Raw genomic sequence first — 114,375 nt, 5'->3', positions numbered from 1 at the left:
CGTCGCCAGTAAGGGGGCCGTGATTGCTATGACCCGCTCAATGGCGCGGGAGCTAGGTGAAAAGCGTATTCGTATTAACGCCATCGCGCCGGGATTAACCCGCGTTGAGGCGACGGAATATGTGCCCGCCGAACGGCATCAGCTCTATGAAAATGGCCGGGCGTTAACGGGGGCGCAGCAGCCGGAAGATGTCACCGGCAGCGTGGTCTGGCTGTTAAGCGATCTGTCGCGGTTCATCACCGGGCAGCTTATTCCGGTCAACGGCGGTTTTGTCTTTAACTAAGGTAGGGCGATTATGGCAAACGATCAGGAAGTGAAGTATCTGGTGCCGGGGCTGGAGCGCGGTTTACAGCTGCTGTTGGCCTTCGGCGAGCAGCATCGCGATCTGACCTTTGCCGAGCTGCACCGGCTGGTGGATATGCCGAAGGCCACCGCCTACCGCGTGGTGCAGACCCTGGAGTATATGGGCTTTCTGGAGCGCAACACCCGTACCAATACCTTCTCGCTCGGCATGAACGTGCTGCGTCTGGGCTTTGAGTACATCGCCTCGCTGGATGTGGCGCAGGTGGGTCAGCCGGTGATTGAACAACTGCGTGACGTCAGCCAGTGCAGTAGCCATCTGGCGATCCGCGACGGGCGCGACATCATCTACATCGCCCGCGTCAGCGCCGCCGGGTCGCGCATCAATCAGGTCAGCATTGGCACCCGTCTGCCGGTGCACTGCACCTCGCTCGGCCGCATGCTGTTGACCGATATTTCCCGCGCCGATTTCGAACAGCTGTTCCCGCAGGAGCGCCTGCCGGGCAACACGCCGGGTCAGCTTCACGACCGTGAAGCCCTGTGGCAAATGGTGCAGCAGGATAAAGCCCGCGGATACGTGATCGGTGAATCCTTCTTCCGCCACGGTATCTCCTCCATCGTTTATCCGGTGTTTGACCGAAGCCATCGCGTGGCGGCGGTAGTGAGCATTCTGGTGCCGTCGGAAGAGATCCCACAAGCCGACCGCGAGCGACTGCAAAACGAGGTTCGTCTGGCGGCGGACAAAATTTCTGGCTTCTTAGGGTATTTATCACAGGCCAGTTAAATCAGTGAGTTAACGTCAGGCGCTTCACTGCGTCGGGCATGTTTTACGCCCAATTTGGGCCAGATGAGGCAACGAACGATGAGTGTAACCGGAATTGAAAAGCTGGAATTTGGCGTTGAGAACCTGACGCACTGCGCCAAATTTATGCGTGATTTTGGCCTGACGGGCGATGCCAGCGGCCAGCGTTTTACCACCCTGAGCGGCGCGCGCGTGGAGCTTAACCCGATCGACAGCCCCGATCTGCCCCCGGCGTTTGAAGCGGGTAACACCCTGCGCCGCATGACCTGGGGAGTGGCGACCCAGAACGATCTGGACGCACTGCGCTCGAAGCTTGCGCAGCAGCCCGGCTTTCGCGAAGTGGGCGACGCGCTGGAATGCCTTGACCCGAACGGCATGACCCTGCGCGTGCAGGTCAGCCAGCAGACCGACGTGGAGCTGAACGTCGAGCCGATCAACCAGTGGGGCGATGCCCGCCGGATTGACACCCCCAGCCCGGTTTACGATCGCGCCCAGCCCATCAACGTCGGCCACGTGGTGTTTTTCGTGGAGGAGCTGGCGGCGGTGGAGAAATTCTACCGCGAGGTGCTCGGTTTCCAGGTCTCTGACCGCTACATCAACCGCGCCGTATTCCTGCGCTGCGGCGTACGTGGGGGGCATCACAACCTGTTCCTGCTGCAATTGCCGAACCGTAAGCGCGGCCTGAACCACGTGGCCTTTACCGTGCGCGATATCCACGAGGTGATCGGCGGTGGTATCGCGATGAATAAAAATGAATGGAGCACCTTTATCGGGCCGGGCCGCCATCCGGTCTCGTCGGCCTACTTCTGGTACGTCAATAGCCCGACCGGCGGCGCGTTTGAGTACTACACCAACGACGACTACCTGACCGAAAACTGGCAGCCGCGCGAGCTGGAGCACTCGCTGGTCTCCTTTACCGAATGGGCGGTGGAAGGCGGGATCGATCACGACACGCGCCGTCAGCAGAAAAAAACGGAGGCGGTATGACGTCGCGCATTGTCATTATCGGTGGCGGCCAGGCGGGGGGCTGGGCGGCTAAAACCCTGCGTGACGAGGGTTTCGACGGCGAGATTTGCGTGGTGGCGGAAGAGGAATGGGATTTCTACGAACGGCCACCGCTGTCGAAAGCGGCTCTTTTGCAACCAGAGGCGGCGTTTCCGCGACTCTTTTCCGAAGAGGCGCAGCAGGCGCTGAACCTGACCTGGTATCGTCCGTTGCGGGCTGAATCCATTGATCGTGAAGCGAAAGCGGTTGTTTTAAGCAACGGCGAACGCCTTAGTTACAACATGCTTTTACTGGCCACCGGAGGGCGGGCGCGCCTGCCGGGTGAGGCCTGGGCGGCGCACCCGCAGGTCTACACCCTGCGCCACTGGCAGGACGCGCAGCGTCTGAAAAGCCGTCTGGCGGAGAGCCGCACCCTGGCTATCGTTGGCGGCGGCTGGATCGGTCTTGAGATTGCCGCTTCCGCGCGCAGCAGCGGCGTGGCGGTCACGCTGTTCGAGCAGCAGCCCGCACTCTGCATGCGCTCGGTGAGTGGCGAGGTTTCGCAGCGCTTAGAGGCCATTCACCGCGAGCAGGGTGTGGCGATCCGCACCGGCTGCGGCGCGCTGGAGCTGGAAGACGATAACGGTCTGCCGGTCATCCACTGCGACGGCCAGCGTAAAACCTTTGATGCGGTGGTGGTGGGGATCGGTGTCGATCTCAACCTGGAACTGGCGCGTAACGCCGGGCTTAAAACCGAACGCGGGATCGTGGTGGATGCCCAGGGACGCACCGCAGATCCGTTCATCTTTGCCGCCGGGGATGTGGCCCAGCATCATCACTACGGCCTGTGCATCCAGTCCTGGGCCTTTGCCCAGAATCAGGCGGTGGCGACGGCGAAAGCAATGCTCAACCCCGATGCGTCAGGTTACGACGACGCGCCGTGGCTCTGGTCAGATCAATATCAGCACAACATTCAGATCCTCGGTATTCCGCAGCCGGGCAGCAGCACGATAGTGCGGGACGATTCGCTGTTCTTCTCGCTCGACGCGAACGGGCGGCTGACGCAGCTGGTGGCGTTCAACGATGCGCGCACCGTCAAGCTGGCGAAGCGCTGGATGGCGGCGGGAAGGGATCTGTCAGACGTACCGCTCAGCGACCCGACCTTTTCACTGATGTCATTGCGATAGCTAACCCGCACCCGTAGGGGGAGATATGACCACATTAGAGACCAACACCGCGCCCGTTGAGGCGAGCGGTGAGGGAACCCGCACGCCTGAAAAAGCGGTGCGCTGGGCCATCCCGCTGGCGCTGCTGGCCTGCGTGCTGCTGGCGTTTTTCGACAAAATCAGCATTGCGGCGCTGTTTTCTGACGGCCATTTCCAGCAGGCGATGGGCATCGATTTCGACACCACGCGCCTCGGCATTCTGATGAGCGCCTTCCTGCTGAGCTACGGCTTTTCATCGGTCTTTTTAAGCGGGCTGGGGGACAAAATCGCCCCGCTGCGCCTGCTCACCGGGATGATGGTGATCTGGTGCGTGCTGATGGTGGCGATGGGCTTTACCCATAACTACACGCTGATGATTGTCCTGCGCATCCTGCTGGGGGTGGCAGAAGGGCCGCTCTTCCCGCTGGCCTTCGCCATTGTGCGCCACAACTTCCCGCAGCATCTGCAGGCGCGCGCCACCATGCTGTGGCTGCTGGGCACCCCGGTGGGGGCGGCGATTGGCTTCCCGCTCTCCCTCTGGTTGCTGAATACCTTCGGCTGGCAGAGCACCTTCTTCGTGATGGCGATGCTGACCGTGCCGGTGCTTATTTTTGTGCGCATCGGTCTGCGGGGGATCCGTCTGGATGCGAAACCGGCCACTACTCAGGCGTCGCAGGATGAGCGTCGCGCGGCCCGGCGCGAGCTGTTCGTCAGTCCGCACTTCTGGATCATCTGCATCTTTAACATCGCCTTCCTGACCTACCTGTGGGGTATCAACGGCTGGCTGCCGGGCTACCTGATCAAGGGGAAGGGCATTCATCTGGAGCATGCGGGCTGGCTGTCGTCGATGCCGTTTATCGCCATGCTGGCAGGCGAGGTGATTGGCGCATGGCTCTCGGACCGGGTCGATAAGCGCGCCGCGGCCTGCTTTATCTCCATGGCGGGGGCGGCGGTGGGGCTGGCAGCGGTCATGCACCTCGACACCCCGCTGACCATCATCGCGGCGATGAGCTTCAGTACCTTTATGTGGGGCACCGGGGCGCCCAACATTTTCGCCCTGCTGGCAAAGGCCACCCATCCACGGGTGAGTGCTACGGCGGGCGGCATCTTCAACGGGCTGGGAAACTTTGCGGGCGCGCTGTCGCCGGCGGTGATGGGCGCGCTTATCGCCTTCACCCACAGCATGGATTCCGGGCTGATTTTTCTGGCGGTGATGGCGGCGGTGGGCTGCGTCCTGTTACTGCCGCTGCTGAGACGTTACTGAGGAGAGTGTCATGACTGATTCAACCATAACCAACAAATCTGGCATCAAACCTGACCACCTGACGATGGAAGAGTGGGTCGAGTCGCGCATCGCGCGCTTCGAAGGGCGTAAATATGACTGGAACGCCCTGAAGTTCCAGGCCGATTTTGATCCGAAATACCGCCGGGCGCAGATGCGCTACATCGGCACCGGTGCCACCGGCGTGGCGAACGACACCAACACCGTGCAGGCGGATCACTTTACCTTCTCCACCATGGTACTGCCGTCGAAGTGCGAAGGGCCGCTGCACCTGCATGACGATGTGGAAGAGGTCTTCTTCATGCTGAAAGGCCAGATCACGCTGATGATCCAGGATGGCGACAACTACACCGAAACCGTGCTGCGCGAGCGTGACCTCATCTCCGTCCCGCCGGGTATCTATCGTGGGCTGTTCAACCACGGCGAAGAAGAGGCGCTGATGTGCGTCATGCTGGGCACTAACAAGCCGGAAATCCCGACCTACCCGGCCGATCATCCGCTCTCAAAAGTGAAGCGGAACTAAGGGGTGCACGATGACGGAATTTCGTGAACAGGGATGCGGCATTCCGCTGATGTTGCTGCACGGCATCAGCTCCTGCGCCGCCTCCTGGCATAAGCAGATGGCGCTGGACGGTTTTCGGGTGCTGGCGTGGGACATGCCCGGCTATGGCGAAAGCCCGATGCTGGCAGCTGAACGGGCAAACGCCGGAGATTACGCCGACGCGCTGGCGGCGATGCTCGATCGGGCGGGCGTCTGGCAGGCGGTGCTGGTAGGGCACTCTCTGGGGGCGCTGGTCGCCAGTGCTTTTGCGGCGAAGTTCCCGGAACGCGTTATCCATCTGGTGCTGGCGGATGCCGCGCAGGGCTACGGCCAGGCCGCGCCGGAGCAGCGCGAGCAGGTCTGGCGCAACCGCGAGCAACAGATGGCACTGGGCGGCGAAATCCTCGCCCAGACCCGCGCCGCGAAGCTGCTGCGCCCTGGCGCGCGCGCGGAGGATATTGCCACCGTGGCGTCAGGGATGCGCAAGCTGCGCCCGGAGGGCTACCTGGCCGCCGCGTGGATGCTGGCATATGACGACATCCATGCCTGGCTTAAGCGCTACCCGGGCGATTTTGAAGTCTGGTGCGGCGAGCAGGATGCGATTACGCAGCCGGAGTTGGTGCAGGGGCTGGCGCTGCGATACGGGTTGCCGTTTATCGCCATTCCCCAGGCCGGTCACGCCAGCTATCTCGATAACGACGCGTTTTTTAACCAACAGCTTTTACGCATTAACGAAGAGGTGCGCGATGAATGCACAAATTGATGGGCGCATAGCGGTCGTCACCGGCGGTTCTTCTGGCATTGGCTTTGAAACGCTGCGCCTGCTGCTGGGCGAGGGGGCTAAAGTGGCCTTCTGTGGCCGCGATCCGGATCGCCTCGCCAGCGCCCATGCCGCGCTGCATAACGAATACCCCGACGGGGAGGTTTTCTCTTATCGATGCGACGTGCTGAACGCTGACGAGATGCAGGCCTTTGCGGATGCCGTTCAGGCGCGCTTTGGTGCGGCGGATATGCTGATCAACAACGCCGGGCAGGGCTACGTGGCGCACTTCCAGGATACGCCGCGCGAGGCGTGGCTGCACGAGGCCGAGCTGAAGCTGTTCGGAGTGATCAATCCGGTGCAGGCGTTTCAGCCGCTGCTGGAGCAGTCCGACATCGCCTCCATCACCTGCGTCAACTCGCTACTGGCGCTGCAGCCGGAGGAGCACATGATTGCCACCTCTGCCGCCCGTGCCGCGCTGCTGAATATGACGCTGACACTCTCGAAAGAGTTGGTGGGGAAAGGCATTCGGGTGAATTCCATCTTGCTCGGCATGGTGGAGTCCGGCCAGTGGCAGCGCCGCTTTGAAAACCGTACAGACAAAAGCCAGAGCTGGCCGGAGTGGACGGCAGAGATCGCGCGCAAACGCGGCATCCCGATGGCGCGCCTCGGCAAGCCGCAGGAGCCCGCGCAGGCGCTGCTGTTCCTCGCCTCGCCGCTGGCCTCGTTTACCACCGGCGCCGCGCTGGACGTTTCCGGCGGCTTCTGCCGCCATCTGTAAGGACGCATCATGAAAAAGATCATGTTAATTGGGTTCGGCGCCATGGCGCAGGCGGTGATCGAGCGCCTGCCTGCCGGTGTCGCTATCGGCTGGATCGTGGCGCGCGCGTCTCATCACGCGGCGATTCGCCAGCAGTTTGGTGATGCGGTGGTGGCGCTGACCTCGCCGCTGGAGTGCGCTGAAGCGCCCGATCTGGTGCTGGAGTGCGCCAGCCAGCAGGCGGTGGCGCAGTACGGCGAGGATATTTTGCATCGCGGCTGGCATCTGGCGGTGATCTCCACCGGCGCACTGGCAGATAGCGCGCTGGAGCAGCGCCTGCTCAACGCGGGCGGCAAACTGACGCTGCTCTCCGGCGCGGTGGCCGGCATCGACGGGCTGGCGGCGGCGAAAGAGGGCGGGCTTGAGCGCGTGACCTATCAGTCGCGTAAAAGCCCGGCCAGTTGGCGCGGTAGCTACGCCGAACAGCTTATCGATCTTAATTCGGTGTCAGTGGCGCAGGTCTTTTTCGAAGGCAGCGCCCGGGAGGCGGCACGACTGTTCCCGGCCAACGCCAACGTGGCGGCGACCGTGGCGCTCGGCGGCGTGGGGATGGATGAGACCCGCGTACAGCTGATGGTCGACCCGGCCACGAAACGCAATACCCACACGCTGCACGTCGAAGGCGTGTTTGGCGAGTTCCATCTTGAGCTGAGCGGGCTGCCGCTTGCCTCTAACCCGAAAACCTCCACCCTGGCGGCACTGAGCGCGGTCCGCGCCTGCCGCGAGCTGGCCCTGAGCTGAGGAGTGACGATGAGCGAACTGAAGATTTTTATCGGGGGGCAGTGGCGACACGGCGGCGGCAACCCGATGCAGAGCCACTTCCCGGCTGATGGAACGATCAACGCGGTTTTAAACGCGGCAAGCCTCGACGATCTGCATGACGCAATCGAGGCTGGCGAGCTGGCGTGGCGCGATCCCTTGTGGCGCAACAGCCTGCCGCATATGCGCGCGAAGATCCTGCACAGAGTGGCGGATCAGATTGAATCCCGCGTCGACGAGCTGGCGCAGATGCAGAGCCGCGATAACGGCAAACCGCTGGCGGAAGCACGCGGGCTGGTGATGAGCGCGGCGGGAACGGCGCGCTACTTTGCCGCCGCCTGCGAACTGCTGGAAGGGGAGCTTCCGACGCCGCGCCAGCCGGATTTACTAACCCTGAGTCGCTATGAGCCGCTTGGCGTGGTGGCAGCCATTACGCCGTGGAACTCGCCGATTGCCAGTGAAATGCAGAAAGTCGCTCCGGCCATTGCCGCCGGTAACGCGGTGATCCTCAAGCCCGCCGAAGCGACGCCGCTGATGGCGCTGGAGCTGGCCCGCATCTTTGAACAGGCGGGGCTGCCCGCCGGGCTGCTGAGCGTGCTGCCGGGCAAAGGCTCGGTCATTGGCGATGCGCTGGCACGCCATCCTAAAGTGCGCAAAATCTCTTTTACCGGCGGCACCACCACTGGCCGTCATCTGGCGCACGTGGCGGCGGAAAAGCTGATCCCGGCCTCTCTTGAGCTGGGCGGTAAATCCCCGACCATCGTGCTCGACGATGCGGATATCGAGCAGGCCGCGCGCGGGATCTGCTTCGGCATCTTCAGCTCGGCGGGACAGGCCTGTATCGCCGGGTCGCGGCTGTTTATCCACGAAAGCCTTTACGCTCCGCTGATGGTGCGGTTGCTGGAGTTAACCCGTGGCCTGCGCGTCGGGCATCCGTTTACCGACGGCATCCACGTCGGGCCGTTGATCAACGATAAGCATCGCCAGAGCGTGCAGGCCTACGTCGAGCTGGCGAAGCGCGAAGGGGGCCGCGTGCTGTGCGGCGGGGAGATCCCAGCCGATCCCAATCTTGCAAACGGCAGCTTCTTCCAGCCAACGATTATCGAAGGGCTGAGCAACAGCGCCCGCGCCTGTCAGGAGGAGATCTTCGGCCCGGTGCTGGTGGCGATGCCATTTAACGATGAAGCGGCGTTGATCCAGCAGGCGAACGACTCGGTATATGGTCTGGCTGCCGGGATCTGGACGCGGGATACCGGACGTGCGCTGCGCTTAAGCGAGCAGCTTGAGGCGGGCACGGTGTGGATCAACACCTACAAGGTCTTTGCGATTTCGACCCCGTTCGGGGGCTTTAAAGAGAGCGGTCTGGGCCGCGAAAAGGGCATTCAGGGGCTGAAAGCCTGGATGCAACAAAAGAGCATTTATCTGGCGACGGGTAACAGCGTCAACCACTGGTGCGACTGAAAAAGGGTGAGCAATGAGCGAAATGATAACCGTCGGCGACGCCATCGCCAGAACGCTGGAGCAGTATCAGGTTGAGGCCATCTACGGCGTCATCTCCATTCACAACCTGCCCATCGCCGATGCAGTAGGGCAGCGCGGCAATATCCGCTTTGTGCCCGCGCGCGGCGAAGCGGGATCCGTCACCATGGCCGATGCCCACGGGCGTTTTTCCGGCCTCGGCGTGGCGCTGACCAGTACCGGGGCAGGGGCAGGTAACGCGGTAGGCGCGCTGGTGGAAGCGATGAATGCCTGCACGCCGCTGCTGCATTTAACCGGACAGGTGGAAAAAGCCTGGCTGGATGCCGACACCGGGTTTATTCACGAAACCCGCGACCAGTTGACCTTCCTGAAGGCCAGTTCAAAACGGGCATATCGCATCAGCAATGCCAACCAGGCGATAGCGATTCTCCATAAAGCGATTCAGGAGGCACAGACGCCGCCGTGCGGGCCGGTCTCTGTGGAGATCCCGATTGATATTCAGGGGGCGAAAATTCCGCTGTCGCTGGTGACGGCGCCGGTAAAACCGGTGTCAGTTTCAGCGCCAGACGCCGGAATGGTTGATGCGCTTTGGGCGCAGCTGAAGCAGGCGAAACAGCCGCTGCTGTGGCTGGGTGGCGGGGCGCTGGGCAGCGCTGACGCTGTGAAAAAGCTGGCGGATGCGGGCATCACCGTGATCTCCAGCACCCACGCGCGCGGCGTGCTGCCGGACAGCCATCGCGCCAGCCTGCGGGCTTTCCACAACTCGTCGTCAGTGGAGGCGCTGATCGCCCGGTGTGATTTTACGCTGGTGGCGGGCTCACGCCTGCGCAGCAATGAGACCCGTTCATGGACGCTCGAACTGCCCTCTCCGCGGGTGCAGATCGATATCGATCCGGCGGCGGCAAGCCGTAACTATTTGATGGATAAGACGCTGGTAGCCGATTGTTCAGCGCTGCTTAACGCGCTGGCTGCAAAAGCGCAGGGGCGTGAATGGGGTAACGCGCAGTGGGACACGCAGGTACAGCAGGCGGTGGAGCAAGCTGAGCAGGGTCTGCGCGAGCAGTGTGGTGCCTATGCGAAGCTCAACGACGCCATCGAGAAAGCGCTGCCGCAGGATGGCCTGCTCGTGCGTGATATCACCGTTTCCGGCAGCCTGTGGGGCAGCCGTCTGTTCCGCGCCAACGGTCCGCTGATGAACATTCACTCTCTGGCCGGGGCAATTGGCATGGGGCTGCCGATGGCAATTGGTACTGCGATTGCCAATCCGCAGCGCAAGGTGGTGGGGCTGGTGGGCGACGGCGGCCTGAGCCTGAATTTAGGCGAGCTGGCGACGCTGGCGCAGGAGAAAGCCAACGTGACGCTGCTGATCATGAATGACGGCGGTTACGGCGTGATGCGTGGCATTCAGGATAAATATTTTGGCGGGCGGCAGTATTATAACGAGCTGCATACGCCGGACTTTACCCTGCTGGCCCAGGCGATTGGCCTGCAGGCGTGGAGCGTTGAGCGGGCAGAGGATTTTGATGCGGTGATGACAGAGGCGCTGGCCATGCCGGGGCCGTCGGTGGTGGAGGTGCGGATGGGGCAGATTGGCGCCCTGAAGTTTGCCGGGCCGCCGCAGAAAACGCTGTACTAGCTGTGTGCCCGGTAGCGCTGCGCTTACCGGGCCTACGTTTACGCACAAAGCAGGCCGGGTAAGGCGAAGCCGCCACCCGGCTTTTCAAAGGAGACGCGGGCGCCTCCCCGGTACATTATTTAATCCCGTCTGCCGCCATGCGATCGCGGATGTGCTGCGCACGCGCTGCGGAGGCAGGGTGGTCGTCAAACATGGAGCTTTGGCGGCCCGCTTCCTGTTGAGCCAGTTTTTCGAAGCTGGTGGCTAAACCTGATGGGTTAATCCCACGTTTGCGCAACAGATCGTAAGAGTAGTCATCGGCCTCAGATTCCTGACGCTGAGAGAACTGGGAGTTAACCAGTTTTTCACCGAGATCGCCGAGCTGCGACTGGGAAAGGCTACCTACAATACCACCCGCAGAGGCCGCCGCCACGCGAACGGCGTTCGTGCCGAGGGCAACCTGCATCCCTTTCTTCACATGGCCGAGGGCAACGTGGCCCATTTCATGGCCGATAACCGCTTCGACTTCATTGTCGTTCATCATATCCATTAATCCGCTGTAGACGCGGATGCAGCCGTTAGCCATCGCAAAGGCGTTAACGTCTTTCGCCATGTAAACCTTGTAGTTCACCGGCTGGCCGTTAATGTTGTCGCCAAGTGCTGAAGCAATCTTATTCAGACGCTGAGCGTAAGTGCTGTCTGCCGGTGCGATGGTCGCTTTACCGTCCATCTCTTTACAGGCCTCATCGCTTAATGTTTTCACCTGGGCATCGGTGAGGGAGTAGGCCTGAAACGCCTCTGCTCCGGAGCTCAGCAGGCCACCAGAATTCATATTCTGACACCCGCTAAGAAGAAGGGTCGTTCCCAGAGCCAGCACTACTGCACGCATTTTCATTATGTTGCTTCCGTACTCGTTAAACTTGATAAATTCTGAAAGTTTTGCCGCCCCGGAGGAGGGTGCAGCTCCAATTATAAAGAATATAAACGAAGGCGGGCGAGAAGATTGCGCAACGTGCGAGCCTGTTCCAGAGATTTCTTAAGCGGCAAAAGAATGGTCCATGTACATGCTTTGTCGCTTGGGTTACATTGTTGGCACTTTTTTCTGGCGTAGCCCAAAACGCGCTGTCGTCAAGCCGAAACGGGCATGGCCTTCAACATCCGATCTGGAGTCAAAATGTCCTCACGTAAAGAGCTTGCCAATGCTATTCGTGCGCTGAGCATGGATGCTGTACAAAAAGCTAAGTCCGGTCACCCGGGTGCCCCTATGGGTATGGCTGACATTGCCGAAGTCCTGTGGCGTGATTTCCTGAACCACAACCCGCAGAACCCTGCCTGGGCTGACCGTGACCGTTTCGTTCTCTCTAACGGCCACGGCTCCATGCTGATCTACAGCCTGCTGCACCTCACCGGCTATGATCTGCCAATCGAAGAGCTGAAAAACTTCCGTCAGCTGCACTCCAAAACCCCGGGTCACCCGGAAGTGGGTTATACCGCAGGTGTTGAAACCACGACCGGTCCGCTGGGTCAGGGTATTGCTAACGCCGTGGGTATGGCGATTGCCGAGAAGACGCTGGCGGCGCAGTTCAACCGTCCGGGTCATGACATCGTCGACCACTTCACCTATGCATTCCTGGGTGATGGCTGCATGATGGAAGGCATTTCTCACGAAGTGTGCTCCCTGGCAGGCACCCTGAAACTGGGCAAACTGGTTGCGTTCTATGACGACAACGGCATCTCCATCGACGGCCACATTGAAGGCTGGTTCACTGACGACACCGCAGCACGTTTCGAAGCCTACGGCTGGCACGTGGTGCGTGGCGTTGACGGTCACGATGCTGAAGCGATTAAACGTGCAGTAGAAGAAGCGCGCGCAGTGACTGACAAACCGTCCCTGCTGATGTGCAAAACCATCATCGGTTTCGGTTCTCCGAACAAAGCTGGTACGCACGACTCCCACGGCGCACCGCTGGGTGACGCAGAGATCGCCCTGACCCGTGAAGCGCTGGGCTGGAAACACGCTGCGTTTGAAATCCCGTCTGAAATTTATGCGCAGTGGGATGCCAAAGAAGCTGGTCAGGCGAAAGAAGCGGCATGGAACGAGAAATTCGCCGCCTACGCTAAAGCCTTCCCACAGGAAGCGGCAGAGTTCACCCGTCGTATGAAAGGTGACATGCCAGCAGACTTCGACGCCAAAGCGAACGAGTTCATCGCTAAGCTGCAGGCTAACCCGGCTAAAATCGCCAGCCGTAAAGCCTCCCAGAATGCGATCGAAGCCTTCGGCCCGCTGCTGCCAGAGTTCCTCGGCGGCTCCGCTGACCTGGCACCATCAAACCTGACTATCTGGTCTGGCTCTAAAGCCATCAACGAAGATACTGCCGGTAACTACATCCATTACGGTGTTCGTGAGTTCGGTATGACCGCGATTGCCAACGGTATCTCCCTGCACGGTGGTTTCCTGCCATACACCTCCACCTTCCTGATGTTCGTGGAATATGCCCGTAACGCGGTGCGTATGGCTGCGCTGATGAAACAGCGTCAGGTGATGGTCTACACCCACGACTCTATCGGTCTGGGCGAAGATGGCCCGACTCACCAGCCGGTTGAGCAGGTCGCGTCCCTGCGTTTGACCCCGAACATGTCCACATGGCGTCCATGTGACCAGGTTGAATCGGCGGTAGCGTGGAAATATGGCGTTGAGCGTCAGGACGGCCCAACCGCGCTGATCCTCTCCCGTCAGAACCTGGCTCAGCAGGATCGTACCGAAGAGCAGCTGGCGAACATCGCCCGCGGTGGTTACGTGCTGAAAGACTGCGACGGTCAGCCGCAGGTGATCTTCATCGCAACCGGTTCTGAAGTTGAACTGGCTGTTGCCGCCTGGGATCAGCTGGCAGGCGAAGGCGTGAAAGCGCGCGTGGTCTCCATGCCGTCTACCGATGCCTTCGACAAGCAGGACGCGGCTTACCGTGAATCTGTACTGCCGAAAGCCGTTTCTGCCCGAGTGGCAATCGAAGCGGGTATCGCTGACTACTGGTTCAAATACGTGGGCCTGAACGGCGCTATCGTTGGCATGACCACCTTCGGTGAGTCTGCGCCAGCTGAGCAGCTGTTCGAAGAGTTCGGCTTCACCGTTGAGAACGTGGTCGCGAAAGCGAAAGAACTGCTGTAATCATGGTTGTGCCCGGCGGCGCGTAGCTTGCCGGGCCTACAAATATTCAGGCCGGGCAGGCGTAAGCGTCACCCGGCTTTTTTGTGCATGTTATTCCTCAAAGATGTAATACCTCTGTAAATTATTCCACTTAAAATGTGATGTGTGTCATATAGCTGGCTTATTGGTCTGGACAGTCATTCCCTTTATTCCGTGTTTCGCTTATTCTGGCTGAAGCGTTTCAGTCGATTAAATGTTCGACAAATGACCAATCAGTTGGAGTTTGTGACAGGCAAGGATTCCCCTCAGCGCGTTGCTGCATTACTCTGTCAGCCACCTCGTGTCAGGGAAAGCTTTGCAGGAGACTTATGACCGTACGCGTAGCGATTAATGGTTTCGGTCGCATCGGACGTAACGTGGTTCGTGCTTTATATGAATCCGGACGCCGGGCGGAAATTACCGTGGTGGCCATCAATGAACTGGCGGATGCCGCAGGCATGGCGCATTTATTGAAATATGACACCAGCCATGGACGCTTTGCCTGGGACGTTCGTCAGGAGAGAGAGCAGCTGCTTGTCGGTGATGACGTGATCCGTGTGCTTCATGAGCGGACGATCGAAGCATTACCCTGGCGTGAACTGGGTGTCGATGTGGTACTCGATTGTACCGGCGTCTACGGCAACCGCGAACACGGCGAAGCCCATCTGGCGGCTGGCGCAAAGAAAGTGCTCTTTTCACATCCTGGCAGTAACGATCTCGATGCCACGGTGGTTTACGGCGTCAACCATCACGAGTTGCACGCAGAACACCGAATTGTCTCCAATGCCTCCTGTACTACCAACTGTATTATTCCGGTCATCAAGCTGCTGGACGATGCCTACGGCATTGAGTCGGGTACGGTTACCACGATCCACTCAGCCATGCACGATCAGCAGGTCATTGACGCTTACCACCCGGACCTGCGACGCACTCGCGCGGCGAGTCAGTCGATTATCCCGGTGGACACCAAACTGGCGGCCGGTATAACCCGAATTTTTCCGCAGTTTGAAGATCGTTTTGAAGCTATCGCGGTCCGCGTACCTACCATCAACGTGACGGCGATCGACCTCAGCGTTACCGTTAAAAAACCGGTAAAAGCCTTTGAGGTCAACCTGTTGCTGCAAAAGGCGGCACAGCAAGCATTTCATGGTATAGTTGACTATACGGAATTACCGTTGGTCTCAGTAGATTTTAACCACGATCCGCACAGCGCCATTGTAGATGGCACCCAAACGCGCGTGAGTGGAGCGCACCTGATCAAGACGCTGGTCTGGTGTGATAACGAATGGGGCTTTGCTAACAGGATGCTCGACACCACGTTAGCCATGGCCGCACAAGGTTTCAGGTAAGACGCGTATTGCGTCTGCAAAACTTTAAGAATCAACGAGAGGATTCACCATGTCTGTAATTAAGATGACCGATCTGGATCTGGCAGGTAAACGCGTTTTCATCCGTGCGGATCTGAACGTACCGGTTAAAGAGGGTAAAGTGACCAGCGACGCGCGTATCCGTGCCTCTCTGCCAACCATCGAACTGGCACTGAAGCAGGGCGCAAAAGTGATGGTAACCTCCCACCTGGGTCGTCCGACCGAAGGCGAGTACAACGAAGAATTCTCTCTGCTGCCGGTTGTTAATTACCTGAAAGACAAACTGTCCAGCCCGGTACGTCTGGTTAAAGACTACCTGGACGGCGTGGAAGTTGCTGAAGGTGAACTGGTTGTTCTGGAAAACGTTCGCTTCAACAAAGGCGAGAAGAAAGACGACGAAACCCTGTCCAAAAAATATGCTGCACTGTGCGACGTATTCGTGATGGACGCCTTCGGTACCGCTCACCGTGCCCAGGCTTCTACACACGGTATCGGTAAATTCGCCGACGTCGCTTGTGCAGGTCCTCTGCTGGCCGCTGAGCTGGATGCGCTGGGTAAAGCGCTGAAAGAACCTGCTCGTCCGATGGTTGCTATCGTTGGTGGTTCTAAAGTTTCCACCAAACTGACCGTTCTGGACTCCCTGTCCAAAATCGCTGACCAGCTGATCGTTGGCGGTGGTATCGCTAACACCTTCGTTGCTGCCCAGGGCCACAACGTGGGTAAATCCCTGTACGAAGCAGACCTGGTTGACGAAGCGAAACGCCTGCTGAGCACCTGCGATATCCCGGTTCCAACTGACGTTCGCGTCGCGACCGAGTTCTCTGAAACCGCAACCGCAGAGCTGAAATCTGTTTCTGACATCAAAAATGAAGAGCAGATTCTGGACCTGGGCGACGCCTCTGCAGAGAAACTGGCTGAAATCCTGAAGAATGCAAAAACCATTCTGTGGAACGGTCCGGTTGGCGTGTTCGAATTCCCGAACTTCCGTAAAGGTACTGAAATCGTGGCTAACGCGATTGCAGACAGCGACGCATTCTCCATTGCTGGCGGCGGTGACACCCTGGCAGCCATCGATCTGTTCGGTATTTCCGACAAGATCTCCTACATCTCCACTGGCGGCGGCGCATTCCTCGAATTCGTGGAAGGCAAAGTTCTGCCAGCAGTAGCCATGCTCGAAGAGCGCGCTAAGAAGTAAGCCATTTTAGGGCAGGGAAACCTGCCCAATTTTCAGCGCGCTTTTAAGAGCTCGCCCCTTTCCAAGGCCGAAGATACAGGACTCGCAACATGTCTAAAATTTTTGATTTCGTAAAACCTGGCGTGATCACTGGTGATGACGTTCAGAAAGTGTTCCAGGTAGCTAAAGAAAACAACTTTGCGCTGCCAGCGGTTAACTGCGTCGGTACCGACTCTATTAATGCCGTACTGGAAGCTGCAGCAAAAGTTAAAGCGCCGGTAATCGTTCAGTTCTCTAACGGCGGTGCTGCGTTTATCGCAGGTAAAGGCGTGAAAACTGACGTTCCTCAGGGCGCGGCAATCCTGGGCGCAATCTCTGGCGCACATCACGTTCACCAGATGGCTGAACACTACGGCGTTCCAGTAATCCTGCATACTGACCACTGCGCGAAGAAACTGCTGCCGTGGATCGACGGTCTGCTGGACGCGGGCGAAAAACACTTCGCTGCAACCGGTAAGCCACTGTTCTCTTCTCACATGATCGACCTGTCTGAAGAGTCTCTGGAAGAGAACATCGAGATCTGCTCCAAATACCTGGCTCGCATGGCCAAAATGGACATGACCCTGGAAATCGAACTGGGTTGCACCGGTGGCGAAGAAGATGGCGTGGACAACAGCCACATGGACGCTTCTGCTCTGTACACTCAGCCAGAAGACGTTGATTACGCTTACACCGAGCTGAGCAAAATCAGCCCACGTTTCACCATCGCGGCTTCCTTCGGTAACGTACACGGTGTGTACAAGCCAGGTAACGTGGTTCTGACCCCAACCATCCTGCGTGATTCTCAGGAGTACGTTTCCAAGAAACACAACCTGCCGCACAACAGCCTGAACTTCGTCTTCCACGGCGGTTCCGGTTCTTCTGCTCAGGAAATCAAAGATTCCGTTAGCTACGGTGTTATCAAAATGAACATCGATACCGACACCCAATGGGCAACCTGGGACGGTATTCTGCAGTACTACAAAACTAACGAAGCTTACCTGCAGGGCCAGCTGGGCAACCCGAAAGGCGAAGACCAGCCGAACAAGAAATACTACGATCCACGCGTATGGCTGCGTGCAGCCCAGACCTCTATGGTGACGCGTCTGGAGCAGGCGTTCAAAGAGCTGAACGCGGTTGACGTTCTGTAATTTAAGCTGCTGACAGCAAGCATCAAAAGCCCGCGTTAATCGCGGGCTTTTTTTATGTCTTTTCAACTGGCTATAGTGGCTGTTTTATGTGATCTGCTTGGCATATTGCGGACTTTTTGTTTACCCTTTACACACTTGCTCCTCTCCGCATGGGGCGGATTTGTGTTTTATGTGCATAAGGAAAGATAAATGGAAGATCTCGGTGTTGTAGATAGCATCAATAACGCGGGCTCCTGGCTGGTGCGTAATCAGGCGTTGCTGTTGAGTTACGCGGTAAACATTGTGGCGGCCATCGCCATTATCATCATCGGTATGATTGTTGCGCGCATCATTTCTAATGCGGTCAACCGCGTGATGCGGGCGCGCCATATTGATGCCACGGTAGCAGACTTTCTCTCTGCGCTGGTGCGCTACGGCATCATCGCTTTTACCCTGATCGCGGCGCTTGGGCGTGTAGGGGTACAGACCGCGTCGGTAATCGCCGTACTCGGTGCCGCCGGTCTGGCTATTGGCCTGGCATTACAGGGCTCGCTGTCGAACCTGGCCGCCGGGGTGCTGCTGGTCACCTTCCGTCCGTTCCGCTCGGGCGAATATGTGGATCTGGGCGGCGTGGCCGGAACAGTGCTGCAGGTGCAGATCTTCTCGACAACCTTGCGCACCGTTGACGGGCGTATCGTGGTGATCCCGAACGGTAAGATTATCGCTAATAACATCATCAACTTCTCTCGTGAACCTGAGCGTCGTAATGAGTTCATTATTGGCGTAGCGTACGACTCGGATATCGACAAAGTGAAGCAGTTGCTCACCAACATTATCGAGTCTGATGAACGCATTCTGAAGGATCGCGACATGACCGTGCGTCTGAACGAACTGGGCGCTTCATCGATCAACTTTGTGGTGCGCGTCTGGAGCAAAAGTAGCGATCTGCAAAGCGTTTACTGGGACGTACTGGAGCGCATCAAGCGCGACTTTGATGCTAACGGCATCAGCTTCCCATATCCGCAGATGGACGTGAACTTCAAGCGGGTGAAAGAACCGGCGGAATAACGTTTCATCGTAACCTGGTGCGCGCAATGCGTACCGGGTTACATTAGCTTCACTAATTGCCAATTAATATTATCCATTTCCTCTTATTATTCTCCCGCAGTATAGTCAGCCCTTAAGTCACATTTTTGAGATTAGTGTTCATGTTCTCTTTTTATTTTCAGGGGCTTATGATTGGCGCGGCGATGATCCTGCCTCTCGGCCCGCAAAACGCCTTCGTCATGAATCAGGGTATTCGACGCCAATATCACATCATGATCGCGCTGCTCTGTGCACTAAGCGATATGCTACTGATTTGTGCCGGGATTTTTGGCGGTAGCGCGCTACTGATGCAGTCTCCCTGGCTGCTGGCGCTGGTCACCTGGGGCGGCGTCGCGTTTCTGCTCTGGTATGGTTTTGGCGCCCTGAAAACGGCGCTGGGCAGCAATATTGAGCTGGCCAGCGCTGAAGTCATGAAGCAGGGGCGCTGGAAAATTATCGTCACCATGCTGGCGGTAACCTGGCTTAATCCGCACGTTTATCTGGATACGTTTGTGGTGCTGGGCAGTCTGGGCGGGCAGTTGGATGTCGAGCCGAGACGCTGGTTCGCGCTGGGTACCGTCAGCGCTTCCTTCCTCTGGTTCTTTGGTCTGGCGCTGCTCGCTGCATGGCTGGCACCCCGTCTGCGCACCGCCAAAGCTCAGCGCATTATTAACGGCCTGGTCGGCGTGGTGATGTGGTTTATTGCTTTTCAGCTGGCGAAAGAGGGAATTCATCACATTCGTGAACTATTCAACTAAGCGTTGTCTTATGGACATTCGGCCAGCAGTCGCTAAGCTTGCTGGCATGCGCCCTGTTACCTGGGCACTCTTCGCAACATGGAGGAATTAAAGTGAAGTTGAATGCAATTGCCCTGGCGGCATTAATGGGTTTTGGCGCAGCATCCGTTCAGGCCAGTGAACTGCCTGACAGCCCGCACATTGTGACCTCCGGCACCGCAAGCGTGGATGCGGCACCGGATATTGCGACCTTAGCCATTGAAGTGAACGTGGCGGCCAAAGATGCTGCCACCGCCAAGAAACAGGCAGACGACCGCGTTGCGCAATATCTCTCTTTCCTGGAGCAGAACGGCGTGGGTAAAAAAGATATCAACTCTGCCAACCTGCGTACCCAGCCGGATTATGACTATAAGGATGGCAAAAGCATCCTGAAAGGTTACCGCGCGGTGCGCTCCGTGGAAGTGACGGTGCGTCAGCTCGATAAACTTAACGCCCTGCTGGATGGCGCGCTGAAAGCGGGTCTGAATGAGATCCGTTCAGTCTCACTGGGTGTTGCGCAACCTGAGAAATATAAAGACGAAGCGCGTAAAGCGGCGATTGATGATGCCGTGCGTCAGGCGCAGCAGCTGGCGTCTGGCTTCAACAGCAAACTGGGTCCGGTCTACAGCGTGCGTTACCACGTCTCTAACTACCAGCCGAGCCCGATGGTGCGCATGATGAAAGCGGAAGCGGCGCCGGTCTCCGCGCAGGATACCTACGAACAGCCAACGATTCAGTTCGACGATCAGGTTGATGTGGTGTTCCAGCTGGAGCCAGCACAGGGTCAGCAGCAGAGCCAGCAGACTCCGCAGGTGCAGCAGCAAGCGCAGCAGCCGGATACGGCGACAAAAGCCCCGTAATGGTTGTGCTTTAGCAGCAATAAAAAGCCGGGTGAGCGTTAACGCGACCCGGCTTTTTTATTAGTCCTGGCGCAGGACCTTATGGCCGTGGGCCAGCAGTGCATCGGTGACGTTGCGCATCATCCGGCTTTCCGGGGCGAAGCGGTGCCAGTAGAGCATGCGGCGCTGGTGCAGGCCTGGCGTCAGGTCGATCAGCTCACCGCTCTGCAGCTCTTTCTCGATCTGCAGATGCGGGATCATGCAGCAGGTTGTGCCCTGACGCGCCAGCTGCACGAAGGCCTCTGATGAGTTAACGATATGGCAGGGTACGCTGCCGGGCGGCAGATCGAAGTTCTGCTGTAAAAACGCCTGATGCATATCATCGAGATGGTCAAACGCCACGGCAGGCGCTTTAAGCAGCGCCGCGCGGGTGACGCCATTCGGGAAGTAACGTTCAGCAAACGCTTTGGAGCCGACGAAGAGATAATCCAGTGCCCCCAGTTGATCCACCAGGCAGCTTGGCAGCGCCTGAGGCTGGATACTGACCGCGCCCACCACTTCACCGCGACGCAGACGCTCCTGGGTACGGGTTTCGTCTTCCACCTGCAAATTCAGCCGGATAGGCGAATCGGCCAGCACCGGCGCCAGCGCGGGCAGCAGCCAGGTTGCCAGACTGTCGGCGTTGACCGCCAGGGAGAGGAGCAGCGGCGTGGAGCCGGTCTGTTCGTCACCCAGCCACTCATCTTCCAGCAGCTCAACCTGACGCAGCAGCGCCAGCAGCTTTTGCCCCTGTTCGGTGGGACGTGGCGGCACGGTACGGACCAGCAGCGGCTGCCCGAACATATTCTCAAGCTGTTTGATCCGTTGCGAAACGGCGGACTGGGTAATGCACAGCTTCTGTGCTGCGCGTTCGAATCCGCGTTCACGTATAACGGCATCAAGGGCCTGTAATGTTCTGTAGTCCGGACGTTTCATTGCTCTGGCTGACTCCCAAATAATTCAATACTTCGCACTATGACATAAATTTATGTTTGATACAGACGAAATTGGTGACCTTGCAGATCACATGGCGCAGGTGAATGCTCTATAATGCGCGTCACGCAAAATCACTACGGGCAAGAGATCATGACGCAGGATGAACTGAAAAAAGCAGTAGGATGGGCCGCTCTCCAGTATGTACAGCCGGGTACCATTGTCGGCGTGGGCACAGGGTCAACGGCAGCACACTTTATTGATGCGCTCGGCACGATGAAAGGGCAGATCGAGGGCGCGGTTTCCAGCTCCGATGCATCCACGGAAAAGCTGAAAAGCCTGGGCATTACCGTTTTCGATCTGAATGAAGTCGACCGCCTGGGAATCTACGTTGATGGCGCGGATGAAATCAACGGCCATATGCAGATGATCAAGGGCGGCGGCGCGGCGCTGACGCGTGAAAAAATCATCGCCTCTGTTGCGGACAAGTTCATCTGTATCGCCGATGCCTCGAAGCAGGTGGATATCCTTGGCAAATTCCCGCTGCCGGTTGAAGTGATCCCCATGGCGCGTAGCGCGGTCGCCCGTGAGCTGGTCAAGCTGGGCGGACGCCCGGAATACCGTCAGGGCGTGGTGACGGACAATGGTAACGTGATTCTGGATGTGCACGGTCTGGAGATCCTCGACGCCGTGGCGCTGGAAAACGCCATTAATGGCCTGCCAGGCGTAGTAACCGTAGGGTTATTCGCCAACCGTGGCGCGGATGTCGCGCTGATTGGCACCGCCGAGGGCGTTAAAACCATCGTGAAATGATCTGACGGGGGGAGCGTCCCCCCGCTAATTATTTTTGCAAAAGCGATATTTGGTGACTTGTGTCACATTTATAATCCTCTCCTGACGATCCTGCCGCTTTCCTCCTGCTCCACAGAATAATTCACTGCCAATTGCGGCTGTATGACATTTCTTCAGAGTGCCGACGCAAACGTTCATATTGCTGCAATAGTTTTTTTTGATATGTTGGCGGGAGTGGATTTCAATCCAGCACAACAACAGTTCAGACAATCAGACAGGGTCGGGGAAATGGCAAAGGTATCACTGGAGAAAGACAAGATTAAATTTCTGCTGGTCGAAGGGGTGCATCAGAAAGCACTGGATAGCCTTCGTGCGGCGGGTTACACCAACATCGAATTTCACAAAGGTGCACTGGATACCGAACAGCTGAAAGAGTCGATCCGTGATGCCCACTTCATTGGCCTGCGATCCCGTACCCACCTGACCGAAGAGGTTATTGCCGCGGCAGAAAAACTGGTGGCGATTGGCTGCTTCTGTATCGGTACCAACCAGGTCGATCTTGATGCTGCCGCGAAGCGCGGGATTCCGGTATTCAACGCGCCATTCTCCAACACCCGTTCCGTGGCGGAGCTGGTTATCGGCGAACTCCTGCTGCTGCTGCGCGGCATCCCTGAAGCCAACGCCAAAGCGCACCGCGGGATCTGGAATAAGCTGGCCTCAGGCTCTTTTGAAGCGCGTGGTAAGAAGCTGGGGATTATCGGTTACGGCCACATCGGTACACAGCTGGGCATTCTCGCTGAATCGCTCGGGATGCACGTCTTCTTCTACGACATTGAAAGCAAACTGCCGCTGGGTAACGCTACTCAGGTTCAGCATCTCTCCGATCTGCTCAACATGAGCGACGTGGTGAGCCTGCACGTGCCGGAAAACGCTTCTACCAAAAACATGATGGGTGCGGAAGAGCTGGCGCTGATGAAGCCGGGCTCGCTGCTGATCAACGCCGCGCGTGGTACGGTGGTGGATATTCCTGCCCTGTGCGACGCCCTGAAAAGCAAACATCTGGCGGGGGCGGCCATTGACGTCTTCCCGACCGAGCCGGCGACCAACAGCGATCCGTTTACCTCTCCGCTGTGCGAGTTCGACAACGTGATCCTGACCCCGCACATTGGCGGCTCCACGCAGGAAGCGCAGGAAAATATCGGTCTTGAAGTGGCCGGTAAGCTGAGCAAATACTCCGACAACGGTTCCACCCTCTCTGCGGTCAACTTCCCGGAAGTCTCTCTGCCGCTGCACGGCGGTCGCCGTCTGCTGCATATCCATGAAAACCGTCCGGGCGTGCTGACGGCCATTAACCAGATCTTCGCCGAGCAGGGGGTCAACATTGCCGCACAGTATCTGCAAACTAACGCGCAGATGGGTTATGTGGTTATCGATATCGAAGCAGATGAAGATGTTGCAGAGAAAGCGCTGCAGGGGATGAAAGCCATTCCGGGCACGATTCGCGCGCGTCTGCTTTACTAATCTGCGTTTTGTTTTGTCGGGTGGCGCTTCGCTTACCCGACCTACAAAATTTGAATGTTCCGTGTAGGCCGGGTAAGGCGACGTCGCCACCCGGCTTTTTTCACCACTGCCAAATCCTGGATGGCGTCACCACCGCAGGCAGCGGGATATCCCACTTCTCCACCGGTAACGCTTCAACGCCCTGACAATCATGCGCATAGCCCACGGGATGTAAACCGTACTGCTGCCAGTTTTGCAGGGTGCGATCGTAAAAACCCCCGCCCATGCCTAAGCGCTGGCCGCTCTCATCAAACGCCACCAGCGGCGTCACCAGCACATCCAGCTGATCCAGCGGCAATACGTCGCGCACGTCCAGTTTCGGCTCGGTGATTTTCAGACGATTCACCACCAGTTCGCTGTGAGGGTGATAGTGCAGAAACAGGAGATGACCCGGGCTAAAAGGGTGGAGTACCGGCAGATAGACTTTCTTCCCGCTGCGCCAGAGTTCATCGATAAGCGGCTGGGTATCCAGTTCACCGTCAAAGGAGAGGAACAGGGCCACCGTGTGCGCCATGACCATAGGCGGATACGCCATCATGCGGGCCGCGGCTTGCTGCGCGAAATGGGCTTGCTGTTCAGGCGTTAGGGCTCTGCGTTGCTGACGAATAAACTGACGAATTTGTTGACGTGTGGCAGGAACTTCAGGAAGTTGCGTCATGGTAGTCGCTGGGTAGAAAGGTGAGGGAATCTCCGAGATGCCGCCGCAGGCTGTAACCCTTGAACCCTTGGTTCAAGGTGAATGTGTCGTCATGATTTTAAGGCTTCTCGGACGAACCGAGCATGCTCACCAACCATGGAGCGCCACATTCTTGTGGTATGAAATATCGGCTCAGGGGACTGGCCCGCATGCGAACATCTCAGAGAAATTTTTCCTTCAGGGTCACTCTACCATAGTAGACCATGAAGTGTTATTCAAAGTTTTGCCCCGGTCTGTCAGTAATGCGACCCTGATCAAGCAATGCCTGTTCAATGGTCTGCTGGAGCATTTTAATGCGTTGTTCCATGCTCGCCGCGTATTCGCGGGTCTTCGCTTTTTCCTGAGTCAATTCATAACTGATGTTCAACGCGGCGATGAAAACCAGCTGCTCAGTATTTGTGACTCTAGTGCGTTCTTTTAAATCTTGCAACCGCTGATTCAAATCATCCGCAGCCTGATTCAAAGCATCCCTTTGTTCAGGCGGACAATTCACTCGCAGCGAACGGCCAAAAATTTGGATATCGACGGGTTGTGCAGACATGCCACCTTCCTGCTGTTTGACTGCGCTGCCTTCACACCCGATTCCGGGGGCTGCGAAGGGGCGACACTATAGCTACCCTGGTGCGCAGATACAAGCCCTATTCTGGTTCACCAGGGTCCAAAGTGGTAGCATACCATGAATATTCCTCCCAATGATGACGAATGCGCATGTCTATACAGAACGAAATGCCTGGCTACAACGACGTTAGCCAGTTACTGAACCAGCAGGGCGTGGGTTTAACACCTGCTGAAATGCACGGTCTGATCAGCGGGATGCTGTGTGGTGGAAACAACGACAGCTCATGGCTGCCGCTGGTTCACGACCTGACGAACGAAGGTCTGGCGTTTGGCCACGATCTGGCCCAGGCGTTGCGCAGTATGCATGGCGCAATCAGCGATGCGCTGGAAGATGACGGCTTCCTTTTTCAGCTTTATCTGCCTGATGGCGACGACGTCAGCGTGTTCGATCGCGCCGATGCGCTGGCCGGGTGGGTTAACCATTACCTGTTGGGGTTGGGCGTAACGCAGCCTAAACTTGAAAAGGTGACGGGCGAAGCCGGAGAAGCGATCGACGATCTGCGCAACATTGCACAGCTGGGCTACGACGAGGAAGAGGACCAGGAAGAGCTGGAAATGTCCCTCGAAGAGATCATTGAGTATGTGCGCGTCGCGTCGTTGCTCTGCCACGATACCTTTACGCGGACTCAGCCCACTGCGCCGGAAGTGCGCAAACCAACCTTACACTAATAACAACTACTGGAGGGTGTCATGACTCAGCAAGAGTACCTTCGTCGCCGTCAGGCGCTGCTGGCTACGATGCAGCCGGGAAGCGCCGCGCTGATATTTGCCGCACCGGAGGCCACGCGCAGTAACGATAGCGAGTATCCGTATCGCCAGAGCAGTGATTTCTGGTACTTCACCGGCTTCAACGAGCCGGAGTCGGTACTGGTGCTGATTAAAAGTGATGACACCCACAACCACAGCGTGCTGTTTAACCGCGTTCGGGATCTCACCGCCGAAATTTGGTTTGGCCGTCGGCTGGGACAGCAGGCCGCGCCGGAAAAGCTGGGCGTGGATCGCGCCCTGGCGTTCAGCGAAATCAACGATCAGCTCTACCAGCTGCTCAATGGCCTGGATGTGGTTTACCACGCCCAGGGCGAATACGCGTATGCCGACGAGATTCTCTTTGCCGCGCTGGATAAGCTGCGCAAAGGCGCCCGGCAAAATCTGAAAGCGCCCGCAACGATCACCGACTGGCGTCCCGTTGTGCATGAACTGCGCCTGTTTAAATCGGCTGAAGAGCTGGAGGTAATGCGTCGCGCGGGTGAAATCAGCGCGCTGGCTCATACCCGGGCGATGGAAAAGTGTCGTCCGGGAATGTTCGAATATCAGCTTGAAGGGGAAATTCATCATGAATTTTCCCGCCACGGCGCGCGCTATCCGGCCTACAACACCATTGTGGGCGGCGGTGAAAATGGCTGCATTCTTCACTACACCGAAAACGAGTCCGAACTGCGGGATGGCGATCTGGTGCTGATTGATGCCGGATGTGAATTTAAAGGCTATGCCGGGGATATCACCCGCACCTTCCCGGTGAACGGTAAATTTACCCCAGCCCAGCGCGCGATTTACGACATTGTTCTGCACTCGCTGGATACGGCGCTGATGCTGTTCCGCCCTGGCACCTCCATTCAGGAAGTGACCGGTGAAGTGGTGCGCATCATGGTCAGCGGGCTGGTGGATCTGGGTATCCTGCAGGGCGATGTCGATCAGCTGGTTGCTGAGAGTGCGCACCGTCCCTTCTTTATGCATGGCCTGAGCCACTGGCTGGGGCTGGATGTGCATGATGTGGGAGCGTATGGCCCGGAGCGTTCGCGCGTGCTGGAGCCTGGCATGGTGCTGACCGTTGAGCCGGGGCTCTATATCGCACCGGATGCCGATGTGCCTGCGGAGTATCGCGGTATCGGCATTCGCATCGAAGACGACATCGTTATCACCGAAACCGGCAACGAAAACCTCACCGCGTCGGTGGTGAAAAATGCCGATGAGATCGAGGCGCTGATGGCGGCGGCGCGCGCATGAGCATCATCATCGTTGGCGGAGGCATGACGGGGGCAACGCTGGCGCTGACCCTCTCTTCCCTGACCCAGGGTAAGCTGCCGATCCATCTGATCGAAGCCGTTGCCCCGCAGTCAACGGGCCATCCGGGTTTTGACGGACGCGCTATCGCCCTGGCGCAGGGCACCTGCCAGCAGCTCGCGCGTAGCGGCATCTGGCAGGCGATTGCCGATTGTGCCACGGCCATCGAAACCGTTCATGTCAGCGACCGGGGCCACGCCGGGTTTGTCACCCTTGAGGCGCAGGATTACCGCATTGATGCGCTGGGGCAGGTGGTTGAACTGCACGACGTGGGTCTGCGCCTGTTCCGTCTGCTAAAGGAGGCCCCTGGCGTGACGCTGCATTGCCCGGCGCGCGTGGAGCATTTTACCCGCAGCGAAGCGGCGGTGAGCGTCACCCTCGATGACGGCACCACCCTTGACGGACAACTGCTGGTGGCTGCCGACGGCTCCCGTTCGGCGCTCGGCCAGCAGTGCGGGATCCAGTGGCAACAGCAGCCCTATCATCAGCTGGCGGTGATTGCCAACGTCGCCACCGCCGAGCCACACCGTGGTCGCGCTTTTGAACGTTTTACCCAACATGGCCCGCTGGCCATGTTGCCGATGTCGCAGGGGCGCAGCTCGCTGGTCTGGTGCCATCCGCTGGAGAGTGCGGACGATGTGCAGAGCTGGTCTGATGAACGCTTCTGCACCGAACTGCAAAAAGCCTTTGGCTGGCGGCTGGGGCGGATCACCCATGCGGGCAAGCGTTCGTTCTATCCCCTGGCCTTAACTACGGCGTCGCAATCTGTCTCCCATCGCGTCGCGCTGGTGGGCAATGCAGCACAGACATTACATCCCATCGCCGGACAGGGCTTTAACCTCGGGCTGCGCGATGTCATGACCCTTGCCGAAACCCTGGCCGAGGCATTTGCGCAACAGCAGGATTGCGGGGCATATCCGGTGTTATGCCACTACCAGAAGCGTCGCCAGGCAGATAAAGCGGCGACGATCGGCGTAACCGACGGGCTGGTGCATCTGTTTGCCAATCGCTGGGCGCCGCTGGTCGTGGGGCGTAACGCCGGGTTAATGGCGATGGAACTATTCATTCCGGCACGCGATGTGCTGGCACAGAGGACGCTTGGTTGGGTCGCTCGCTAAGGAGTAAACAAAGTGCAGAATGTTGATGTCGCCATTGTCGGTGGCGGAATGGTAGGACTGGCGCTGGCCTGCGGTCTGCAGGGGAGCGGTCTGCGCGTGGCGGTGCTGGAACAGAAACAGCCGCAGCCTGTCGCTCCCGATGCGCCGCCTGAGCTACGCGTTTCGGCGATCAACGCCGCCAGTGAAAAGCTGCTGACCCGCGTTGGCGTCTGGTCAGAGATTATCGCCCAGCGCGCCAGCTGCTATCACGGCATGGAAGTGTGGGATAAAGACAGCTTCGGGCATATCGCCTTTGATGATGAGAGCATGGGCTACAGCCATCTCGGCCATATCATCGAAAACGCGGTGATCCATCATGCCTTGTGGCAGAAAGCGCAGCAGTGCAGCGACGTTACGCTGATTGCCCCGGCACAACTGCAGCAGGTGGCCTGGGGTGAAAACGATGCCTTTATTACCCTGCAAAGCGGCGACATGCTGACTGCGCGTCTGGTGGTCGGGGCCGATGGTGCCAACTCCTGGTTGCGCAACAAAGCCGACATTCCCCTGACGTACTGGGACTACCGCCATCATGCCCTGGTCGCCACTATTCGCACCGCGGAACCGCACCAGGCGGTGGCCCGGCAGATCTTCCATAACGACGGCATTCTGGCCTTTTTGCCGCTCAGCGATCCGCATCTCTGCTCCATCGTCTGGTCGCTTTCCCCTGAGAAGGCGCAGCAGATGCAGGAGGCATCAGCCGAAGCGTTTAATCAGGCCCTGTGCGTGGCCTTTGATAACCGGCTGGGGCTCTGCACTGTCGAAAGCGAGCGTCAGGTATTCCCGTTAACCGGTCGTTATGCGCGCCAGTTCGCGGCGCATCGCCTGGCGCTGGTGGGCGACGCGGCGCACACCATTCATCCGCTGGCCGGGCAGGGGGTAAACCTGGGCTTTATGGATGCCGCCGAGCTGGTGAATGAACTGCGCCGCCTCCATCGTGAGGGCAAAGATATTGGTCAGCATCTTTACCTGCGCCGGTACGAGCGTAGCCGTAAGCACAGCGCGGCAATGATGCTGGCGGGGATGCAGGGCTTCCGCGAACTCTTTGCCGGTGCCAATCCGGCGAAAAAACTGCTGCGCGATCTCGGTCTGAAACTGGCTGACACCCTCCCGGGCGTTAAACCACAACTTCTGCGTCAGGCGATGGGACTTAACGACCTGCCGGACTGGCTACGCTAATTTAGAACTCCATCACACTTTATTCTCCCGGCCTGCAGGCCGGGGGATCTCCCTCGTTTGAAATAATCTAATTTCACCGCCTTTTTCGCATTAGATTAACTAATCTGGCTATTTTTATGTTACGGAAATTTCGCGCATTTTTCCGCAGTAAATATCAGCCTGTGCTAAATCCCATCTTATCGACTTTGCTTTTGTGCGGAACGATTCGCATTTTTATAGTGAATAACTCTGTACGCTTTGCTGGCTTTTTTGACCATAAGCTAATGTGATGACCCATTTTGCCTTATGGTTAACCACCGTTTTCGGTGGTAAGTTCTGAGGAAAGAGAACGTTTGCGTCGGTGTCCGGGAGCGATGCCGATGCCGGGTTTCGTGGTGAATTTTTCGCCATGAAACGCAAGACAGCCCAGCTCATTCAACGAGGATAAGATGGCTCAACAGACGCCTTTGTATGAACAACACACCTTATGCGGTGCACGCATGGTCGATTTCCATGGCTGGATGATGCCGCTGCATTATGGTTCGCAGATTGATGAGCATCATGCGGTGCGCACCGATGCCGGTATGTTCGACGTCTCTCACATGACCATTGTCGATCTGCACGGCAGCCGCACCCGGGAGTTTTTACGCTATCTGCTGGCAAACGACGTCGCCAAACTGAAGACGCCGGGTAAAGCGCTCTATAGCGGCATGCTGAATGCCTCCGGCGGCGTTATTGACGACCTGATTGTCTATTACCTCTCTGAAGATTTCTTCCGCCTCGTTGTAAACTCCGCCACCCGCGAAAAAGACCTCTCCTGGATCACCCAACACGCTGAACCTTACGGCATCGACATCACCGTGCGTGACGACCTGTCGCTGATTGCGGTGCAGGGGCCAAATGCCCAGGCGAAAGCCGCCTCCCTGTTTAACGAAGAACAGCGTAAAGCCACCGAAGGCATGAAGCCGTTCTTTGGCGTGCAGGCGGGCGATCTCTTTGTGGCGACCACCGGCTACACCGGTGAAGCGGGCTATGAAATTGCCATGCCGAACGAAAAAGCGGCCGATTTCTGGCGTGCGCTGGTGGAAGCGGGCGTTAAGCCGGCGGGTCTGGGCGCGCGCGATACGCTGCGTCTGGAAGCTGGTATGAATTTATATGGCCAGGAGATGGACGAAGGGGTCTCTCCGCTGGCGGCCAACATGGGCTGGACCATAGCCTGGGAACCGGCCGATCGCGACTTTATCGGTCGTGAAGTGCTGGAACAGCAGCGTGAGAAGGGCACCGAACAGCTGGTTGGCCTGGTGATGACCGAGAAAGGCGTCCTGCGCGGTGAACTGCCGGTACGTTTCACCGATGCCAATGGCAACCACTGCGAAGGCATTATCACCAGCGGCACCTTCTCCCCGACGCTGGGTTACAGTATTGCGCTGGCGCGTGTGCCGGCGGGCATTGGCGAGACGGCCGTGGTGCAGATCCGCAACCGCGAAATGCCGGTCCGCGTGACCAAACCGATTTTTGTTCGCGCCGGTAAACCGGTCGCCTAATTATTTTTATCAGGAGAAATTCAATGAGCAATGTGCCAGCAGAACTGAAATACAGCAAAGAACACGAGTGGCTGCGCAAAGAAGCCGACGGCACCTATACCGTTGGGATCACCGAACATGCTCAGGAGCTGTTAGGTGACATGGTCTTTGTGGATCTGCCGGAAGTGGGCGCGACCGTGACCGCGGGCGACGACTGTGCGGTGGCGGAATCGGTAAAAGCAGCTTCAGACATCTATGCCCCGGTCGGCGGCGAAATCGTGGCGGTTAACGACGCCCTGAGCGACTCCCCGGAGCTGGTCAACAGCGAGCCTTACGGCGAAGGCTGGATCTTCAAAATTAAAGCCAGCGATGAAGCGGAAGTTGCCGCCCTGCTGGATGCCACCGCGTACGAAGCTCTACTCGAAGACGAATAAATACGCCTCATCCTTCACGTTGCAGGCGCGTTGGCTTCCTCGCTCACCCCGGTCACTTACCTGAGTAAGCTCCCGGGGATTCGCTGCGTCGCCGCCTTCCTGCAACGCGAATGATTTAGCGTATTCAGTTAAATTCCAAATACGATTCACTGCACGTTTCAGGAACCATCGCTCATGACACAGACTTTAAGCCAGCTTGAAAACCGTGGCGCCTTCATCGAACGTCACATTGGGCCGGATGCTCAGCAACAGCAGGAGATGCTGAAGACGGTTGGCGCGGATTCGCTCAACGCCTTGATCGGCCAGATTGTGCCAAAGGATATTCAGCTCGACACGCCGCCGCAGGTGGGGGAATCAACCACTGAATATGCCGCCCTGGCGGAACTGAAGGGCATTGCCAGCCTGAACAAGCGCTTTAAGTCTTACATTGGCATGGGTTACACCAACGTGCAGTTACCGCCGGTGATCCTGCGTAACATGCTGGAAAACCCGGGCTGGTACACCGCGTACACCCCTTATCAGCCGGAAGTCTCTCAGGGCCGTCTGGAAGCGCTGCTCAACTTCCAGCAGGTGACGCTGGATCTGACCGGTCTGGATATCGCCTCCGCCTCGCTGCTGGATGAAGCCACTGCCGCCGCAGAAGCGATGGCGATGGCAAAACGCGTCAGCAAACTGAAGGGCGCAAACCGCTTCTTCGTCGCAGCCGACGTGCATCCGCAAACCCTCGACGTGGTACGTACCCGTGCTGAGACCTTTGGCTTTGAAGTGATTGTTGATGATGCCGATAAAGTGCTGGATCACCAGGATGTGTTCGGCGTGCTGTTGCAGCAGGTTGGCACCACCGGTGAAGTGCACGATTACGCCAAACTGATTGCCGAGCTGAAAGGGCGTAAAATTGTCGTCAGCGTGGCGGCCGATTTTATGGCGCTGGTGCTGTTAACCGCCCCGGGTAAACAGGGCGCAGACATCGTTTTCGGCTCCGCGCAGCGCTTCGGCGTACCGATGGGCTACGGCGGTCCACACGCGGCCTTCTTCGCCGCCAAAGATGAATTCAAACGCTCCATGCCAGGCCGTATTATTGGCGTATCGAAAGATGCCGCCGGCAATACCGCCCTGCGCATGGCGATGCAGACTCGCGAGCAGCATATCCGCCGTGAGAAAGCGAACTCCAACATCTGTACCTCTCAGGTACTGCTGGCCAACATCGCCAGCCTTTATGCGGTCTATCATGGCCCGGTTGGCCTGAAGCGTATCGCCAGCCGCATTCATCGCCTGGCCGATATTCTCGCCTGTGGCCTGCAGCAGAAAGGTCAAAAACTGCGTCACGCCCACTTCTTCGACACCCTGTGCGTTGACGTGGCCGACAAAGCGACCGTGCTGGCACGCGCTGAGGCGGCAGAAATTAACCTGCGCAGCGATATCCTGAATGCGGTCAGCATCACCCTGGATGAGACCACCACCCGTGAGGATCTGCAGGTGCTCTTCAACGTCCTGCTGGGTGAAGACCACGGTCTGGATGTGGACACGCTCGATAAAGAGGTGGCGCACGACAGTTGCTCCATTCAGGCGAGCATGCTGCGCGATGACGCGATCCTGACGCATCCGGTCTTTAACCGCTATCACAGCGAAACCGAGATGATGCGCTATATGCACTCTCTGGAGCGCAAAGATCTGGCCCTGAATCAGGCGATGATCCCGCTGGGCTCCTGCACCATGAAGCTGAACGCCGCCGCCGAGATGATCCCAATCACCTGGCCGGAATTCGCTGAACTGCACCCATTCTGCCCGGCCGATCAGGCGGAAGGGTATCACCAGATGATCAACCAGCTCTCCGACTGGCTGGTGAAACTGACCGGCTACGACGCACTCTGCATGCAGCCAAACTCCGGCGCCCAGGGTGAATACGCAGGTCTGCTGGCGATCCGCCATTATCACGAGAGCCGTAACGAAGGGCATCGTGATATCTGCCTGATCCCAAGCTCCGCCCACGGCACCAACCCGGCATCGGCCCAGATGGCAGGGATGGAAGTGGTGGTAGTGGCCTGCGATAAAAACGGCAACATCGACCTGGCCGATCTGCGTGCGAAAGCGGAACAGACCGGCGATAAGCTCTCCTGCATCATGGTCACCTATCCGTCCACTCACGGCGTGTATGAAGAGACCATCCGCGAAGTGTGCGAAATTGTGCACCAGTATGGCGGCCAGGTTTACCTCGATGGCGCCAACATGAACGCCCAGGTGGGGATCACCACGCCAGGCTTTATCGGCGCGGACGTGTCGCACCTGAACCTGCACAAAACCTTCTGCATTCCGCACGGCGGCGGCGGCCCGGGCATGGGCCCGATCGGTGTGAAAGCGCACCTGGCGCCGTTTGTTCCGGGCCACAGCGTGGTGCAGATCGAAGGCATGCTCACCCGTCAGGGCGCGGTCTCTGCGGCACCGTTCGGCAGCGCCTCTATTCTGCCAATCAGCTGGATGTATATCCGCATGATGGGCGCAGAAGGGCTGAAGCAGGCCAGCCAGGTGGCGATCCTGAATGCCAACTACATCGCGACGCGTCTGAAAGATGCCTATCCGGTGCTCTACACCGGCCGTGATGGTCGCGTGGCGCACGAGTGCATCCTCGATATTCGTCCTCTGAAAGAAGAGACCGGTATCAGCGAGCTGGATATCGCCAAGCGTCTGATCGACTACGGCTTCCACGCCCCGACCATGTCGTTCCCGGTTGCGGGTACGCTGATGGTTGAACCAACCGAGTCCGAAAGCAAAGTTGAGCTGGACCGCTTTATCGATGCGATGCTGGCGATCCGCAGCGAAATCGACCGCGTGAAGGCCGGGGAGTGGACCCTGGAAGATAACCCGCTGGTTAACGCGCCGCACACCCAGAACGAACTGGTAGAGGAGTGGAACCACGGTTACACCCGCGAACTGGCGGTCTTCCCGGCAGGCGTAGCCAACAAGTACTGGCCGACCGTGAAGCGTCTTGATGACGTTTACGGCGACCGTAACCTGTTCTGCTCCTGCGTGCCGATGAGCGAATACCAGTAATCTTTCTGTCATACTGTAGGCCGGGTAAGCGTCAGCGCCACCCGGCTTTTTTTTATCCGGAGGTTGTAGATGGCAATCGCATTAGTCACCGGCGCCAGCCGTGGGATTGGCAAAGCGACGGCGCTTGAGCTGGCGCGTGTGGGTTATAACGTGGCGGTGAATTATCACCACAACATCAGCGCCGCCACCGACGTGATCAATCAGATTACAGAAGAGGGCGGCAGAGCCTTTGCCCTGCGCGCGGATATCAGCGACGAAGCGCAGGTTATGGCGATGTTCGACAGCCTCGATCGCGAAGGGGAGCCCCTCGCCGCGCTGGTCAACAACGCCGGGATTCTCTTCGAGCAGAGCACCATTGAGAACCTCTCCGCCGAGCGGATTAACCGCGTGCTGGCCACCAACGTGACCGGGTATTTCCTCTGCTGCCGCGAAGCGGTGAAACGCATGTCGCTGAAACATGGCGGTAAAGGCGGGGCGATCGTGAATGTCTCTTCAGCAGCCTCACGACTCGGCGCGCCGGGGGAGTATGTGGATTACGCGGCATCGAAAGGGGCGGTGGACTCCCTGACGACCGGGCTATCGCTGGAAGTGGCGGCCCAGGGCATCCGGGTGAACTGCGTGCGTCCGGGGCTGATTTACACCGACATTCATGCCTCCGGCGGTGAACCGGGGCGGGTGGATCGGGTGAAGTCGATGCTGCCGATGCAGCGCGGCGGCCAGCCGGAAGAGGTGGCGCAGGCGATTGTCTGGCTGCTGAGCGAGAAGGCCTCGTACGTGACGGGCAGTTTTATTGAGTTAGCGGGCGGGAAGTAAGGCCCCTCACCCTAACCCTCTCCCCATAGGGGAGAGGGGATCGATCGCAGGCCGGTGCAAGCGCAGCGCCGCCCGGCAATGCCGGATTAAAGCGTCTCGCCGTTGCTGGCGATCACTTTTTTGTACCACTCAAAGCTCTTCTTACGCGAACGGGACATGTCGCCGGTGCCGTCGTCGTGCTTGTTCACATAGATAAAGCCGTAACGTTTGCTGTACTGGCCGGTAGTGAACGACACGCAGTCGATGCAGCCCCACGGGGTGTACCCCATCAGATCCACACCATCGTAAGTGACCGCTTTCATCATCTCTTCCACGTGCGCGCGCAGATAGTCGATGCGGTAGTCATCATTGATGCTGCCGTCCTCTTCTACTTTGTCGTACGCGCCAAAGCCGTTTTCCACGATAAACAGCGGTTTCTGATAGCGCTCATAGAGTTCGCACAGGGAGTAACGCAGGCCCACCGGGTCAATCTGCCAGCCCCAGTCGGACGCTTTCACGTGCGGGTTCGGCACGCTGCCTTCAAAGCCGGAGATCGCATCGCCGGTGCCGCCTTCCGCTTTCACCGCGTTGGTCATGTAATAGCTGAAGCCCAGATAATCACAGGTGCCTTCGCGCAGGATCTGCTCGTCGCCCGCTTCCATCTTGATGGTGAAACCGCGGCGCTCCCACTCATTCAGCACGTAGGACGGGTAGTAACCCCGCAACTGCACGTCGGTAAAGACATAGCGTTCACGCATCGATTCCTGAGCAAACATCACATCTTCTGGTTTGCAGGAGTAAGGATAGAGCGCGACCATTGCCAGCATGCAGCCGACTTTCATCTCCGGGTTGATGCGACGGGCCGCTTTCACCGCCAGGGCGCTGGCCACGAACTGGTGATGCAGCACCTGGTACATGGTCTCTTCCGGATTCTGATGCTCGGTATAGACCACCCCGGAGCAGCAGTAGCCGAACAGCGGCGCGCGCCAGTTACGCTGATTGTTGATTTCGTTGAAGGTCATCCAGTATTTGACCTTGCTCTTGTAGCGCTCAAAGACCACTTCGGCGAAGTTGACGAAGAAATCGACCACCTTACGGTTGGTCCAGCCGCCGTACTCCTGCACCAGGTGCAGCGGCATTTCGAAGTGGGAGAGGGTGATGACCGGCTCGATGTTGTATTTCAGCAGCTCATCGAACATGTCGTCGTAGAACTTCAGCCCCTCTTCGTTGGGCTGAGTTTCGTCACCTTTCGGGAAAATACGGGTCCAGGCGATGGAGGTGCGGAAGCATTTGAAACCCATCTCGGCAAACAGCTTGATATCTTCTTTATAGTGACCGTGGAAGTCGATGGCCTCGTGGTTAGGGTAGTATTTGCCGTCAACTACCTCCTGGGTGATTTCACGCGGTACGCCGTGCGCGCCGCCGGTCAGCACGTCACAAATGCTCGGGCCTTTGCCGCCTTTGTTCCAGCCGCCTTCAACCTGATGCGCCGCAACCGCGCCGCCCCATAAAAAGTCTTTTGGTAAGGTGAGTTTTTTCATCTTTGCTAATCTCATTTATTGCTATTGTTTTTGAGTCTAACAAAGGGGAATAAAATGTCACGATATAACAATTCGTGAGAGTTGTAATATGTTACACCGAAAAAACAGGGTGTTTTATTCCGTTAATTTCTTCGCCAGTTTACGCCCCAGCGATTCAAGAATATAAATAACCGGAATCTGCGTGGTAATATCGTAGACGCCTGCGATACGCGTTTGCGGAACATGCCATGAGAGGTTAAAGTCCGCCAGTTTCGCCAGTCGCGAATGTTCGTGGCTGGTAATGGAGAGTACCTTGCAGTGATGCAGGCTGAACTGGCTGGCGAAGCGCAGGATCTCTTCGGTTTCGCCCGAGACCGAGAGCACAATCGCCAGCGCATTTTTTGCCATATCGTTAGTGACCGGGAAATAAGGGTCGTCGATATGGTTGCTGAATTTTCCAATATTGGAAAAGAACCGTGCGCCATATTTTGCCAGCGAACCTGAGGTGCCAGCGCCGACAAATATAATACGTTCCGAGGATAATATAATATCCACGGCGTTATTTAATAGCGCGTCAAATTCGTCGTTGTTTACGCTTTTGAAAAAACTGATAATCTCACTGGCGCCAAAATTAGCCTGCTGCGGTTCGTTTTGCTCAAGGTATAATTTAAACCGCACGCGGAATTCCGAATAGCCATCGCAGTTCAGCTTGCGGCAAAAGCGCAGCACGGTGGTGGTGGACACCCCCGCCGCATCCGCCAGTTCACGAATGGTCATGTACATCACCCGATCGCGGTTTTTAATGACGGTGTTGTAGACCATCATCTCCAGGTTGTTGAGGCTGGCAATGGCGGAATGGGAGAACATGCTCACTGGGGCTAAACTCACTCATCAGACTTCATCTTCAGGGAATAATAACATGCAGCCAAACGACATCACTTTTTTTCAGCGCTTTCAGGATGACATTCTGGCCGGACGTAAGACCATTACTCTCCGCGATGAAAGCGAATCACATTTCAAAGCGGGCGATGTGCTGCGGGTGGGGCGTTATGAGGATGACGGCTACTTTTGCACCATTAAGGTTACAGGCACGTCGACGGTCACGCTCGATACGCTGAGTGAAAAACATGCTCAACAGGAGAACATGTCCCTGGACGAACTGAAGCGGGTAATTACAGACATTTACCCGGACCAGCATCAGTTTTATGTTATTGAATTTAAATGCCTTTAAGTTTTTATGTGAACAGCCGTTAGCTGAAATAATCCCTCAACCTTATGATTGTAATAAATAAATTTTAAACTGATATTTATTTTAGCGAACAGGTGTTCACTGGAATCATTCTCAGTTAGCATAGACAGCGAGACATTATTCACTTTTGTTTTCCCGGAGTTATCTATGGTTAGCAAACCATTAACCACACAGGGATATTCGCTGGCTGAGGAGATAGCCAACAGCATTAGCCACGGTATTGGCCTGGTGTTTGGCATCGTTGGGCTGGTGTTGCTGCTGGTTCAGGCCGTCGACACTAACGCCAGCACGCTGGCGATCACCAGCTACAGCCTCTACGGCGGGAGTATGATCCTGCTGTTTTTGGCCTCCACCTTGTACCACGCCATTCCCCATCAGCGGGCCAAGATCTGGCTGAAGAAATTTGACCACTGCGCGATCTATCTGCTGATTGCCGGAACCTATACGCCGTTTTTGCTGGTCGGGCTGGATTCACCCCTGGCGCGTGGGTTGATGATTGTTATCTGGAGCCTGGCGCTACTGGGGATCCTGTTTAAGCTCACCATCGCGCACCGCTTTAAGGTGCTGTCGCTGGTGACCTATCTGACCATGGGCTGGCTGTCGCTGATTGTGATCTATCAGTTGGCGGTAAAACTGGCGGCGGGCGGTGTGACACTGCTGGCGGTGGGCGGAATTGTCTATTCGCTGGGGGTCATTTTTTACGTCTGCAAGCGCATCCCCTATAACCACGCTATCTGGCACGGGTTTGTACTGGGCGGCAGCGTGTGCCATTTCCTGGCGATTTATCTGTACGTCGGGCAGGTCTAATAAAAATTGCCGGGTGGCGGCTTCGCCTTACCCGGCCTACGGGTTTTGTAGGCCCGGTAAGCGCAGCGCCACCGGGCAACAGCTATCACTCTTCCAGCGAATAGGGCAGCGGCTCAATGCTTAACGTATTCACATCCTCACGGACGCGGAAGACGCTGTCTGGCTCCATATCATTATTCATCACGGCCTGAACCAGCAGGCGGCCATCGTCAAGCTGAACGGCAGCCAGTACGGTGCCGGTACGGCGCCAGTTATCACCCATTTTCAGCTCCAGATCTTCACCGGCTTCCGGTACGCGGCTGGCTTTACCCGCCAGATACCAGAGCGCGCGTTTGTTGGCGCCGCGGAACTTCGCGCGGGCAACCATCTCCTGACCGGTATAGCAGCCTTTTTTAAAGCTGATACCGCCCAGCGCCTGAAGGTTGGTCGCCTGCGGAATAAACTGCCCGCTGTTGGCGGCATCAATAACCGGAATGCCCGCTTCAATGTCCAGCGACAGCCACTGCTGGCTGTTATTTAACTGCGCTTCGCCACGCAGGGCCTGGGTCACGCGCTCGGCGGTAGCGACATCGGTTACCAGTAAGAAACGCTCTGCCGGATGTTCAAACCACAGCAGCGAGGTAGCCCCGTCGTTGGTGACCTGTTTTTCTGCATCAGGCAGTTCGCTGAACAGGTTTTTCAGCGCGGCGCGCGCCTGGAAGCCCGCCACACCCAGCAGCACCTGCTCGTCATCGGCCGCGATGGTCACTTTAGAGAATACCGCATACTTTTTCAGCTCGGTGAGCTGGGCGTCGCGCAGGCTACGACGTTCGATCAGGGCAAAACCATCCTGACGACGGAAGAGGCGCAGGTTGCTCCACATCTTGCCTTTCGGATCGCAGTGCGCCGCCAGCAGATGCTGGTGTTCGGTCAGCTGACTGACATCCGCGGTCACCTGGCCCTGCAGGTACTTTTCGCTGTCCACGCCGACGAGGGTTGCCAGCGCCCAGTCATCAAGGGTCATAAGCGTCAGCGGCAGACGCGCAGAGGCGACAGGCTGGCGCGGAGAAAAGGGTGTAAATGCCATATTGATGTCCTGAATTGCTTAACGCTTTGATAATGCCTAATGGTAAAAGAGACTGTAGCCATTGCAAGCGGTTTCAACAGGCTATTCGTGCCCTTAGCCTAATCTACGTAACGCTACGCAAAACAGCTGAACACGCTTATTTATTGTGGTTTTTTGTGGAAGCCTGCTCCTGGAACACAATATTCCAGTAATGAAACAGCAAAAAACACGTTACACTAAGAGCCGTTTCTTCCCGGTTGAGCACGTTTCTCTGCCGATACGAACGGAACACTGCCTGAACTCAACGTTATGCAGGAATCAGACATGGACATTAATAACAAAGCCCGCATTCACTGGGCATGCCGTCGCGGCATGCGCGAACTCGATATCTCCATCATGCCGTTCTTCGAATACGAATATGACAGCCTGAGCGATGAGGATAAGCATCTCTTCGTTCGCCTGCTGGAGAACGACGATCCCGATTTATTTAACTGGTTGATGAATCACGGCAAACCCGCCGACGCCGAGCTGCAACGGATGGTGCTTTTAATTCAGACACGGAATCAGGAACGTGGTCCTGTGGCAATCTGATCTACGCGTCTCATGGCGCGCCCAGTGGATGTCGCTTCTGCTCCACGGCCTGGTCGCGGCTGTTATTCTTCTGATGCCGTGGCCGCTGAGCTACACCCCGTTATGGCTGATGCTGCTGTCGCTGGTGGTGTTTGATAGCGTACGCAGTCAGCGGCGCATTAACGCCCGTCAGGGTGAAATCAAACTGTTTATGGATTCCCGTCTGCACTGGCAGGAGAGCGAGTGGGAAATTGTCGGCACGCCGTGGATGCTGAACTCCGGCATGATGCTCCGCTTACGCAAAGGCGCGGGTCAACGCTGCCATCATTTATGGCTTGCGGCAGACAGTATGGATGAAGCGGAGTGGCGGGATCTGCGTCGGATGATGTCGCACCAGCCGACGCAGGGGCGGTAGTGGTTTAGCTGAACTGCTCCGCCATTTCGCCAAGGATTTGCTCGCACCAGCTCTGCAGGCGCTCTTCACTGAGGTCGTACTGGTTGGTTTCATCCAGGGCCAGCCCGACAAACAGCTCTCCGTCGGCGATAATCGGTTTCTTGCTGGTAAACTCATAGCCTTCTGTCGGCCAGTAACCGATGAACGTGACCCCTTTCGGTGCCAGCTTGTCATGCAGCATCCCCAGCGCGTCGAGGAACCACTCGCCGTAGCCCAGCTGATCGCCCATGCCGTAAAGCGCGATAATTTTGCCTTCAAGCGCCAGGGAGTCGAGCTGATCCCAGATGGCTTCCCAGTCTTCCTGCAGTTCACCGAAATCCCAGGTCGGGATGCCGAGGATCAGCACGTCGTACTGCTCCATCATCGATGGGGCATCATCTTTGAGATTGTGCAGGGTGACCAGTTCCGGGCCGATAATGTCGCGAATTTTCTCTGCGGCCATCTCGGTGTAGCAGGTGCTGGAACCATAAAACAGACCAATATTCATCGCTAAAATGTCTCAATACTTGCTATGACTTTGCGAGTAGTGTACCAGAAACAAGACCCATTCAGGCATAATGCCCCATTGCAGAACGAAAGAGGCGGACGTGGAAAAGGATCTCTCACTCATCGAACAGTTTCTCGATGCGCTCTGGCTGGAGAAGAATCTTGCCGAGAACACCCTCAGCGCCTACCGACGCGATCTGGCGATGCTGGTGGCATGGTTACACCATCATGATCTCTCTCTGGCCACGGCCCAAAGCGACAATTTGCAGGCGCTGCTTGCCGAGCGGATGGAAGGGGGATATAAAGCCACCAGTTCCGCGCGGCTGCTGAGCGCCATGCGGCGTCTGTTTCAGCACCTTTATCGCGAGAAGATACGCCCTGATGATCCCAGTGCGGCACTGGCGTCGCCAAAACTGCCCCAGCGTTTGCCAAAAGATCTCAGCGAAGCGCAAGTTGAGAGATTATTACAGTCGCCAGTGGTTGACCAACCGCTGGAGTTACGCGATAAAGCGATGCTCGAAGTGCTTTACGCCACAGGATTACGCGTGTCTGAACTGGTCGGGCTGACGATGAGCGATATCAGTCTGCGCCAGGGCGTGGTACGGGTGATCGGTAAAGGCAATAAAGAGCGTCTGGTGCCGCTGGGTGAAGAGGCGGTTTACTGGCTGGAGAGCTATCTTCAGCATGGCCGCCCCTGGTTGCTGAACGGTGTCTCCATTGACGTGCTGTTTCCCAGCCAGCGCGCGCAGCAAATGACACGTCAAACCTTCTGGCATCGCATCAAACATTACGCCACACTGGCGGGTATCGACAGTGAAAAACTTTCGCCGCACGTTCTGCGTCACGCGTTTGCGACCCATCTTCTGAATCACGGTGCCGATCTGCGCGTGGTCCAGATGCTGCTTGGGCACAGTGACCTGTCAACGACGCAAATCTACACGCATGTCGCGACGGAACGCCTGCGGCAGCTACACCAACAGCATCACCCACGTGCGTGATGACTTGTAACAGGAACCAATATGAAAAAGTCTTTAGTGCTGTTCTCTCTGCTGGCAGCGTCATTATCCGGTCTGGCGCATGCTGACGATGCGGCCATCAAACAGTCTCTGGCGAAGCTTGGTGTCACCAGTAGCGAAATTCAGCCTGCGCCCGTTGCGGGCATGAAAACGGTACTGACCAACAGCGGCGTGCTGTATGTGACCGAAGACGGTAAGCACTTTATCCAGGGACCGCTGTACGACGTGAGCGGCGCGCAGCCGGTTAACGTTACCAACCAGATGCTGATGAAAAACCTGAACGCGCTGGAAAAAGAGATGATCGTCTACAAAGCGGCGCAGGAAAAACATGTCATTACCGTCTTTACCGACATCACCTGCGGCTACTGCCACAAGCTGCATGAAGAGATGAAAGATTACAACGCGCTGGGGATCACCGTGCGTTATCTCGCCTTCCCGCGTGCGGGCGTGCAGAGCCAGCCTGAGCAGGACATGAAGGCCATCTGGTGTGCGAAAGATCGCAACAAAGCCTTTGATGATGCCATGAGCGGTAAAGGCGTTAAGCCTGCCTCCTGTGATATCGACATTGCCAATCACTACGCGCTGGGCGTGCAGTTTGGTGTGACCGGTACGCCTGCGATCGTGCTGAGCAACGGCTATGTTGTGCCGGGCTACCAGGGGCCGAAAGAGATGAAAGCCTTCCTTGATGAGCACCAGAAACAGTTTGGCGGTAAATAATTCGCGTGAAATCTTCGACACAACTTCGTCGTCGTGAAGTGGACGAGAGCGCCGCGTTACCCGCGACGCTCCCTCCGCTGTTGCGTCGGCTCTATGCCAGCCGTGGCGTGCGAAATGCAGATGACCTTGAACGCAGCGTAAAGGGTATGCTCTCCTGGCAGCAGCTTAGCGGCGTCGAACGCGCCACCGAGCTGCTGTACAACGCCCTGCGGGAAGGAACGCGCATCATTGTGGTGGGGGATTTTGACGCCGATGGCGCCACCAGTACCGCGCTGAGCGTGCTCAGCCTGCGGGCGATGGGGTGCGACAACGTCTCATATCTGGTGCCGAACCGCTTTGAGGATGGCTATGGCCTGAGTCCGGAAGTGGTGGATCAGGCTCACGCCCGCGGCGCGCAGATGATCCTGACGGTGGACAACGGGATCTCCTCCCACTCCGGAGTTGAGCGCGCCCATGAATTTGGCATCCCGGTGCTGGTCACCGATCACCACCTGCCTGGGGATACCTTACCGGCGGCAGAAGCGATCGTTAACCCCAACCTGCGCGACTGCGACTTCCCGTCGAAATCGCTGGCGGGGGTGGGGGTGGCTTTCTATCTGATGCTGGCGCTGCGTACACGGCTGCGTGATGAAGGGTGGTTTGACGCTAAAGGTATTGCGCCGCCTAATCTGGCGGAATTCCTCGATCTGGTGGCGCTGGGCACCGTAGCGGACGTGGTGCCGCTGGATGCCAATAACCGTATTCTGACCTGGCAGGGTTTGAACCGCATTCGGGCGGGGAAATGCCGTCCGGGTATCAAGGCGCTGCTGGAGATCTCCAACCGGGACCCGCTGCGGCTGGCGGCCAGCGATCTCGGCTTTGCCCTTGGCCCGCGTCTGAACGCTGCCGGACGTCTGGACGATATGTCGGTGGGCGTAGCGCTGCTGCTGTGCGATAACATCGGCGAGGCGCGCGTACTGGCCAACGAGCTGGACGCGCTGAACCAGACCCGCAAAGAGATCGAGCAGGGGATGCAGGCCGAAGCCCTGATCCTCTGCGAAAAGCTGGAGCGCAGCGGCGACTCGCTGCCCGGCGGGCTGGCGATGTATCACCCCGAGTGGCATCAGGGGGTGGTGGGCATCCTCGCCTCGCGCATTAAAGAGCGTTTTCACCGCCCGGTGATCGCCTTTGCCCCTGCCGGAGACGGCACCCTGAAAGGATCCGGCCGCTCGATTCAGGGGCTGCATATGCGCGACGCGCTGGAGCGCCTGCATACGCTGCATCCGGGGCTGATGATTAAATTTGGCGGCCACGCCATGGCGGCGGGACTGTCGCTGGAAGAGGCGAAATTTGACCAGTTCCAGCGCCTGTTCAGCGAGCTGGTCACCGACTGGCTGGATCCGGCTCTGCTCCAGGGCGAAGTGGTCACCGATGGCCCGCTGGCGCCGGCGGATATGACCATGGAGGTGGCGCAGATGCTGCGCGACGCCGGTCCGTGGGGGCAGATGTTCCCGGAGCCGCTGTTTGACGGGCGTTTTCGCCTGCTGCAACAGCGTCTGGTGGGGGAACGGCATCTGAAGGTGATGGTGGAGCCGGTTGGCGGCGGTCCGCTGCTGGACGGTATCGCCTTTAACGTGGACACCACAATCTGGCCTGATAACGGCGTACGCGAAGTCGAACTGGCCTATAAACTGGATATTAACGAGTTTCGCGGCAACCGCAGCCTGCAAATCATCATCGACCATATCTGGCCACTTTAGCATCACTATTCCGCTATAAAAAAGGGCGTGAATCCGGTACAATTCCGCCCTTACACCGCATTTTTACTCGTCCATAAAAGAAAACAGACCATGTTTGAAATTAATCCGGTAAAAAACCGCATTCAGGACCTCACCGAGCGCTCCGACGTTCTTAGGGGGTATCTTTGACTACGATGCCAAGAAAGAGCGTCTTGAAGAAGTAAACGCTGAGCTGGAACAGCCAGACGTCTGGAACGAACCTGAACGCGCACAGGCGCTGGGTAAAGAGCGTTCCTCTCTCGAAGCTATCGTAGATACGCTGGATCAAATGGCGCAGGGTCTGGATGATGTTTCCGGACTGCTGGAGCTGGCCGTTGAGGCCGACGACGAAGAGACCTTCAACGAAGCTGTCGCAGAGCTCGACGGGCTGGAAGAGAAGCTGGCACAGCTGGAATTCCGTCGTATGTTCTCCGGCGAGTACGACAGCGCCGACTGCTACCTTGATATCCAGGCCGGTTCCGGCGGTACAGAAGCCCAGGACTGGGCCAGCATGCTGACCCGCATGTATCTGCGTTGGGCTGAAGCCCGCGGCTTCAAGACTGAGATTATCGAAGAGTCTGAAGGCGAAGTGGCAGGCCTGAAATCTGTCACCATCAAGATCATTGGCGATTATGCCTACGGCTGGCTGCGTACTGAAACCGGCGTACACCGTCTGGTGCGTAAGAGCCCGTTCGACTCCGGCGGTCGCCGCCATACCTCGTTCAGCTCCGCGTTTGTCTATCCGGAAGTGGACGAAGATATCGACATCGAAATCAACCCGGCAGATCTGCGTATCGACGTCTACCGCGCATCCGGTGCGGGTGGTCAGCACGTTAACCGTACGGAATCTGCGGTGCGTATTACCCACATCCCAACCGGGCTGGTGACACAGTGCCAGAACGACCGTTCCCAGCATAAAAACAAAGACCAGGCCATGAAGCAGATGAAAGCGAAGCTTTATGAGCTGGAGATGCAAAAGAAAAATGCTGAGAAACAGGCGATGGAAGATAACAAGTCTGATATCGGCTGGGGCAGCCAGATCCGTTCTTACGTCCTTGATGACTCCCGCATCAAAGACCTGCGTACCGGTGTCGAAACCCGTAACACGCAGGCGGTGCTGGATGGCAGCCTGGACCAATTTATCGAAGCAAGTTTGAAAGCAGGGTTATGAGGAACCAACATGTCTGAACAACAAGCACAGGGCGCTGACGCGGTAGCCGATCTTAATAATGAACTGAAAACCCGCCGCGAGAAGCTGGCTGCGCTGCGCGAGCAGGGCGTGCCGTTCCCGAACGATTTTCGCCGCGATCGTACCTCAGACCAACTGCATGCTGACTTCGACGCTAAAGAGAACGAAGAGCTGGAAGCGCTGAACATCGAAGTGGCCGTTGCTGGCCGCATGATGACCCGTCGTATCATGGGTAAAGCCTCCTTTATTACGCTGCAGGATGTTGGCGGTCGCATTCAGCTGTATGTTTCTCGCGACGATCTGCCAGAAGGCATCTACAACGAGCAGTTCAAAAAGTGGGACCTGGGCGATATCCTGGGCGCCAAAGGCAAGCTGTTCAAAACCAAGACCGGCGAGCTCTCCATCCACTGCACCGAGCTGCGTCTGCTGACCAAAGCCCTGCGCCCGCTGCCGGACAAGTTCCACGGCCTGCAGGATCAGGAAGCGCGCTATCGCCAGCGCTACCTGGATCTCATCTCTAACGATGAGTCCCGCAACACCTTCAAAATTCGCTCTAAGATCATGGCCGGTATTCGCCAGTTCATGGTTAACCGCGACTTTATGGAAGTGGAAACCCCAATGATGCAGGTGATCCCGGGCGGTGCCTCCGCGCGTCCATTCATTACCCATCACAATGCCCTGGACCTGGACATGTACCTGCGTATCGCGCCGGAACTGTACCTGAAGCGTCTGGTGGTGGGCGGTTTCGATCGCGTATTTGAGATCAACCGTAACTTCCGTAACGAAGGCATCTCCGTTCGTCATAATCCAGAGTTCACCATGATGGAACTCTATATGGCCTACGCGGATTACAAAGATCTGATCGAGCTGACCGAATCCCTGTTCCGCACCCTGGCGCAGGACATTCTGGGCACCACCGAAGTGCCGTACGGCGAAGAGGTGTTCGACTTCGGTAAGCCGTTCGCTAAGCTGACTATGCGTGAAGCAATCAAGAAATACCGTCCGGAAACCGAGATGGCCGATCTGGATAACTTCGACTCTGCGAAAGCGATCGCTGAGAGCATCGGTATCAAGGTTGAGAAGAGCTGGGGTCTGGGCCGTATCGTGACCGAGATCTTCGAAGAAGTGGCCGAAGCGCACCTCATTCAGCCAACCTTCATTACCGAATACCCGGCTGAAGTCTCTCCGCTGGCGCGTCGTAACGATGTGAATCCGGAAATCACTGACCGCTTCGAGTTCTTCATCGGTGGCCGCGAAATCGGCAACGGCTTTAGCGAGCTGAACGATGCAGAAGATCAGGCGCAGCGCTTCCAGGATCAGGTTGATGCGAAAGCGGCGGGTGACGACGAAGCGATGTTCTTCGACGAAGATTACGTGACCGCACTGGAACACGGCCTGCCGCCGACGGCGGGTCTGGGTATTGGTATCGACCGTATGGTGATGCTGTTTACCAACAGCCACACCATCCGCGACGTGATCCTCTTCCCGGCGATGCGTCCGGTAAAATAATCCCTGTTGCGAAAAAGCCCCGGCGTATATTGCGTCGGGGCTTTTTTATTGCCTGGCGTTTGTCGCGAAGCGCAGCGGTGAGCCTCTTGCAGCCCGGGCTTCTTCGCCCTTCACGGCCTGGAGCGTAATCGCTGCTACACTGGTTGTCGCGCAGGGTGCTCTTGGGCATCCGTAATGAGGCTGCTATGATAGCGCGGCCATTCACGTTGACCGAGGAACTGTTTTGTTTGCAGGAAGCCCGACGAAAAACCCCGTTTCTGCTCTGTTTTGCCTGATTCTGGCCCTGTTGCTGGCGGGATGCGCGGGCAGTAAATCATCGGATTCTGGCCCGGTGTATACCGTTAAACGCGGTGATACGCTGTACCGTATATCGCGTGCGACCGGCACCAGCGTGAAGGAGCTGGCGCGCCTGAACAATATTTCTCCGCCTTACACCATCGAAGTGGGGCAAAAGCTGAAGATTAACGGTACCAGCAGTACGGCCAGAAAGTCTTCGTCAAAGAGCCGCGGTAAAACCGCTGCGGTCACCCCATCTTACACCGTACCGAAATCTTCCTGGCCGCCTGTCGGGCAGCGCTGCTGGGTCTGGCCTGCCAGCGGCAAAGTGGTGATCCCGTACTCCACCGCAGAAGGGGGAAACAAAGGCATTGATATCGCCGGCACCCGAGGCGCACCGGTGTATGCTTCCGATGCGGGCAAAGTTGTCTATGTCGGCAATCAGCTGCGGGGTTATGGCAATTTGATCATGATTAAGCACGGTGAGGACTACATCACCGCCTATGCCCATAACGACACAATGCTGGTGAATAACGGGCAAAACGTGAAGGCGGGGCAGAAGATTGCGACTATGGGCAGCACCGGCTCCAATACCGTGGCGCTGCATTTCCAGATCCGCTATCGGGCGACGGCTATCGATCCGATCCGCTATTTACCGGCGCCGGGCGGTAAACCGAAGTGCTAAGTGACTATTTTATCGCCACTTAGCAAGCAGGTCTCTTGTCAGCAGAGGCGTAAGGTCTATAATGCCTTACGCACCTCAAAGCGGGCGTAGTTCAATGGTAGAACGAGAGCTTCCCAAGCTCTATACGAGGGTTCGATTCCCTTCGCCCGCTCCAGCTTTTATCTCTGCAACAGCGCGACACAGCATCCGTCCCCGTCGTGCAAAAATTTAAAAATAAACAACCTAAATTTTACCCGCCGTTTATTCATTGCTATATCTGAAGAGAGAAGTAGAGGCCAACCTGCGCAAATCGCAGAGCTATTCTGGCTGCTATCCAACGTTATCAGGTCATACTATGCATCTTATTTCACCCGTTCGTCCCGAAGAGGCCATGCAGCGTCTGCTTGCTGCGCTTGAGCCGATCGCGGATAAACTCCAGGTCATCCCCCGCAAGCGAATGACCTGGACATACAAAGGACGTCCCCAGCTCTACTTTTTTATCGAGGGAGAGTTATCCATCCTGCGTGCCTCTGATGGGCTGTTGATTGTCACAGTTTACGAAGCGCATCTTTTTGGTATTGCGGAGATGATCCAGCCGACAAAAGGCCATATTCTGCGCACCGAAGCTGAGTCGACACTGTTACGGATTGATGCAGGGCGGGCGGCGGAACTTATTTCCCAACAAGGGTTATGGGAGGAGGTGGCAGCGGTGCTTTCCTACCATACTGCTTATCTGTTTTATCGTGACGCGCTAGTGGTACAACAACGAACCTATTCCGTGATACGTAACCACCTGCTGGAGATGATCACGCTGCCGGAACAGACTCGCATGCGTATATCGATCCTCGATTATATTCAGGACAGAACGCTGCTTTCCCGCAGCAGTGTGTTAAATGTCATTTCTGCCCTGAAACGAGGGGGATATATCAACTTTAAACGTGGCGGTTATCTTCAGGAGCTAAAGAGTTTGCCAGAGAGTTTTTAACTGAAAATTTAATTTTAAACAGAATGATAATTAACCTGACAGCTTTTTTTCTATATCGTTTGCCTACTGAAATTAATAAAGAAATCTATCTACAGTAAGTGTGAACGGGATTGTTATGAAAAAGACTATTGTTGCGTTAATTATCGCAAATGCTTTTACCGCTACCGCAGCTTTTGCTGCAGGTGATGCCGGAACCTGGTACAGCGGTGGAAAATTAGGTTGGTCGCACTATTTCGATACCAACACGGGTAGCAAAGCGCTGGATAATAACAGTGGCTCAAACCATTTTGATTTAGACCAGGATAATGTGAGTGGCGGTATTTATACCGGTTACCAGATTAACTCCTGGCTTGCTGTGGAAGGTGGTTACGACTATTTAGGGAATATGCAGTTAAACGGCCATCACGCCGGCGCTGGCGCCAGGATGAAAAGTCAGGGGATCCAGATGTCCCTGAAAGCCAGCTATGCCGTCACGCCGAAATGGGACCTGTATGGCCGGGCCGGGGCAATGGGATACCGGGCTGAATCCGATGTAAGCGGTCATAATCGCTTTGAAACCGGAGTCCGCCCGCTGGCTGCTGTAGGAACCGAGTATGCCTTTAACAAAAACTGGGCGGGCCGCCTTGAGTATCAATGGGTAAGCAACGTTGGCAACGCCAACCAGATTGGAGTAAGCAGTGATGTCAGTTCGGTTACGGCCGGGCTGAGCTACCGTTTTGGTCAGCATGAGGACGCACCTGTTGTCGCCACTCCCGCGGCTACCGTTGAACCGGCCCCGGCGCCACAGCGTTTTAACCTGAAATCCGATGTGATGTTTGACTATGACTCTGCAACCCTTACCAGCGAAGGCCACGCAGCGATTCGCCAGCTCTACAATAGCCCGGGTTTACAGCCTGCCAACGACAAGTCGACAGTGGTTATTGGCTACAGCGATCGTATCGGTACGCCTGACTACAATCTGCAACTCTCTGAACGCCGCGCGCAGGCTGTAGCTGATGAACTGGTTGCGCTGGGCATTCCGGCGCAAAACATCACCACAGCAGGCCGCGGTGCGAGTGAGTCCGTGACGGGAGCGCAATGTAATGGTCAGAGCGGCAACGCGCTGATTAGTTGTCTGTCCCCGGATCGTCGGGTGGTGGTAGAGATCAGTAATAAATAAAATTCTGGAACGCTTTTAACCCGGCATTAACCTGCCGGGTTTTTTTATCGAAGATTAGCCGGTAATAACCGGTTTGAGCGCAATATGTATCTGCTGTAACCCCATTTCATTCTTATCTTTCAGGTATTGCTGATTCATCATGGCTAATGCTTCTAATCGGGAAAGAGAAGCGTACACGGGCTGTACATCGCTATCCATTGCAAATATCTCTTTGGGTCTTACATCCTGTAAATATTGCTTTTTTAGCGTGTCGGTAAGCCTCTCTATATCCTGTTTATTGGAATTGTACAGCGAGGCGATATGGGATGTCTGTGCCGGTGGGGCTTTGCTGCCGGGCAGAACTAATGGAATATGCAACCTGTTGATCTGTTCAACTTTGTCCAGTTCCGGGCTGCTACAGCCGGTGATAAAAACCATACTAAATACCAGTATGAGCGGGGATATCTTTCTCATTATCTGACCTGTATTACTGAAAAACAGCGTTAATTATCCAGCGTGGGTAGCCAGATTGCAGATTAATGTTGTTTATTTTTAAACGAGCAGGTTGAATAGAGATGTCGCGCTATGCTTAATCCCAACCATAATAATTCAGAGGCAATGTCATGGATAATGAACTGCTGGAGGCGGGATACCGGGCCTATACCGGTGAGAAAATTGACGTCTACTTCAATACCGGCATCTGCCAACACGCGGGAAACTGCGTGCGCGGCAGCGCTAAGCTCTTCAATCTGAAACGTAAACCGTGGATCATCCCTGATGAAGTGGATGTCGATACGGTTGTGCGTGTGATCGATACCTGCCCAAGCGGCGCACTTAAATACCGCCACAAATAAGCGAGATAACATGGATATTCAGGAAGGCCATAACAAGTTTTACGTGAACGATGCCGAAGGCAATCAGGTTGCGGAGATCGTCTTTGTCCCCACCGGCGAGCACCTCAGTATCATTGAGCATACCGATGTCGATCCCAGCCTGAAAGGGCAGGGCGTGGGCAAACAGCTGGTGGCAAGGGTGGTGGAAAAGATGCGTGCCGAAAACCGTAAAATTATTCCCCTCTGCCCGTTCGCCAAACATGAGTTTGATAACACCCGCGAGTATGACGATATCCGCGCCTGATTCTGAACCTGCAGCAGCGCGCTGCAGGTTCTCTTTTTTAAGCGATAAACATCACCGACACGCATAACACCCCGATAATTAGCGTCAGCACATTGCCGACGGAGCGGTAGGGCTTCAGCGCCGGAATGAGGAAGGTCGACAGAGTCGGCATGATGAACAAAATCATGGCGATAAGCGGCCCGCTGATGGCATAGATCATCGAGATGGCATTGGGATTAATGCAGCACACCGTAAAGGTGATTAATGATACGCCCATCACCGACACGGTCCGATTAAAGGCCCGGCTTTTCTTCACTCCAACCTGGTTTAATGATGATTTCACCATCTCCGTCGCGCCCTCAATCACCCCGAAATAGGTGCCGAGAAACGACTTCGACATCGCGATGATGGCGACAACAATCCCGGAAATCCCAAGCCACGAAGGGGAGGAGGGCATCATCGAGAGCGCCGAGAGGATGGTGACCCCTTCCTCTTTCGCGGCGACGATGTAAGAGGGTGGGATCGACATCAGACAGCTGAAGACGAAGAAGAGCACGCTCAGGCAGATAACCAGGTAGGCCACCTTCATGATGCGGGTACATTTGCCCATGGCGGCCTCGCCATATTTCTCCCGCCGGTCGACGGCAAAGGTTGAAATAATCGGCGTATGGCTAAAGGCGAACACCATCACCGGAATGGAGATCCACACCTGGTGCAGAGTGTGCTTATCAACGCTCATCTGGCTGGTGAGCAGCGCGGGTTGCCAGCTGTGGGTGAGATAGAGCGACACCAGCAGGAAATAAGCGATCAGCGGGAAGACCAGAAAACCCATCACCCGGATGGTGGCATGCCGCCCCATCAGGAAGATCAGATTTAACGCCAGCACGACGCCCAGGCTGACCAGCACACGCACGGGGGTGTCCACCGTCATATGCTTCGCCAGCTGTTCGGTCAGCGAGTTGGTGATCGCCACGGCATAGATCTGCACCACCACAAAAAAGGCGATAAAGTAGAGCGTGGTGATCAGGTTGCCGATCTTTTTCCCGTAGTAGTAGGTCACCGCGCCGGTGATCCCTTCGCTACCTTTGGTTTTTGCAGAGAGGATGAACTGGCATAACGCTTTGTGGGGCCAGTAGGTGAATGGATATGCCACAAGGGCGGTGATGAAAAGGACGACAGCGCCCGCAGATCCCAGTTGGATGGGCAGGAACAGGGTTCCTGCGCCCACGGCAGTGCCGTAGAGGGCAAAGCTCCATAGGGTCTCTTCTTTAGACCAGATTTTCGACATGAGATAAACGTATCAACTATAAAACCAACAAAAAGGAGACTATTTTACCATAATCAACAGTTGGCCTGGCGGTTGGGACGGTTTTAAGCGGGCCGGAAAGCATTTCCGGCCAGGGGAGTTAAGAGGTGGCAGCCTGCCGCTGTTGGCGTCGCTTAATCATGCGATCGCGCAGGGTATCGTACGCCCAGTTATAAACCATGGTGTACGGCAAGAAGAAAATAAAGAAGCCAATCTCTAAGGTGAAGGCCTGAAGCAGGCTCACGCCCAGCACCAGCGATACAATCCCGACGCCGATAAAGATGAACCCGACTTCAAAGCCCAGCGCGTGCAGGGCGCGGACTTTCGCGGTGCGAGGCACCTTATGCCGCGGCCACAGCCTGTCGAACAGGTAGTTGAAGATGATGTTCCAGATCATCGCCGTGGTGGCGAGGAGAACAGTTAACCCGCCCATCTCCAGTATGGGGCGCTGCATCAGCCACGCGGTGGTCGGGGCCAGGATCGCCGTGGCAATACCCTCAAAACAGACGGCGTGAAAAATGCGTTCCGGCAGTTTTCTGCGCTGAACATCGTTGTGCTGCATAATCTCTTACCTCAAAAACAAGCCCGGACGGCCAATCATGCGGCTATTTTTATCGCTAAAAGTGATATATAAAAGTGAGATTCCATCGATAAAGTAGATACATCATGCGCTACTCACCCGAAGCATTAACAGCATTTGTCGAGACGGTTGCTGCGGGCTCTTTTTCCGCTGCGGCCCGCCGCCTGCGGAAAAGCCAGTCCACCATCAGCACCGCCATCGCCCATCTGGAGGATGATCTGGGTTTTGCCCTGTTCGACCGCAGTGCCCGCCAGCCGGTACTCACCGCCCAGGGCAAGCAGGTGCTGGGCTATGTGCAGTCGATTCTGGCGGCCAGCGCGCGGCTGGATGAACTGGCGGTATCCCTTAGCGAAGAGACCGAAGCACGGCTCACCTTTGTCCTCTCCGATACCCTGCATCCGGATGTGCTGGAGGAGATGCTGTTTCGTTTTGATGAGCGTTTTCCCCATACCGAATTTGAGTGTCTGATTGGCGAAGAGGAAGATGTCATCGATCTGCTGCAAAAAGGGCGGGCGCAGATTGGCCTCACCGAGGCGCGGGAAAACTATCCCACCGACATTGCCGCCGTTCGCCTTCCCATGCAGACCCATATGGCGATTTATACGTCAGCCAGCCATCCACTGGCCGCGCAGGCGCGAACGGAGCACGATGAACTGCACAGCTGGCGGGAGCTGCGCCTGAATACCTATCTGGAGCGTGAACCGGTGCTGGCGCAGGGGCCGGTCTGGTCGGCACCTAACTACCTGATGTTGCTCAGCATGGCGGTTCAGGGATTTGGCTGGTGCGCGCTGCCTTGCGCGCTGGTAGAGGAGTTTGCGCCGGCGAAAGCGCTGGTGCAGCTCAATGTGCCGGGCTGGCCGCGCTCGGTGGCGATCGATCTGGTCTGGAATAAACGCTCCCCGCCGGGGACGGCAGGCAACTGGCTGCGCCATTATTTACAGCAAAAAGCGGATCCGCGGTGATCTCTGCCCCCGTCAGTGGCGACATTGAAACGAACTACACTTAGCGGAGTGTAATAACTGACTGAGAAGAGACCATGACCGCTAAAACGAGAATCATACCCTGGACGCTGATGCTCTCCGCCAGAGAGTGGGTGCCGAATAATCCCCATTTGCCGGTGCTGCTCTATAAAGGGGTGATAACGGATGGCGATCGCGCAAGCCAGTTCGAACAACGATTTGCCGACAACGGTTGGCCGCCTCAGTGGCGCGATGGGGTTTTTGATTATCACCACTACCACTCTAATGGGCATGAAGTCTTAGGTATTGCCCGGGGGGCGGCACGCCTCATCGTTGGCGGACCTGGGGGCGAAGAGATCGAAGCAGAAGCGGGAGACGCACTGTTATTGCCTGCCGGAACCGGGCACTGCCGGATATCTGCAACCGACGATTTTCTGGTGGTGGGTGCCTATCCGCCGGGGACGGATGTTGATCTCTGCAAGCAGGCGGCGACGCCGGCCATGCTGGCGCGGATCGTTGCGTTGCCCTTTCCTGAGCGGGATCCGGTCAATGGAAACTCGCCCGCCTTAACCCAGTACTGGAGATCTTGACCCGCCTTGCCCTGCGCCCGCGCAGGTTAAGTTTCCCGGTATCGGCTGAGCAACCATTTCTCTCGGCCCTCCAGAATCCTTTGTGATAAAACTCACTTTTTTTAAACAATTACATCATTAGTTGATAACAATCCTCTACTATGAGCGGTGTCATTTTGCGCAGAGGTAGAGATGAAAGACGTCGTGATAGTGGGTGCATTGCGTACCGCAATCGGCTGTTTCCAGGGAGCGCTCTCACGCCACTCGGCGGTTGAGTTAGGCAGCGTGGTGGTTCGCGCGCTGGTGGAGCGAAGCGGCATTGAGGGACACGAGATCGACGAAGTGATCCTCGGTCAGGTGCTGACCGCAGGCGCCGGGCAAAACCCTGCCCGCCAGGCGGCGCTGAAGGGAGGATTACCCAATACCGTCTCTGCCATCACCATCAACGACGTGTGCGGCTCCGGTTTGAAGGCGCTGCATCTGGCGACCCAGGCGATCCAGTGTGGCGAAGCCGATGTGGTGATCGCGGGCGGCCAGGAGAACATGAGCCGTGCCCCGCACGTGCTCACCGACAGCCGTACCGGGGCGCAACTGGGCAACAGCCAGCTTATCGACAGCCTGGTGCATGACGGGCTGTGGGATGCCTTCAACGATTACCATATGGGGGTCACGGCAGAGAACCTGGCGCGTGAATATGGCATCTCCCGTGAGCTGCAGGACGCCTATGCCCTCAGTTCCCAGCATAAGGCCCGGGCGGCCATCGACGCGGGCCGTTTTCGCGACGAGATCGTACCGGTTGTCGCCCAGAAGCAGGGCGGGGAGAACCTGCTGGTGGATACAGATGAACAGCCGCGCACCGATGCCAGCGCAGAGGGGCTGGCGCTGCTGAACCCTGCCTTTGAGCTCACCGGGTCGGTCACCGCCGGGAATGCCTCCTCGATTAATGACGGGGCCGCCGCAGTGATGATGATGAGCGAGAGCAAAGCCGAAGCGCTGAATCTGCCGGTACTGGCGCGCATCAAAGCCTTTGCCAGCGTGGGTGTTGATCCCGCCTTAATGGGGATCGCCCCGGTTCACGCCACGCGCCGCTGTCTTGAACGGGCAGGCTGGCAGCTGGCGGATGTGGATTTGATCGAAGTGAACGAAGCCTTTGCTGCCCAGGCGCTGTCGGTGGGCAAAATGCTGGAGTGGGACGAACGCCGGGTGAATGTTAACGGTGGAGCAATCGCCCTGGGTCACCCCATTGGCGCATCGGGCTGCCGTATCCTGGTCTCACTGGTGCATGAGATGGTAAAACGCGATGCGCGTAAAGGGCTGGCTACGCTGTGCATCGGCGGCGGGCAGGGCGTGGCATTGGCTATAGAAAGATAATTCGCGTTGATATATATCAATCCAAATAAGCCTCCGATCCCGGAGGCTTATTTGTTTGTGAGCTTCATCATATTTTTACCTCCTGTCAGTAAAATCTCAATCATCCGCAAAATAGTTAACTTATTCCTTGAATCGATAATAACGATTTAGTGTGATCGCGATCCTTTAAATTCCCCTTAAAAGTCAACATTTGTTGATATTGCTCACGGCTGGGTTTGCCAAAAAAAATGAAACAGATAATTACGATCGAGATCACTAAAATTACGTTTATTAAAAAATAAAATGCAATTCCATAAAAACGAAACATCATTTTAAACGAGGGTTTTTCCATGTTTAAGAAATCTCTGGTCCTTGCTTCACTTATTGGCGCTTCTTTCGCAGCTCAGGCTGTCACCGTGGATCTGCGTCACGAATATATCGATAGCGGCTCGAACGCCGACCGTGTTTCGGTTTCGCACCGTTTCGAAAATGGCTTTGGTTTCTCAGTAGAAGCAAAATGGAAATCTGGCGGCGATAAAGCTGACCAGCCATTTGCGGACGTGGTGGGTAACGGCCATGAAGATCAGATTAGCTGGCGCTGGAAAGCGAACCAGAACATTGCGTTAACACCAGGCTTTACCCTCGAAAGTAAAGACAGCTTCACCATTTATAAACCCTATCTGCACGCGCAATATAGCTTCGATAATGGCTTCTATGTGGCTGCCCGTTATCGCTATGACTACACCCGTTATCCGTCAAGCGCGAATAAAGACGACGATAAAGTTAACCGTGGCGACGCCTGGGTTGGTTGGGTAATGGGCGACTGGCGTACCGAGCTGAACTACGTATACGCGAAAAGTACAGAAGGGAATATTCGTAACAACAATAAAGATTACTCCCAGGAATATAACGTTAAGCTGGCGTACAAAATTGATAAGAACTGGGCTCCGTATGGCGAAGTGGGTAATGTTGGTGTGAAAGACACCGATGAGCGTCAGACCCGTCTTCGTGTCGGCGTAGCTTATTCATTCTAATAATAAGCAATACCTCCGGGATAAACCGGCTCTCAGGAGCCGGTTTTTTTGCGTCTGTAATGTATTATTTTTGCGCTTTATGCCTTATCAGCGGATAAAAAAAGCCCTCCATAAAGGAGGGCAAGGCCAGTTACAGGAACACAAACACAAACATTATTCTCGCAACAGTTCTGGTTGCTCAGGAAGCTTCGCAATATAGAGAGCAGGTTTGCCATCTTTATCGGAACTAAACAGCACCGCTTTATCATCCGGGGTAAAGGAGGGGTGCGGGTGAGTGACCTGACGGCTGTTTGCCACGGTTGCCCAGGAGGTATCGTGACGCGCGATACGGAAATACGCCTCTTTCGCCACGTCGAATGCATAAAGATACGGATCGTTATCGATGGTGTAACCGCTGGTATCTTTCACATCGACCGGCGTACCGGAACCATCACCGACCAGCAGCGTGCCGTCAAAGTTACTCATCAGGTGTGAACAGGCAGGCATCTTCATGACCGCGCGGTTCTCACCGGTATCCGGATTGAAGCTATACACGGTACGTCCTTGCTCACCTTTCAGGTAAGAGACATAGACCAGCGCTGAGCCATTCGGTACCCAGAATTCATGGGTGCAGCTTTCGCCTGCGGCGTGCTCTTTCACCTTGCGAACGTTGCTGCCGTCTTCGTTGACCATCCACATACGGGCATCCACCAGATCGTGCGGGCCTTCATGACAGAACGCGACGGTACTGTCGTCAAACGGACGGTAAATCGGGTGGCCCAGCCAGTTCTTCTCTTCATGGATTACGCTGCTTTCACCGGTCTGCAGATCGACCCTCAGCAGGCGGCAGTGTGGGCCTTTATGGAAGAAGTCGTGGAAGATTTTCCAGTCGTTGAGCGGCGTCCAGTCGCTCTTCGCAATTTCGATGCCCACCAGTTTGGTGCAGTCGCTGTTGGCCACCCAGGTGCCATAGCCGACCCAGTCGTCGCTGACGCGATAGACTTCACGCTCCTCTAGGGTGGTCAGATTGACTTCCCGCAGGGTGCGATCATTCTTAACGTAATAGAGGGATTTATCATCCGGTGAGAGGAAGCCGCCAAAGGTGTTATCGCCTGCGCCTTCGGTTAACTGCACCGCTTCGGCGTTTTTCAGATCCAGCAGATAGTAGTTCCAGTGGCCATCGAATTCACCCGCAAACAGCAGGTGGTTGCCATCGTTGAAAAAGCACTTTTGATAGAAGTAGTTACGGTGACAGGTAACTTCAGGGGGGGTCAGGCGGGTCACTTCCACGCCTGTATCCGGATCGCGGCTGACCTCATAGTTCAGTTTGACCCGCATACCTTTTGCCATGATGCGCTCCTTGAATTCGACGGCAGGATCGCGCCTGCGGTCCGATCGGTAAATATGAGTTTAAAAACTGGGTGTTAAAATATCAAAACAATGTTTCAATGTGTGTGACTGGTGGCGCACTTCTGAAGGAAAAGCGTGCTGATTCATCAATATGATTAATTTTGTTCAGTTTTTTCTCATGACCTCATCCATTTTTTATTTTTTTATAACCTTTTGTTTAATATGAAAAATAACTGACTTGATTTAAAAAAATAATCTAAGAAAAGCTTGTCAACTCCCTGACAATCGTGATCGGAACTACAGTTTTGAGATTATCATACAGAAAAAGTGAAACATCGTTTTGAATGTAATTGAAAACCTATTTCACAGCAGATAATATGTGCTCATCATGAAAACGGAACACCGTTTTGTTAATTATCCAGGCCGTCGCGGCCGATAAATTCTGGAGGTTAATGTGGAAGTCAGACAAAGCATCCACAGCGCGCATGCAAAAACGCTGGATACCCAGGGTCTGCGTGATGAGTTTTTAGTCGAGAAAGTGTTTGTCGCAGATGAATACACCATGGTGTACAGCCACATTGACCGCATCATCGTTGGCGGCATTATGCCAGTTGCCAAAACGGTTTCTGTGGGTGGGGAAGTGGGCAAGCAGCTCGGCGTCAGCTTCTTCCTGGAGCGTCGCGAGTTGGGCGTGATCAACATTGGCGGCCCGGGCACCATTACCGTTGACGGTCAGTGCTATGAGATCGGCCATCGCGATGCGCTGTACGTCGGGAAAGGCGCACAGGAAGTGGTATTTGCCAGCGTCGATAGCAGTAAACCGGCGAAGTTCTACTACAACTGCGCCCCGGCACACACCACCTACCCAACCAAAAAAGTGACCCCGGCAGACGTTGCTCCGGTCACCCTGGGTGACAACCTCACCAGCAACCGCCGCACCATCAACAAATACTTCGTTCCAGATGTGCTGGAAACCTGCCAGCTCAGCATGGGTCTGACCGAGCTTGAGCCAGGCAACCTGTGGAACACCATGCCGTGCCATACCCACGAGCGCCGCATGGAAGTGTACTTCTACTTCAATATGGAAGAAGACGCCTGTGTATTCCATATGATGGGTCAGCCGCAGGAGACACGCCATATCGTGATGCATAACGAGCAGGCGGTCATCTCTCCAAGCTGGTCTATTCACTCCGGCGTAGGCACGCGTGCCTATACCTTCATCTGGGGCATGGTAGGTGAAAACCAGGTCTTCGATGATATGGACCACGTTGCCGTTAAGGATCTGCGCTAGTCGCGGACAGTTAAGCATAAACTTGCCTGTTCGTTCAGGCGCTGAAAGACTAAGGATAAAAAATGATTCTGGATGCATTTTCTTTGCAAGGTAAAGTTGCGGTTGTGACCGGTTGTGACACTGGCCTCGGTCAGGGCATGGCGTTGGGGCTGGCAGAAGCGGGCTGCGACATCGTGGGGATCAACATCGTTGAGCCGCAGGAGACCATCGAGCGTGTAACCGCGCTGGGCCGTCGTTTCCTGAGCCTGACCGCTGACCTGCGTAAGATCGACGCTATCCCTGAGCTGCTTGACCGTGCGGTTGCGGAATTCGGTAAAATCGACATTCTGGTGAACAACGCCGGTCTGATCCGTCGTGAAGATGCGATCAACTTCAGCGAGCAGGACTGGGATGACGTCATGAACCTGAACATCAAGAGCGTATTCTTCATGTCTCAGGCAGCGGCGAAGCACTTCATCGCGCAGGGCAACGGCGGCAAAATCATTAACATCGCCTCCATGCTCTCCTTCCAGGGCGGCATCCGTGTGCCTTCTTATACCGCTTCCAAGAGCGGCGTTATGGGCGTAACCCGTCTGCTGGCGAACGAATGGGCGCAGCACAACATAAACGTAAACGCCATTGCGCCGGGCTACATGGCCACCAACAACACCCAGCAGCTACGTGCTGACGAAGAGCGTAGCGCAGCTATCCTCGAGCGTATCCCAGCGGGTCGTTGGGGTCTGCCAAGCGATCTGATGGGGCCGGTGGTGTTCCTGGCCTCCAGCGCATCTGACTATATCAATGGCTACACCGTAGCGGTTGATGGCGGCTGGCTGGCGCGTTAATTCCTGCTCAGGTCAAAAAACCTCTGCCTCAGGGCGGAGGTTTTTTTTGACCTGGATAAGTCATTGTCCATATAGCAAAAATAGAAAAATCCATAAGCATTTTACGAAAATTGCATGGATCACACATTTAATTTCTATAAATCATTCAGTTAACAAAAATTGAGTAATTTTCAAGCTTGTTTTAAAGTGTAATGTCCATCACAGATCGCACATTGCCAGCTGAAAAATCCATATTTTCACGTTATACGACCTGACACTTCTTCAGGGTTTCTCGTAATTTCGATTAACGTCTTACGCTGTTCAGGCAGGAAAATATGACATCTATAAACGACTCTACCTTTATGCCCCGCGCCCTTCGCGATACCCGAAGGATGAACCTGTTTGTTTCTGTGTCCGCGGCGGTAGCCGGTTTACTGTTTGGGCTGGATATCGGCGTCATTGCCGGTGCGTTACCCTTTATCACCGATCACTTTACGCTCAGCAATCGCCTGCAGGAGTGGGTAGTGAGCAGTATGATGCTGGGCGCAGCCGTAGGGGCGCTATTCAACGGCTGGCTCTCATTCCGCCTGGGCCGAAAATATAGCCTGATGGTGGGAGCCATTCTGTTTGTGGTCGGCTCATTGGGTTCCGCATTTGCCACAGGCGTTGAAGCGTTACTGCTTTCTCGCGTGCTGCTGGGCGTGGCCGTGGGTATTGCCTCCTATACCGCCCCCCTTTATCTGTCAGAGATGGCGAGCGAGGACGTGCGCGGCAAGATGATCAGCATGTACCAGCTGATGGTGACCCTCGGAATTGTGCTGGCCTTTCTTTCTGATACGTATTTCAGCTACAGCGGCAACTGGCGCGCCATGCTGGGTGTACTGGCATTACCGGCAATATTGCTGATTGTGCTGGTGATTTTTTTGCCCAACAGTCCACGGTGGCTGGCGCAAAAAGGGCGACACGTCGAGGCGGAAGAAGTGCTGCGGATGCTGCGCGATACCTCTGAGAAAGCGCGTGAAGAGCTGAACGAGATCCGCGAAAGCCTCAAGCTTAAACAGGGGGGCTGGTCGTTGTTCAGAGTCAACCGCAACGTGCGCCGTGCGGTATTTCTCGGCATGCTGCTGCAGGCGATGCAGCAGTTTACCGGCATGAACATCATCATGTATTACGCGCCACGTATTTTTAAAATGGCCGGATTCACCACCACCGAGCAGCAGATGATCGCCACGCTGGTGGTGGGGCTGACCTTTATGTTTGCCACCTTTATTGCAGTATTTACCGTCGATAAAGCGGGCCGTAAGCCTGCCCTTAAAATTGGTTTCAGCGTGATGGCGCTGGGGACGCTGATTCTGGGCTATTGTCTGATGCAGTTTGATAACGGTACGGCGTCCAGCGGCTTATCCTGGTTGTCCGTGGGTATGACGATGATGTGCATCGCCGGTTACGCGATGAGTGCCGCGCCGGTGGTGTGGATCCTCTGCTCAGAAATTCAGCCCCTGAAATGCCGCGACTTTGGGATCACCTGTTCCACCACCACTAACTGGGTGTCGAACATGATCATTGGCGCCACCTTCCTGACCCTGCTGGATGCGATCGGCGCGGCGGGAACCTTCTGGCTTTATACGGTGCTGAATGTGGCATTTATTGGCATCACCTTCTGGCTGATCCCGGAAACGAAAGGCGTTACCCTGGAGCACATTGAGCGCAAGCTGATGACAGGGGAGAAGTTACGGAATATCGGGGTATAGCAGATTGCCCGGCGGCGCTTCGCTTGCCGGGCATGGGGTTTTGTAGGCCGGGTAAGGCGTAGCCGCCACCCGGCTTTTTTACACCCGGGCGAGGTACAGCGCTGGCATCCCTTCTTCGTCGGAGGTATAGAGCACCCACTGATTATCCGGTGAAAACGACGGATGCGGATGGGTCACCTGGCGGTCGCCGTCGAGCACTTTCCAGCTGGTGTTGTGCTGGCAGATGGCGGTTTGCGTGCCTTTGGCAATATCGAACACCCAGATAAAGGGATCGTTCAGGCTGATATTGCCGGTGTTGTGTGGCGCGCCGTCGCCGACGATCAGCGACCCGTCGTGGTTACTCATCAGATGGGAGCAGGGCGGGATCGCCATCAGCTGGCGATTTTCCAGGGTGGCGGGATCGGCGCTGAACAGATAGCGCTGAGGATCGTTCTCCTTGTGCGCCACGTAATAGAGCGCGGAGCCGTCAGGCACCCAGAACTCGTGGGTAAAACTCTCCCCCTCAGCATGCTGGCGCACCTTGCGCAGATTGCTGCCATCCTCGTTAATCAGCCACATGCGGGCGTCGATCGCATCCCGTGGCCCTTCGTGACAAAACGCCACGGTATTATCGTCAAAAGGACGGTAGATCGGGTGTCCGAGCCAGCGCTTTTCCTGCAAAATCACGCGGCGTTCGCCGGTTTGCAGGTCGATATTGATCAGGCGGCATTCCGGGTGGGTAAAGTAAAACGCGCGGAATTTGCTCCAGTCGGTGAGCGGCTGCCAGTCGCTTTTTTTAATCTCGATACCTACCAGCTTCGTGCAGTCCGAGTTTGCCACCCAGGTACCGTAGGCCACCCAGTCGTCATCGACCTCATAGACCACATACTCCTCCAGACTCCCGAGGTCGACGCGCCGCAGTTCGCGGCTGTTTTTCACATACCACAGCGAGCGATCGTCCGTGGAGAGGAAGCCGCCAAAGGTGTTATCTCCGGCGCCCTCGGTAAGCTGGATCGCCTGCTGCTGCGCAATGTCCAGCAGATAGTAGTTCCAGTGGCCCTCAAAGGCGCCGCCAAAGATGAGCTTGCTGCCATCACGGGTAAAACATTTTTGATAGAAGTAGTTACGGTGACAGATGATGTGCGGGGGCGTCAGGCGGATCACCTCGTGTCCGGTTTCACTGTCCTGACGAGGTCGAAAACGCAGGGGAATGATTTTTCCTTTCATAGTATGTTCCTTCAGATAAAAAAATACCCCACCGCATAACGGTAGGGTATTGATAACGTATGGGAATTAGCGCATTGCGCGTTTCAGGATACGTTCAGCCTGACGCTGGAAGTCAGCGGCTGTCTCTTCAACGGTTTTCTGGCCATAGTCGATGTACTGCAGCGAGGTACCGAACTGTGCCACGATCTGCGGGTCATCAAAGTATGGCGACACAGAGAGTTTCGCTGGCAGAGACTGCGCCAGACGCAGACCCGCAACCGCCGGATCGTCCTCTTTGATAGCGCCGTTTTCGGTCAGGTATTTCACCGCCACTTTGCTCAGCGGTACGCCACGCTCCAGGCCCAGCGTCTCAACACCTTCTTTGCTGTTCAGCAGGAAGTTGATCACTTTCGCGGCCGCTTCCGGGTTCTTGGTCGATTTACCGATAGAGAGCATCTGTGCTGGCTTGAAGAACAGACCCGCATCGGTTGCACCCGGCAGCATTGGGTAGCTGCCCAGCTCCAGCTTCGCTGGTGGCTTCAGGTTGTCGGAATATTTTTTGATGGTAGAGTTCCACATATAGGTGCCGCCCCATTCACCCTCGATCCACGGCTTCATCTCATACATGTTGTTCTTACCGAACGACGCATAGTACTTGGTGTCCGGCATGACATGGCTGTCGATCAGCTTTTTATAGGTCTGGAAGAACTCAACCCACTGCTCTTTGGTGTAGGAGAATTTTTTCGCCTTCTCGTCCACCGCCGGGATGTTGTACTTCTGGATCATGTAGGAGTTCAGCAGCGCCAGGGTATCCTGGTGCTCGAGAATAACCGGGTAGTACTGTTTACCCAGTTTGCTCTCGAAGGCTTTACCCGCCGCCATCAGCTCATCCCAGGTTTTCGGGTATTCGACGCCCGCTTTTTTCCAGGTTTCATCGTTGAAGTAGAAGACGCGCGCGGTCACGGAGATCGGAATACCGTTCAGCTTGCCGTTGACCGTGGTCGACTGCAGCTCTTTTGGATCGAACTGGGACAGATCGATCACATCTTTCATTTTGTTCAGGTCGTAGAAGCCGTCGCCGGTTTTAGAGAAGATCGGCAGCCAGTTCCAGTTAGTCTGCATCACGTCCGGCTCGGTGCCGCCCGCAATCTGCGTGGTCAGACGCGAGAGGTGACCATCCCAGCCGGTGTATTCCGACTTCACGTTAATATCCGGGTGCTGTTTGTGGAACTCTTCCAGGGCTTTCAGCGTGACCTGGTGACGGCCATTGCCGCCCCACCAGGACATACGCAGATCGGTGCTGTCCGCAGCAAAAGTGGGTAGGGCACTCATTCCAAAGGTAGCGGAGATAACGGCGCTTAAAAGCACTTTTTTCATTTTTATAACTCCATTAAAGAGAGATGTTCTGTTCAGTTTTTGCGTCAAAAATATGACACTTATTCATATCAAACTTAAAGTAAACCTTACGGTGAAGGCCCTTGTTGATCATGGGTTTAGCTTCATCGGAAGGAATTCGGGCTGTCAGTTCGTACTCGCCAACTTTCAGGTAAACAAAGAATTCATGGCCCATATTTTCGGCGCGGACCATCTCACCGGTGCAGCAACCTTCAGCGAACGGCTCATCGGAGATAGAGACAAAATCAGGGCGAATGCCGTAGAAAATCTCCTTATCCGCGTGACCGGCCACTTTCTCTTTCAGCTCTGGGCTTAACGGCATGGTCTGGTTGCCGATGGTCAGGGCCAGTTGGCCCTCCTGTTGCACCAGCTTGCTGGCGCGGATGTTCATCTCCGGTGAGCCGATAAAGCCCGCGACGAACATGTTTTTCGGTTTGTGATACAGGTTGTCCGGGGTATCTACCTGCATGATGTGGCCGAGCTTCATCACGCAGATGCGGTCGCCCATGGTCATCGCTTCGGTCTGGTCGTGCGTCACGTAGACGGTGGTCGCCGGTTTGCCGGAAGCCTTCAGCTGCTTGTGCAGATCCGAAATACGGATACGCATCGAGGCACGCAGTTTGGCGTCGAGGTTGGAGAGCGGTTCGTCGAACAGGAACACGTCTGGTTTTTTCACAATCGCGCGGCCGACGGCCACACGCTGCGCCTGACCGCCCGAAAGCTGACGCGGCAGGCGGTCGAGCAGCTCTTCCAGCTCAAGGATTTTTGCCGCTTCGTTCACCTGGGCCTCAATCTGCGCTTTAGGCAGCTTGCTCAGCTTCAGGCCGAAGGCGAGGTTTTCCCGCACGGTCATGTGTGGGTAGAGCGCATAGTTCTGGAACACCATCGCAATCCCGCGCTCTTTTGGCGCGAGGTTGTTAACGATTTTATCGCCGATACGCACTTCACCGCCGCTGATGGTCTCCAGACCGGCCAGCATACGCAGGGTAGTGGACTTCGCGCAGCCGGAAGGGCCGACGATGACCATGAACTCACCTTCAGCGATTGAAAGGTCGATAGCATGTACCGCTTTGAAGCCGTTGGAGTAGACCTTTTCCAGTTTGTTGAAAATCACTTCAGCCATGATATTTCCCTCTTAACCTTTAATTCCGCTGCTGGTTACGCCCTGTACGAAGTAGCGCTGTGCCAGGAAGAAGACAATGATGGATGGCAGAATGGAGATGCTCGCCATTGCCAGAATTTCGTTCCACGGCGCCCCTTCGGTGACGTCGATGGACATTTTCAGAGCCAGTGCAATCGGGTATTTATCCACGCTGTAGACATAAATCAGCGGCCCGATAAAGTCGTTCATTGACCACATGAACTGGAACAGTGCCACGGAGATAATGGCCGGCTTCAGGATTGGCACCACCACGTACCAGAGCACCTGAATGGAGTTACAGCCGTCAATCTGCGCGGCCTCTTCCATGTCACGCGGTACGCCGCGCAGGAACTGGATCAGCATGAAGACGAAGAACCCTTGCGTGGCGAAGGCCAGCGGCAGGTAGAGCGGCATATAGCTGTTCAGCATGCCCATTTCACGGAACATCAGGTACTGCGGGATCAGCAGTACGGTGCTTGGCAGCAACATGGTGGTAATCAGCGTCGCGAACCAGAACTTCTTCCACGGGATCTCGAAGCGGGCAAAGCCGTACGCCACGATGGTGGAGGAGATAATGGTCAGGATCACTTTCGGGATCACATACTTAAAGGTGTTCAGCATGTAATGGCCGAAGTTGTACTCGGTACCGGTTTTCCAGCCGTTTACAAAGCCATCCCAGGTGGCGTGTGCGGGCCACAGGCTGAGGGTGGTAAAGATCTCGTGGTTCGGTTTGAACGACGCCGAGAACATCCACACCAGCGGATAGAGCATCAGCAGGCCAACAAACAGCAGGATCACATAGCGAATGGTGGCGCTAATTTTTTCACGACGCTGGGTACGCGCCACTTCACGCTCTGCGATACTTCTCGCCGTGGAGAGTTGTTGAATACCAGCCATTTTTGCCTCCCTTATCGGCGGAGTAGAAGACCCAGTATTTCGAAGACTTAAAGGCGATAGCGGCAAAGACAGCGACCACCAGGAACAGGATCCAGGCCAGTGCAGCGCCGTAACCCATGTCAAAGTACTTGAATGCGGTATCGTAGATGTAGAGTGAGAACAGGTAGGTGGAGTAGGTTGGTCCACCGCCGGTAATAACATACGGACCGGTAAATTCCTGGAACGCCTGGGTGGTCTGCATAATGAAGTTGAAGAAGATAACCGGCGTGATCAGCGGCACGGTCACTTTCATGAACATCTGCCATTTGGAAGCACCGTCAATCATCGCCGCTTCGTACTGCGACTGCGGCACGTTCTGCAGGGCAGCCAGGAAGATCACCATGGCAGAGCCGAACTGCCAGACGCGCAGCAGGGTCACGGACATCAGCGCCAGTGAGGGTTCGCCCAGCCAGTTCACCGGGTCAAAACCAAATACGCCAATGAAGCTGTTCAGCAGGCCATCAATCGCGAACAGCGCACGCCACAGAACGGCAATCGCAACGGAGCTGCCGAGAATAGACGGAATATAATAAGCGGTACGGAAGAAGCCGATGCCGCGCAGTTTAAAGTTCAGAACAAACGCAATACCCAGCGCAAAGGCCAGCTTTAACGGGATAGTCAAAAATACGTAGGCAAAGGTCACGCCCATGGATTTCCAGAAGAGGGTATCTTCCGTAAACATGTAGCGATAGTTTTCTACGCCGTTAAATACGGGCGGGCTCATCAAATCGTACTCAGTAAAACTGAGGAGGAAAGATGAGACAAAGGGGAAGGCAGTGAAGAGTATCAACCCAATTATGTAGGGTGATATCCAGGCTAGCCCCAGCATCTTGTTTTCATTCATACATACCTACCTGGTAATTAATGGTTTAAAACGGAATCTGCCCGGCTCTGCCCGCTTAACAGCAAGCGAACAGCGGAATGCGTCTGGTGCGAAATTTCACGGCGGTATCTCCTTTTACCTGTTTGTGAGTGCCGGTAATGCCGGGCCTGTCCTGCCCGCTAAGCAATTTTTTAAAACTTATGAACCACCGTTTTCAATTTGTAAAACGTCGTTTTAATTTATTTTATTGTGATTTAAATCCACGTCATTCGATAAATAGTGGAAATGTGATCAAGGTCGAAACAGCGTTTCAATAAGGTGAGATGGGTGGCATTTTTATCGGTAGGCGCGAAAAAATGAGGGTAAAGGATCGGCTAAACGGAAGACTTTACTCAGCTATTCTGGGAATTATTGATGGCAGATACAAACTACTAATATTTGTAGCAAAAATGTAACGCAGGCCTTAAGGTAGCGAGGATATAATTAACTTGTTGAATGATTTTTCGCGAAAATAAAGCGAATTGCACTTAAGCAAAAAAAGGGCGATGCCCGCGCATCGCCTTATTACTTTATTTGAGGAAGTCTTCACGAACCGGCGTGAAGGTATCCAGCAGCGTACCCGGTTTCAGGCAAACGCAGCCGTGCATAATATGCGGCTGTTTATAAAGGGTATCCCCGGCGGTCACCACATGCTTTTCTTCGCCGATGGTAAATTCGAACTCACCGGATAAAACATAGGTCAGCTGCTCGTGGGGATGGTTATGCATTGGGCCAACGGCGCCTTGCTCAAAATTGACCTCTACCGCCATCATTTTGCCATCGTGCGCCAGAATACGGCGCGTCACGCCATTACCCAGATCTTCAAGCTGTGTCTCTTTGTGGAAAATAAACATGCTCATGTCCTGTTATATAGTGAAACATCGTTTCATTTAATTTATCCCAGAGCCAGCTAAAAGGAAATGTCGAACCAGAGAACTGGAAACTCGATCACAAGTTTGCTTCACTGGTTGAAACCGGAAAGGAGAGTAAGATGAAAACGATTGGCCTGTTAGGAGGAATGAGCTGGGAGTCTACCATTCCCTATTATCGTCTGATCAACGAAGGGGTAAAACAGCGCCTGGGGGGATTACACTCGGCCAGCCTGCTGCTGCACAGCGTTGATTTTCATGAAATCGAAGCCTGCCAGTCCAGCGGCGACTGGGAAAAGGCGGGGGAGATCCTGGCAGAGGCAGCACTGGGCTTGCAGGGGGCCGGGGCGCAGGCCATTTTGCTCTGCACCAACACTATGCACAAAGTCGCTGAGCAGATTGAAACCCGCTGTTCCCTGCCGTTCCTGCATATCGCCGATGCCACGGGCCGGGAGATTACCGCGGCGGGCATGAACCGCGTGGCGCTGCTGGGTACGCGCTATACCATGGAGCAGGATTTTTACCGCGGGCGGCTGACGGCGCAGTACGGTATCGAGAGCCTGATCCCGGACGAGGCGGACCGGGCCCGGATCAATCAGATCATCTTTGAAGAGCTGTGTCTCGGCACCTTTAGCGAGGCGTCGCGCCAGTACTACCTGAGTGTGATCCGCAAGCTCGCCGATCGCGGGGCGCAGGGGGTGATCTTTGGCTGCACCGAGATTGGCCTGCTGATCCCGGCGGATAATAGCCCGATCCCGGTGTTTGATACCGCCGCGATCCACGCCGCCGATGCGGTGGAATTTATCCTTTCGTAACGGGCGAGGCTAAAAGCTCTTCCAGCGGGTCGGTGATCGCCGCCAGCCCCTGTTGCAGATGCGCGCTGAAAGCGTCCACCAGCGCTGAGGCCGGGCGGTGCAGCGGGCGGATCAGGCTCACCGTAAACGGCACCGAGAGACTGAAGCGGCGAATAACAATCCCGCTGTCGGCATAATCCAGCGCCGTCAGCGGATTGACCACCGAAATCCCCACCCCCGCGCGCACCATCGCACAGATGGAGGCCGCGCTGTGCGTCTCCACCACCATGCGTCGCTTCACCTGATGCTCGGCAAAAAGCTGGTCCAACAGCTGTCGGTAACTGTCGGTGCGCGACAGGCTGATGTAGTTCTGCCCCTGGAAATCACCCGGCGTCAGCACCGCTTTTGCACCAAGGGGATGGCTGGCGGGCAGGACGCACACCTCATCTAATGACAGCAGCTCGTGACGCGCGGTGCCCGCTGGGGTGGCGAGGGTTTCGGTCAGACCAAGATCGTGGCGCTGAGCCGAGAGCCACTCCTCCAGCAGGGGCGACTCCTGGGGCACGATGGTCAGGTTCACGTCCGGGTAGCGGGCAAGAAACGGCTGTAGCAGGGCGGGTAAAAATGATTGGGAGAAGACCGGCAGGCAGACGACGGAGAGCTCGCCCTGGCGAAACTCGCGCAGGCTGTCGGCGGCGCTGACGATGCGGTCCAGCCCGTACCAGGATCGCTGCACCTCTTCGAAAAGCCGCAGCCCCTGCACCGTAGGGTGTAGCCGCCCGCGGGTGCGCTCGAACAGCGTCAGGCCGATCACCTTCTCGAAGCGCGCCAGCTCGCGGCTCACCGTCGGCTGCGAGGTGTGCAGCAGACGCGCGGCTTCGGTCAGGTTCCCGGCGGTCATCACCGCGTGGAAAATCTCAATATGGCGTAAATTCACAGCGGGCATGGCAGCAACCTGGTTGAAAATAATCCATATCATTTTTGCATAGAGTGGCGATAAAACGATATTTTTTATTCTCTTCGCGCTGTGGCGTAATCAATGAAAATCGATTTTCCGGAGAGCACCATGCCACGCCCGCTGAACAACACCGATACCGATCTCAATGCCGACAATTTGCTGCGCCTGCCCGCCGAGTTTGGCTGCCCTGTCTGGGTCTACGACGCGCAGATCATCCGCGACAAAATTGCCGCCCTGCATCAGTTCGACGTGGTGCGCTTTGCCCAGAAAGCCTGCTCCAACATCCATATTCTGCGCCTGATGCGCGAGCAGGGCGTCAAGGTCGACTCCGTGTCGCTGGGTGAAATCGAGCGTGCGCTGGCGGCGGGATACGATCCGAAGATCGACAGCGATGCGATTGTCTTTACCGCTGATCTGATCGACAGCGCCACGCTTGCCCGGGTGCATGAGCTGCAGATCCCGGTCAATGCCGGTTCCGTGGACATGCTGGAGCAGCTCGGTCAGGTGTCGCCGGGCCACCGCGTCTGGCTGCGGGTTAACCCGGGCTTTGGTCACGGCCACAGCCAGAAGACCAACACCGGCGGCGAAAACAGCAAACATGGCATCTGGTACAGCGATCTCCCTGCGGCACTGACCGTACTGCAACGCTATAACCTGAAGCTGGTGGGCATTCATATGCATATCGGCTCCGGCGTGGACTACGGCCATCTCGAGCAGGTGTGCGGCGCCATGGTGCGCCAGGTGATTGAGTTTGGTCAGGATCTGGAGGCGATCTCTGCGGGCGGCGGGCTGTCGATCCCCTATCGCGAAGGGGAAGAGGCGATCGATACCGATCACTACTACGGCCTCTGGAATGGCGCGCGGGATAAAATCGCCGCGCATCTGGGCCACGCGGTAAAACTTGAGATCGAGCCGGGGCGTTTCCTTGTCGCCGAGTCGGGCGTTCTGGTATCGCAGGTGCGCAGCGTGAAGGCGATGGGTAGCCGTCATTTCGTACTGATTGACGCAGGCTTCAACGATCTGATGCGCCCGGCCATGTACGGCAGCTATCACCACATTTCGGCGCTGGCTGCCGATGGCCGCGACTTATCTCAGGCCAATCTCGTGGAGACGGTGGTGGCCGGGCCGCTGTGCGAATCCGGAGATGTGTTTACCCAGCTGGAGGGCGGAAAAGTGGAAACCCGCGCGCTGCCGCCGGTCGTGCCGGGGGATTATCTGGTGCTGCACGATACCGGTGCATACGGCGCGTCTATGTCATCTAACTACAACAGCCGCCCGCTACTGCCGGAAGTGCTGTTCGATAAGGGCGCGGCGCGCCTGATCCGCCGCCGCCAGACCATTCAGGAACTGCTCGCCCTCGAACTGTTCTGATCGCACCAGGGTCCCGTCGCCACCGAATCGCGTAACACCAGCGTGCCGGTGAAGGGCGGGATCGCTTCGATCGGCTCGTTTTTGACCAGCCGGATGGCCTGATCGATAGCGGTAGTGATCATGTTGTCGATGGGCAGGTAGACGGTAGAAAGCCCCGGCTCCAGCCACTTCGCACACGGAGCGTCATCGAAGCCGAACAACGACACATCCTCTGGAATGCGCAGCCCGGCCTGGTGCAGCGCCTTCGACGAGCCCAGCGCCATATCGTCGTTACAGGCAAACAGGGCGCTGAACACCACCTTCTCATTCAGCAGCTCCTGACACAGCTCGTATCCGCGCGTCATCCCCGAATCGCCATACTTCACCCGGCTCTCATCCCAGGGAATGCCGTGCTTCTCCAGCGCCTTGCGATAGCCCGTCAGCCGCGCCTTGCCGGTAGGGGTGTGGATCGGCACGGTTATGCAGGCGATCTCCCGGTGCCCCTGGCTTATCAGGTACTCCACCGCGTTGAAGGCCGCCTCCTGCTGCTCGAAGAAAACGCAGCGCTCCCGCGCCTGGCTGACGTCACGGTTGATTACAATAAGCGGCATCTGCACGCTGTTGATGAGCTTCATGATCGCTTTTTCGCTCATGTAGCGGGTGTAGAGCACGATGGCATCGCACTGGCGATCGGCCAGCATCTGCACCGCTTCTTCTTCCCGCTCAGGGGTGTCGTGACCGTCGGTGACAATCAGCTGCTTCCCGTGCGTTTCGGTCTGTCTTGAGGCCTGTTGCAGCAGACGACCAAAGTAAAAACCGTCAAAGGTTGAGACCACCAGACCAATGCTGTTGCTGGTCCGGTTCGCCAGCGATCGCGCCAGGAAATTGGGGCGATAGCCCAGCTCTTCCATCGCGTTAAAAACCTGCTGACGGGTGCTCTCTTTTACCTGACCTGTGCCGTTCAGTACGCGCGACACGGTGGCTTTCGACACGCCCGCACGCAGTGAGACATCCAGCATTGTTGCCATTCGTTATTCCTGCTTCCACGTTATGCACGGAAGTTTATCACAGACGTTCAGGGGCATAAGCCGGGCGGGAGGGTGAAACCCCCACCACGATCACGCTTTCTGGCAACAGATGAGGGAGTAACGACAAGTGGCATACCAAAGTGGTGATAATTCATACTCCGGGATACCTCTGGCGGCGTTGGGAGCTTAATCACAGAACAAATCTTCACCAGAAGCTATTTTTGGTATGCCAATAGAAGCCGGCTGAACACCTAAATCCCAATAAAGGCCCTTTTACTGAGGTATTACCCCATGGCATTACAGGAAAAACTGATCAACTCTCTGGGCAGTTTCGCCACGAAGTTCAACAGTTATCGCTATATCATGGCGATAAAGTCCGCCTTCATCACCCTGATGCCGGTCATCATTGTTGGCGCATTTTCGGTGCTGATATCCAACATGGTGCTGGATCCGAAAAACGGCTTAGCCAGCTTTCAGCCGCTTTCGTTTCTCGCCACGCTGAAACCGATCACCAGCGCCCTGAACTACGCCACGCTCAACTTCCTCAATATCGGGGCCGTGTTCCTGATCGGCATTGAGCTGGGGCGCATCAACGGTATTAAGTCGTTGTTCCCGGGGCTGCTGGCGGTGATCTGCTTTATCTGCGTCACTCCGACTACCGTTGAGATGATGGTCGATGGCGAAATGCACATGGTAAAAGATGTGCTCCTGCGCCAGTTCTCGGATACCCGTAGCCTCTTCCTCGGCATGTTTATCGCCATCCTGTCGGTGGAGATCTACTGCTGGCTGGAGGGGCGTCCGGGATTGAAAATCAGGATGCCGGACACCGTGCCGCCAAACGTCTCGGCCTCGTTCTCGGCCCTGATCCCGGCGATCATCACCACCACCACCATCGCCACCTTCGGCTTTGTCTTCCATCAGCTCACCGGCATGTACCTCTACGATGCGGTATACCAGGTGGTGCAGCAGCCGCTTGAGCGGGTGGTGCAAAGCCTGCCGGGGATCCTGCTGTTGATGTTCGTGGCCCAGCTCTTCTGGGTGATAGGGATCCACGGCAATCAGATGATCAAGCCGATCCGCGAGCCGCTGCTGCTGGGGGCGATCACCGTCAACATGAGCGCCTTTGAGCAGGGCAAAGAGATCCCGAACATCATCACCATGCCGTTCTGGGATGTCTATATGAGCATCGGCGGCTCGGGTCTGACCATCGGTCTGCTCATCGCCGTGATGATCGGCACCAAACGCAAAGAGATGAAGGAGATCGCCAAGCTCTCCATCGGCCCGGGGATCTTTAACATCAACGAGCCGGTGATCTTCGGTATGCCAATCATGCTCAACCCGATTCTGGCGATCCCGTTCATCATCACCCCGCTGGTGACCGGCACCATCGGCTACTTCGCCACCGTCACTGGTTTTGCCGGCAAAGCGGTCGTGATGGTGCCCTGGACTACGCCGCCGCTGATCAACGCCTGGCTCTCTACCGCCGGGTCGATGGGCGCGGTCGTAACCCAACTGGTCTGTATTATCACCGCCGTGCTGATCTATCTGCCGTTTGTGAAGATCGCCTCACGCCGGGCAGAGCAGGCCGCGCAACAGGCCGCGAACCAGGAGGCGACGAATAACGCATGAGCATTAAACAGATGATTATCCCCGAGGGGTTTATCCTTGGGGCCGCGGCCTCCGCCTGGCAAACCGAGGGCTGGAGCGGCAAAAAAGCCGGGCAGGATTCCTGGATCGATCTCTGGTACAAAAACGATCGTCAGGTGTGGCACAACGGCTACGGCCCGGCGGTGGCGACCGACTTTATTAACCGCTTCCGGGAAGATGTGGCGCTCATGAAGCAGGCGGGGCTGACCCACTACCGCACCTCCATCAACTGGTCGCGTTTTCTCACCGACTACGAAAATGCCACAGTGGACGAGGAGTACGCCGCCTGGTACGACGCCCTGTTCACCGAGATGCATCGTCAGGGCATTGAGCCGATGATCTGCCTCGAACACTACGAGCTGCCGGGTACGTTGCTGGAAACCTACGGCGGCTGGGCGTCGAAGCATGTGGTCGAGCTGTTCACCCGCTATGCTGAAAAGGTCTTTGCCCGCTATCACCACGTGGTGAAGCGCTGGTTTACCTTCAACGAGCCGATAGTGGTGCAGACCCGGGTATACCTCGACGCCCTGCGCTGGCCCTATGAGCAGAACACCCATACCTGGATGCAGTGGAACCACCACAAAGTGCTGGCGACGGCGAAGGTGGTGAAGCTGTTCCGCGAAAAAGGCTACAGCGGCAGCGTAGGCTGTATCCTCAACCCGGAAGTGACTTATCCCCGCTCCCGGGCCGCCCACGACATCAAGGCCGCGGAGATCTACGATCTGTTTTACAACCGGGTATTCCTCGATCCGCTGGTGCATGGGCGTTATCCCCAGGAACTCTTCACCCTGCTGGAAAAACATCAGGTGCGGTGGGAGTACAACGATGACGAACTGGCCCTGATTGCGGAGAACACCGTCGATGAGCTGGGGATCAACCTCTATTACCCGCATCGGGTGAAGGCGCCGTCCCGGGCCTGGCACCCCGAGACGCCGTTCCATCCGGCATACTACTACGAGCCGTTTGACCTGCCGGGGCGAAGGATGAACCCCTCCCGCGGCTGGGAGATCGCCCCGCGCATCATCTACGACATGGCGATGCGCATCAAAAACGACTACCGCAATATCGACTGGTTCGTGGCCGAAAGCGGGATGGGGGTGGAAAACGAAGGCCAGTACCGTAACCGCGATGGCATCATCGAGGACAGCTACCGCATCAACTTCATCAGCGAGCACCTTTATTACACGCTGCTGGCGCGGGAGGAGGGAGCCAACTGCCACGGCTACATGCTGTGGGCCTTCACCGATAACGTCTCGCCGATGAACGCCTTTAAAAACCGCTACGGCCTGATTGAGATCGATCTGGCGGACAACCGCGCCCGACGCCCCAAAAAATCGGCCAGCTGGTTCCGGCAACTGCGCGATAAGCGCGTGCTGACCCTGACCATTGATGATGAATGGAAGTAGGCGAAGAGTGCGACGCTTCTGGTAACATAGGGCACAAACTGGCCGGGAAGCTGCCCGGCCCGCGCATTAACTCTCAGTACAGGTGATAACGTGGATAAGGCTGTCGTCCCGGCGGAAAAGAAGCAGTACCAGGAGATTGGCGAGGATTTACGCGCCCAGATCGTCCAGGGGCACTATCCCGTGGGCTCACGTCTGCCGCCGGAGCGCAACATTGCGGAAACCTACGGCGTCAGCCGTACCATCGTGCGGGAGGCGCTGCTGATGCTGGAGCTACAGGGCACCGTGGATATTCGTCAGGGTTCCGGCGTCTACGTGATGCGCATTCCTGAAGAGCATGAGAACGAGGAAGAGCGCTTCTTTCACAGCGACGTCGGCCCGTTCGAGATTTTGCAGGCGCGCCAGCTGCTTGAGAGTAACATTGCCGCCTTTGCTGCGAAGATGGCGACCCGGGCGGACATCGATAACCTGCGCCGCATCATCGAGCAAGAGCAGCGGGCGATTGCCGCCAACGATAACAGCCAGGACAACAACAAGATGTTCCATCTGGTGCTGGCGGGGGCAACGCAGAATCAGATGCTGCTGGCCACCGTCGAAAGCATCTGGCATCACATGGACAGTAGCCCGCTCTGGCAACAGTTCAACGCCCATATCGCCAGTCGGGCGTATCGCCTGAAGTGGCTGGGCGACAGACAAACCATCCTCGCCGCCCTGCGCCGTCGCGACGTCATGGGCGCCTGGCAGGCCATGTTTCAGCATCTGGAAAATGTCAAAAAGAGCCTGCTGGAACTCTCCGACGAGGATGCCCCGGACTTTGACGGCTATCTGTTTGATTCGGTTTCCCTTTTCCAGGGGAAGCTGATGTGATTATTCAACCGCTGTACGCGGCTCCGCAACATGCGGAGCAGGTGATTGACTGGCTGTGGCAGGCCTTTGGTGACGGTGTGCCTCGGACGTTTTTTACAAGCGTCGTGACCCACAGCCAGACCCCCGGTGCGCTGCCGCTCACCTTTATTGCTACCGAAGGGAAACGCCTGCTCGGCACGGTGGGGTTATGGCGCTGCGACCTGATTACCCGTCAGGATCTCCATCCCTGGCTGGCGGCGCTGTATGTGGACGACGCGGCGCGCGGACAGGGACTGGCGGGGAAATTACAGCAGCATGTTCAGCGCTACGCCGCAGAGAGCGGCTTTAGCGAACTGCATCTCTGGTCTGCCTGCCGCGATTTTTATGAGCGCTACGGCTGGCACTATATCGGCGACGGACTGGAATACCCGGACAAAACCGTCCACCTCTACCGCTACTCGCTGGCGGACTCTGCCGGCGGCACAACGGAGTGACGGCGCACCAGCGTCGGGCTAAACAGGTGGGTGATCTCCGGCGGCTGGCGTTTATCCGCCAGTGACAGCGCCAACTCCGCCGCCTGCGTCGCCATGGTGACGATAGGGTAGCGCACCGTGGTCAGGCGCGGTCGCACATAGCGGGAGATCAGAATGTCATCGAAGCCAATCAGCGAAATATCTCCCGGCACGTCAATGCCGTTATCGTTCAGCACCCCCATCGCCCCGGCGGCCATCGAGTCGTTGTAACAGGCGATCGCCGTAAAGTTACGCCCGCGTCCCAGCAGCTCGGTCATCGCCTGCTCGCCGCCGCGCTCGTCAGGTTCACCATAAGTGACCAGGCGATCGTTGCAGGGCAGGTCGTTCTCGCGCAGCGCATCGTAATAACCCTGCAGCCGATCTTCGGCGTCGGAGATGGGGTGGTTGGAGCAAAGATAGCCAATACGGGTATGTCCCTGCTGGATCAGATGGCGGGTGGCAAGCCAGGCGCCGTAGCGATCGTCCAGCGCCACGCAGCGCTGCTCATAGCCGGGAATAATGCGGTTCACAATCACCATGCCGGGGATCTGCTTCATCAGATGCACCAGCTCCTCATCCGGCAGCTTTTTGGCATGCACCACCAGCGCCGCGCAGCGATGGCGGATCAGCTGCTCAATCGCCTGACGCTCTTTCTGCTCGTTGTGGTAGCCATTGCCGATCAGCAGAAAGTTGCCGGTCTGGTAGGCGACCTGCTCGACAGCTTTGACCATCGCGCCGAAAAAGGGATCGGAGACATCGCCCACCACCAGCCCGACGGTATCGGTGGACTGCTGAGCCAGCGCGCGGGCGTTGGCGTTGGGGTGATAGTTCAGGGATTCCATGGCAGTCAGCACGGCCTGGCGGGAGGTTTCACTGGCTTTTGGGGAGTTGTTTATCACACGTGAAACCGTGGCGACGGAAACACCCGCCAGTCGGGCCACATCCTTTATTGTCGCCATTCTCTACCTTCTTGTTAGGGTAAGCGTTTACACACTCAATAGTGTTGCGGAAAAGTGAGGTGTATTCAAGCGTAGGGCGGTGAGGCAATTCACAAAGGTGAGAAACGCTGGCGGAAACGGTGTAATCGTTACACAGCGAAGCGTGACAGAAGAGGGTGAATTTGAATCTTTGGTTACACTTTGCCTCAGGCTGTTGCGATTGTCTGCTGGCAGGGGTTTGGGCCGCGTTGCTACATTTGAGATCCCAGAGGTATTGATAGGTGAAGTTGACCCCGGGTTAACTGACACGCTTTACACCAGCCTGCGTTCTTACGCAGGTTTTTTTTGCTTGTTGTTCAACATGTAACAGCTATCGATAAAATTCACACCTGGTTGCACTTCGGCTCATTCCCTTGCTTTTTTGCGCTGGTGAAGTGGATTGCCCGGCGCCACAATCAAGATCCCAGAGGTATTGATTGGTGAGAATTCTTAGTACGTACTGCGTACTCATCTCTTGCACCAACCTGCGCAGATGCGCAGGTTTTTTTTTGTCTCTATCCGGTTGTCGCTCCCACCGCACTTCTCGTGTAATCTGCCACAATTTACCGTAACCCGGCTAATTGAAAGGCAAAGGGAGTTGAAATGTTATTTGGGTTTTTCCGCACGCTGTTTCGTATCCTCTTTCGCGTCCGTCTGACTGGCGACACCCAGGCTCTGCACGCAGAACGCGTTATTATTACCCCCAATCATGTCTCTTTTATTGACGGCATTCTGCTGGCGCTGTTTTTACCTGTGCGCCCGGTCTTTGCGGTCTACACCTCCATCAGCCAGCAGTGGTACATGCGCTGGCTGTCGAGCGTGATTGAGTTCGTTCCGCTCGATCCCACCAAACCGATGATGATCAAACATCTGGTGCGACTGATCGGGCAGGGACGCCCGGTGGTGATCTTTCCGGAAGGGCGCATCTCCATCACCGGCTCGCTGATGAAAATTTATGACGGCGCGGGCTTTGTGGCAGCGAAATCGGGCGCCACTGTGGTGCCGGTGCGCATTGAAGGCGCAGAACTCACCTTTTTCAGCCGCCTGAAAGGGCTGGTGAAGCAGCGCCTGTTCCCGCGTATTACCCTGCATCTGCTGCCGCCAACCACCTTGCCGATGCCCGATGCATCCCGCGCCCGCGACCGACGTAAGATCGCCGGGGAGATGCTGCATCAGATCATGATGGAAGCCCGGATGGCGGTGCGTCCGCGTGAAACGCTGTATGAGTCGCTGCTGACGGCGATGTACCGTTATGGCGCGAAGAAAAACTGTATCGATGACATTAATTTTGCGCCTGATACTTATCGCAAGCTGCTGACCAAGACGCTGTTTGTCGGCCGAATTCTTGAGAAATACAGCCAGCAAGGGGAGAAGATTGGCCTGATGCTGCCGAACGCCGGGATCAGCGCGGCGGTGATCTTTGGCGCCGTCTCCCGTGGCCGTGTCCCGGCCATGCTCAACTACACCGCAGGGGTGAAAGGGCTCAGCAGCGCTTTCACCGCCGCGCAGATCAACACCGTCTTCACCTCACGCACGTTTCTTGATAAAGGCAAACTCTGGCATCTGCCGGAGCAGCTTACTCAGGTACGCTGGGTCTTTCTGGAAGATCTTAAGGCGGAAGTCACCCTCGGCGATAAGCTGTGGATCTTTGCTCACCTGCTGATGCCGCACCTGGCGCAGGTAAAACAGCAGCCGGAAGATGCCGCCGTGATCCTCTTTACCTCCGGCTCGGAGGGGAACCCGAAAGGGGTGGTTCATAGCCATAAAAGCCTGCTGGCTAACGTCGAGCAGATAAAGACCATCGCCGACTTTACCGCCCGGGATCGCTTTATGTCGGCGCTGCCGCTGTTTCACTCCTTTGGCCTGACGGTGGGACTGTTTACGCCGCTGCTGACCGGTGCCGAAGTGTTCCTCTACCCGAGCCCGCTGCACTATCGCATCGTACCGGAACTGACCTATGACCGTAACTGTACGGTGATCTTCGGCACCTCGACCTTCCTCGGCAACTACGCCCGCTTTGCCAATCCGTATGATTTCCATCGCGTGCGCTACGTGGTAGCCGGAGCGGAAAAATTGCAGGAGAGCACCCGCCAGCTGTGGCAGGATAAATTTGGCCTGCGCATTCTGGAGGGCTACGGCGTCACAGAGTGCGCGCCGGTGGTCTCTATTAACGTGCCGATGGCGGCCAAACCGGGAACGGTAGGACGCATTCTGCCGGGAATGGATGCCCGTCTGCTTGCTGTGCCGGGCATTGAAGAGGGCGGACGTCTGCAGCTGAAAGGGCCGAACATCATGAACGGCTATCTGCGGGTCGAAAATCCGGGCGTGCTGGAAGCGCCAACGGCTGAAAACGCCAACGGCGAGGTGGAGACCGGCTGGTACGACACCGGCGATATCGTGCGCTTCGATGACCAGGGCTACGTGCAGATCCAGGGGCGGGCGAAGCGCTTCGCCAAAATCGCCGGTGAAATGGTCTCGCTGGAGATGGTGGAGCAGCTGGCGCTGGGGGTATCCCCTGACAAAATGCACGCCACCGCGGTGAAGGCCGACGCCAGTAAAGGTGAAGCCCTGGTGCTCTTTACTACCGACAGCGAGCTGAAACGCGAGCGACTTCTGCAACAGGCGCGCGAACATGGCATCCCTGAGCTGGCCGTGCCGCGTGATATTCGTTATCTCAAGCAACTTCCGGTGCTGGGCAGTGGTAAGCCGGATTTTGTCACCCTGAAAGGCATGGTTGAACAGGCGGAGCCGCATGATGAGTGAGTCAGTACCCACTAACACATCCATCTGGTCGAAAGGGATGATGGCGGTTATCGCCGCCCAGTTTCTCTCTGCCTTTGGTGATAACGCACTGCTGTTTGCCACTCTGGCGCTGCTCAAATCCCAGTTTTACCCGGACTGGAGCCAGCCGATCCTGCAGATGGTGTTTGTGGGCGCTTACATCATTTTTGCCCCTTTTGTCGGCCAGGTGGCGGACAGCTTCGCCAAAGGGCGGGTGATGATGTTTGCCAACAGCCTGAAACTGCTGGGAGCGGCGAGTATCTGCTTTGGCGTCAATCCGTTTGTAGGCTATACGCTGGTGGGCGTCGGGGCGGCAGCCTACTCCCCGGCTAAATATGGCATTCTCGGTGAACTCACCACTGGCGATAAGCTGGTGAAAGCCAACGGGCTGATGGAGGCCTCCACCATTGCGGCGATCCTGCTGGGCTCGGTAGCCGGTGGCGTACTGGCCGACTGGCACGTGCTGGCGGCGCTGGGGGTTTGTGCCGTGGTGTATGGCGGGGCGGTGATTGCCAACCTGTTTATCCCGAAACTGCCGGCGGCGCGTCCGGGGCAGTCCTGGCGCTTTACGCCGATGACCGCCAGCTTCTTTAACGCCTGTCGCGTGCTGTGGCGTAACGGCGAAACCCGTTTCTCGCTAATGGGCACCAGCATGTTCTGGGGTGCAGGGGTGACGCTGCGCTTCCTGCTGGTGCTCTGGGTGCCGACGGCGCTGGGCATCACCGATAACGCCACGCCGACCTATCTCAACGCCATGGTAGCGGTGGGGATCGTGCTGGGCGCGGGGGCCGCGGCGAAGCTGGTTACGCTGCAAACCGTTGCCCGCTGCATGCCTGCCGGGGTCCTGATCGGTCTGGTGGTGTTGATCTTCGCCCTGCAACATGCGCTGTTGCCTTCCTATGCGCTGCTCTTCCTGATGGGGATCTGCGGGGGCTTCTTTGTGGTGCCGCTGAACGCGCTGCTCCAGGAGCGCGGGAAGCATACCGTCGGCGCGGGAAATGCCATCGCGGTGCAGAATCTCGGCGAAAACGCCGCCATGCTGCTGATGCTCGGCCTTTACTCGCTGGCGGTGAAGGTGGGCGTACCTGTGGTGGGCATTGGCGTCGGGTTTGGCGGGCTGTTTGCGGTGGCGATAGCGGCGCTGTGGGTGTGGCAGCGTCGGCGGTGATGTGGTGGCGGCTACGAAATCCGCCTTTGTCCTTGTAGGCCCGGCAAGCGAAGCGCCGCCGGGCAACCATGCGACACCGGAGCGACTTGTCGAATGGCGGCTTCGCCTTACCCGACCTGTGAAACTAAAAAGGCAACTGTCGTTGCCTTTTTGCGTTTATTACGGTGCCGGATAGGTATATACCTGATGCACCGCCTCAATCTCCGCTAACACCTCTTCGCTCAACTCCAGATGGAAGCTTTCGATATTCGTTTTCAGCTGCTCCATGGTGGTCGCGCCCAGCAGGGTGCTGGCCACAAACGGCTGACGGCGCACAAAGGCCAGCGCCATCTGCGCCGGATCGAGCCCGTAACGTCTGGCGATATCGACATAGGCCGCCACCGCTTTTTGCGTCTGCTCGCCGCTGTACCGGGTAAAGCGGCTGAACAGGGTATTACGCGCTCCCGCCGGTTTTGCGCCGTTAAGATACTTACCGGTCAGCGTACCAAAGCCCAGGCAGGAGTACGCCAGCAGCTCAACGCCTTCATACTGGCTCACCTCCGCCAGACCCACTTCGTAGCTGCGGTTCAGCAGGCTGTATGGGTTCTGAATGGTCACGATACGCGGCAGGTCGTGCTTGTCTGCCAGGTGCAGATAACGCATCACGCCGAACGCCGTTTCGTTAGAGACGCCAATGTAGCGGATTTTGCCTGCGCGCTGGCACTCGGTTAACGCTTCCAGGGTTTCCAGCAGCGTGACAACGGGCGCACTGTCGCTCCAGCTATAGCCCAGTTTGCCAAAGCAGTTTGTTGCGCGCTGCGGCCAGTGAACCTGATAGAGATCGAGATAATCGGTCTGCAGACGCGTCAGGCTGGCGTCCAGCGCGGCGCGGATGTTTTTACGATCGAGGACCTGATTCGGGCGAATGCCGCTATCGTTATTGCGGGAGGGACCGCTGACCTTGGAGGCGACAATCAGCTTTTCGCGATTACCGCGCTTTGCCAGCCAGTTGCCGACGTAGGTTTCAGTTAAGCCCTGTGTTTCAGGACGCGGCGGCACCGGGTACATTTCCGCGACATCAATCAGGTTAATGCCCTGGCTGACGGCGTAATCGAGTTGTGCATGGGCATCGGCTTCGCTATTTTGTTCACCAAATGTCATCGTGCCCAACCCCAGTTGGCTTATCTCAAGAGCGCTATGGGGGATACGGTGATAATGCATAGCCGGCTTCCTTATTTGACATGTTATCTGCGTCAGGAAACTCCCGACAAAGGACTATAAACATGACAGAGGGGAAGAGAAAAATCAAAAGGCCAGCAAGCCGCTGACCTTTACTATTATCTTTCTATAATCTGTGAAACTTCGTCGCGGTTAATCTGCATATTGTTACCCTGCTGATCGCGGTAGCTGACCAGCCCGGTATCATCGTCGACTTCGGGTTTGCCGTCGGTCAGAATCATACGACCATCTTTGGTCGCCATGACGTAGTCGCTGCTACAACCAGAAACGGCAAACGCTAAACCAACTGCCGAGATTATCACTGCCCATTTCTTCATTCTTGTTACCTCCGCCTGGCTCGTGTTAGTTATCAGTGTAGTAATAACTCTGCCGTTGTTTTTCTGAAAGTGGTCAATTCTGAAAAAACAGGGAAATATGTGATAAAAAGCAACATTCTGGCTAAAAAGTCAGGTATTCAGAAGAAAGTGACGTGCCAGCAACGCACCCGTGAAGTTTTTTTTCAGATAAAAGCCCCGGGGCAGGGTGAGGATCGGTTCGCCGCGTGCGCCGATGGCTTCGGTGAGCGCTTTACTGTTTGCGGCTTTTGGCCGTAGCTGGAGCACCTCGCCGTGGCGGGCAGTGATGCGCTCAACCTGACCCAGGACGATCATGTCCATCAACTCCTCCCAGTCCAGACGCAGCTGACGATCTTCTTCTTCGTTCGGGCTCCAGATCAGCGGGGCTCCCACGCGACGGGCGGCCAGCGGGATCGCGCGATCCCCCTCAACCGGGATCCACAGTACGCGTTTCAGCTTATGCCGCACGTGACTGCTCTCCCATGTGATCCCCGTATTGCCGGTTAGCGGCGCCACGCAGACAAACGTCGTCTCCAGGGGGCGGCCTGCGCTGTCGATGGGGATGGTCTTGAGCTCTACCCCCAGGGCGGCAAAATCCTGTTCAGGCTTACTGCCCGCGCTGGCACCCAGCCACAGCTCCAGCAGAACGCCTGTCCAGCCTTTATCGCGCTTAAGATCGGGCGGAATGGGCAGGCCTGCCAGGGCAGCGAGTTCACCCAGCGAATAGCCCGCCAGACGCTGCGCTTGTTGCAGTAACACCGCTTCTGTAGCAGGAGGCGAAGAGAGGGGAGCGAGGGGAAGCATGATAATTGCCTTTTGGTTAAAAAATGAACAGTAGTTTTCCACCGCACTGAGAGAGTTTATCTTTTTCTTTTTGCATGTGCCAGGTTAATGATTTATATGTATTTTTATGGCCACTTTCTACTACGCTGCCGGTCGGTTATCCAGGTTGTCCAAATCTGGTCACTGACAATAAACAGGATCTTACACCCAGTTATCCACAGAAAAATGGGATAACTGGGAATAACCCCCACTACTGTTTCCATTTACAGCCTTGACGCGCGACGAAAATCGAAAATTCAGACAAAATGTGCCTAACTTATTGGCACAATCTGTGGATAAAACCGACGTTGCTCGATCTTTCATCAGCACAACGATCTTTCAGGTGACCTGCATCACACAATGCTGTGCATTTCACAGATAATCTCATTTAACCCAATGAAAAATAGAGAGTTGTAAAAAATGTCAATCTCTGCAATATTCAGAGTGATCTGGGTTGTCCATCGGTAATTCCATACTTCTTCACAACTCTATCCACAGAAAAAGTGTATAAAATTGCCCTTCCGGGCGGTCATCTGTTTATAACTCCGATGATAATTGTGAGTTATTCAAATGTTATTCGGCTCCAGGCCCGAAAGAGAGTGGTTTACCGCCTCACTGGAGTGTGAAACAATCATTTATATATAAGGTTTAGTTTGGGGTAGTCCGGTGATTGATGACGATGGCTACCGCCCGAATGTAGGTATCGTAATTTGTAATCGCCAGGGGCAGGTCATGTGGGCCCGGCGATATGGTCAGCACTCCTGGCAATTTCCCCAAGGGGGGATTAACCCTGGAGAGTCCGCAGAGCAAGCGATGTATCGGGAGCTGTTCGAAGAAGTTGGCTTAAGCCGCAAGGATGTTCGCATTCTGGCTTCGACCCGCAACTGGTTGCGTTACAAGTTACCGAAGCGTTTGGTGCGTTGGGACACAAAGCCGGTATGTATCGGCCAGAAACAGAAATGGTTTCTTCTGCAATTGGTGAGCAGCGATGCGGATATCAATATGCAAACCAGCAGCACGCCTGAGTTTGATGGCTGGCGCTGGGTCAGCTACTGGTATCCCGTTCGGCAGGTCGTGTCGTTTAAGCGCGATGTTTACCGCAGGGTGATGAAAGAGTTCGCAAGTGCCGTAATGATGCTTCAGGAGGTTCCTCCTAAGCCCCAGAGCGCACCTGCCTGGCGACGTAAAAGAGGTTAAGCTACGCACATTATGCTCACCCGCCTGCGCGAAATAGTCGAGAAGGTGGCCAGTGCCCCACGGCTCAACGAGGCGCTGGATATTCTGGTCACTGATATCTGCCTTGCGATGGAAACCGAGGTCTGTTCGGTCTATCTGGCCGACCATGACCGCAGGTGTTATTACCTTATGGCCACGCGCGGATTGAAAAAACCGCGTGGTCGTACCGTTGCGCTGGCATTTGATGAAGGCGTTGTGGGTCTGGTCGGGCGTCTGGCCGAACCCATCAACCTTGCCGATGCGCAAAAACACCCCAGCTTCAAATATATCCCCTCCGTAAAAGAGGAGCGTTTTCGCGCCTTCCTGGGCGTACCGATCATCCAGCGTCGCCAGCTGCTGGGCGTGCTGGTTGTGCAGCAGCGCGAACTGCGTCAGTACGACGAAAGCGAGGAGTCATTCCTCGTTACGCTGGCCACGCAAATGGCGGCTATTCTCTCCCAGTCCCAGCTCGCGGCACTGTTTGGTCAGTACCGGCAGACGCGCATTCGCGCCTTGCCGGCCTCACCCGGCGTCGCGATCGCCGAAGGCTGGATGGACGCCACGCTGCCGCTCATGGAGCAGGTTTACGAAGCCTCCACGCTGGACACCGCCCTTGAGCGCGAACGTCTGACCGGCGCGCTGGAGGAGGCTGCCAACGAGTTTCGCCGCTACAGCAAGCGCTATGCCGCAGGTGCGCAAAAAGAGACGGCGGCGATCTTCGATCTTTATTCACACCTGTTGTCTGATGCCCGGCTGCGTCGGGAGCTGTTTGATGAGGTCGACAGGGGCTCGGTGGCGGAGTGGGCCGTCAAAAAGGTCGTCGAAAAATTCGCCGAACAGTTTGCCGCCCTGACCGATGGCTATCTGAAAGAGCGTGCCGGGGATCTGCGTACCTTAGGTCAGCGTCTGCTGTTCCATCTCGATGATACCATTCAGGCTGCCAATACCTGGCCGCCGCGCTTTGTAATGGTTGCGGATGAGCTTTCCGCCACCACGCTCGCGGAGTTGCCGCAGGACAGACTGGCCGGGATCGTGGTCCGCGACGGCGCCGCCAACTCCCATGCCGCCATTATGGTGCGGGCGCTCGGGATCCCGACCGTAATGGGGGCCGATATTCAGCCCTCTGCGCTGCACCGCCGAACGCTGGTGGTGGACGGTTATCGCGGCGAGCTGCTGGTCGATCCTGAACCGGTGCTGTTGCAGGAATATCAGCGGCTTATCAGCGAAGAGAACGAGCTGAGCCGTCTGGCGGAAGATGACGTCAACCAGCCCGCGGCGCTGAAAAGCGGTGAGCGCATCAAGGTAATGCTCAATGCCGGGTTAAGCCCGGAACATGAAGAGAAGCTCGGCAGCCGTATTGATGGTATTGGTCTCTACCGCACCGAAATCCCGTTCATGCTGCAAAGCGGCTTCCCCTCTGAGGAGGAGCAGGTAGCGCAGTATCAGGGCATGCTGCAGATGTTCAACGACAAGCCGGTGACGCTACGTACGCTGGACATTGGCGCAGATAAGCAACTGCCCTATATGCCCATCAGCGAAGAGAATCCCTGCCTGGGCTGGCGCGGGATCCGCATTACTCTCGATCAGCCGGAGATCTTTTTGATCCAGGTGCGCGCCATGCTGCGTGCCAATGCGGCGACCGGCAACCTCAGTATTTTGCTGCCGATGGTCACCAGCATTGATGAGATCGACGAAGCCCGACGCCTTATTGAGCGCGCCGGACGCGAAGTCGAAGAGATGATCGGCTACGAAATACCGAAGCCGCGAATTGGCGTGATGCTGGAAGTCCCGTCGATGGTCTTTATGCTCCCGCAGCTGGCCACGCGCGTCGACTTTGTTTCGGTGGGCACCAACGACCTGACCCAGTACATGCTGGCGGTGGATCGCAATAACACCCGGGTGGCGAGCATCTACGACAGCCTGCATCCAGCGATGCTGCGCGCGCTGGCAATGATTGCCCGCGAGGCGGAAGCCAACGGTATTGATCTGCGTTTATGCGGCGAGATGGCGGGCGACTCAATGTGTGTAGCGATCCTGATTGGTCTCGGCTTCCGCCACTTGTCCATGAACGGACGTTCCGTTGCCCGCGTGAAGTATCTGCTGCGCCATATCGACTTTGAAGAGGCTCAGCAGCTGGCGAAACGCAGTCTTGAAGCCCAGCTGGCAACGGAGGTGCGTCATCAGGTGGCGGCCTTTATGGAGCGTCGCGGCATGGGCGGGCTGATCCGCGGCGGACGTTAGGCACCAGGTATCCCTCAGCGTCTGCGCCGGGGGATACAAACCCCTATACACATCTTTTACATCTCTGGCGCAACCTCCACGCTCGCTTGTGCTATGATTCGCAACTTTGGAGCGCAGGGTACTCCTCTGCGCGCTTCTCTACCGCTGTCCACTTTCAGCGGAATAACAACATCTTGTGGTGACAGATGAACAGTGGCTATCTGCATTTTCCGGAGTTTGATCCGGTCATTTTCTCAGTAGGACCCGTCGCGCTGCACTGGTACGGATTGATGTATCTGGTCGGTTTCGTCTTTGCCATGTGGCTGGCTGGCCGTCGCGCCAAACGCCCGGGCAGCGGCTGGACCAAAGACGAAGTGGAAAACCTGCTGTATGCCGGTTTCCTCGGCGTTTTCCTCGGTGGACGTATCGGCTATGTGCTCTTTTACAACTTCCCGGTCTTCCTGAACGATCCGCTCTACCTGTTCCGCGTCTGGGATGGCGGCATGTCCTTCCACGGTGGCCTGATTGGCGTCATTCTGGTGATGGTCATTTTCGCGAAGCGCACCAAACGCAGCTTCTTCCAGGTCTCTGACTTTATTGCCCCGCTGATCCCGTTCGGTCTGGGCGCAGGCCGTCTCGGTAACTTTATCAACGGCGAGTTGTGGGGCCGTGTCGACCCGAGCGTGCCGTTTACCATGCTGTTCCCGCAGTCCCGTGCCGAAGATATGGCCCTGCTGCCGTCGCATCCGGAATGGCAATCGATTTTCGATACCTACGGCGTCCTGCCGCGCCATATGTCGCAGCTGTATGAAATGGCGCTGGAAGGGGTGGTGCTGTTTATCATTCTGAACCTCTTCATCCGTAAACCGCGCCCGACGGGCTCTGTATCTGGCCTGTTCCTGATCGGTTATGGCGCGTTCCGCATTATCGTGGAATTCTTCCGCCAGCCGGATGCGCAGTTTACCGGGACGTGGGTCCAGTACATCAGCATGGGGCAGATCCTCTCCATTCCGATGATCGTCGCGGGTATCGCGATGATAGTCTGGGCGTACCGTCGTCCACAGCAACAGGTCTCCTGAGGAATCATGAAACAGTATCTTGAACTGATGCAAAAAGTGCTCGATGAGGGCACGCCAAAAAACGATCGTACCGGCACCGGTACCCTCTCCATTTTTGGGCACCAGATGCGCTTCAACCTGCAGGAAGGCTTTCCGCTGGTGACAACCAAGCGCTGCCACTTACGCTCAATTATTCACGAGCTGCTCTGGTTCCTGCAGGGTGACACCAACATCGCTTACCTGCGCGAGAACAATGTTTCTATCTGGGACGAATGGGCAGACGAGAACGGCGATCTGGGCCCGGTATATGGCAAGCAGTGGCGCGCCTGGCCGACGCCGGATGGCCGCCACATTGACCAGATCACCACCGTGATGAACCAGCTGAAAAACGATCCCGATTCACGCCGTATCATTGTGTCGGCCTGGAACGTGGGCGAACTGGATAAAATGGCCCTGGCTCCGTGCCATGCCTTCTTCCAGTTCTATGTCGCGGATGGCAAGCTCTCCTGCCAGCTCTATCAGCGCTCCTGCGATGTCTTCCTCGGCCTGCCGTTCAACATCGCCAGCTATGCGCTGCTGGTGCATATGATGGCCCAGCAGTGCGATCTGGAAGTGGGTGATTTTGTCTGGACCGGGGGGGATACCCACCTCTACAGCAACCATATGGAGCAGACCCATCTGCAGCTGACCCGCGAGCCGCGCGCGCTGCCGAAGCTGATTATCAAACGTAAGCCGGACTCCATTTTCGACTATCGCTTTGAAGATTTCGAAATCGAAGGCTACGACCCGCACCCGGGGATCAAAGCGCCTGTAGCGGTCTGATGCTGCAATCCTGACACAACCGGCGCACTCTGCGCCGGTTTTTTTATGCCTGTCGTCGCCTTTTGCGAGCCTGCGTCCGCGAGGATTGCAACGAGCTGCAATCCCTCATAAAGCGCGGAAAGCGCCTCGTAATTCGCTTAACGCCGCCTCGACCTGTTTCTTTCCCCCCGGCACACTGCCGCCATGAAAAAGGAAAAGGGGTTCACCCTCATGGAAATGCTGATCGCCCTCTCGCTCATCATGACGCTGAGCGCTGCGGGGCTGTACGGCTGGCGATCCTGGCAGCAGCAACAGCAGCTATGGCAGACGGCGCGCCAGGTGCGCGATTTTCTGGTGGTGCTACGCAATGATGCCTGGCGAAATAACCGCGACCATATCATCACACTCAAACAGGACGGCAAGCGGTGGTGCCTGTTAAAGACGGGGATTCCTGCGTGTGAGGCGGAGAGCGCCTTTGTGCTAATCCCGCAGTGGGCGGATATCAGCCTTACCGAGTTAACGCCGGGGTTGGGATTTTACGGTTTGCGGGATACCGCCTGGGCCGGAAGGGTGCGTCTGCAAAGCCAGGCCGGCGAGTGGCTTATTCTCATCTCTTCGTGGGGACGTATCCGGATGTGTAACGGCAAGGGAGCGTTCGCATGCCGGTAAAGCAGCGGGGATTTTCCCTCACGGAAGTGCTGATCGCGATGGCGATAAGCAGCGTGCTGCTGTTAAGCGCAGCGCGGTTTTTGCCCGCGCTCCAGCAGTCAGTCACGCGGCTCACGAAACAGCAGGAGCTTGAAGAAGAGCTTTGGCTACGCATAACCACTATCGGTAAACATCTGCAGCGGGCGGGGTATTGCGCGGGCGAGTGCACTGGCGAGGCGTTAAAAGTGGGGCAGGGTGGTGAATGTGTCATTGTGCAGTGGGACGAAAACAGCAATGGCCGCTGGGAAACCTCCCCGCCTGCTGCGGCGGAACAGACCGGGTTTCGCCTGAACGGCGGTGCGCTGGAAACAGTGCGCGGCGCGACAGAGTGTGGCGGCAAGGGGTGGGAGAGAATAACCGATCCCGACCGGATCACGGTCCTGCGTTTTCAGGTGCAGCGCATTGCCCGCGCAGACTTTGCGCCGGAGCTGAGTCTGATGCTGGCGGCCGCCGTCAACGGAGAGCATGACGGCGGCGTTGAGGTGCGCCACATCGTTACCGGGTTTAATTTATGAGCCGCGAGCGGGGAATGTCATCGCTGGCGCTGGTGCTCCTGCTGTTAATTCTGGGTAGCCTGATGCTGGCGGGACTTAACCAGCAGCTTGACGCGCTGCTGCGTATCGTCAGTGCAGAACGCCAGGCGATACAGCATCAGGCTGCCGCCCAGTCAGCGCTGGAGTGGGGAAGAACGCTCGACTGGCGAACGCAGGTGGACTATGCGTGCCAGCAGCATCCTCTGCACCCCTGGCGAGTCTGTTTGCGTCTGACCGGGGAGCGCGCACTGCTTATCGCCAGCAGCGACAGCATCACGTTGTGGCGTCTGGGCGAGGTAAAGGCAGACGGCATACATTTTCTGCCCCACGGCTGGAGCGATTTTTGTCCCCTGAAGGAGAGAGCGTTATGTCAGCCACAGTAGCCAGACAGAAAGGGTTCAGCATCGTGGAGGTTCTGCTGGCAATGGTGCTGATGGTCGTGGTCGTCACCGCGCTGGCAGGTTACCATCGTGTTTTAGCCAGTCGGTTTGTCGCGCTTGAGCAGTATCGCCAGCTCTGGCGTCATGCTCAGACGCTGTCCCAGCTGAGCGCCGGGGATGCGCCTGGCGGCTGGCAGGTAAACAGGATGCAGACAACACAGGCTGGATGTGTCAGCATCTCGGTCAAACTTATTTCTCCTCTGGGTCGGCAGGGTCAACTGACACGCCTGCACTGCCCGGTTAGCCAGTAGTTGGAGCAGCAATGTTAAGGGTCTACCACTCAAACCGTCTTGATGTGCTGGAAGCACTGATGGAATTTATTGTCGAGCAGCAGCGGCTCGACGATCCCTTTGAACCAGAGATGATCATGGTTCAGAGCACCGGTATGGCGCAGTGGTTACAGATGTCCCTTTCACAGAAGTTTGGTATCGCCGCCAATATTGATTTCCCGCTGCCGGCCAGCTTTATCTGGGATATGTTTGTCCGCGTACTGCCGGAGATCCCAAAACAGAGCGCATTCAGCAAACAGAGCATGAGCTGGAAGCTGATGTCGCTGCTGCCTGAGATGCTGACCCATGACGAGTTTGTCATGCTGCGCCACTACCTGAATGACGATACCGATAAACGGAAGCTGTTCCAGCTGGCGTCGCGTACGGCGGATCTCTACGACCAGTATCTGGTCTATCGGCCGGAGTGGTTAACGCGCTGGGAGGCGGGCGAGCTTGTCGACGGTCTTGACCAGGCGCAAATCTGGCAGGCCCCGCTGTGGAAAGCGTTGGTCGCCCATACTGAAGCGCTGGGTCAGCCGCAGTGGCACCGCGCAAATTTATATGAGCGTTTTATCGCGACCCTGGAGTCCGCCTCTGAGACGCCTGCCGGTTTGCCGTCCCGGGTCTTTATCTGCGGGATATCCGCACTGCCGCCGGTCTACCTGAAAGCGCTGAATGCGCTGGGCAGGCATATCGACATTCATATTCTCTTCACCAACCCCTGCCGCCATTACTGGGGAGATATTCAGGATGCCCGCTGGCTGGCCCGCATGGTGACGCGCCAGCGTCGTCGCCTGTTTGACGACGGCACGGTACCGCTGTTTAAAGACAGCGAGACGGCCTCTGAACTCTTTGACGAACAGGGGATCCAGCACTTGCCGAACCCGCTGCTCGCCTCCTGGGGCAAGCTGGGGCGCGACTATATCTATATGCTCTCGGAGCTGACCGCCTCCGGGGAAGGGGATGTCGACGCCTTTGCGGATATCACCCCGGACAACCTGCTGCATAACATACAGCGGGACATTCTGGAGCTGGATAACCGCGCGGTGACAGGCATCACCGCTACGGAGTTTGCCCGCAGTGACAGCAAACGCCGGCTCGATCCTGACGATCGCAGCGTGACCGTTCACCTGTGCCATAGCCCGCAGCGCGAAGTAGAGGTGCTACACGACAAACTGCTGGCGATGCTGGAGGAGGATCCGCAGCTGACGCCGCGCGATATCGTGGTGATGGTGGCGGATATCGACAGCTACAGCCCCTATATCCAGGCCGTTTTTGGGAGTGCGACGGGCGACCGCTACCTGCCGTTTGCCATATCAGACCGTCGTGCGCGTCAATCGCACCCGGCCCTGCAGGCGTTTGTCAGCCTGCTTTCCCTGCCGGATAGCCGCTTCGTCCCGGAAGATGTGCTGGCCCTGCTGGACGTGCCGGTCCTGGCGGCTCGTTTTGATATTGACGAGGAGGCGCTGCGCTACCTGCGTCAGTGGGTTAACGAGTCGGGCGTGCGCTGGGGCATGGACGATGACAACGTGCAGGAGTTTGAGCTGCCCGTCACCGGCCAGCACACCTGGCAGTTTGGCCTGACGCGTATGCTGCTCGGGTATGCCATGGAGAGTAGCCAGGGGGAATGGAATGCCGTGCTGCCTTATGATGAGTCCAGCGGCTTAATTGCCGAGTTGGTCGGGCATCTGGCGTCACTGCTGATGCAGCTTAACCGCTGGCGTCGGGAGCTGATGAAAGCCCGCCCGCTCGACGAGTGGATGCCGGTATGTCGCGAGATGCTCAATGATTTCTTCCTGCCGGATCAGGAAACCGAAGCGGCGATGGCGTTAATCGAGCAGCAGTGGCAGGCGATCATCGATGAAGGGATCTCCTCGCACTATGATGAAGCGATCCCCCTGTCGTTGTTGCGGGATGAGTTAACCCTGCGTCTCGACCAGGAGCGTATCAGCCAGCGTTTTCTCGCCGGGCCGGTAAACATCTGCACCCTGATGCCGATGCGATCCATCCCGTTTAAGGTCGTCTGTCTGCTGGGCATGAACGACGGCATTTACCCGCGCGCGCTGGCGCCGCTGGGCTTTGATTTAATGAGTCAGAATGCGCAGCGCGGCGACCGCAGTCGTCGCGATGATGACCGCTATCTGTTCCTTGAGGCGCTGATCTCCGCGCAACAGCAGCTCTATATCAGCTATATCGGTCGCTCTATCCAGGACAACAGCGAACGGTTCCCCTCCGTGCTGGTGCAGGAACTGGTGGACTACATCGGGCAAAGCCACTACCTGCCGGGCGATGAGGCGCTCAACTGTGATGAGAGCGAAAAGCGCGTAAAAGCGCATATCACCTGTTGTCACAGCCGTATGCCGTTTGATGCGGAGAACTACAAGGCTAACGAGCAGCAGAGCTATGCCCGGGAATGGCTGCCCGCCGCGAAACGGGAGGGCGTAGCCCATGGCGACTTTATCCAGACGCTGAAGCCGTTAGCGCTTGATACCGTTCCCTTTGAACAGCTTCAGCGTTTCTGGGCGCACCCGGTGCGGGCGTTTTTCCAGATGCGGTTGCAGGTTAACTTCCGCTCCGAAGAGAGCGAGATCCCGGATGCCGAGCCGTTTACGCTGGATGGCTTAAGCCGCTACCAGCTCAATCAGCAATTGCTGAATGCGCTGGTGGAGCAGGAAGATGCCCAGAAGCTGTTCCGTCACTATCGCGCGGCAGGTCAACTGCCCTATGGCGCCTTCGGTGAGATCGTCTGGGAGGCTCAGTGTCAGGAGATGCAGGCCCTGGCTGGCCGGGTGATTGAGTGCCGTCAGCCGGGTACGAGCATGGAGATCGATCTCAACTGCAACGGTGTGAATCTGACGGGGTGGCTACAGCACGTACAGCCCGACGGGCTGCTGCGCTGGCGACCGTCGATGCTTAGCGTTTCGCAAGGTCTGCAACTTTGGCTGGAACACCTTGTCTACTGTGCGAGCGGTGGCGAAGGCGAGAGCCGGTTATTTGTCCGCAAAGAGGGTGAATGGCGCTTCCCGGCGCTCTCTGCTGAACAGGCCATGAACTATCTGTCGCAGCTGGTTGAGGGTTACCAGCAGGGGATGAACACGCCGCTGCTGTTGCTGCCAGAAAGTGGGGGGGCATGGATTAAAACCTGTTATGACGCCTCAAATGATGCCATGTTAACGGATGAGGCGACCCTGCAAAAAGCGCGCAGCAAATTTTTGCAGGCCTACGAAGGCAACATGATCGTCCGCGGGGAAGGTGACGACGTCTGGTATCAACGCCTGTGGCGAACCCTTGAACCGGAGTACTTCGAGGCCATCACCAACGAGGCCCGACGCTACCTGTTACCGCTCTATAAATTTAATCAGTCCTGACGGCTGTATAAAAATTGCACGGATTTGGGCATTCATTTATGATGCGCAACTTGTCATGGACTGATGTACCAAAACAAAGAGATGCTGGCGTGTCCGGCACGAAGCTTGTTAATGATGATGTCCGTGATGAAGAGGTAGTGAATGCCAGGCAGCACCTTATTGAAAACGTTAGTTTTGTTCGTCGCTCTTTGGGCCCCCCTCAGTCAGGCAAATACCGGTTGGCAACCCGTTCAGGAAACGATCCGCAAAAGTGATAAAGATACCCGTGAATATCAGGCGATCCGCCTTGATAACGGGATGGTCGTGTTGCTGGTTTCCGATCCGCAGGCCGTAAAGTCACTGTCGGCGCTGGTGGTGCCGGTGGGCTCGCTGGAAGATCCTGAATCGCATCCCGGTCTGGCCCACTATCTTGAACATATGACCCTGATGGGCTCAAAGAACTATCCGCAGCCTGACAGTCTGGCCGAATTTTTAAAGATGCACGGTGGCAGCCATAACGCCAGCACCGCGCCGTACCGCACGGCTTTTTATCTTGAAGTGGAAAACGATGCGCTGGAAGGTGCCGTCGATCGTCTGGCGGATGCCATTGCTGCCCCGCTGCTGGATAAAAAATATGCCGATCGTGAGCGCAATGCCGTTAATGCGGAGCTGACGCTGGCGCGTACCCGGGACGGGATGCGGATGGCGCAGGTCAGCGCCGAAACCATCAACCCCGCGCACCCTGGATCGCGTTTCTCCGGCGGAAATCTTGAGACGCTGAGCGACAAGCCGGGCAGCCCGGTGCTTGATGCGCTGCACGCGTTTCGCGACAAATACTACTCCGCTAACCTGATGAAGGCCGTGGTCTACAGCAATAAGCCGCTGCCGGAACTGGCGCAGCTGGCTGCCCAGACCTATGGCCGGGTGCCGAATAAAAATATCACCCGCCCGGAAATCACCGTGCCGGTGGTCACCGACGCGCAGAAAGGCCTGATCATTCACTACGTTCCCGCGATGCCCCGCAAGGTGCTGCGCGTGGAGTTCCGTATTGATAACAATACGCCGCAGTTTCGCAGTAAAACCGACGAGCTGGTTAACTACCTGATTGGCAACCGTAGCCCGGACACCCTCTCCGACTGGCTGCAAAAGCAGGGGCTGGTGGAAGGTATTCGCGCCGACTCCGATCCCGTCGTTAACGGCAACAGCGGCGTACTGGCGATCTCCGCCACCTTAACCGATAAAGGTCTGGCCCATCGCGATGACGTCGTCGCCGCGATTTTCAGCTACCTTTCCCTGCTGCGTGAAAAAGGGGTGGATAAACGCTACTTTGACGAGCTGGCGCACGTGCTGGATCTCGACTTCCGTTATCCTTCCATTACCCGCGATATGGACTATGTCGAGTGGCTGGCTGACACCATGATCCGCGTGCCGGTTGAGCACACGCTGGATGCGGTCAATATCGCCGATCAATATGATGCCGACGCCGTCAAAGCCCGACTGGCGATGATGACGCCGCAGAACGCCCGTATCTGGTATATCAGCCCGAACGAGCCGCATAACAAGACCGCTTACTTTGTGAACGCCGAATACCAGGTGGACAAAATCAGCGAGCAAACTTTTGCCGACTGGCAGAAGCGAGCCGCCGGGATCGCCCTTAAGCTGCCGGAGGTGAACCCTTACATCCCGGACGACTTTACCCTTATCAAACCGACTAAAGATTATCCACAGCCGCAGCTGATTGTGGATGAGCCTGACCTGCGCGTGGTCTATACCCCGAGCCGCTACTTCGCCAGCGAGCCAAAAGCCAACGTCAGCATGGTGCTGCGTAACCCTGCGGCGATGAATACCGCTAAAAACCAGGTGATGTTTGCGCTGAATGACTATCTGGCCGGTATCGCGCTGGATCAGCTCAGCAACCAGGCCGCGGTAGGCGGGATCGGTTTCTCCACCAACGCCAATAATGGCCTGATGCTCAACGCCAACGGTTACACCCAGCGTCTGCCGCAGCTCTTTAAGGCGCTGCTGGAAGGCTATTTCAGCTACACCGCCACCGAGGAGCAGCTGGAGCAGGCTAAGTCCTGGTATGCGCAGATGATGGATTCCGCAGAAAAAGGCAAAGCCTTCGATCAGGCTATTATGCCGGTGCAGATGCTCTCGCAGGTTCCCTATTTCCAGCGCGAGGAGCGCCGGGAGCTGCTGCCGTCCATCACGCTGGACGACGTAATGGCCTACCGTGCCGCGCTGAAGACCAATGCCCGTCCGGAGTTTCTGGTGGTGGGCAACATGAGTGAAGATCAGGCGAAAACCCTGGCGCAGGATGTGCGTACTCAGCTGGGTGCGAAGGGGACCGAATGGTGTCGTAACCAGGACGTGCTGGTCGAAAAACAGCAGAACGTGATTTTCGAAAAAGCGGGCAGCAGCACGGATTCCGCTCTGGCAGCGGTCTTTGTCCCGACCGGCTATGACGAATACGCCAGTTCAGCATACAGCGCCGTACTCGGACAGATCGTGCAGCCCTGGTTCTACACCCAGTTGCGTACCGAAGAGCAGCTGGGCTATGCCGTCTTTGCCTTTTCGATGAACGTTGGTCGCCAGTGGGGGATGGGCTTCCTGCTGCAAAGCAGTGATAAACAGCCAGATTATCTCTGGCAGCGTTTCCAGGCCTTCTTCCCGCAGGCCGAAGCGAAGCTGCGTGCGATGAAGCCGGAAGAGTTTGCCCAAATTCAGCAGGCGGTCATTGCCCAGATTATGCAGCCGCCGCAGACGCTGGCTGAAGAAGCATCAAAAATCAGCAAAGATTTTGATCGGGGTAATATGCGCTTCGATTCGCATGATAGAGTAGTGGCCGAGATAAAACAGCTCACGCCACAGAAAGTGGCCGACTTCTTCCACCAGACCGTGGTCGCCCCGCAGGGGATGGCTATCCTGTCTCAGGTTTCCGGTAGCCAGAGTAAGAAAGCCGATGTCACCCCGCCTGCGGGCTGGACGGTATGGAAGAGCGTGAGCGCATTGCAGCAATCTTTGCCCAGGAGTAAGAACGAATGACCGATACCGCTGAGTCCCTTAACCCCTTACGTTTACCGTTACAGGGGGAGCGACTGATAGAGGCCTCAGCGGGAACCGGAAAAACCTTCACCATCGCTGCACTCTATCTGCGACTGCTGCTCGGTCTGGGCGGCAGCGCGGCGTTTAGCCGCCCGCTCAACGTGGAAGAGCTACTGGTGGTGACCTTCACCGAAGCCGCGACGGAAGAGCTGCGCGGACGTATCCGCGCTAACATCCATGAGCTGCGCATCGCCTGCCTGCGGCAGAGTACAGATAACCCGCTGTATGCCAGCCTGCTGGATGAGATTGACGATAAACAGCAGGCGGCACAGTGGCTGCTGCTGGCGGAACGGCAGATGGATGAGGCTGCCGTGTTTACTATCCACGGCTTCTGCCAGCGCATGCTCAGCCTGAATGCGTTTGAATCAGGCATGCTTTTTGAGCAGCAACTTATCGAAGATGAATCCCAGCTGCGCTACCAGGCGTGCGCCGACTTCTGGCGTCGCCATTGCTACCCCCTGCCACGTGATATCGCCGAAGCGGTACACAATCTCTGGAAAGGCCCGGACGAGCTACTGCGGACCATCGATCGCTATCTGCAGGGGGAAGCCCCGGTCATCAAATCTGCCCCGCCTGCGGACGAAACGCTGGCTTCACGCCATGAGAAGATTGTCGGCCTGATCGCCGCCATGAAACAGCAGTGGTCTGACAGCGTGGCGGAAATCGAGGCGGTGATTGAACGCTCCGGCATCGATCGGCGTAAATTCAACCGCGGCAACCAGGCAAAATATATCGAGCGCGTTACGGCCTGGGCGCAGGAAGAGAAGCACAGCTATCAGCTGCCTGACGCGCTGGAAAAATTCTCCCAGTCGTTCCTTGCCGAGCGCACGAAAGCGGGGGGCGAGGTACCGGAACACCCGCTCTTTTCCGCCATCGATAATCTGCTGGCAGAGCCGTTAACCCTTAACGATCTGATGATCACCCGTGCGCTGTCAGAGATCCGCGAAGCGGTGGCGCGGGAAAAGCGCCGTCGCGGTGAGCTGGGCTTCGACGATATGCTCAGCCGTCTCGATGATGCCCTCAACAGCGACAATGGCGAGGCGCTGGCTGCCGCCATCCGGACCCGTTTTCCGGTGGCGATGATCGATGAATTTCAGGATACCGATCCCCAGCAGTACCGGATTTTCCGCCGCATCTGGCGCCAGCAGCCGGATACCGCCCTGCTGCTGATTGGCGACCCGAAACAGGCGATCTACGCCTTCCGTGGGGCGGATATTTTCACCTACATGAAAGCGCGTGGCGAAGTGGCCGCGCACTATACGCTGGATACCAACTGGCGTTCGGCGCCCGGCATGGTGGAGAGCGTGAATACGCTCTTTTCACAGATGAACGATGCTTTCATGTTCCGTGAAATCCCCTTCTTACCGGTCAAATCTGCCCCGAGAAACGCCACGCTGCGTTTCGAGTATAAAGGCGATTTCCAGCCCGCGATGCGCATCTGGCTGATGGAGGGCGAGGGGTGTGGCGTCGGAGATTACCAGACCTTTATGGCCCAGCACTGCGCGGCGCAAATCCGCGACTGGCTGAGCGCTGGCGTGCGCGGCGAAGCCATTCTGCACCGGGGCGACGATGCCCAACCGGTGAAGGCGTCAGACATTACGGTGCTGGTGCGCAGCCGTCAGGAGGCGGCGTTGATCCGTGATGCGCTGACCCTGCTGAGCATTCCTTCGGTCTATCTCTCCAACCGCGACAGCGTATTTGAAACGCTGGAAGCCCAGGAGATGCTCTGGCTGTTGCAGGCGGTGCTGGCGCCGGAGCGTGAAAGCACCCTGCGCAGCGCCCTGGCAAGCGCCATGCTCGGCCTTAACGCCCAGGATATCGATACGCTGAATAACAGTGAGACACTCTGGGATGAGGCGGTGGAAGAGTTTACCCGCTACCGTGAGCGCTGGCAGAAGCGGGGCGTAATGGCGATGCTGCGCGACCTCATGACCCAGCGCAACATCGCCGAAAATATGCTGGCGACCGCCGGAGGGGAACGCCGCCTGACCGATATTCTGCATATCAGCGAACTGTTGCAGGAGGCGGGGGCCCAGCTTGAGAGTGAATATGCCCTCGTGCGCTGGCTGGCGCAGCACATTGCCGAGCCGAACAGCAACGCCTCAAGCCAGCAAATGCGTCTCGAAAGTGACAAGCATCTGGTTAAAATCGTCACCATTCACAAATCGAAAGGGCTGGAGTATCCCCTGGTCTGGTTGCCTTTCATTGCCAACTACCGGGTTCAGGATCAGGCCTTTTATCACGATCGTAAGACCTTCGAAGCGGTGCTCGACCTCAGCAAGGCCGATGACAGCGTGGAGCTGGCCGAAGCTGAACGGCTGGCGGAAGATTTACGCCTGCTCTATGTGGCACTGACCCGTTCGGTGTGGCACTGCAGCTTAGGCGTGGCGCCGCTGTTCCGTCGGCGTGGCGAAAAATCGGGTGACAGCGACGTCCACCTGAGCGCGCTTGGACGCCTGATCCAGCGCGGCGAGCCGAAAGATGCCGCCGGTCTGCGCCAGTGTCTGGAGGCGTTATGCAATGACCACATTGCATTGCAGGTTGCCGATGTGGCAGACGCCGCCCGCTGGCATATGCCGGATCCGGTGATGCCGGATCTGCAGGCGCGGCAGGTGGCTCGCATGCTGTATGACGACTGGCGGGTCACCAGCTATTCCGGACTTCAGCAGCACGGGCACAGTATCGCCCAGGATCTGATGCCGCGCCTCGATGTTGATGCCGCAGGCACCGGCGAAGTGCCGCAGGAGCCAGAGCTGACGCCGCATCAGTTTCCGCGCGGCGCCTCGCCGGGCACCTTTTTACACAGCCTGTTTGAAGCACTCGATTTTACGCAGCCCGTCTCCCCGGAGTGGGTGCTGGAGATGCTGCAAAAAGGGGGGTACGATGCCCGCTGGGAGCCGGTGTTAACCCGCTGGATCGCGCAGGTGCTGGAAACTCCGCTCAATGAGGAGGGGATCTCACTGAGCCAGCTGACAGCCGCTGATAAGCAGGTTGAGATGGAGTTTTATCTGCCCATCGCCGGGCCGCTCACCGCCGGGGCGCTGGATGCGTTGATCCGCGAGTACGATCCACTCTCCCGGGGCTGCCCGCCGCTCGATTTTCGTCAGGTGCGCGGCATGCTGAAAGGCTTTATCGACCTGGTCTTCCGCCATAATGGCCGCTATTACCTGCTGGACTATAAATCCAACTGGCTGGGTGAAAACAGCGAGGCCTATACCCCGCAGGCTATGGCCCGGGCGATGCAGTCGCACCGCTACGATCTGCAGTACCAGCTCTATACCCTGGCGCTGCACCGATATTTACGTCACCGTATTGCCGACTATGACTATCAACAACATTTCGGTGGGGTGATCTACCTGTTTTTACGTGGCGTCGATGGCAGCTCGCCGGGCGCCGGTTGCTTTGCCACCCGTCCGGATGAAGCGTTAATCGAACGAATGGATAGCCTGTTTTCCGCCAGCAACGAGGAGCTAACACAATGACGATGCAGGAACACTTGCTGGAAGCCGTAGAGCAGCGCGTGCTGCGTCGTCTGGATGTACAGTTTGCGATGATGGTAGCAGGGAATGACGAACCGGCGGTGATGCTGGCGGCGGCAATCTTAAGCCGTGATGCGGGAGAAGGGCACGTTTGCCTGCCGTTGTCCCGGCTGCGTGCCGAGGCGAAAAGCGCCGCGCTGCAGACCTGTTTTGCGCTGTTTGACCAGGAGCCGGACTGGACCGCTACGCTGCTGCGCTCCCGCGCGGTGAGTGCAGGGGATGAACCGACGCCGCTGGTGCTCACCGGCGAACGGCTCTACCTCAACCGGATGTGGCGCTATGAGCGGGCGGTGGCCCGCTTCTTTAGCGAAGCCAACCAGCCTTTGCCCCATGACAGCGCCGACGTTCAGCGCACGCTGAATGCGCTGTTCACCTCTGATGAATCCGTCAACTGGCAAAAGGTGGCCGCGGCAGTCGCGTTAACGCGGCGTATTTCCGTGATCTCCGGCGGGCCGGGGACCGGCAAAACGACCACCGTTGCCCGCCTGCTGGCGGCGCTGATCCAGATGGCGGGAGAGGAGAAATGCCGGATCCGGCTGGCAGCCCCCACCGGTAAAGCGGCCGCTCGTCTGACCGAATCCCTGGGCGGCGCGCTGCAAAAACTGCCCCTGACCGAGGCCCAGCGCGCGCGATTCCCGACGGAAGCGAGTACGCTGCACCGTTTGCTTGGCGCGCAGCCTGGCAGCCAGCGCCTGCGTTACCATGCAGGTAATCCGCTGCACCTGGATGTGCTGGTGGTGGATGAGGCGTCGATGATTGATCTGACGATGATGTCGCGTCTGATCGATGCCCTGCCGCCTCATGCCCGGGTTATTTTCCTCGGCGATCGCGACCAGCTGGCTTCCGTCGAAGCGGGCGCGGTGCTGGGTGACATCTGTACCTGGGCCAGCGCCGGCTTTACGGTCCGGCGCGCGCAGGAGCTTGCCAGCATGACGGGATGCGAGATGGAGGGCAACGTCAGCCCGGTCGCGGGTGCGCTACGCGACAGCCTGTGCCTGCTGCAAAAAAGCTACCGTTTTGGCAGCGATTCTGGCATCGGGCAACTGGCGGCCGCGGTCAACCGGGGCGATCGCCACGCTATCCGCTCGGTATTTGATGGCAAATTCAGTGATATTGAGAAAAAGCAGCTCCAGAGCGGGGAAGAGTATCTGGCGATGCTGGAAGATGCCCTGCAGGGGTATCAACATTTTCTCGACAGCGTGCAGCAGCAAGCCTCCGAAGCGGAGATCCTGGCGGCATTTGGCCGCTACCAGCTGCTTTGTGCCTTACGGGATGGCCCCTTCGGCGTTGCCGGGCTCAATGAAAAGCTCGAGCAGGTCCTGGCGCAAAAACGCCGTATTGACCGTCAGCCGCATTCACGCTGGTATGAAGGCAGGCCGGTGATGATTTCACGTAACGACAGCGCGCTGGGACTGTTTAACGGCGATATCGGGATTGCGCTGGACCGGGGTCAGGGGCTGCGCGTCTGGTTCCAGATGCCGGATGGCAGCGTGAAGTCCGTGCAGCCCAGCCGCCTGCCGGAACATGAAACCGCCTGGGCCATGACGGTGCATAAATCCCAGGGCTCTGAGTTCGATCACGCGGCGCTGATTTTACCTAACCAGATGTCGCCCGTCGTGACCCGCGAGCTGGTCTATACCGCCATTACCCGCGCCCGTCGGCGGTTGTCGTTGTATGCGGATGAAGGGGTGCTGACCCAGGCTGTCACTACCCGTACAGAGCGACGCAGCGGGCTGAGCGCGATTTTTGAAGCCTTATAAGCGTGTGAAAAGCCGGGCGGCGCTTGCCCGGCCTGTGGGTGATGACCGTTATCCCAGGTCCGCCATCAGCACTTTTGAACGGCGCTGGTAGTTGTACATCTCTTTCTTGGTTTCCGGCAGCGAATCAATATCCACCGGCGTGAAACCCCGCTCCTGGAACCAGTGAATGCTGCGGGTCGTCAGCACAAACAGCTTGCTCAGCCCCATCTGCCGCGCCTGGAGGGCGATCCGCTCCAGCAACACTTCGCCGCGCGATGAGCTGCGGTAATCCGGATGTACCGCCACGCAGGCCATTTCACCGATCTTCTCTTCCGGGAAGGGGTAGAGCGCCGCACAGGCGATGGTGAGGTTATCGCGCTGAATAATGGTGAACTTGTCGATCTCCATCTCCAGCTGTTCGCGGGAGCGGCGCACCAGGATCCCCTGCTGCTCCAGCGGGCGGATGAGTTCCAGAATGCCGCCGATGTCGTTGATGGTGGCGCGACGGATCTGCTCGGCGCTCTCCATCACAATCTGCGTCCCGATACCGTCGCGGGAGAAGAGCTCCTGCAGCAGGGCGCCATCTTCCTGATAGCTGATCAGGTGGCTGCGACGCACGCCGCTGCGGCAGGCTTTGATCGCGCCCCGCAGAAAACGCACGGTACCGGAGTAGTAGTCCCCCTGCGCCTCAAGGGCATCGACGCGTGCCTGAGCCTCGTTAGGGAACAGCTCAGAGACAATATTCCCGAGCTCGTTCATCACCCCCTGCGAGGAGCAGAAGCCGATCATTTTTTCTGCTTTCAGCTTGATCGCCAGCTGGGTGGCAATCTCTTCGGAGGTGAGGTTGAAACTTTCGCCCGTGACAGAGACGGCCACCGGGCCGGTCAGCACAATCGCGCCGCCATCGAGCTGACGGTGGATCGCCTCTTCATCAATACGACGAATACGTCCGCTGTGGCAGTAATCCACGCCATCATCCACGCCGAGCGGCTGGGCGATAATAAAATTACCGCTGACCACATTAATATGCGCCCCCTGCAGCGGGGTGTTGTTAAGGCTCATCGACAGGCGCGCGGTGATGTCCAGCTGCAGCAGACCGGCGGCCTGCTTAACCAGCTCCAGCGTTTTAGCGTCGGTGACGCGGGTATGTTTGTGGTAAATCGGCTCGTGATGATGCGCGGCCAGATTCGCCTCGATCTGCGGGCGAGCGCCATACACGACAACCAGACGAATACCCAGGCTATGCAGCAGGCCGATGTCATTGACAATACTGGAGAAATTCTCATGCTCAATGGCTTCGCCACCCAGCATGACGACAAACGTCTTTCCCCGGTGGGCGTTGATATAGGGAACAGAATGGCGGAATCCCTGGACCAGTTCGATTCTACGTTCCTTCACCACGGCACAACCCCTTAATGAATGTTTATTCGTAATTTTTGTATTTTTATTCGATTATCGCTCTGTGCGCAAGCCAAACTTTTCTGCGAAGCAAAGAAAAGATTCAGCTAAGTTATCGTTAACGCATGATTGTTTACCCTTTTAGGGATGACAGGTTATGCATCATTCGTTAAAGTTTTCGGTCAATTTGGACGTTATGAAAAGTCATTCGATATCTTTGCTCGGGAGAAGCATGTCGGGATCCAGTAAAGCATTAAGTCGTCGTCGCCTGTTACAAGGGGCCGGAGCAATGTGGTTGCTTAGCGTCAGTCAGGTCGGGTTTGCCGCTGTCAGCCAGGTTGTTGCGGTGCGCGTCTGGCCGTCTTCGACCTATACGCGCGTGACGGTCGAGTCAAACCGGGTGCTGAACTATAAGCAATTCGCGTTGAGCAACCCGGAGCGGGTGGTGGTGGATATCGAAGGCGTAAATCTTAACTCGGTGCTGAAAGGAATGAGCGCCCAGATCCGCGGCGACGATCCCTTTATCAAATCCGCGCGGGTAGGGCAGTTTGATCCGAAAACCGTGCGCATGGTGTTTGAGCTCAAGCAGAACGTCAAACCGCAGCTGTTTGCCCTCGCACCGGTGGCCGGTTTTAAAGAACGTCTGGTTATGGATCTCTATCCTGCCAACGCGACCGATATTCAGGATCCGCTGCTGGCCCTGCTGGAAGATTACAACAAAGGCGATCTGGAAAAACAGGTACCGCCTGCGCAAAGCGGCCCGCAGCCCGGCAAAGCGGGACGCGATCGTCCGATTGTGATCATGCTCGATCCGGGGCACGGCGGTGAGGACTCCGGCGCGGTAGGCAAATACCGGACCCGGGAAAAAGATGTGGTGCTGCAAATCGCCCGTCGCCTGAAGGCGATGATCGACAGAGAAGGCAACATGCGCGCCTACATGACGCGCAACGAAGATGTCTTTATTCCGTTAAAAGTGCGTGTGGCGAAAGCGCAAAAGCAACGTGCGGATCTCTTCATCTCTATCCATGCGGACGCCTTTACCAGCCGCCAGCCCAGCGGGTCATCAGTGTTTGCCCTCTCCACCAAAGGGGCGACCAGTACCGCAGCACGCTATCTTGCCGATACCCAGAACGCCTCCGACCTTATCGGTGGGGTAGGGCGGAGCGGCGATCGCTACGTCGACCACACCATGTTCGATATGGTCCAGTCGCTGACCATTACCGACAGCCTGAAGTTTGGTAAAGCGGTGCTGGGCAGGCTCGGGCATGTGAACAAGCTGCATAAGAACAGCGTCGAGCAGGCCGGATTTGCGGTGTTAAAAGCGCCGGACATCCCGTCGATTCTGGTGGAAACCGCCTTTATCAGTAACGTGGAAGAGGAGCGCAAACTTAAAACGGCTAAGTTCCAGCAGGAAGTGGCGGAGTCGATACTGGCGGGGATTAAAGCCTATTTCTCTGACGGGGCGACGCTGGCGAGACGCGGATAAGATCAACACTGCCCGGCGGCGCTGCGCTTGCGCGGGCCTACGGGTGGGCTGACGACAAAAACAAAAAAACACCCGGAAGGGTGTTTATTGTTTTTAGAAGTGTTGGTTGCGGGGGCCGGATTTGAACCGACGACCTTCGGGTTATGAGCCCGACGAGCTACCAGGCTGCTCCACCCCGCGTCACCATACTGCTTCTACTTCTTCAAATTTGATTGGTTGCGGGGGCCGGATTTGAACCGACGACCTTCGGGTTATGAGCCCGACGAGCTACCAGGCTGCTCCACCCCGCGTCACCGTACTGCTTGTACTTCATCAAATTTTAATTGGTTGCGGGGGCCGGATTTGAACCGACGACCTTCGGGTTATGAGCCCGACGAGCTACCAGGCTGCTCCACCCCGCGTCCGTGGATGCGCACTATACTCTGCTGACTTTTTGTTGCAACCCTTTTTCGTAAAAATCACCAAATTAGACGTTGAATTGCCTGCTCTGCCGTCGATTTGGCTGTTTTTTACGCAAAATTTGCCTAAGGGGAGGCAATCGCATTTCAATACCTTTGCCGGTTTGTTATCTTCGTTGCGCAGAATGGGGCAACTTGAAGATGGGATATATGAAAGGACGTTGGGCGAAGTATCTGATGACAGGCGCAATGGTAGCAATCCTCGCCGCCTGTTCCTCCAAACCGACCGATCGCGGTCAGCAATATAAAGACGGGAAACTGACCCAGCCTTTCTCTTTAGTAAACCAGCCGGATGCCGTGGGTGCACCCATCAATGGCGGTGACTTCGCGGAGCAGGTAAGCCAGATCCGCACCGCATCGCCGCGGCTGTATGGCTCGCAGAACGCCGTCTATAACGCAGTACAGGACTGGCTACGCGCCGGGGGCGATACCCGCACCATGCGCCAGTTCGGCATTGATGCCTGGCAGATGGAGGGCACCGATAACTACGGTAACGTCCAGTTTACCGGCTACTACACCCCGGTGGTACAAGCCCGCCATACCGCTCAGGGTGAGTTCAAATACCCTATCTACCGCATGCCGCCAAAACGTGGCCGCCTGCCGTCCCGGGCCGAAATCTACTCGGGCGCGCTGAGCGACAACTATGTCCTCGCTTACAGCAACTCGCTGATGGATAACTTCATCATGGATGTGCAGGGCAGCGGCTACATCGATTTTGGCGACGGCAGCCCGCTTAACTTCTTCAGCTATGCGGGTAAAAACGGCCATGCCTACCGCAGTATCGGTAAAGTGCTGATCGATCGCGGAGAAGTGAAACGCGAAGATATGTCGATGCAGGCGATCCGCGAGTGGGGCGAGAAGCACAGCGAATATGAAGTGCGTGAGCTGCTTGAGCAGAACCCGTCGTTCGTCTTCTTCAAACCGCAAAACTTTGCCCCGGTGAAAGGCGCCAGCGCGGTGCCGCTGATTGGCCGCGCGTCGGTCGCCTCTGACAAGACAGTGATCCCGCCGGGTACCACGCTGCTGGCCGAAGTCCCGCTGTTGAATAACGAAGGCAAATTCAGCGGCCAGTACGAGCTGCGCCTGATGGTGGCGCTGGATGTGGGTGGCGCGATTAAAGGCCAGCACTTTGATATCTATCAGGGCATTGGCGCCGATGCCGGCCACCGCGCGGGCTGGTATAACCATTACGGCCGCGTGTGGGTGCTGAAAACTGCCGCAAGTACGGGCAACGTCTTTAGCGGCTGAGTGTGGTAATATTGACGCTATGTTTTCCGGGGTGAGGGGTAACTCTCACCCTTTTTACATCTGAGGTCTTATGTCTGTGGTAATGAGCGAAGCCTGGCGCCAGCGTTTTGGTGGCACCGCACGTTTATATGGTGAAAAAGCCCTGCAACTGTTTGCCGATGCGCACATCTGCGTGGTCGGCATTGGCGGCGTCGGCTCATGGGCAGCGGAAGCGCTGGCACGAACCGGGATCGGCGCCATTACGCTTATCGACATGGACGACGTCTGCGTCACCAACACTAACCGGCAGATCCACGCCCTGCGCGACAGCGTCGGGCTGGCGAAGTCAGAGGTGATGGCGGATCGCATTCGCCAGATCAACCCGGAGTGTCGCGTCACCGTCATTGATGATTTTGTGACCGCCGATAACGTGGCGCAGTATATGGGAGCTGGCTACAGCTACGTGATTGACGCCATCGACAGCGTGCGCCCGAAAGCGGCGCTGATCGCCTGGTGTCGCCGCAATAAAGTGCCGCTGGTGACCACCGGCGGCGCGGGCGGGCAGATCGACCCGACGCAGATCCAGGTGACGGACCTGGCGAAAACCATTCAGGATCCGCTCGCGGCCAAGCTGCGCGAGCGTCTGAAAAGCGATTTTGGCGTGGTGAAAAACAGCAAAGGCAAGCTCGGCATCGACTGCGTCTTTTCAACGGAAGCGCTGGTCTATCCGCAAGCGGACGGTTCAGTCTGCGCCATGAAAAGCAGTGCGGAAGGGCCAAAACGGATGGATTGTGCCTCTGGGTTTGGCGCGGCCACGATGGTGACCGCGAGCTTTGGTTTTATCGCCGTCTCTCATGCGCTGAAAAAGATGATGGCGAAGGCGGAACGTCAGGCCTGACGCGCCGCTTCCAGTACCGCGTCACTGAGCGCAGCCAGCCCCTGGCTGCGCGAGGCGCTAAGCTGGCCGCGTAGCCCCAGCGCATCGAACAGCGCCAGCGGGTTCTCCTCCAGGATCTGCGCGGCGCTTTTCCCCTCAATGGCCGTCAGCAGCACGGCCAGCAAGCCGCGAACAATCCGTCCTTCGCTGTCGCCATAAAAATGCAGCTTATCCCCAATTTTTGTAACGCCAAGCCAGACGCGGTTCTCGCAGCCGGGGATCTCTTTCGCCTGCGTTTTGAGTTCATCGGACAGCGCAGGGAGCTGCTTGCCCAGCAGGATCAGCTGGCGATATTTGTCTTCCCACTGGGTCAGCGGGGCAAAGGTCTGTTTTAACGTCTCTTCAGTGATGACGGTGCCGAACGGATGTCCGGCCAGGGTTGGGCTTGTCATTAATCCACCAGTAAAGCTAGAGCGCGATCGACGGCGGCAACCAGCGCGTCGACATCGCTTTGGGTGTTATAGGGAGCAAACGAGGCGCGCAACGTGCCGTTGACGCCCAGCGCCGCCAGCAGCGGCTGGGCGCAATGCTGGCCGGCGCGCAGGGCAATGCCATACTCCGCCAGCAGCGTCACCATGTCGCTGTGATGAACCCCGGCAAAATCGAATGCCAGCAGGCTCGAATCCTGTACCCGGAAGGAGCGAAAACCGGGGCGTTGTTTCAGCGCCTCTTCCGCCAGCGTTGCCAGCCCGCGGCTCCAGCTCTCTGCCTGTTGCAGATCGATATCCGCCAGCCACTCCAGCGCCGCGCTCAGGCCAATGACGCCTGCGACATTTGGCGTCCCGGCTTCCAGACGATAAGGCACCTGCTGAGTTTTAAAACCGTCGAAAGTCACCTCGGTGATCATCTTGCCGCCGCCGAGCCACGGGGTCATCTCCTCCAGCAGCGCCGCTTTGCCGTACAGTGCGCCAATACCGGTAGGACCGTATAGCTTATGTGCGGAGAAGGCATAGAAATCGATATCCAGCTGCTGTACGTCCGCCGGGAAGTGGACCACACCCTGGGCGCCATCCACCATCACCACCATCCCGCTCTCATGGGCGAGGCGGATGGCGCGGGCCAGATCCGGGCAGCCGCCGGTGACGTTGGACATCTGCCCGAGCGCGAGAATGCGGCTACGCGGGGTGATCAACTCAGGCAGGCGAGCCACATCCGCCAGGCAGTCTGTGCCAATCGGGAGCTTAACCACCTTTGCGCCGGTCTGTTCGGCCACCATCAGCCACGGCACGAGATTAGCGTGGTGCTCCGCCTCGCTGACGATAATCTCATCGCCCGGCTGCAGGCGCGGGCGGGCATAACATTGCGCCACCATGTTGATGGCTTCGGTGGTGCCCCGCGTCCAGACAATATTTTTGCCGCTTTCAGCGTTAAGCAGACGGGCAACCTGATCGCGCGCCGCTTCATAGCGTGCGGTTAAGCGCTGCGCCTCGGCAAACTGGCTGCGATGCACATTGCCAGCGCTCAGGCTGTAAAACTGGTTGGTGGCCTCAATCACTGCCTGAGGCTTAAGGGCTGTCGCAGCGCTATCAAGATAGACACCGGCATCGGCCAGGGCCGGAAACTGGGCGCGAAAATGGGCAGGGCTGAATGCGTTCATGGAATTCCTCTTCGTGATGATGAGATCGTCGCGCAAATTCCGCAGCAGGGCAAGAAGGTTGATCTCTATCGGAATTGTCTGTTTATCCTGGCGCAACAGACGAAGCAGGTTATGCTGAAATAGAGTCAGGAGAATGTCTTAGCCTGTTAATAAACACGCTTGAAATAGCATTAATTGCTGAAGGAGAAGAAAATGAAAAAGACTATCGCAATCGCCTCTGCCTGTATGCTTACCTTTGCCCTGAGCGCCTGTTCTGGCAACAACTATGTCATGCACACTAACGATGGCCGCTCTATCGTATCAGAAGGTAAGCCGCAAACTGATAATGATACCGGCATGATCTCGTATAAGGATGCTAACGGGAATAAACAGCAGATTAACCGTAGTGATGTGAAAGAGATGGTTGAGCTGAATAAGTAAGGATACAGCAGACAAAAAAAAGCACCGCAATTGGGCGGTGCTACATTAATCACTATGGACAGACAGGGTAAATGTACAGGAAGTGAAAAGGTGGTAGTTTTCCTACCGTGGTCTGAATCGCAGACCAATTGCAAACACAACAACACAACATCACAACCGTAAGCCAAAAGCCCATCAGAACACGCATTCCAAAAAAAGCTTTTCGTTCCGGCTCAGGAAGTGCCGCCACTATAGGTATTTGCTGGTAGTTCCTCAACGGACAATTTATAATGGCTCAGATAAAAAAAACTAATAGGTTAAACGTTGTTTCCTGTTTGTTAAAAGCCGTTAACATCTAAGCCAGATAACCATGTCCAAGCGATTACCACCACTTAATGCATTACGTGTATTTGATGCTGCTGCGCGCCATCTGAGCTTCACGCGCGCGGCCGATGAACTTTTTGTGACGCAGGCCGCAGTCAGTCATCAAATCAAGTCTCTTGAGGATTTTCTGGGCCTCAAGCTGTTCCGCCGCCGCAACCGTTCCCTGCTTCTGACGGAAGAGGGGCAGAGCTATTTTCAGGATATCAAAGAGATATTTTCCCAGCTTACCGAGGCTACCCGTAAGCTGCAGGCGCGCAGTGCCAAAGGGGCACTGACGGTCAGTTTATTGCCAAGTTTTGCCATTCAATGGCTGGTGCCGAGACTCTCAAGCTTTAACTCAGCTTATCCGGGAATCGACGTTCGCATCCAGGCGGTCGACCGTCAGGAAGAGAAGCTGGCAGACGATGTCGACGTAGCGATTTTTTATGGCCGGGGCAACTGGCCAGGGCTGCGTGTTGAAAAATTGTACGCAGAATATTTGCTGCCGGTCTGCTCGCCACTACTCTTAACAGGCGAAAAAGCGTTAAAAACGCCGGACAATCTGGCGCAACACACGCTTTTGCATGATGCTTCTCGCCGCGACTGGCAAACGTATACCCGGCAGCTCGGTCTTAACCATATCAATGTGCAGCAGGGGCCCATCTTCAGCCACAGTGCGATGGTGTTACAGGCTGCCATCCACGGACAGGGCGTGGCGTTGGCAAACAACGTGATGGCGCAGTCCGAAATTGAGGCTGGCCGCCTGGTCTGCCCTTTTAATGATGTTTTGGTCAGCAAGAACGCATTTTATCTGGTTTGTCATGACAGTCAGGCAGAACTGGGTAAAATAGCCGCGTTTCGCCAGTGGATCCTGGCAAAGGCGGCCAACGAGCAAGAAAAATTCCGCTTTCGGTACGAGTAACACTTTCTTTTGCGTGCAGGGCGCGCATAACTTCAGGACAGAAACATGACCAGCCGTTTTATGCTGATTTTCGCCGCGGTGAGTGGCTTTATTTTTGTTGCGCTGGGCGCCTTTGGCGCACATGTATTACGCAAATCCCTGGGTGTGGTGGAGATGGGCTGGATCCATACCGGTCTGGAATATCAGGCGTTTCATACCCTGGCAATCTTCGGACTGGCTGTGGCGATGCAGCGTCGCATCAGCATCTGGTTTTACTGGAGCAGCGTATTTATGGCGCTGGGCACCGTGTTGTTCAGCGGTAGCCTCTATTGCCTTGCGCTGTCGCATTTACGCCTGTGGGCGTTTGTTACCCCGGTGGGCGGCGTCAGCTTCCTGGTCGGGTGGGTATTAATGTTAATCGGTTCGTTCCGTCTGAAACGCAAGGGCGTTGTTCATGAATAAAGTTGTCTTATATTGTCGCCCGGGCTTTGAAAAAGAGTGTGCCGCGGAAATTACTGATAAAGCCGCGAAGCGTGAAGTCTTTGGTTTCGCTCGCGTGAAAGAGAATGCGGGCTACGTTGTTTTCGAATGCTATCAGCCCGAAGATGCCGATAAACTGGTTCGCGAACTGCCGTTCAGCTCGCTGATTTTTGCCCGTCAGATGTTTGTGGCCGGTGAGCTGCTGCAGGATTTGCCGCCAGAGGATCGTATTACCCCTATTGCCGGTATGCTGCAGAGCGTTGTGGAGAAGGGCGGTGAGCTGCGCGTTGAGGTGGCCGATACTAACGAAAGCAAAGAGCTGATGAAGTTCTGCCGCAAATTCACCGTGCCGCTGCGCGCCGCACTGCGTGACAGCGGCGTGCTGACCAACTACGAGACGCCAAAGCGTCCGGTGGTGCATGTCTTCTTTATCGCCCCGGGCTGTTGCTACGCCGGGTATTCCTATACCACCAACAATTCGCCGTTTTACATGGGGATCCCGCGTCTTAAGTTCCCGTCCGACGCGCCGAGCCGTTCCACCCTCAAGCTGGAAGAGGCGTTCCATATCTTTATTCCGGCCGACGAGTGGGATGAGCGTCTGGCAAACGGGATGTATGCGGTGGATCTGGGGGCCTGTCCGGGGGGCTGGACCTATCAGCTGGTGAAACGCAACATGTGGGTCTACTCCATTGATAATGGCCCGATTGCGCAAAGCCTGATGGACACAGGCCAGGTGACCTGGCTGCGCGAAGATGGTTTCCGCTATCGTCCGAACCGCAATAACATCTCGTGGCTGGTGTGCGATATGGTAGAAAAGCCGGCCAAGGTGGCCGCGCTGATGGCTACCTGGCTGGTCAACGGCTGGTGCCGCGAGGCGATTTTTAACCTCAAGCTGCCGATGAAAAAGCGCTACGAAGAGGTTTCCCAGAACCTGGCATACATCCAGACCCAGCTTGCCGAGCATGGCATCAATGCGGAGATCCAGGCGCGTCAACTGTACCACGACCGCGAAGAGGTTACCGTGCATGTACGCCGCTGGTGGGCTGCCGTAGGTGGCCGTCGCGACGAGCGGTAATCTGTACAACGCCCGGAGGCGCTACGCTTACCGGGCCTACAACACCCCTCGTCCCGCAGGCCCGGTAAGCGCAGCGCCTCCGGGCATGACGTCACACTCGCTCTAACCTGAGCTGCTGCAAATTCCCGTCTAGCTGTAAATCCGTCTGCAATCGCGCCACGTCCCGGCAGATAAAGGCCATCTCTTTGTGCGCCTCCAGCTTTTTGCGCCACTTCTCCGGTACCTCATCCAGACGGGCGTAAATCCCTTCCAGATCCTGAAAATCAGCCAGCAGTTGGGCGGCACTTTTCGGGCCAATGCCCGCCACGCCTGGCACCCTTGAGCTGCTGATCCCCGCCAGTCCCCAGTAATCCGGCAGCTGCTGGGGTGATACGCCAAACTCACTGGCGATAAAGGGCGCGTCGAGCCAGCGTTTCTGAAAATAGTCGCGAA

Annotated in this window: 104 protein-coding genes, 4 tRNA genes and 1 other RNA gene (2 of these 109 running past the window's edge); 77 read left to right on the top strand and 32 right to left on the bottom strand. The window is 56.8% G+C overall.

What is annotated here, in order from left to right; all coding sequences use genetic code 11:
* The 11 genes from ACOKCT_RS14590 to ACOKCT_RS14540 all read left to right on the top strand — a co-directional run.
* Nucleotides 1-283, top strand: the final stretch of a protein-coding gene (locus tag ACOKCT_RS14590; protein ID WP_156655206.1) for an SDR family oxidoreductase. It extends 467 nt beyond the left edge of the window; only the last 283 of its 750 coding nucleotides appear in the window; the start codon falls outside the window, past its left edge; the stop codon is at nt 281-283.
* A gap of 12 nt (nt 284-295) precedes the next feature.
* On the top strand, nt 296-1,084 hold the full coding sequence (locus ACOKCT_RS14585; protein WP_156655205.1) for an IclR family transcriptional regulator: 789 nt from the start codon (nt 296-298) through the stop codon (nt 1,082-1,084).
* Nucleotides 1,085-1,162: 78 nt separating this feature from the next.
* Nucleotides 1,163-2,089 (top strand): VOC family protein, encoded by a 927-nt coding sequence (locus ACOKCT_RS14580; protein ID WP_156655204.1) that lies wholly within the window; start codon nt 1,163-1,165, stop codon nt 2,087-2,089.
* Nucleotides 2,086-3,273: an NAD(P)/FAD-dependent oxidoreductase gene (locus tag ACOKCT_RS14575; RefSeq protein WP_159339843.1), complete on the top strand. Its 1,188-nt coding sequence runs from the start codon at nt 2,086-2,088 to the stop codon at nt 3,271-3,273. Before ACOKCT_RS14580 ends, ACOKCT_RS14575 begins: the two co-directional genes overlap by 4 nt.
* Before the next feature lie 25 nt (nt 3,274-3,298).
* Nucleotides 3,299-4,555: an MFS transporter gene (locus tag ACOKCT_RS14570; protein WP_114316837.1), complete on the top strand. Its 1,257-nt coding sequence runs from the start codon at nt 3,299-3,301 to the stop codon at nt 4,553-4,555.
* A gap of 10 nt (nt 4,556-4,565) precedes the next feature.
* The gene (locus tag ACOKCT_RS14565) at nt 4,566-5,096 is read left to right on the top strand and encodes a cupin domain-containing protein (RefSeq protein ID WP_103176904.1); all 531 of its coding nucleotides are present in this window, start codon (nt 4,566-4,568) and stop codon (nt 5,094-5,096) included.
* Nucleotides 5,097-5,106: 10 nt separating this feature from the next.
* Entirely contained in the window at nt 5,107-5,877 is a 771-nt protein-coding gene (locus tag ACOKCT_RS14560; RefSeq protein ID WP_420193604.1) for an alpha/beta fold hydrolase, read from the top strand.
* Nucleotides 5,861-6,655: an SDR family oxidoreductase gene (locus ACOKCT_RS14555; RefSeq protein ID WP_103176902.1), complete on the top strand. Its 795-nt coding sequence runs from the start codon at nt 5,861-5,863 to the stop codon at nt 6,653-6,655. Before ACOKCT_RS14560 ends, ACOKCT_RS14555 begins: the two co-directional genes overlap by 17 nt.
* 9 nt (nt 6,656-6,664) lie before the next feature.
* Nucleotides 6,665-7,435, top strand: coding sequence for an aspartate dehydrogenase (locus ACOKCT_RS14550; protein WP_156655201.1), 771 nt, complete (start codon nt 6,665-6,667; stop codon nt 7,433-7,435).
* A 9-nt stretch (nt 7,436-7,444) separates the two neighbouring features.
* Nucleotides 7,445-8,914 (top strand): aldehyde dehydrogenase, encoded by a 1,470-nt coding sequence (locus ACOKCT_RS14545; protein WP_420193603.1) that lies wholly within the window; start codon nt 7,445-7,447, stop codon nt 8,912-8,914.
* A 13-nt stretch (nt 8,915-8,927) separates the two neighbouring features.
* Nucleotides 8,928-10,568, top strand: a complete 1,641-nt coding sequence (locus tag ACOKCT_RS14540) for a thiamine pyrophosphate-binding protein (RefSeq protein ID WP_103176899.1) — start codon at nt 8,928-8,930, stop codon at nt 10,566-10,568.
* Between the two features lie 115 nt (nt 10,569-10,683).
* Here ACOKCT_RS14540 and ACOKCT_RS14535 read toward each other — a convergent pair whose 3' ends face one another.
* Nucleotides 10,684-11,442 (bottom strand): M48 family metallopeptidase, encoded by a 759-nt coding sequence (locus ACOKCT_RS14535; protein ID WP_103176898.1) that lies wholly within the window; start codon nt 11,440-11,442, stop codon nt 10,684-10,686.
* A gap of 279 nt (nt 11,443-11,721) precedes the next feature.
* On the opposite strand from ACOKCT_RS14535, the gene tkt reads away from it, so the two are divergent.
* The 7 genes from tkt (at nt 11,722) to ACOKCT_RS14500 (ending at nt 20,163) form a co-directional block, all read left to right on the top strand.
* Nucleotides 11,722-13,713 (top strand): transketolase, encoded by a 1,992-nt coding sequence (gene tkt / locus ACOKCT_RS14530; RefSeq protein ID WP_420193602.1) that lies wholly within the window; start codon nt 11,722-11,724, stop codon nt 13,711-13,713.
* A 347-nt stretch (nt 13,714-14,060) separates the two neighbouring features.
* Nucleotides 14,061-15,080: an erythrose-4-phosphate dehydrogenase gene (gene epd, locus ACOKCT_RS14525; RefSeq protein WP_103176896.1), complete on the top strand. Its 1,020-nt coding sequence runs from the start codon at nt 14,061-14,063 to the stop codon at nt 15,078-15,080.
* A gap of 49 nt (nt 15,081-15,129) precedes the next feature.
* Entirely contained in the window at nt 15,130-16,293 is a 1,164-nt protein-coding gene (pgk, locus tag ACOKCT_RS14520) for a phosphoglycerate kinase (protein WP_103176895.1), read from the top strand.
* A gap of 89 nt (nt 16,294-16,382) precedes the next feature.
* Nucleotides 16,383-17,462 (top strand): class II fructose-bisphosphate aldolase, encoded by a 1,080-nt coding sequence (gene fbaA, locus ACOKCT_RS14515; RefSeq protein WP_039029814.1) that lies wholly within the window; start codon nt 16,383-16,385, stop codon nt 17,460-17,462.
* Nucleotides 17,463-17,651: 189 nt separating this feature from the next.
* Complete coding sequence (locus ACOKCT_RS14510) at nt 17,652-18,509, top strand: small-conductance mechanosensitive channel MscS (RefSeq protein ID WP_103176894.1); 858 nt, start codon at nt 17,652-17,654, stop codon at nt 18,507-18,509.
* Between the two features lie 140 nt (nt 18,510-18,649).
* The gene (gene argO, locus ACOKCT_RS14505) at nt 18,650-19,285 is read left to right on the top strand and encodes an arginine exporter ArgO (RefSeq protein WP_103176893.1); all 636 of its coding nucleotides are present in this window, start codon (nt 18,650-18,652) and stop codon (nt 19,283-19,285) included.
* A gap of 125 nt (nt 19,286-19,410) precedes the next feature.
* Nucleotides 19,411-20,163, top strand: coding sequence for an oxidative stress defense protein (locus ACOKCT_RS14500; RefSeq protein ID WP_371816561.1), 753 nt, complete (start codon nt 19,411-19,413; stop codon nt 20,161-20,163).
* A 60-nt stretch (nt 20,164-20,223) separates the two neighbouring features.
* Here ACOKCT_RS14500 and argP read toward each other — a convergent pair whose 3' ends face one another.
* Nucleotides 20,224-21,117, bottom strand: coding sequence for a DNA-binding transcriptional regulator ArgP (gene argP / locus ACOKCT_RS14495; protein ID WP_103176891.1), 894 nt, complete (start codon nt 21,115-21,117; stop codon nt 20,224-20,226).
* A 150-nt stretch (nt 21,118-21,267) separates the two neighbouring features.
* Between argP and rpiA the strand changes: the two genes are divergently transcribed.
* Nucleotides 21,268-21,927, top strand: a complete 660-nt coding sequence (rpiA, locus tag ACOKCT_RS14490; RefSeq protein ID WP_103180978.1) for a ribose-5-phosphate isomerase RpiA — start codon at nt 21,268-21,270, stop codon at nt 21,925-21,927.
* 267 nt (nt 21,928-22,194) lie between these two features.
* Nucleotides 22,195-23,427 carry a phosphoglycerate dehydrogenase gene (gene serA / locus ACOKCT_RS14485; RefSeq protein ID WP_103176889.1) on the top strand — a complete coding sequence of 411 codons (1,233 nt, stop codon included), beginning with the start codon at nt 22,195-22,197 and terminating at the stop codon, nt 23,425-23,427.
* 100 nt (nt 23,428-23,527) lie between these two features.
* Here serA and ACOKCT_RS14480 read toward each other — a convergent pair whose 3' ends face one another.
* From ACOKCT_RS14480 to zapA, 3 genes are all read right to left on the bottom strand, one after another.
* Nucleotides 23,528-24,124: a 5-formyltetrahydrofolate cyclo-ligase gene (locus tag ACOKCT_RS14480; RefSeq protein ID WP_159339838.1), complete on the bottom strand. Its 597-nt coding sequence runs from the start codon at nt 24,122-24,124 to the stop codon at nt 23,528-23,530.
* Nucleotides 24,125-24,149: 25 nt separating this feature from the next.
* Nucleotides 24,150-24,333: non-coding RNA, 6S RNA (ssrS, locus tag ACOKCT_RS14475), on the bottom strand.
* Between the two features lie 41 nt (nt 24,334-24,374).
* On the bottom strand, nt 24,375-24,704 hold the full coding sequence (gene zapA, locus ACOKCT_RS14470) for a cell division protein ZapA (protein WP_039029820.1): 330 nt from the start codon (nt 24,702-24,704) through the stop codon (nt 24,375-24,377).
* 167 nt (nt 24,705-24,871) lie between these two features.
* Between zapA and ACOKCT_RS14465 the strand changes: the two genes are divergently transcribed.
* The 8 genes from ACOKCT_RS14465 (at nt 24,872) to ACOKCT_RS14430 (ending at nt 34,972) form a co-directional block, all read left to right on the top strand.
* Entirely contained in the window at nt 24,872-25,450 is a 579-nt protein-coding gene (locus ACOKCT_RS14465) for a YecA family protein (protein WP_139156297.1), read from the top strand.
* A gap of 21 nt (nt 25,451-25,471) precedes the next feature.
* Entirely contained in the window at nt 25,472-26,785 is a 1,314-nt protein-coding gene (gene pepP / locus ACOKCT_RS14460) for a Xaa-Pro aminopeptidase (protein WP_103176886.1), read from the top strand.
* Nucleotides 26,782-27,960, top strand: coding sequence for a 2-octaprenyl-6-methoxyphenyl hydroxylase (gene ubiH / locus ACOKCT_RS14455; RefSeq protein WP_159339837.1), 1,179 nt, complete (start codon nt 26,782-26,784; stop codon nt 27,958-27,960). Before pepP ends, ubiH begins: the two co-directional genes overlap by 4 nt.
* Before the next feature lie 12 nt (nt 27,961-27,972).
* The gene (gene ubiI / locus ACOKCT_RS14450; RefSeq protein WP_159339836.1) at nt 27,973-29,175 is read left to right on the top strand and encodes an FAD-dependent 2-octaprenylphenol hydroxylase; all 1,203 of its coding nucleotides are present in this window, start codon (nt 27,973-27,975) and stop codon (nt 29,173-29,175) included.
* Nucleotides 29,176-29,603: 428 nt separating this feature from the next.
* Nucleotides 29,604-30,698: a glycine cleavage system aminomethyltransferase GcvT gene (gene gcvT, locus ACOKCT_RS14445; protein WP_103176882.1), complete on the top strand. Its 1,095-nt coding sequence runs from the start codon at nt 29,604-29,606 to the stop codon at nt 30,696-30,698.
* A 23-nt stretch (nt 30,699-30,721) separates the two neighbouring features.
* Nucleotides 30,722-31,111: a glycine cleavage system protein GcvH gene (gene gcvH / locus ACOKCT_RS14440; RefSeq protein WP_039029826.1), complete on the top strand. Its 390-nt coding sequence runs from the start codon at nt 30,722-30,724 to the stop codon at nt 31,109-31,111.
* 174 nt (nt 31,112-31,285) lie between these two features.
* Nucleotides 31,286-34,159 carry an aminomethyl-transferring glycine dehydrogenase gene (gcvP, locus tag ACOKCT_RS14435; RefSeq protein WP_290531435.1) on the top strand — a complete coding sequence of 958 codons (2,874 nt, stop codon included), beginning with the start codon at nt 31,286-31,288 and terminating at the stop codon, nt 34,157-34,159.
* Nucleotides 34,160-34,228: 69 nt separating this feature from the next.
* A complete protein-coding gene (locus ACOKCT_RS14430) occupies nt 34,229-34,972 on the top strand; it encodes an SDR family oxidoreductase (RefSeq protein WP_103176880.1) in 744 nt (247 codons plus the stop codon).
* An 86-nt stretch (nt 34,973-35,058) separates the two neighbouring features.
* On the opposite strand, the gene bglA is transcribed toward ACOKCT_RS14430, so the two are convergent.
* Together bglA and ACOKCT_RS14420 are read right to left on the bottom strand one after the other, a co-directional pair.
* Nucleotides 35,059-36,492, bottom strand: a complete 1,434-nt coding sequence (gene bglA, locus ACOKCT_RS14425; protein WP_156655195.1) for a 6-phospho-beta-glucosidase BglA — start codon at nt 36,490-36,492, stop codon at nt 35,059-35,061.
* 114 nt (nt 36,493-36,606) lie between these two features.
* The gene (locus ACOKCT_RS14420) at nt 36,607-37,338 is read right to left on the bottom strand and encodes a MurR/RpiR family transcriptional regulator (RefSeq protein ID WP_103176879.1); all 732 of its coding nucleotides are present in this window, start codon (nt 37,336-37,338) and stop codon (nt 36,607-36,609) included.
* A gap of 52 nt (nt 37,339-37,390) precedes the next feature.
* On the opposite strand from ACOKCT_RS14420, the gene yqfB reads away from it, so the two are divergent.
* Nucleotides 37,391-37,702: a N(4)-acetylcytidine aminohydrolase gene (gene yqfB, locus ACOKCT_RS14415; protein WP_103176878.1), complete on the top strand. Its 312-nt coding sequence runs from the start codon at nt 37,391-37,393 to the stop codon at nt 37,700-37,702.
* Nucleotides 37,703-37,867: 165 nt separating this feature from the next.
* A complete protein-coding gene (trhA, locus tag ACOKCT_RS14410) occupies nt 37,868-38,527 on the top strand; it encodes a PAQR family membrane homeostasis protein TrhA (protein ID WP_103176877.1) in 660 nt (219 codons plus the stop codon).
* A gap of 85 nt (nt 38,528-38,612) precedes the next feature.
* Here trhA and ygfZ read toward each other — a convergent pair whose 3' ends face one another.
* Nucleotides 38,613-39,593 carry a tRNA-modifying protein YgfZ gene (gene ygfZ, locus ACOKCT_RS14405; RefSeq protein WP_156655194.1) on the bottom strand — a complete coding sequence of 327 codons (981 nt, stop codon included), beginning with the start codon at nt 39,591-39,593 and terminating at the stop codon, nt 38,613-38,615.
* A 303-nt stretch (nt 39,594-39,896) separates the two neighbouring features.
* Between ygfZ and sdhE the strand changes: the two genes are divergently transcribed.
* Nucleotides 39,897-40,163: an FAD assembly factor SdhE gene (sdhE, locus tag ACOKCT_RS14400; RefSeq protein ID WP_103176875.1), complete on the top strand. Its 267-nt coding sequence runs from the start codon at nt 39,897-39,899 to the stop codon at nt 40,161-40,163.
* Nucleotides 40,144-40,557 (top strand): protein YgfX, encoded by a 414-nt coding sequence (locus tag ACOKCT_RS14395; protein ID WP_103176874.1) that lies wholly within the window; start codon nt 40,144-40,146, stop codon nt 40,555-40,557. Before sdhE ends, ACOKCT_RS14395 begins: the two co-directional genes overlap by 20 nt.
* A 4-nt stretch (nt 40,558-40,561) precedes the next feature.
* Here the strand turns inward: ACOKCT_RS14395 and fldB are convergent, their stop codons facing one another.
* Complete coding sequence (gene fldB / locus ACOKCT_RS14390) at nt 40,562-41,083, bottom strand: flavodoxin FldB (protein ID WP_103176873.1); 522 nt, start codon at nt 41,081-41,083, stop codon at nt 40,562-40,564.
* Between the two features lie 70 nt (nt 41,084-41,153).
* Between fldB and xerD the strand changes: the two genes are divergently transcribed.
* The 9 genes from xerD to ompA all read left to right on the top strand — a co-directional run bounded on the left by xerD (nt 41,154) and on the right by ompA (nt 50,354).
* On the top strand, nt 41,154-42,080 hold the full coding sequence (gene xerD / locus ACOKCT_RS14385) for a site-specific tyrosine recombinase XerD (protein ID WP_270094390.1): 927 nt from the start codon (nt 41,154-41,156) through the stop codon (nt 42,078-42,080).
* A 21-nt stretch (nt 42,081-42,101) separates the two neighbouring features.
* Nucleotides 42,102-42,815 (top strand): bifunctional protein-disulfide isomerase/oxidoreductase DsbC, encoded by a 714-nt coding sequence (dsbC, locus tag ACOKCT_RS14380; protein ID WP_156655193.1) that lies wholly within the window; start codon nt 42,102-42,104, stop codon nt 42,813-42,815.
* 5 nt (nt 42,816-42,820) lie between these two features.
* Nucleotides 42,821-44,554, top strand: coding sequence for a single-stranded-DNA-specific exonuclease RecJ (recJ, locus tag ACOKCT_RS14375; RefSeq protein ID WP_103176870.1), 1,734 nt, complete (start codon nt 42,821-42,823; stop codon nt 44,552-44,554).
* 90 nt (nt 44,555-44,644) lie between these two features.
* A protein-coding gene (gene prfB / locus ACOKCT_RS14370; RefSeq protein ID WP_103176869.1) for a peptide chain release factor 2 occupies nt 44,645-45,743 on the top strand; the annotation gives its coding sequence in 2 pieces (ribosomal slippage) (nt 44,645-44,719 and nt 44,721-45,743; 1,098 coding nt in all).
* A 9-nt stretch (nt 45,744-45,752) separates the two neighbouring features.
* The gene (lysS, locus tag ACOKCT_RS14365) at nt 45,753-47,270 is read left to right on the top strand and encodes a lysine--tRNA ligase (RefSeq protein ID WP_180209364.1); all 1,518 of its coding nucleotides are present in this window, start codon (nt 45,753-45,755) and stop codon (nt 47,268-47,270) included.
* Nucleotides 47,271-47,493: 223 nt separating this feature from the next.
* Nucleotides 47,494-48,231 carry an amidase activator ActS gene (gene actS / locus ACOKCT_RS14360; RefSeq protein ID WP_103176867.1) on the top strand — a complete coding sequence of 246 codons (738 nt, stop codon included), beginning with the start codon at nt 47,494-47,496 and terminating at the stop codon, nt 48,229-48,231.
* Between the two features lie 80 nt (nt 48,232-48,311).
* Nucleotides 48,312-48,385: transfer RNA gene (locus ACOKCT_RS14355), tRNA-Gly, on the top strand.
* Nucleotides 48,386-48,565: 180 nt separating this feature from the next.
* Nucleotides 48,566-49,195 (top strand): helix-turn-helix domain-containing protein, encoded by a 630-nt coding sequence (locus ACOKCT_RS14350; protein ID WP_420193601.1) that lies wholly within the window; start codon nt 48,566-48,568, stop codon nt 49,193-49,195.
* Nucleotides 49,196-49,310: 115 nt separating this feature from the next.
* The gene (ompA, locus tag ACOKCT_RS14345) at nt 49,311-50,354 is read left to right on the top strand and encodes a porin OmpA (protein ID WP_420193600.1); all 1,044 of its coding nucleotides are present in this window, start codon (nt 49,311-49,313) and stop codon (nt 50,352-50,354) included.
* A gap of 54 nt (nt 50,355-50,408) precedes the next feature.
* Here ompA and ACOKCT_RS14340 read toward each other — a convergent pair whose 3' ends face one another.
* Nucleotides 50,409-50,771, bottom strand: coding sequence for a hypothetical protein (locus ACOKCT_RS14340; RefSeq protein ID WP_420193599.1), 363 nt, complete (start codon nt 50,769-50,771; stop codon nt 50,409-50,411).
* A 185-nt stretch (nt 50,772-50,956) separates the two neighbouring features.
* On the opposite strand from ACOKCT_RS14340, the gene yjdI reads away from it, so the two are divergent.
* Together yjdI and ACOKCT_RS14330 are read left to right on the top strand one after the other, a co-directional pair.
* Nucleotides 50,957-51,187 carry a 4Fe-4S mono-cluster protein YjdI gene (gene yjdI / locus ACOKCT_RS14335; RefSeq protein WP_040074154.1) on the top strand — a complete coding sequence of 77 codons (231 nt, stop codon included), beginning with the start codon at nt 50,957-50,959 and terminating at the stop codon, nt 51,185-51,187.
* Between the two features lie 10 nt (nt 51,188-51,197).
* Nucleotides 51,198-51,470 carry a GNAT family N-acetyltransferase gene (locus tag ACOKCT_RS14330; RefSeq protein WP_103176863.1) on the top strand — a complete coding sequence of 91 codons (273 nt, stop codon included), beginning with the start codon at nt 51,198-51,200 and terminating at the stop codon, nt 51,468-51,470.
* A 37-nt stretch (nt 51,471-51,507) separates the two neighbouring features.
* Here the strand turns inward: ACOKCT_RS14330 and ACOKCT_RS14325 are convergent, their stop codons facing one another.
* Complete coding sequence (locus ACOKCT_RS14325; RefSeq protein ID WP_420193598.1) at nt 51,508-52,737, bottom strand: amino acid permease; 1,230 nt, start codon at nt 52,735-52,737, stop codon at nt 51,508-51,510.
* Between the two features lie 118 nt (nt 52,738-52,855).
* Nucleotides 52,856-53,317: a multidrug/biocide efflux PACE transporter gene (locus ACOKCT_RS14320; RefSeq protein ID WP_103176861.1), complete on the bottom strand. Its 462-nt coding sequence runs from the start codon at nt 53,315-53,317 to the stop codon at nt 52,856-52,858.
* Between the two features lie 104 nt (nt 53,318-53,421).
* Here ACOKCT_RS14320 and ACOKCT_RS14315 point away from each other — a divergent pair, with 104 nt between their 5' ends.
* The 4 genes from ACOKCT_RS14315 (at nt 53,422) to ACOKCT_RS14300 (ending at nt 57,247) form a co-directional block, all read left to right on the top strand.
* Nucleotides 53,422-54,297, top strand: a complete 876-nt coding sequence (locus ACOKCT_RS14315) for a LysR family transcriptional regulator (RefSeq protein WP_103176860.1) — start codon at nt 53,422-53,424, stop codon at nt 54,295-54,297.
* A 74-nt stretch (nt 54,298-54,371) separates the two neighbouring features.
* Nucleotides 54,372-54,884, top strand: coding sequence for a cupin domain-containing protein (locus ACOKCT_RS14310; protein WP_420193597.1), 513 nt, complete (start codon nt 54,372-54,374; stop codon nt 54,882-54,884).
* A 171-nt stretch (nt 54,885-55,055) separates the two neighbouring features.
* Nucleotides 55,056-56,234 carry an acetyl-CoA C-acetyltransferase gene (locus tag ACOKCT_RS14305; RefSeq protein WP_103176858.1) on the top strand — a complete coding sequence of 393 codons (1,179 nt, stop codon included), beginning with the start codon at nt 55,056-55,058 and terminating at the stop codon, nt 56,232-56,234.
* Nucleotides 56,235-56,563: 329 nt separating this feature from the next.
* Nucleotides 56,564-57,247 carry a porin gene (locus ACOKCT_RS14300; protein ID WP_103176857.1) on the top strand — a complete coding sequence of 228 codons (684 nt, stop codon included), beginning with the start codon at nt 56,564-56,566 and terminating at the stop codon, nt 57,245-57,247.
* Between the two features lie 153 nt (nt 57,248-57,400).
* On the opposite strand, the gene ACOKCT_RS14295 is transcribed toward ACOKCT_RS14300, so the two are convergent.
* Nucleotides 57,401-58,576 (bottom strand): oligogalacturonate lyase family protein, encoded by a 1,176-nt coding sequence (locus ACOKCT_RS14295; protein ID WP_156655189.1) that lies wholly within the window; start codon nt 58,574-58,576, stop codon nt 57,401-57,403.
* 454 nt (nt 58,577-59,030) lie between these two features.
* Here ACOKCT_RS14295 and kduI point away from each other — a divergent pair, with 454 nt between their 5' ends.
* The 3 genes from kduI to ACOKCT_RS14280 all read left to right on the top strand — a co-directional run bounded on the left by kduI (nt 59,031) and on the right by ACOKCT_RS14280 (nt 62,421).
* The gene (gene kduI / locus ACOKCT_RS14290; protein ID WP_214422367.1) at nt 59,031-59,867 is read left to right on the top strand and encodes a 5-dehydro-4-deoxy-D-glucuronate isomerase; all 837 of its coding nucleotides are present in this window, start codon (nt 59,031-59,033) and stop codon (nt 59,865-59,867) included.
* A 62-nt stretch (nt 59,868-59,929) separates the two neighbouring features.
* Nucleotides 59,930-60,691, top strand: a complete 762-nt coding sequence (gene kduD, locus ACOKCT_RS14285) for a 2-dehydro-3-deoxy-D-gluconate 5-dehydrogenase KduD (RefSeq protein ID WP_103176854.1) — start codon at nt 59,930-59,932, stop codon at nt 60,689-60,691.
* 296 nt (nt 60,692-60,987) lie between these two features.
* On the top strand, nt 60,988-62,421 hold the full coding sequence (locus tag ACOKCT_RS14280) for a sugar porter family MFS transporter (RefSeq protein ID WP_420193613.1): 1,434 nt from the start codon (nt 60,988-60,990) through the stop codon (nt 62,419-62,421).
* 78 nt (nt 62,422-62,499) lie between these two features.
* Here the strand turns inward: ACOKCT_RS14280 and ACOKCT_RS14275 are convergent, their stop codons facing one another.
* From ACOKCT_RS14275 to ACOKCT_RS14250, 6 genes are all read right to left on the bottom strand, one after another.
* Nucleotides 62,500-63,627, bottom strand: a complete 1,128-nt coding sequence (locus tag ACOKCT_RS14275; protein WP_325941602.1) for an oligogalacturonate lyase family protein — start codon at nt 63,625-63,627, stop codon at nt 62,500-62,502.
* Between the two features lie 66 nt (nt 63,628-63,693).
* A complete protein-coding gene (locus tag ACOKCT_RS14270) occupies nt 63,694-64,983 on the bottom strand; it encodes an ABC transporter substrate-binding protein (protein ID WP_420193596.1) in 1,290 nt (429 codons plus the stop codon).
* Nucleotides 64,984-64,996: 13 nt separating this feature from the next.
* Nucleotides 64,997-66,124, bottom strand: a complete 1,128-nt coding sequence (locus ACOKCT_RS14265) for an ABC transporter ATP-binding protein (protein WP_103176850.1) — start codon at nt 66,122-66,124, stop codon at nt 64,997-64,999.
* 12 nt (nt 66,125-66,136) lie between these two features.
* Nucleotides 66,137-67,039 (bottom strand): carbohydrate ABC transporter permease, encoded by a 903-nt coding sequence (locus tag ACOKCT_RS14260; protein WP_420193595.1) that lies wholly within the window; start codon nt 67,037-67,039, stop codon nt 66,137-66,139.
* Nucleotides 66,990-67,922, bottom strand: a complete 933-nt coding sequence (locus ACOKCT_RS14255; RefSeq protein ID WP_420193594.1) for a carbohydrate ABC transporter permease — start codon at nt 67,920-67,922, stop codon at nt 66,990-66,992. The genes ACOKCT_RS14260 and ACOKCT_RS14255 overlap by 50 nt, the downstream gene beginning before the upstream one ends.
* A 548-nt stretch (nt 67,923-68,470) precedes the next feature.
* Complete coding sequence (locus tag ACOKCT_RS14250) at nt 68,471-68,794, bottom strand: cupin domain-containing protein (RefSeq protein WP_039029883.1); 324 nt, start codon at nt 68,792-68,794, stop codon at nt 68,471-68,473.
* Between the two features lie 137 nt (nt 68,795-68,931).
* Between ACOKCT_RS14250 and ACOKCT_RS14245 the strand changes: the two genes are divergently transcribed.
* Complete coding sequence (locus ACOKCT_RS14245) at nt 68,932-69,624, top strand: aspartate/glutamate racemase (RefSeq protein WP_420193593.1); 693 nt, start codon at nt 68,932-68,934, stop codon at nt 69,622-69,624.
* Here ACOKCT_RS14245 and ACOKCT_RS14240 read toward each other — a convergent pair.
* Complete coding sequence (locus ACOKCT_RS14240) at nt 69,611-70,549, bottom strand: LysR family transcriptional regulator (RefSeq protein WP_159339820.1); 939 nt, start codon at nt 70,547-70,549, stop codon at nt 69,611-69,613. The two genes, ACOKCT_RS14245 and ACOKCT_RS14240, sit on opposite strands and share 14 nt — an antisense overlap.
* 120 nt (nt 70,550-70,669) lie before the next feature.
* Between ACOKCT_RS14240 and lysA the strand changes: the two genes are divergently transcribed.
* The gene (gene lysA, locus ACOKCT_RS14235; RefSeq protein WP_103176845.1) at nt 70,670-71,932 is read left to right on the top strand and encodes a diaminopimelate decarboxylase; all 1,263 of its coding nucleotides are present in this window, start codon (nt 70,670-70,672) and stop codon (nt 71,930-71,932) included.
* On the opposite strand, the gene ACOKCT_RS14230 is transcribed toward lysA, so the two are convergent.
* Entirely contained in the window at nt 71,902-72,939 is a 1,038-nt protein-coding gene (locus ACOKCT_RS14230) for a LacI family DNA-binding transcriptional regulator (protein ID WP_180209068.1), read from the bottom strand. The genes lysA and ACOKCT_RS14230 overlap by 31 nt on opposite strands.
* Before the next feature lie 291 nt (nt 72,940-73,230).
* Here ACOKCT_RS14230 and ACOKCT_RS14225 point away from each other — a divergent pair, with 291 nt between their 5' ends.
* From ACOKCT_RS14225 to ACOKCT_RS14210, 4 genes are all read left to right on the top strand, one after another.
* Nucleotides 73,231-74,568: a PTS sugar transporter subunit IIC gene (locus ACOKCT_RS14225; protein WP_420193592.1), complete on the top strand. Its 1,338-nt coding sequence runs from the start codon at nt 73,231-73,233 to the stop codon at nt 74,566-74,568.
* A complete protein-coding gene (locus ACOKCT_RS14220) occupies nt 74,565-75,992 on the top strand; it encodes a glycoside hydrolase family 1 protein (RefSeq protein WP_420193591.1) in 1,428 nt (475 codons plus the stop codon). The genes ACOKCT_RS14225 and ACOKCT_RS14220 overlap by 4 nt, the downstream gene beginning before the upstream one ends.
* A 90-nt stretch (nt 75,993-76,082) precedes the next feature.
* Nucleotides 76,083-76,856, top strand: coding sequence for a GntR family transcriptional regulator (locus tag ACOKCT_RS14215; RefSeq protein WP_103180974.1), 774 nt, complete (start codon nt 76,083-76,085; stop codon nt 76,854-76,856).
* Nucleotides 76,853-77,329: a GNAT family N-acetyltransferase gene (locus ACOKCT_RS14210; protein WP_103180973.1), complete on the top strand. Its 477-nt coding sequence runs from the start codon at nt 76,853-76,855 to the stop codon at nt 77,327-77,329. Before ACOKCT_RS14215 ends, ACOKCT_RS14210 begins: the two co-directional genes overlap by 4 nt.
* Here the strand turns inward: ACOKCT_RS14210 and galR are convergent.
* Nucleotides 77,290-78,306, bottom strand: coding sequence for an HTH-type transcriptional regulator GalR (gene galR, locus ACOKCT_RS14205; RefSeq protein ID WP_103180972.1), 1,017 nt, complete (start codon nt 78,304-78,306; stop codon nt 77,290-77,292). The genes ACOKCT_RS14210 and galR overlap by 40 nt on opposite strands.
* 621 nt (nt 78,307-78,927) lie before the next feature.
* On the opposite strand from galR, the gene aas reads away from it, so the two are divergent.
* Both aas and lplT read left to right on the top strand, forming a co-directional pair.
* On the top strand, nt 78,928-81,087 hold the full coding sequence (gene aas, locus ACOKCT_RS14200; protein WP_156655184.1) for a bifunctional acyl-ACP--phospholipid O-acyltransferase/long-chain-fatty-acid--ACP ligase: 2,160 nt from the start codon (nt 78,928-78,930) through the stop codon (nt 81,085-81,087).
* A complete protein-coding gene (gene lplT / locus ACOKCT_RS14195) occupies nt 81,080-82,273 on the top strand; it encodes a lysophospholipid transporter LplT (protein WP_114388371.1) in 1,194 nt (397 codons plus the stop codon). The genes aas and lplT overlap by 8 nt, the downstream gene beginning before the upstream one ends.
* 159 nt (nt 82,274-82,432) lie before the next feature.
* Here the strand turns inward: lplT and ACOKCT_RS14190 are convergent, their stop codons facing one another.
* From ACOKCT_RS14190 to mutH, 3 genes are all read right to left on the bottom strand, one after another.
* Nucleotides 82,433-83,473 (bottom strand): NADP(H)-dependent aldo-keto reductase, encoded by a 1,041-nt coding sequence (locus ACOKCT_RS14190; RefSeq protein ID WP_159339816.1) that lies wholly within the window; start codon nt 83,471-83,473, stop codon nt 82,433-82,435.
* 116 nt (nt 83,474-83,589) lie between these two features.
* A complete protein-coding gene (locus ACOKCT_RS14185) occupies nt 83,590-83,808 on the bottom strand; it encodes a YgdI/YgdR family lipoprotein (protein WP_039029896.1) in 219 nt (72 codons plus the stop codon).
* A 129-nt stretch (nt 83,809-83,937) separates the two neighbouring features.
* Nucleotides 83,938-84,630, bottom strand: a complete 693-nt coding sequence (mutH, locus tag ACOKCT_RS14180) for a DNA mismatch repair endonuclease MutH (RefSeq protein WP_103822739.1) — start codon at nt 84,628-84,630, stop codon at nt 83,938-83,940.
* A 684-nt stretch (nt 84,631-85,314) separates the two neighbouring features.
* On the opposite strand from mutH, the gene rppH reads away from it, so the two are divergent.
* The 12 genes from rppH (at nt 85,315) to recD (ending at nt 103,643) form a co-directional block, all read left to right on the top strand.
* Nucleotides 85,315-85,845 carry an RNA pyrophosphohydrolase gene (gene rppH / locus ACOKCT_RS14175; protein ID WP_103180968.1) on the top strand — a complete coding sequence of 177 codons (531 nt, stop codon included), beginning with the start codon at nt 85,315-85,317 and terminating at the stop codon, nt 85,843-85,845.
* 12 nt (nt 85,846-85,857) lie between these two features.
* Nucleotides 85,858-88,104, top strand: coding sequence for a phosphoenolpyruvate--protein phosphotransferase (gene ptsP, locus ACOKCT_RS14170; protein WP_420193590.1), 2,247 nt, complete (start codon nt 85,858-85,860; stop codon nt 88,102-88,104).
* Between the two features lie 185 nt (nt 88,105-88,289).
* Complete coding sequence (gene lgt, locus ACOKCT_RS14165) at nt 88,290-89,162, top strand: prolipoprotein diacylglyceryl transferase (RefSeq protein ID WP_420193589.1); 873 nt, start codon at nt 88,290-88,292, stop codon at nt 89,160-89,162.
* A 6-nt stretch (nt 89,163-89,168) separates the two neighbouring features.
* Nucleotides 89,169-89,963: a thymidylate synthase gene (thyA, locus tag ACOKCT_RS14160; RefSeq protein WP_103180965.1), complete on the top strand. Its 795-nt coding sequence runs from the start codon at nt 89,169-89,171 to the stop codon at nt 89,961-89,963.
* Between the two features lie 183 nt (nt 89,964-90,146).
* Nucleotides 90,147-90,611: a prepilin peptidase-dependent protein gene (locus ACOKCT_RS14155; protein WP_103180964.1), complete on the top strand. Its 465-nt coding sequence runs from the start codon at nt 90,147-90,149 to the stop codon at nt 90,609-90,611.
* The gene (locus tag ACOKCT_RS14150) at nt 90,602-91,165 is read left to right on the top strand and encodes a prepilin peptidase-dependent protein (protein WP_103180963.1); all 564 of its coding nucleotides are present in this window, start codon (nt 90,602-90,604) and stop codon (nt 91,163-91,165) included. The genes ACOKCT_RS14155 and ACOKCT_RS14150 overlap by 10 nt, the downstream gene beginning before the upstream one ends.
* A complete protein-coding gene (locus ACOKCT_RS14145; RefSeq protein WP_325941592.1) occupies nt 91,162-91,566 on the top strand; it encodes a DUF2509 family protein in 405 nt (134 codons plus the stop codon). The genes ACOKCT_RS14150 and ACOKCT_RS14145 overlap by 4 nt, the downstream gene beginning before the upstream one ends.
* Nucleotides 91,551-91,874 carry a prepilin-type N-terminal cleavage/methylation domain-containing protein gene (locus ACOKCT_RS14140; RefSeq protein ID WP_103180961.1) on the top strand — a complete coding sequence of 108 codons (324 nt, stop codon included), beginning with the start codon at nt 91,551-91,553 and terminating at the stop codon, nt 91,872-91,874. Before ACOKCT_RS14145 ends, ACOKCT_RS14140 begins: the two co-directional genes overlap by 16 nt.
* Before the next feature lie 11 nt (nt 91,875-91,885).
* Nucleotides 91,886-95,260: an exodeoxyribonuclease V subunit gamma gene (gene recC, locus ACOKCT_RS14135; RefSeq protein WP_420193588.1), complete on the top strand. Its 3,375-nt coding sequence runs from the start codon at nt 91,886-91,888 to the stop codon at nt 95,258-95,260.
* A 141-nt stretch (nt 95,261-95,401) separates the two neighbouring features.
* Nucleotides 95,402-98,284, top strand: coding sequence for a pitrilysin (ptrA, locus tag ACOKCT_RS14130; RefSeq protein ID WP_420193587.1), 2,883 nt, complete (start codon nt 95,402-95,404; stop codon nt 98,282-98,284).
* Entirely contained in the window at nt 98,281-101,826 is a 3,546-nt protein-coding gene (recB, locus tag ACOKCT_RS14125; RefSeq protein ID WP_420193586.1) for an exodeoxyribonuclease V subunit beta, read from the top strand. Before ptrA ends, recB begins: the two co-directional genes overlap by 4 nt.
* Nucleotides 101,823-103,643 carry an exodeoxyribonuclease V subunit alpha gene (recD, locus tag ACOKCT_RS14120; protein ID WP_269775810.1) on the top strand — a complete coding sequence of 607 codons (1,821 nt, stop codon included), beginning with the start codon at nt 101,823-101,825 and terminating at the stop codon, nt 103,641-103,643. The genes recB and recD overlap by 4 nt, the downstream gene beginning before the upstream one ends.
* Nucleotides 103,644-103,691: 48 nt before the next feature.
* Here recD and argA read toward each other — a convergent pair whose 3' ends face one another.
* Nucleotides 103,692-105,023 (bottom strand): amino-acid N-acetyltransferase, encoded by a 1,332-nt coding sequence (gene argA, locus ACOKCT_RS14115; RefSeq protein WP_103180956.1) that lies wholly within the window; start codon nt 105,021-105,023, stop codon nt 103,692-103,694.
* Between the two features lie 229 nt (nt 105,024-105,252).
* Between argA and amiC the strand changes: the two genes are divergently transcribed.
* Nucleotides 105,253-106,506, top strand: a complete 1,254-nt coding sequence (amiC, locus tag ACOKCT_RS14110) for an N-acetylmuramoyl-L-alanine amidase AmiC (RefSeq protein WP_103180955.1) — start codon at nt 105,253-105,255, stop codon at nt 106,504-106,506.
* 103 nt (nt 106,507-106,609) lie between these two features.
* On the opposite strand, the gene ACOKCT_RS14105 is transcribed toward amiC, so the two are convergent.
* The 3 genes from ACOKCT_RS14105 to ACOKCT_RS14095 form a co-directional block, all read right to left on the bottom strand.
* A tRNA-Met gene (locus ACOKCT_RS14105) sits at nt 106,610-106,686 on the bottom strand.
* Nucleotides 106,687-106,719: 33 nt separating this feature from the next.
* Nucleotides 106,720-106,796 (bottom strand) — tRNA-Met (locus ACOKCT_RS14100).
* 34 nt (nt 106,797-106,830) lie between these two features.
* Nucleotides 106,831-106,907, bottom strand: a tRNA-Met gene (locus tag ACOKCT_RS14095).
* Nucleotides 106,908-107,114: 207 nt separating this feature from the next.
* On the opposite strand from ACOKCT_RS14095, the gene mltA reads away from it, so the two are divergent.
* Nucleotides 107,115-108,212, top strand: coding sequence for a murein transglycosylase A (gene mltA / locus ACOKCT_RS14090; RefSeq protein WP_103180954.1), 1,098 nt, complete (start codon nt 107,115-107,117; stop codon nt 108,210-108,212).
* A gap of 70 nt (nt 108,213-108,282) precedes the next feature.
* Entirely contained in the window at nt 108,283-109,089 is an 807-nt protein-coding gene (tcdA, locus tag ACOKCT_RS14085) for a tRNA cyclic N6-threonylcarbamoyladenosine(37) synthase TcdA (protein ID WP_103180953.1), read from the top strand.
* Here the strand turns inward: tcdA and csdE are convergent.
* The gene (csdE, locus tag ACOKCT_RS14080; RefSeq protein ID WP_103180952.1) at nt 109,080-109,520 is read right to left on the bottom strand and encodes a cysteine desulfurase sulfur acceptor subunit CsdE; all 441 of its coding nucleotides are present in this window, start codon (nt 109,518-109,520) and stop codon (nt 109,080-109,082) included. The two genes, tcdA and csdE, sit on opposite strands and share 10 nt — an antisense overlap.
* Nucleotides 109,520-110,725, bottom strand: coding sequence for a cysteine desulfurase CsdA (gene csdA / locus ACOKCT_RS14075; RefSeq protein ID WP_420193585.1), 1,206 nt, complete (start codon nt 110,723-110,725; stop codon nt 109,520-109,522). Before csdA ends, csdE begins: the two co-directional genes overlap by 1 nt.
* Nucleotides 110,726-110,917: 192 nt before the next feature.
* Here csdA and ACOKCT_RS14070 point away from each other — a divergent pair, with 192 nt between their 5' ends.
* From ACOKCT_RS14070 to rlmM, 4 genes are all read left to right on the top strand, one after another.
* A complete protein-coding gene (locus tag ACOKCT_RS14070) occupies nt 110,918-111,145 on the top strand; it encodes a YgdI/YgdR family lipoprotein (RefSeq protein WP_039029916.1) in 228 nt (75 codons plus the stop codon).
* A 349-nt stretch (nt 111,146-111,494) separates the two neighbouring features.
* Nucleotides 111,495-112,409, top strand: coding sequence for a glycine cleavage system transcriptional regulator GcvA (gcvA, locus tag ACOKCT_RS14065; protein WP_103180950.1), 915 nt, complete (start codon nt 111,495-111,497; stop codon nt 112,407-112,409).
* A 45-nt stretch (nt 112,410-112,454) separates the two neighbouring features.
* The gene (locus tag ACOKCT_RS14060) at nt 112,455-112,850 is read left to right on the top strand and encodes a DUF423 domain-containing protein (RefSeq protein WP_039029918.1); all 396 of its coding nucleotides are present in this window, start codon (nt 112,455-112,457) and stop codon (nt 112,848-112,850) included.
* On the top strand, nt 112,843-113,943 hold the full coding sequence (gene rlmM / locus ACOKCT_RS14055; protein ID WP_420193584.1) for a 23S rRNA (cytidine(2498)-2'-O)-methyltransferase RlmM: 1,101 nt from the start codon (nt 112,843-112,845) through the stop codon (nt 113,941-113,943). The genes ACOKCT_RS14060 and rlmM overlap by 8 nt, the downstream gene beginning before the upstream one ends.
* Before the next feature lie 91 nt (nt 113,944-114,034).
* On the opposite strand, the gene xni is transcribed toward rlmM, so the two are convergent.
* Nucleotides 114,035-114,375: the final stretch of a flap endonuclease Xni gene (gene xni, locus ACOKCT_RS14050; RefSeq protein ID WP_180210541.1), read on the bottom strand. It continues 418 nt past the right edge of the window; the window shows 341 of its 759 coding nt (coding positions 419-759); its start codon lies beyond the right edge, outside the window; its stop codon occupies nt 114,035-114,037.

The sequence above is a fragment of the Leclercia sp. M-A074-M genome (assembly GCF_965195605.1).
Classification (GTDB): Bacteria; Pseudomonadota; Gammaproteobacteria; order Enterobacterales; family Enterobacteriaceae; genus Enterobacter.
The sequence above is the reverse complement of the archived record's forward strand: the minus strand, read 5'-3'. Positions and strand labels throughout refer to the sequence as shown.

What these genes read in the sequence shown, in the direction of transcription:
- ACOKCT_RS14585 (WP_156655205.1), top strand. Translation starts at nt 296, where the DNA reads ATGGCAAACGATCAGGAAGTGAAGTATCTGGTGCCGGGGCTGGAGCGC.
- ACOKCT_RS14580 (WP_156655204.1), top strand. Translation starts at nt 1,163, where the DNA reads ATGAGTGTAACCGGAATTGAAAAGCTGGAATTTGGCGTTGAGAACCTG.
- ACOKCT_RS14575 (WP_159339843.1), top strand. Translation starts at nt 2,086, where the DNA reads ATGACGTCGCGCATTGTCATTATCGGTGGCGGCCAGGCGGGGGGCTGG.
- ACOKCT_RS14570 (WP_114316837.1), top strand. Translation starts at nt 3,299, where the DNA reads ATGACCACATTAGAGACCAACACCGCGCCCGTTGAGGCGAGCGGTGAG.
- ACOKCT_RS14565 (WP_103176904.1), top strand. Translation starts at nt 4,566, where the DNA reads ATGACTGATTCAACCATAACCAACAAATCTGGCATCAAACCTGACCAC.
- ACOKCT_RS14560 (WP_420193604.1), top strand. Translation starts at nt 5,107, where the DNA reads ATGACGGAATTTCGTGAACAGGGATGCGGCATTCCGCTGATGTTGCTG.
- ACOKCT_RS14555 (WP_103176902.1), top strand. Translation starts at nt 5,861, where the DNA reads ATGAATGCACAAATTGATGGGCGCATAGCGGTCGTCACCGGCGGTTCT.
- ACOKCT_RS14550 (WP_156655201.1), top strand. Translation starts at nt 6,665, where the DNA reads ATGAAAAAGATCATGTTAATTGGGTTCGGCGCCATGGCGCAGGCGGTG.
- ACOKCT_RS14545 (WP_420193603.1), top strand. Translation starts at nt 7,445, where the DNA reads ATGAGCGAACTGAAGATTTTTATCGGGGGGCAGTGGCGACACGGCGGC.
- ACOKCT_RS14540 (WP_103176899.1), top strand. Translation starts at nt 8,928, where the DNA reads ATGAGCGAAATGATAACCGTCGGCGACGCCATCGCCAGAACGCTGGAG.
- ACOKCT_RS14535 (WP_103176898.1), bottom strand. Translation starts at nt 11,442, where the DNA reads ATGAAAATGCGTGCAGTAGTGCTGGCTCTGGGAACGACCCTTCTTCTT.
- tkt (WP_420193602.1), top strand. Translation starts at nt 11,722, where the DNA reads ATGTCCTCACGTAAAGAGCTTGCCAATGCTATTCGTGCGCTGAGCATG.
- epd (WP_103176896.1), top strand. Translation starts at nt 14,061, where the DNA reads ATGACCGTACGCGTAGCGATTAATGGTTTCGGTCGCATCGGACGTAAC.
- pgk (WP_103176895.1), top strand. Translation starts at nt 15,130, where the DNA reads ATGTCTGTAATTAAGATGACCGATCTGGATCTGGCAGGTAAACGCGTT.
- fbaA (WP_039029814.1), top strand. Translation starts at nt 16,383, where the DNA reads ATGTCTAAAATTTTTGATTTCGTAAAACCTGGCGTGATCACTGGTGAT.
- ACOKCT_RS14510 (WP_103176894.1), top strand. Translation starts at nt 17,652, where the DNA reads ATGGAAGATCTCGGTGTTGTAGATAGCATCAATAACGCGGGCTCCTGG.
- argO (WP_103176893.1), top strand. Translation starts at nt 18,650, where the DNA reads ATGTTCTCTTTTTATTTTCAGGGGCTTATGATTGGCGCGGCGATGATC.
- ACOKCT_RS14500 (WP_371816561.1), top strand. Translation starts at nt 19,411, where the DNA reads ATGGGTTTTGGCGCAGCATCCGTTCAGGCCAGTGAACTGCCTGACAGC.
- argP (WP_103176891.1), bottom strand. Translation starts at nt 21,117, where the DNA reads ATGAAACGTCCGGACTACAGAACATTACAGGCCCTTGATGCCGTTATA.
- rpiA (WP_103180978.1), top strand. Translation starts at nt 21,268, where the DNA reads ATGACGCAGGATGAACTGAAAAAAGCAGTAGGATGGGCCGCTCTCCAG.
- serA (WP_103176889.1), top strand. Translation starts at nt 22,195, where the DNA reads ATGGCAAAGGTATCACTGGAGAAAGACAAGATTAAATTTCTGCTGGTC.
- ACOKCT_RS14480 (WP_159339838.1), bottom strand. Translation starts at nt 24,124, where the DNA reads ATGACGCAACTTCCTGAAGTTCCTGCCACACGTCAACAAATTCGTCAG.
- zapA (WP_039029820.1), bottom strand. Translation starts at nt 24,704, where the DNA reads ATGTCTGCACAACCCGTCGATATCCAAATTTTTGGCCGTTCGCTGCGA.
- ACOKCT_RS14465 (WP_139156297.1), top strand. Translation starts at nt 24,872, where the DNA reads ATGTCTATACAGAACGAAATGCCTGGCTACAACGACGTTAGCCAGTTA.
- pepP (WP_103176886.1), top strand. Translation starts at nt 25,472, where the DNA reads ATGACTCAGCAAGAGTACCTTCGTCGCCGTCAGGCGCTGCTGGCTACG.
- ubiH (WP_159339837.1), top strand. Translation starts at nt 26,782, where the DNA reads ATGAGCATCATCATCGTTGGCGGAGGCATGACGGGGGCAACGCTGGCG.
- gcvT (WP_103176882.1), top strand. Translation starts at nt 29,604, where the DNA reads ATGGCTCAACAGACGCCTTTGTATGAACAACACACCTTATGCGGTGCA.
- gcvH (WP_039029826.1), top strand. Translation starts at nt 30,722, where the DNA reads ATGAGCAATGTGCCAGCAGAACTGAAATACAGCAAAGAACACGAGTGG.
- gcvP (WP_290531435.1), top strand. Translation starts at nt 31,286, where the DNA reads ATGACACAGACTTTAAGCCAGCTTGAAAACCGTGGCGCCTTCATCGAA.
- ACOKCT_RS14430 (WP_103176880.1), top strand. Translation starts at nt 34,229, where the DNA reads ATGGCAATCGCATTAGTCACCGGCGCCAGCCGTGGGATTGGCAAAGCG.
- bglA (WP_156655195.1), bottom strand. Translation starts at nt 36,492, where the DNA reads ATGAAAAAACTCACCTTACCAAAAGACTTTTTATGGGGCGGCGCGGTT.
- ACOKCT_RS14420 (WP_103176879.1), bottom strand. Translation starts at nt 37,338, where the DNA reads ATGTTCTCCCATTCCGCCATTGCCAGCCTCAACAACCTGGAGATGATG.
- yqfB (WP_103176878.1), top strand. Translation starts at nt 37,391, where the DNA reads ATGCAGCCAAACGACATCACTTTTTTTCAGCGCTTTCAGGATGACATT.
- trhA (WP_103176877.1), top strand. Translation starts at nt 37,868, where the DNA reads ATGGTTAGCAAACCATTAACCACACAGGGATATTCGCTGGCTGAGGAG.
- ygfZ (WP_156655194.1), bottom strand. Translation starts at nt 39,593, where the DNA reads ATGGCATTTACACCCTTTTCTCCGCGCCAGCCTGTCGCCTCTGCGCGT.
- sdhE (WP_103176875.1), top strand. Translation starts at nt 39,897, where the DNA reads ATGGACATTAATAACAAAGCCCGCATTCACTGGGCATGCCGTCGCGGC.
- fldB (WP_103176873.1), bottom strand. Translation starts at nt 41,083, where the DNA reads ATGAATATTGGTCTGTTTTATGGTTCCAGCACCTGCTACACCGAGATG.
- xerD (WP_270094390.1), top strand. Translation starts at nt 41,154, where the DNA reads ATGCCCCATTGCAGAACGAAAGAGGCGGACGTGGAAAAGGATCTCTCA.
- dsbC (WP_156655193.1), top strand. Translation starts at nt 42,102, where the DNA reads ATGAAAAAGTCTTTAGTGCTGTTCTCTCTGCTGGCAGCGTCATTATCC.
- lysS (WP_180209364.1), top strand. Translation starts at nt 45,753, where the DNA reads ATGTCTGAACAACAAGCACAGGGCGCTGACGCGGTAGCCGATCTTAAT.
- ACOKCT_RS14350 (WP_420193601.1), top strand. Translation starts at nt 48,566, where the DNA reads ATGCATCTTATTTCACCCGTTCGTCCCGAAGAGGCCATGCAGCGTCTG.
- ompA (WP_420193600.1), top strand. Translation starts at nt 49,311, where the DNA reads ATGAAAAAGACTATTGTTGCGTTAATTATCGCAAATGCTTTTACCGCT.
- ACOKCT_RS14340 (WP_420193599.1), bottom strand. Translation starts at nt 50,771, where the DNA reads ATGGTTTTTATCACCGGCTGTAGCAGCCCGGAACTGGACAAAGTTGAA.
- yjdI (WP_040074154.1), top strand. Translation starts at nt 50,957, where the DNA reads ATGGATAATGAACTGCTGGAGGCGGGATACCGGGCCTATACCGGTGAG.
- ACOKCT_RS14330 (WP_103176863.1), top strand. Translation starts at nt 51,198, where the DNA reads ATGGATATTCAGGAAGGCCATAACAAGTTTTACGTGAACGATGCCGAA.
- ACOKCT_RS14325 (WP_420193598.1), bottom strand. Translation starts at nt 52,737, where the DNA reads ATGTCGAAAATCTGGTCTAAAGAAGAGACCCTATGGAGCTTTGCCCTC.
- ACOKCT_RS14320 (WP_103176861.1), bottom strand. Translation starts at nt 53,317, where the DNA reads ATGCAGCACAACGATGTTCAGCGCAGAAAACTGCCGGAACGCATTTTT.
- ACOKCT_RS14315 (WP_103176860.1), top strand. Translation starts at nt 53,422, where the DNA reads ATGCGCTACTCACCCGAAGCATTAACAGCATTTGTCGAGACGGTTGCT.
- ACOKCT_RS14310 (WP_420193597.1), top strand. Translation starts at nt 54,372, where the DNA reads ATGACCGCTAAAACGAGAATCATACCCTGGACGCTGATGCTCTCCGCC.
- ACOKCT_RS14305 (WP_103176858.1), top strand. Translation starts at nt 55,056, where the DNA reads ATGAAAGACGTCGTGATAGTGGGTGCATTGCGTACCGCAATCGGCTGT.
- ACOKCT_RS14300 (WP_103176857.1), top strand. Translation starts at nt 56,564, where the DNA reads ATGTTTAAGAAATCTCTGGTCCTTGCTTCACTTATTGGCGCTTCTTTC.
- ACOKCT_RS14295 (WP_156655189.1), bottom strand. Translation starts at nt 58,576, where the DNA reads ATGGCAAAAGGTATGCGGGTCAAACTGAACTATGAGGTCAGCCGCGAT.
- kduD (WP_103176854.1), top strand. Translation starts at nt 59,930, where the DNA reads ATGATTCTGGATGCATTTTCTTTGCAAGGTAAAGTTGCGGTTGTGACC.
- ACOKCT_RS14275 (WP_325941602.1), bottom strand. Translation starts at nt 63,627, where the DNA reads ATGAAAGGAAAAATCATTCCCCTGCGTTTTCGACCTCGTCAGGACAGT.
- ACOKCT_RS14270 (WP_420193596.1), bottom strand. Translation starts at nt 64,983, where the DNA reads ATGAAAAAAGTGCTTTTAAGCGCCGTTATCTCCGCTACCTTTGGAATG.
- ACOKCT_RS14265 (WP_103176850.1), bottom strand. Translation starts at nt 66,124, where the DNA reads ATGGCTGAAGTGATTTTCAACAAACTGGAAAAGGTCTACTCCAACGGC.
- ACOKCT_RS14260 (WP_420193595.1), bottom strand. Translation starts at nt 67,039, where the DNA reads ATGGCTGGTATTCAACAACTCTCCACGGCGAGAAGTATCGCAGAGCGT.
- ACOKCT_RS14255 (WP_420193594.1), bottom strand. Translation starts at nt 67,922, where the DNA reads ATGAATGAAAACAAGATGCTGGGGCTAGCCTGGATATCACCCTACATA.
- ACOKCT_RS14250 (WP_039029883.1), bottom strand. Translation starts at nt 68,794, where the DNA reads ATGTTTATTTTCCACAAAGAGACACAGCTTGAAGATCTGGGTAATGGC.
- ACOKCT_RS14245 (WP_420193593.1), top strand. Translation starts at nt 68,932, where the DNA reads ATGAAAACGATTGGCCTGTTAGGAGGAATGAGCTGGGAGTCTACCATT.
- ACOKCT_RS14240 (WP_159339820.1), bottom strand. Translation starts at nt 70,549, where the DNA reads ATGCCCGCTGTGAATTTACGCCATATTGAGATTTTCCACGCGGTGATG.
- lysA (WP_103176845.1), top strand. Translation starts at nt 70,670, where the DNA reads ATGCCACGCCCGCTGAACAACACCGATACCGATCTCAATGCCGACAAT.
- ACOKCT_RS14230 (WP_180209068.1), bottom strand. Translation starts at nt 72,939, where the DNA reads ATGGCAACAATGCTGGATGTCTCACTGCGTGCGGGCGTGTCGAAAGCC.
- ACOKCT_RS14225 (WP_420193592.1), top strand. Translation starts at nt 73,231, where the DNA reads ATGGCATTACAGGAAAAACTGATCAACTCTCTGGGCAGTTTCGCCACG.
- ACOKCT_RS14220 (WP_420193591.1), top strand. Translation starts at nt 74,565, where the DNA reads ATGAGCATTAAACAGATGATTATCCCCGAGGGGTTTATCCTTGGGGCC.
- galR (WP_103180972.1), bottom strand. Translation starts at nt 78,306, where the DNA reads ATGGCGACAATAAAGGATGTGGCCCGACTGGCGGGTGTTTCCGTCGCC.
- aas (WP_156655184.1), top strand. Translation starts at nt 78,928, where the DNA reads ATGTTATTTGGGTTTTTCCGCACGCTGTTTCGTATCCTCTTTCGCGTC.
- lplT (WP_114388371.1), top strand. Translation starts at nt 81,080, where the DNA reads ATGAGTGAGTCAGTACCCACTAACACATCCATCTGGTCGAAAGGGATG.
- ACOKCT_RS14190 (WP_159339816.1), bottom strand. Translation starts at nt 83,473, where the DNA reads ATGCATTATCACCGTATCCCCCATAGCGCTCTTGAGATAAGCCAACTG.
- ACOKCT_RS14185 (WP_039029896.1), bottom strand. Translation starts at nt 83,808, where the DNA reads ATGAAGAAATGGGCAGTGATAATCTCGGCAGTTGGTTTAGCGTTTGCC.
- mutH (WP_103822739.1), bottom strand. Translation starts at nt 84,630, where the DNA reads ATGCTTCCCCTCGCTCCCCTCTCTTCGCCTCCTGCTACAGAAGCGGTG.
- ptsP (WP_420193590.1), top strand. Translation starts at nt 85,858, where the DNA reads ATGCTCACCCGCCTGCGCGAAATAGTCGAGAAGGTGGCCAGTGCCCCA.
- lgt (WP_420193589.1), top strand. Translation starts at nt 88,290, where the DNA reads ATGAACAGTGGCTATCTGCATTTTCCGGAGTTTGATCCGGTCATTTTC.
- thyA (WP_103180965.1), top strand. Translation starts at nt 89,169, where the DNA reads ATGAAACAGTATCTTGAACTGATGCAAAAAGTGCTCGATGAGGGCACG.
- ACOKCT_RS14155 (WP_103180964.1), top strand. Translation starts at nt 90,147, where the DNA reads ATGAAAAAGGAAAAGGGGTTCACCCTCATGGAAATGCTGATCGCCCTC.
- ACOKCT_RS14150 (WP_103180963.1), top strand. Translation starts at nt 90,602, where the DNA reads ATGCCGGTAAAGCAGCGGGGATTTTCCCTCACGGAAGTGCTGATCGCG.
- ACOKCT_RS14145 (WP_325941592.1), top strand. Translation starts at nt 91,162, where the DNA reads ATGAGCCGCGAGCGGGGAATGTCATCGCTGGCGCTGGTGCTCCTGCTG.
- ACOKCT_RS14140 (WP_103180961.1), top strand. Translation starts at nt 91,551, where the DNA reads ATGTCAGCCACAGTAGCCAGACAGAAAGGGTTCAGCATCGTGGAGGTT.
- recC (WP_420193588.1), top strand. Translation starts at nt 91,886, where the DNA reads ATGTTAAGGGTCTACCACTCAAACCGTCTTGATGTGCTGGAAGCACTG.
- ptrA (WP_420193587.1), top strand. Translation starts at nt 95,402, where the DNA reads ATGCCAGGCAGCACCTTATTGAAAACGTTAGTTTTGTTCGTCGCTCTT.
- recB (WP_420193586.1), top strand. Translation starts at nt 98,281, where the DNA reads ATGACCGATACCGCTGAGTCCCTTAACCCCTTACGTTTACCGTTACAG.
- recD (WP_269775810.1), top strand. Translation starts at nt 101,823, where the DNA reads ATGACGATGCAGGAACACTTGCTGGAAGCCGTAGAGCAGCGCGTGCTG.
- amiC (WP_103180955.1), top strand. Translation starts at nt 105,253, where the DNA reads ATGTCGGGATCCAGTAAAGCATTAAGTCGTCGTCGCCTGTTACAAGGG.
- mltA (WP_103180954.1), top strand. Translation starts at nt 107,115, where the DNA reads ATGAAAGGACGTTGGGCGAAGTATCTGATGACAGGCGCAATGGTAGCA.
- tcdA (WP_103180953.1), top strand. Translation starts at nt 108,283, where the DNA reads ATGTCTGTGGTAATGAGCGAAGCCTGGCGCCAGCGTTTTGGTGGCACC.
- csdE (WP_103180952.1), bottom strand. Translation starts at nt 109,520, where the DNA reads ATGACAAGCCCAACCCTGGCCGGACATCCGTTCGGCACCGTCATCACT.
- csdA (WP_420193585.1), bottom strand. Translation starts at nt 110,725, where the DNA reads ATGAACGCATTCAGCCCTGCCCATTTTCGCGCCCAGTTTCCGGCCCTG.
- ACOKCT_RS14070 (WP_039029916.1), top strand. Translation starts at nt 110,918, where the DNA reads ATGAAAAAGACTATCGCAATCGCCTCTGCCTGTATGCTTACCTTTGCC.
- gcvA (WP_103180950.1), top strand. Translation starts at nt 111,495, where the DNA reads ATGTCCAAGCGATTACCACCACTTAATGCATTACGTGTATTTGATGCT.
- ACOKCT_RS14060 (WP_039029918.1), top strand. Translation starts at nt 112,455, where the DNA reads ATGACCAGCCGTTTTATGCTGATTTTCGCCGCGGTGAGTGGCTTTATT.
- rlmM (WP_420193584.1), top strand. Translation starts at nt 112,843, where the DNA reads ATGAATAAAGTTGTCTTATATTGTCGCCCGGGCTTTGAAAAAGAGTGT.